The organism is Paenibacillus farraposensis (assembly GCF_020736845.1).
GTDB lineage: Bacteria > Bacillota > Bacilli > Paenibacillales > Paenibacillaceae > Paenibacillus > Paenibacillus farraposensis.
This window is the reverse complement of the sequence record NZ_JAFFQR010000064.1, coordinates 371,039-486,381: the sequence shown is the minus strand read 5'-3', so window position 1 is coordinate 486,381 and position 115,343 is coordinate 371,039. Positions and strand designations below refer to the sequence as shown.

94 protein-coding genes, 5 pseudogenes and 1 other annotated feature (2 of these 100 running past the window's edge) are annotated in these 115,343 nt (G+C 46.9%); of the genes and pseudogenes, 84 read left to right on the top strand and 15 right to left on the bottom strand.

Annotation, left to right across the window (positions count from 1 at the left end):
• A protein-coding gene (locus tag JO375_RS11980) for a fibronectin type III domain-containing protein (protein ID WP_229524686.1) crosses the window boundary here: on the top strand, window positions 1–1,019 show its 3' end. It extends 3,613 nt beyond the left edge of the window; the window shows 1,019 of its 4,632 coding nt (coding positions 3,614–4,632); its start codon lies off the left edge, out of view; its stop codon occupies window positions 1,017–1,019.
• Window positions 1,020–1,374: 355 nt separating this feature from the next.
• On the opposite strand, the gene JO375_RS11975 is transcribed toward JO375_RS11980, so the two are convergent.
• From JO375_RS11975 to JO375_RS11950, 6 genes and pseudogenes are all read right to left on the bottom strand, one after another.
• Window positions 1,375–2,505 carry a major royal jelly family protein gene (locus tag JO375_RS11975; protein ID WP_229524685.1) on the bottom strand — a complete coding sequence of 377 codons (1,131 nt, stop codon included), beginning with the start codon at window positions 2,503–2,505 and terminating at the stop codon, window positions 1,375–1,377.
• Window positions 2,506–2,618: 113 nt separating this feature from the next.
• Window positions 2,619–2,775, bottom strand: a pseudogene (locus JO375_RS11970) (phosphatidate cytidylyltransferase); the annotation flags it as partial.
• A gap of 357 nt (window positions 2,776–3,132) precedes the next feature.
• Complete coding sequence (locus JO375_RS11965) at window positions 3,133–3,642, bottom strand: discoidin domain-containing protein (RefSeq protein WP_229524684.1); 510 nt, start codon at window positions 3,640–3,642, stop codon at window positions 3,133–3,135.
• A 409-nt stretch (window positions 3,643–4,051) separates the two neighbouring features.
• The gene (gene sigK / locus JO375_RS11960; RefSeq protein ID WP_229524790.1) at window positions 4,052–4,600 is read right to left on the bottom strand and encodes an RNA polymerase sporulation sigma factor SigK; all 549 of its coding nucleotides are present in this window, start codon (window positions 4,598–4,600) and stop codon (window positions 4,052–4,054) included.
• A gap of 1,090 nt (window positions 4,601–5,690) precedes the next feature.
• A complete protein-coding gene (locus JO375_RS11955) occupies window positions 5,691–5,972 on the bottom strand; it encodes a hypothetical protein (RefSeq protein ID WP_229524683.1) in 282 nt (93 codons plus the stop codon).
• A gap of 868 nt (window positions 5,973–6,840) precedes the next feature.
• Window positions 6,841–7,545 (bottom strand): hypothetical protein, encoded by a 705-nt coding sequence (locus JO375_RS11950; RefSeq protein WP_229524682.1) that lies wholly within the window; start codon window positions 7,543–7,545, stop codon window positions 6,841–6,843.
• Window positions 7,546–7,752: 207 nt separating this feature from the next.
• Here JO375_RS11950 and JO375_RS11945 point away from each other — a divergent pair, with 207 nt between their 5' ends.
• The 8 genes from JO375_RS11945 to JO375_RS11910 all read left to right on the top strand — a co-directional run bounded on the left by JO375_RS11945 (window position 7,753) and on the right by JO375_RS11910 (window position 20,611).
• Entirely contained in the window at window positions 7,753–8,220 is a 468-nt protein-coding gene (locus JO375_RS11945) for a hypothetical protein (RefSeq protein ID WP_229524681.1), read from the top strand.
• 1,327 nt (window positions 8,221–9,547) lie between these two features.
• Window positions 9,548–10,387, top strand: a complete 840-nt coding sequence (locus JO375_RS11940) for a tyrosine-type recombinase/integrase (RefSeq protein WP_229524680.1) — start codon at window positions 9,548–9,550, stop codon at window positions 10,385–10,387.
• 729 nt (window positions 10,388–11,116) lie between these two features.
• Window positions 11,117–12,535, top strand: coding sequence for a tetratricopeptide repeat protein (locus tag JO375_RS11935; RefSeq protein WP_229524679.1), 1,419 nt, complete (start codon window positions 11,117–11,119; stop codon window positions 12,533–12,535).
• Between the two features lie 775 nt (window positions 12,536–13,310).
• Window positions 13,311–14,543, top strand: a complete 1,233-nt coding sequence (locus JO375_RS11930; RefSeq protein WP_229524678.1) for a WXG100 family type VII secretion target — start codon at window positions 13,311–13,313, stop codon at window positions 14,541–14,543.
• Between the two features lie 22 nt (window positions 14,544–14,565).
• Window positions 14,566–14,856 (top strand): hypothetical protein, encoded by a 291-nt coding sequence (locus JO375_RS11925; protein WP_229524677.1) that lies wholly within the window; start codon window positions 14,566–14,568, stop codon window positions 14,854–14,856.
• Between the two features lie 874 nt (window positions 14,857–15,730).
• Entirely contained in the window at window positions 15,731–18,079 is a 2,349-nt protein-coding gene (locus JO375_RS11920) for a RepB family DNA primase (protein ID WP_229524676.1), read from the top strand.
• Between the two features lie 597 nt (window positions 18,080–18,676).
• Window positions 18,677–18,823 (top strand): hypothetical protein, encoded by a 147-nt coding sequence (locus tag JO375_RS11915; RefSeq protein ID WP_229524675.1) that lies wholly within the window; start codon window positions 18,677–18,679, stop codon window positions 18,821–18,823.
• Window positions 18,824–18,886: 63 nt separating this feature from the next.
• Window positions 18,887–20,611: a recombinase family protein gene (locus JO375_RS11910; RefSeq protein ID WP_377530321.1), complete on the top strand. Its 1,725-nt coding sequence runs from the start codon at window positions 18,887–18,889 to the stop codon at window positions 20,609–20,611.
• Here the strand turns inward: JO375_RS11910 and JO375_RS11905 are convergent.
• Window positions 20,525–20,728: pseudogene (locus JO375_RS11905) on the bottom strand (RNA polymerase subunit sigma-70); the annotation flags it as partial. The gene JO375_RS11910 and the pseudogene JO375_RS11905 overlap by 87 nt on opposite strands.
• 263 nt (window positions 20,729–20,991) lie before the next feature.
• Between JO375_RS11905 and JO375_RS11900 the strand changes: the two are divergent.
• Together JO375_RS11900 and JO375_RS11895 are read left to right on the top strand one after the other, a co-directional pair.
• Window positions 20,992–21,090: pseudogene (locus JO375_RS11900) on the top strand (NucA/NucB deoxyribonuclease domain-containing protein); the annotation flags it as partial.
• 76 nt (window positions 21,091–21,166) lie between these two features.
• Window positions 21,167–21,637: a DUF523 domain-containing protein gene (locus JO375_RS11895; RefSeq protein ID WP_229524673.1), complete on the top strand. Its 471-nt coding sequence runs from the start codon at window positions 21,167–21,169 to the stop codon at window positions 21,635–21,637.
• A 104-nt stretch (window positions 21,638–21,741) separates the two neighbouring features.
• On the opposite strand, the gene JO375_RS11890 is transcribed toward JO375_RS11895, so the two are convergent.
• Window positions 21,742–22,491 carry a YdcF family protein gene (locus JO375_RS11890; protein WP_229524672.1) on the bottom strand — a complete coding sequence of 250 codons (750 nt, stop codon included), beginning with the start codon at window positions 22,489–22,491 and terminating at the stop codon, window positions 21,742–21,744.
• Between the two features lie 238 nt (window positions 22,492–22,729).
• On the opposite strand from JO375_RS11890, the gene JO375_RS11885 reads away from it, so the two are divergent.
• The 4 genes from JO375_RS11885 to JO375_RS11870 all read left to right on the top strand — a co-directional run bounded on the left by JO375_RS11885 (window position 22,730) and on the right by JO375_RS11870 (window position 27,534).
• A complete protein-coding gene (locus tag JO375_RS11885; RefSeq protein WP_229524671.1) occupies window positions 22,730–23,617 on the top strand; it encodes a DMT family transporter in 888 nt (295 codons plus the stop codon).
• A gap of 356 nt (window positions 23,618–23,973) precedes the next feature.
• Entirely contained in the window at window positions 23,974–24,969 is a 996-nt protein-coding gene (locus JO375_RS11880) for an ABC transporter permease (protein WP_229524670.1), read from the top strand.
• Window positions 24,970–24,987: 18 nt separating this feature from the next.
• Window positions 24,988–25,881 carry a carbohydrate ABC transporter permease gene (locus JO375_RS11875; RefSeq protein WP_229524669.1) on the top strand — a complete coding sequence of 298 codons (894 nt, stop codon included), beginning with the start codon at window positions 24,988–24,990 and terminating at the stop codon, window positions 25,879–25,881.
• 111 nt (window positions 25,882–25,992) lie between these two features.
• Window positions 25,993–27,534 (top strand): extracellular solute-binding protein, encoded by a 1,542-nt coding sequence (locus JO375_RS11870; RefSeq protein WP_229524668.1) that lies wholly within the window; start codon window positions 25,993–25,995, stop codon window positions 27,532–27,534.
• Window positions 27,535–27,637: 103 nt separating this feature from the next.
• On the opposite strand, the gene JO375_RS11865 is transcribed toward JO375_RS11870, so the two are convergent.
• Both JO375_RS11865 and JO375_RS11860 read right to left on the bottom strand, forming a co-directional pair.
• Window positions 27,638–29,899: a helix-turn-helix domain-containing protein gene (locus JO375_RS11865; protein WP_229524667.1), complete on the bottom strand. Its 2,262-nt coding sequence runs from the start codon at window positions 29,897–29,899 to the stop codon at window positions 27,638–27,640.
• Window positions 29,900–30,114: 215 nt separating this feature from the next.
• Complete coding sequence (locus tag JO375_RS11860) at window positions 30,115–30,828, bottom strand: expansin EXLX1 family cellulose-binding protein (RefSeq protein ID WP_229524666.1); 714 nt, start codon at window positions 30,826–30,828, stop codon at window positions 30,115–30,117.
• Window positions 30,829–31,104: 276 nt separating this feature from the next.
• Here JO375_RS11860 and JO375_RS11855 point away from each other — a divergent pair, with 276 nt between their 5' ends.
• Both JO375_RS11855 and JO375_RS11850 read left to right on the top strand, forming a co-directional pair.
• A complete protein-coding gene (locus tag JO375_RS11855) occupies window positions 31,105–32,256 on the top strand; it encodes an iron-containing alcohol dehydrogenase (protein ID WP_229524665.1) in 1,152 nt (383 codons plus the stop codon).
• Window positions 32,257–32,409: 153 nt separating this feature from the next.
• Window positions 32,410–33,126 carry a metal-dependent hydrolase gene (locus JO375_RS11850; protein WP_229524664.1) on the top strand — a complete coding sequence of 239 codons (717 nt, stop codon included), beginning with the start codon at window positions 32,410–32,412 and terminating at the stop codon, window positions 33,124–33,126.
• 128 nt (window positions 33,127–33,254) lie between these two features.
• Here the strand turns inward: JO375_RS11850 and JO375_RS11845 are convergent, their stop codons facing one another.
• Complete coding sequence (locus JO375_RS11845) at window positions 33,255–34,334, bottom strand: M42 family metallopeptidase (protein WP_229524663.1); 1,080 nt, start codon at window positions 34,332–34,334, stop codon at window positions 33,255–33,257.
• Window positions 34,335–34,516: 182 nt separating this feature from the next.
• Between JO375_RS11845 and spoVAC the strand changes: the two genes are divergently transcribed.
• The 16 genes from spoVAC to leuS all read left to right on the top strand — a co-directional run bounded on the left by spoVAC (window position 34,517) and on the right by leuS (window position 50,237).
• Window positions 34,517–35,020, top strand: coding sequence for a stage V sporulation protein AC (gene spoVAC / locus JO375_RS11840; RefSeq protein WP_229524662.1), 504 nt, complete (start codon window positions 34,517–34,519; stop codon window positions 35,018–35,020).
• The gene (gene spoVAD, locus JO375_RS11835) at window positions 35,020–36,042 is read left to right on the top strand and encodes a stage V sporulation protein AD (protein WP_229524661.1); all 1,023 of its coding nucleotides are present in this window, start codon (window positions 35,020–35,022) and stop codon (window positions 36,040–36,042) included. Before spoVAC ends, spoVAD begins: the two co-directional genes overlap by 1 nt.
• On the top strand, window positions 36,039–36,395 hold the full coding sequence (gene spoVAE / locus JO375_RS11830; protein ID WP_229524660.1) for a stage V sporulation protein AE: 357 nt from the start codon (window positions 36,039–36,041) through the stop codon (window positions 36,393–36,395). Before spoVAD ends, spoVAE begins: the two co-directional genes overlap by 4 nt.
• 204 nt (window positions 36,396–36,599) lie before the next feature.
• Entirely contained in the window at window positions 36,600–37,559 is a 960-nt protein-coding gene (locus JO375_RS11825; RefSeq protein WP_229524659.1) for an AAA family ATPase, read from the top strand.
• Window positions 37,560–37,562: 3 nt separating this feature from the next.
• Window positions 37,563–38,804 (top strand): DUF58 domain-containing protein, encoded by a 1,242-nt coding sequence (locus JO375_RS11820; RefSeq protein ID WP_229524658.1) that lies wholly within the window; start codon window positions 37,563–37,565, stop codon window positions 38,802–38,804.
• A complete protein-coding gene (locus JO375_RS11815) occupies window positions 38,801–41,011 on the top strand; it encodes a DUF4129 domain-containing transglutaminase family protein (protein WP_229524657.1) in 2,211 nt (736 codons plus the stop codon). Before JO375_RS11820 ends, JO375_RS11815 begins: the two co-directional genes overlap by 4 nt.
• A gap of 143 nt (window positions 41,012–41,154) precedes the next feature.
• The gene (locus JO375_RS11810; protein ID WP_229524656.1) at window positions 41,155–41,685 is read left to right on the top strand and encodes a YqeG family HAD IIIA-type phosphatase; all 531 of its coding nucleotides are present in this window, start codon (window positions 41,155–41,157) and stop codon (window positions 41,683–41,685) included.
• Window positions 41,678–42,805 carry a ribosome biogenesis GTPase YqeH gene (yqeH, locus tag JO375_RS11805; protein ID WP_229524655.1) on the top strand — a complete coding sequence of 376 codons (1,128 nt, stop codon included), beginning with the start codon at window positions 41,678–41,680 and terminating at the stop codon, window positions 42,803–42,805. The genes JO375_RS11810 and yqeH overlap by 8 nt, the downstream gene beginning before the upstream one ends.
• Before the next feature lie 106 nt (window positions 42,806–42,911).
• Window positions 42,912–43,781 carry a shikimate dehydrogenase gene (gene aroE / locus JO375_RS11800; protein ID WP_229524654.1) on the top strand — a complete coding sequence of 290 codons (870 nt, stop codon included), beginning with the start codon at window positions 42,912–42,914 and terminating at the stop codon, window positions 43,779–43,781.
• 69 nt (window positions 43,782–43,850) lie between these two features.
• Window positions 43,851–44,147 carry a ribosome assembly RNA-binding protein YhbY gene (gene yhbY / locus JO375_RS11795; RefSeq protein ID WP_229524653.1) on the top strand — a complete coding sequence of 99 codons (297 nt, stop codon included), beginning with the start codon at window positions 43,851–43,853 and terminating at the stop codon, window positions 44,145–44,147.
• Window positions 44,148–44,164: 17 nt separating this feature from the next.
• Entirely contained in the window at window positions 44,165–44,755 is a 591-nt protein-coding gene (gene nadD / locus JO375_RS11790; RefSeq protein WP_229524652.1) for a nicotinate-nucleotide adenylyltransferase, read from the top strand.
• Window positions 44,739–45,335 carry a bis(5'-nucleosyl)-tetraphosphatase (symmetrical) YqeK gene (gene yqeK, locus JO375_RS11785; protein ID WP_229524651.1) on the top strand — a complete coding sequence of 199 codons (597 nt, stop codon included), beginning with the start codon at window positions 44,739–44,741 and terminating at the stop codon, window positions 45,333–45,335. Before nadD ends, yqeK begins: the two co-directional genes overlap by 17 nt.
• Window positions 45,332–45,679: a ribosome silencing factor gene (rsfS, locus tag JO375_RS11780; RefSeq protein WP_229524650.1), complete on the top strand. Its 348-nt coding sequence runs from the start codon at window positions 45,332–45,334 to the stop codon at window positions 45,677–45,679. Before yqeK ends, rsfS begins: the two co-directional genes overlap by 4 nt.
• On the top strand, window positions 45,676–46,584 hold the full coding sequence (locus JO375_RS11775) for a CvfB family protein (protein WP_229524649.1): 909 nt from the start codon (window positions 45,676–45,678) through the stop codon (window positions 46,582–46,584). Before rsfS ends, JO375_RS11775 begins: the two co-directional genes overlap by 4 nt.
• A gap of 2 nt (window positions 46,585–46,586) precedes the next feature.
• A complete protein-coding gene (locus JO375_RS11770; protein ID WP_229524648.1) occupies window positions 46,587–47,360 on the top strand; it encodes a class I SAM-dependent DNA methyltransferase in 774 nt (257 codons plus the stop codon).
• 119 nt (window positions 47,361–47,479) lie between these two features.
• Window positions 47,480–47,737: a binding site (T-box leader), on the top strand.
• 61 nt (window positions 47,738–47,798) lie between these two features.
• Window positions 47,799–50,237 carry a leucine--tRNA ligase gene (gene leuS / locus JO375_RS11765; RefSeq protein ID WP_229524647.1) on the top strand — a complete coding sequence of 813 codons (2,439 nt, stop codon included), beginning with the start codon at window positions 47,799–47,801 and terminating at the stop codon, window positions 50,235–50,237.
• On the opposite strand, the pseudogene comER reads toward leuS, so the two are convergent.
• A pseudogene (gene comER, locus JO375_RS11760) lies at window positions 50,218–51,064 on the bottom strand (late competence protein ComER). The gene leuS and the pseudogene comER overlap by 20 nt on opposite strands.
• Window positions 51,065–51,342: 278 nt before the next feature.
• On the opposite strand from comER, the gene JO375_RS11755 reads away from it, so the two are divergent.
• The 6 genes from JO375_RS11755 to holA all read left to right on the top strand — a co-directional run bounded on the left by JO375_RS11755 (window position 51,343) and on the right by holA (window position 58,919).
• On the top strand, window positions 51,343–51,957 hold the full coding sequence (locus tag JO375_RS11755) for a ComEA family DNA-binding protein (protein ID WP_229524645.1): 615 nt from the start codon (window positions 51,343–51,345) through the stop codon (window positions 51,955–51,957).
• 90 nt (window positions 51,958–52,047) lie between these two features.
• A complete protein-coding gene (locus JO375_RS11750; protein ID WP_229524644.1) occupies window positions 52,048–52,566 on the top strand; it encodes a deoxycytidylate deaminase in 519 nt (172 codons plus the stop codon).
• 196 nt (window positions 52,567–52,762) lie between these two features.
• Window positions 52,763–55,387, top strand: coding sequence for a ComEC/Rec2 family competence protein (locus JO375_RS11745; protein WP_229524643.1), 2,625 nt, complete (start codon window positions 52,763–52,765; stop codon window positions 55,385–55,387).
• Window positions 55,388–55,664: 277 nt separating this feature from the next.
• Window positions 55,665–56,213: an RNA polymerase sigma factor gene (locus JO375_RS11740; RefSeq protein ID WP_229524642.1), complete on the top strand. Its 549-nt coding sequence runs from the start codon at window positions 55,665–55,667 to the stop codon at window positions 56,211–56,213.
• Window positions 56,210–57,667, top strand: a complete 1,458-nt coding sequence (locus JO375_RS11735) for an anti-sigma factor family protein (RefSeq protein ID WP_229524641.1) — start codon at window positions 56,210–56,212, stop codon at window positions 57,665–57,667. The genes JO375_RS11740 and JO375_RS11735 overlap by 4 nt, the downstream gene beginning before the upstream one ends.
• A 220-nt stretch (window positions 57,668–57,887) precedes the next feature.
• Window positions 57,888–58,919 carry a DNA polymerase III subunit delta gene (gene holA, locus JO375_RS11730; RefSeq protein ID WP_229524640.1) on the top strand — a complete coding sequence of 344 codons (1,032 nt, stop codon included), beginning with the start codon at window positions 57,888–57,890 and terminating at the stop codon, window positions 58,917–58,919.
• Window positions 58,920–59,045: 126 nt separating this feature from the next.
• On the opposite strand, the gene rpsT is transcribed toward holA, so the two are convergent.
• Entirely contained in the window at window positions 59,046–59,318 is a 273-nt protein-coding gene (gene rpsT / locus JO375_RS11725) for a 30S ribosomal protein S20 (RefSeq protein ID WP_229524639.1), read from the bottom strand.
• A 198-nt stretch (window positions 59,319–59,516) separates the two neighbouring features.
• Here rpsT and gpr point away from each other — a divergent pair, with 198 nt between their 5' ends.
• From gpr to JO375_RS11695, 6 genes are all read left to right on the top strand, one after another.
• Window positions 59,517–60,518 (top strand): GPR endopeptidase, encoded by a 1,002-nt coding sequence (gpr, locus tag JO375_RS11720; protein WP_229524638.1) that lies wholly within the window; start codon window positions 59,517–59,519, stop codon window positions 60,516–60,518.
• Between the two features lie 225 nt (window positions 60,519–60,743).
• Window positions 60,744–62,024, top strand: coding sequence for a stage II sporulation protein P (spoIIP, locus tag JO375_RS11715; protein ID WP_229524637.1), 1,281 nt, complete (start codon window positions 60,744–60,746; stop codon window positions 62,022–62,024).
• A gap of 21 nt (window positions 62,025–62,045) precedes the next feature.
• Entirely contained in the window at window positions 62,046–62,570 is a 525-nt protein-coding gene (locus JO375_RS11710) for a hypothetical protein (protein WP_229524636.1), read from the top strand.
• 77 nt (window positions 62,571–62,647) lie between these two features.
• Complete coding sequence (gene lepA / locus JO375_RS11705) at window positions 62,648–64,462, top strand: translation elongation factor 4 (RefSeq protein WP_229524635.1); 1,815 nt, start codon at window positions 62,648–62,650, stop codon at window positions 64,460–64,462.
• A gap of 414 nt (window positions 64,463–64,876) precedes the next feature.
• On the top strand, window positions 64,877–66,064 hold the full coding sequence (hemW, locus tag JO375_RS11700) for a radical SAM family heme chaperone HemW (RefSeq protein WP_229524634.1): 1,188 nt from the start codon (window positions 64,877–64,879) through the stop codon (window positions 66,062–66,064).
• 172 nt (window positions 66,065–66,236) lie between these two features.
• Window positions 66,237–66,713: an N-acetyltransferase gene (locus JO375_RS11695; protein WP_229524633.1), complete on the top strand. Its 477-nt coding sequence runs from the start codon at window positions 66,237–66,239 to the stop codon at window positions 66,711–66,713.
• Between the two features lie 84 nt (window positions 66,714–66,797).
• On the opposite strand, the gene JO375_RS11690 is transcribed toward JO375_RS11695, so the two are convergent.
• On the bottom strand, window positions 66,798–67,364 hold the full coding sequence (locus JO375_RS11690; RefSeq protein ID WP_229524632.1) for a hypothetical protein: 567 nt from the start codon (window positions 67,362–67,364) through the stop codon (window positions 66,798–66,800).
• 319 nt (window positions 67,365–67,683) lie between these two features.
• Here JO375_RS11690 and hrcA point away from each other — a divergent pair, with 319 nt between their 5' ends.
• The 15 genes from hrcA to JO375_RS11615 all read left to right on the top strand — a co-directional run bounded on the left by hrcA (window position 67,684) and on the right by JO375_RS11615 (window position 83,392).
• Entirely contained in the window at window positions 67,684–68,715 is a 1,032-nt protein-coding gene (gene hrcA, locus JO375_RS11685; protein ID WP_229524631.1) for a heat-inducible transcriptional repressor HrcA, read from the top strand.
• Window positions 68,716–68,836: 121 nt separating this feature from the next.
• Entirely contained in the window at window positions 68,837–69,412 is a 576-nt protein-coding gene (gene grpE / locus JO375_RS11680; protein WP_229524630.1) for a nucleotide exchange factor GrpE, read from the top strand.
• 90 nt (window positions 69,413–69,502) lie between these two features.
• Window positions 69,503–71,347 (top strand): molecular chaperone DnaK, encoded by a 1,845-nt coding sequence (gene dnaK / locus JO375_RS11675; RefSeq protein ID WP_229524629.1) that lies wholly within the window; start codon window positions 69,503–69,505, stop codon window positions 71,345–71,347.
• A 231-nt stretch (window positions 71,348–71,578) separates the two neighbouring features.
• A complete protein-coding gene (gene dnaJ / locus JO375_RS11670) occupies window positions 71,579–72,706 on the top strand; it encodes a molecular chaperone DnaJ (protein WP_229524628.1) in 1,128 nt (375 codons plus the stop codon).
• A gap of 177 nt (window positions 72,707–72,883) precedes the next feature.
• Window positions 72,884–74,572: a DcuS/MalK family sensor histidine kinase gene (gene dcuS / locus JO375_RS11665; protein ID WP_267497688.1), complete on the top strand. Its 1,689-nt coding sequence runs from the start codon at window positions 72,884–72,886 to the stop codon at window positions 74,570–74,572.
• Complete coding sequence (dcuR, locus tag JO375_RS11660; RefSeq protein WP_229524626.1) at window positions 74,565–75,272, top strand: two-component system response regulator DcuR; 708 nt, start codon at window positions 74,565–74,567, stop codon at window positions 75,270–75,272. The genes dcuS and dcuR overlap by 8 nt, the downstream gene beginning before the upstream one ends.
• 118 nt (window positions 75,273–75,390) lie before the next feature.
• Entirely contained in the window at window positions 75,391–76,734 is a 1,344-nt protein-coding gene (locus JO375_RS11655; protein ID WP_229524625.1) for a 2-hydroxycarboxylate transporter family protein, read from the top strand.
• A gap of 66 nt (window positions 76,735–76,800) precedes the next feature.
• Window positions 76,801–78,006, top strand: coding sequence for an NAD(P)-dependent malic enzyme (locus tag JO375_RS11650; RefSeq protein WP_229524624.1), 1,206 nt, complete (start codon window positions 76,801–76,803; stop codon window positions 78,004–78,006).
• Between the two features lie 169 nt (window positions 78,007–78,175).
• Window positions 78,176–78,550: a hypothetical protein gene (locus JO375_RS11645; RefSeq protein WP_229524623.1), complete on the top strand. Its 375-nt coding sequence runs from the start codon at window positions 78,176–78,178 to the stop codon at window positions 78,548–78,550.
• 24 nt (window positions 78,551–78,574) lie between these two features.
• Window positions 78,575–78,760 carry a YfhD family protein gene (locus tag JO375_RS11640; protein WP_229524622.1) on the top strand — a complete coding sequence of 62 codons (186 nt, stop codon included), beginning with the start codon at window positions 78,575–78,577 and terminating at the stop codon, window positions 78,758–78,760.
• A gap of 192 nt (window positions 78,761–78,952) precedes the next feature.
• The gene (gene prmA, locus JO375_RS11635) at window positions 78,953–79,918 is read left to right on the top strand and encodes a 50S ribosomal protein L11 methyltransferase (protein WP_229524621.1); all 966 of its coding nucleotides are present in this window, start codon (window positions 78,953–78,955) and stop codon (window positions 79,916–79,918) included.
• Window positions 79,919–79,920: 2 nt separating this feature from the next.
• Complete coding sequence (locus JO375_RS11630) at window positions 79,921–80,613, top strand: site-2 protease family protein (protein WP_229524620.1); 693 nt, start codon at window positions 79,921–79,923, stop codon at window positions 80,611–80,613.
• A 124-nt stretch (window positions 80,614–80,737) separates the two neighbouring features.
• Window positions 80,738–81,502, top strand: a complete 765-nt coding sequence (locus JO375_RS11625; protein WP_229524619.1) for a 16S rRNA (uracil(1498)-N(3))-methyltransferase — start codon at window positions 80,738–80,740, stop codon at window positions 81,500–81,502.
• Between the two features lies 1 nt (window position 81,503).
• Window positions 81,504–82,847 (top strand): tRNA (N(6)-L-threonylcarbamoyladenosine(37)-C(2))-methylthiotransferase MtaB, encoded by a 1,344-nt coding sequence (gene mtaB / locus JO375_RS11620; protein WP_229524618.1) that lies wholly within the window; start codon window positions 81,504–81,506, stop codon window positions 82,845–82,847.
• 104 nt (window positions 82,848–82,951) lie between these two features.
• On the top strand, window positions 82,952–83,392 hold the full coding sequence (locus JO375_RS11615; RefSeq protein WP_229524617.1) for an NUDIX hydrolase: 441 nt from the start codon (window positions 82,952–82,954) through the stop codon (window positions 83,390–83,392).
• Here JO375_RS11615 and JO375_RS11610 read toward each other — a convergent pair.
• Window positions 83,376–84,398 carry a Na/Pi cotransporter family protein gene (locus JO375_RS11610; protein ID WP_229524616.1) on the bottom strand — a complete coding sequence of 341 codons (1,023 nt, stop codon included), beginning with the start codon at window positions 84,396–84,398 and terminating at the stop codon, window positions 83,376–83,378. The two genes, JO375_RS11615 and JO375_RS11610, sit on opposite strands and share 17 nt — an antisense overlap.
• 422 nt (window positions 84,399–84,820) lie before the next feature.
• Between JO375_RS11610 and JO375_RS11605 the strand changes: the two genes are divergently transcribed.
• The 24 genes and pseudogenes from JO375_RS11605 to glyQ form a co-directional block, all read left to right on the top strand.
• Window positions 84,821–86,197 carry a class I SAM-dependent rRNA methyltransferase gene (locus JO375_RS11605; RefSeq protein WP_229524615.1) on the top strand — a complete coding sequence of 459 codons (1,377 nt, stop codon included), beginning with the start codon at window positions 84,821–84,823 and terminating at the stop codon, window positions 86,195–86,197.
• A gap of 258 nt (window positions 86,198–86,455) precedes the next feature.
• The gene (gene addB, locus JO375_RS11600; protein WP_229524614.1) at window positions 86,456–90,004 is read left to right on the top strand and encodes a helicase-exonuclease AddAB subunit AddB; all 3,549 of its coding nucleotides are present in this window, start codon (window positions 86,456–86,458) and stop codon (window positions 90,002–90,004) included.
• Window positions 90,001–94,089, top strand: coding sequence for a helicase-exonuclease AddAB subunit AddA (addA, locus tag JO375_RS11595; protein WP_229524613.1), 4,089 nt, complete (start codon window positions 90,001–90,003; stop codon window positions 94,087–94,089). The genes addB and addA overlap by 4 nt, the downstream gene beginning before the upstream one ends.
• A 27-nt stretch (window positions 94,090–94,116) precedes the next feature.
• The gene (locus tag JO375_RS11590; protein ID WP_229524612.1) at window positions 94,117–95,301 is read left to right on the top strand and encodes an exonuclease SbcCD subunit D; all 1,185 of its coding nucleotides are present in this window, start codon (window positions 94,117–94,119) and stop codon (window positions 95,299–95,301) included.
• Window positions 95,298–98,693, top strand: a complete 3,396-nt coding sequence (locus JO375_RS11585) for an AAA family ATPase (protein ID WP_229524611.1) — start codon at window positions 95,298–95,300, stop codon at window positions 98,691–98,693. Before JO375_RS11590 ends, JO375_RS11585 begins: the two co-directional genes overlap by 4 nt.
• Before the next feature lie 262 nt (window positions 98,694–98,955).
• Complete coding sequence (locus JO375_RS11580; protein ID WP_229524610.1) at window positions 98,956–99,327, top strand: hypothetical protein; 372 nt, start codon at window positions 98,956–98,958, stop codon at window positions 99,325–99,327.
• A gap of 225 nt (window positions 99,328–99,552) precedes the next feature.
• Window positions 99,553–100,896 (top strand): aminotransferase-like domain-containing protein, encoded by a 1,344-nt coding sequence (locus JO375_RS11575; RefSeq protein ID WP_229524609.1) that lies wholly within the window; start codon window positions 99,553–99,555, stop codon window positions 100,894–100,896.
• Between the two features lie 157 nt (window positions 100,897–101,053).
• Complete coding sequence (locus JO375_RS11570; RefSeq protein WP_229524608.1) at window positions 101,054–101,413, top strand: histidine triad nucleotide-binding protein; 360 nt, start codon at window positions 101,054–101,056, stop codon at window positions 101,411–101,413.
• A 136-nt stretch (window positions 101,414–101,549) separates the two neighbouring features.
• A complete protein-coding gene (gene rpsU, locus JO375_RS11565; protein WP_005547957.1) occupies window positions 101,550–101,723 on the top strand; it encodes a 30S ribosomal protein S21 in 174 nt (57 codons plus the stop codon).
• 16 nt (window positions 101,724–101,739) lie between these two features.
• The gene (locus JO375_RS11560; protein ID WP_229524607.1) at window positions 101,740–102,183 is read left to right on the top strand and encodes a GatB/YqeY domain-containing protein; all 444 of its coding nucleotides are present in this window, start codon (window positions 101,740–101,742) and stop codon (window positions 102,181–102,183) included.
• Between the two features lie 243 nt (window positions 102,184–102,426).
• The gene (locus JO375_RS11555; protein WP_229524606.1) at window positions 102,427–103,791 is read left to right on the top strand and encodes an NfeD family protein; all 1,365 of its coding nucleotides are present in this window, start codon (window positions 102,427–102,429) and stop codon (window positions 103,789–103,791) included.
• 44 nt (window positions 103,792–103,835) lie between these two features.
• On the top strand, window positions 103,836–104,837 hold the full coding sequence (gene floA, locus JO375_RS11550) for a flotillin-like protein FloA (protein WP_322098724.1): 1,002 nt from the start codon (window positions 103,836–103,838) through the stop codon (window positions 104,835–104,837).
• A 45-nt stretch (window positions 104,838–104,882) separates the two neighbouring features.
• Window positions 104,883–105,479 carry a hypothetical protein gene (locus JO375_RS11545; protein ID WP_229524605.1) on the top strand — a complete coding sequence of 199 codons (597 nt, stop codon included), beginning with the start codon at window positions 104,883–104,885 and terminating at the stop codon, window positions 105,477–105,479.
• A gap of 180 nt (window positions 105,480–105,659) precedes the next feature.
• Window positions 105,660–105,779: pseudogene (locus JO375_RS11540) on the top strand (hypothetical protein); the annotation flags it as partial.
• A 221-nt stretch (window positions 105,780–106,000) separates the two neighbouring features.
• Window positions 106,001–106,294 (top strand): sporulation protein YqfC, encoded by a 294-nt coding sequence (gene yqfC / locus JO375_RS11535; RefSeq protein WP_229524604.1) that lies wholly within the window; start codon window positions 106,001–106,003, stop codon window positions 106,292–106,294.
• Entirely contained in the window at window positions 106,291–107,484 is a 1,194-nt protein-coding gene (yqfD, locus tag JO375_RS11530; protein WP_229524603.1) for a sporulation protein YqfD, read from the top strand. Before yqfC ends, yqfD begins: the two co-directional genes overlap by 4 nt.
• Window positions 107,485–107,490: 6 nt before the next feature.
• Window positions 107,491–108,462 (top strand): PhoH family protein, encoded by a 972-nt coding sequence (locus JO375_RS11525; RefSeq protein WP_229524602.1) that lies wholly within the window; start codon window positions 107,491–107,493, stop codon window positions 108,460–108,462.
• Window positions 108,463–108,557: 95 nt separating this feature from the next.
• A complete protein-coding gene (locus JO375_RS11520; RefSeq protein WP_229524601.1) occupies window positions 108,558–110,804 on the top strand; it encodes an HD family phosphohydrolase in 2,247 nt (748 codons plus the stop codon).
• Window positions 110,805–110,856: 52 nt separating this feature from the next.
• Window positions 110,857–111,354 carry an rRNA maturation RNase YbeY gene (gene ybeY / locus JO375_RS11515; RefSeq protein ID WP_229524600.1) on the top strand — a complete coding sequence of 166 codons (498 nt, stop codon included), beginning with the start codon at window positions 110,857–110,859 and terminating at the stop codon, window positions 111,352–111,354.
• Complete coding sequence (locus tag JO375_RS11510) at window positions 111,354–111,728, top strand: diacylglycerol kinase family protein (protein ID WP_229524599.1); 375 nt, start codon at window positions 111,354–111,356, stop codon at window positions 111,726–111,728. Before ybeY ends, JO375_RS11510 begins: the two co-directional genes overlap by 1 nt.
• 56 nt (window positions 111,729–111,784) lie before the next feature.
• Complete coding sequence (gene era / locus JO375_RS11505) at window positions 111,785–112,687, top strand: GTPase Era (RefSeq protein ID WP_229524598.1); 903 nt, start codon at window positions 111,785–111,787, stop codon at window positions 112,685–112,687.
• A gap of 522 nt (window positions 112,688–113,209) precedes the next feature.
• Window positions 113,210–113,347, top strand: a complete 138-nt coding sequence (locus JO375_RS11500) for a YqzL family protein (protein ID WP_229524597.1) — start codon at window positions 113,210–113,212, stop codon at window positions 113,345–113,347.
• A gap of 42 nt (window positions 113,348–113,389) precedes the next feature.
• Complete coding sequence (gene recO, locus JO375_RS11495) at window positions 113,390–114,142, top strand: DNA repair protein RecO (RefSeq protein ID WP_229524596.1); 753 nt, start codon at window positions 113,390–113,392, stop codon at window positions 114,140–114,142.
• Between the two features lie 398 nt (window positions 114,143–114,540).
• Window positions 114,541–115,343: the 5' portion of a glycine--tRNA ligase subunit alpha gene (gene glyQ / locus JO375_RS11490; RefSeq protein ID WP_229524595.1), read on the top strand. The gene runs 85 nt beyond the window's last position; 803 of the gene's 888 nt are visible here — the first part of the coding sequence; the start codon lies at window positions 114,541–114,543; its stop codon lies beyond the right edge, outside the window.

The window sequence follows — 115,343 nt, the reverse complement described above, 5'->3', positions numbered from 1 at the left end:
ATCTTATTACTGTCAAGCCAGTTAACACGAGTGGTGGAGGTAAGCCGACGGAAGCAGAAGTGGAAACGCTGCCGTCTCCAGATTTCAAGTTATTGAAGACAGCAACAACGAATAGCGAGTTTATCATCCATTGGGAGTCAGAGCATAAAAATGATATTTTCGTTCTCGCCAGTGGGAAAGGAACAGAACTATACCGTGGTAAGGAACGAATTTTTATCTGGAGACAACTCAGAGAGAGACAGCTATATACAGTTCAACTCTGGGCAGAAAACGGTCAAGGAAAACGCACAGAGGTAAAACAGATGAACGGTAAAACTACAGGGAACGCTGTGGTCACAGGTGGTGGAGGAGGAAGTTCAGCAAGTGTAAAACCGATTCAACCCGCTGTGCAGGAGTTGACAGAAGCAGAGCTTAGGCACGTTCCGCCTATAGAGACAAGACCTGAGCATTTTAGTGACATTGGTCAGGTATTTAATAGAGAGAAAATAAATGCACTTGCCGATTTGGGGATAGTTCAAGGAACTACCCGCACACATTTTGAGCCGAGCAGACCTGTAACCCGTATCGAGTTCACTTCGATGCTTGTCCGCTCCTTGAAGCTACCGTTAGAAACAGATGTGACCTTGGGCTTTGAGGATATCAATCCCTCAGCTTGGTACATTGATTTACTCAAAACGGCGATTAAAGATCAGGTCGCTCGCGGGTTTAGCAACAGAGAGTTTGGTCCAAATCGGGTCATAAACCGTGAACAGGCGGCTAAAATGGTGAATAATGTTATCCAGGCTACACCGCAGCGAGAAACCAGCATATATTCAGATGCCTCTCAAATTGTGGAGTGGGCCAGAAAGGATGTACTTGGTTTAACCGAAATTCATCTGGTGCAAGGATATCCAGATGGAAGCTTCCGTGCCAAACAGGAGGTTACACGTACGGAAGCAGCGGAGATGATTTATAACATGCTCCAAATGAATATAGCAGAATCAAGAGACGGCTATGATGTGAGTAACGGTAATAATTGAGACAGATTTGGTTGATAACTGAGACATTTTTGGATATATGTTTGAGACACTTTTATAACCATTAGAAACAAATCACTTGTTTTTGCTGGTTTTTTATGTTATTGAGTATATCTTCCCTGTATATTCAAATATATGGTGGTATGGATATCGAATTTAAATTACGTATCATAATTGATACTTTTTGCAAAGGTGATATGGTTATGGATCCGGAAAATCCTCCTGTTATTTTTTTATTTTCCGTCAAATCGTCAATTTAGCTGGAAATACTCCATCTAATCTGGACACTTTCACTGAAAAACAATTGATTTCATTAAAAATAACGGGAGGCATTCCAGTTAAATGATTTAGGGGCTATCTACTGGGCGTACAAATACGACTTGACTCCTTGACCCGCAAAAGCTTTCCAAATCACAAAGTTATACGGATAAGTCCAATCGATGTCGTACCCGCCCGTGATTTCATGCAGCCGGTTGCTGTTGAACAGGATGGAGCCCTGCTGATCAAAAGCTATCCCATCCACCCACACCATCCGATCGTCCGATACGAGATCGTGGAACGTTTCGCTGTAGGGGCTGTACATCCCAATGCCCTTCCCCTCCAGCATCGTGTAAAAAACATTTCCTTGGGCATCGGCATGCATCCCATCCGTTGTGGTTCTTTTACTTCCTATCGCCTGTACGGCCCGGTGGATTTTTTCGGACGGAGCCTGAAAATCCATCAAGACGGAGGTATTGATGGCATAGAGATTGCGTCCGGTCAGCGGGCAATAGTACAAGGTGGAACGATCGGCGGACAAGGCGATACCATCCACGCCGGCGCGGTTTAGCACCGGCTTATTGTCAATGGCAAAATGAAAACCGGGAAGATCCTGCGTGCTGAATTGCCGGTCCAGCACCCGTCTGAGCGATCGAGTCCGCATGTTGTACACGATGATGCCGCCAGCCACCGGGTGATCCGGCCAGCCATTGCCGGAATCGGTAATATAGACGAAGCCGTTCTTATTGTCGACGACCAAATCGTTCAAAAAAGAGGTTCGATATGAAGCGATCTCATTGGGAATCGGGATAACGTCGATCATGCGGTGCGTATTCAAATCCCAGACAAGCAGCTTCTGCGAGCCTTCGGGCGAAGGGGCGTAAGCGATTTTTCCTTGATCCAGCAGCCAGATCCGGTTGAGCTCATCGATTTCATATCCCTGAATGGACCTCATCGCCCGCACATTCCCGGCTTCATTCCACTCCCAACTGGGGAAAGCCTCCAGGAGGGGGGGACCGTCTTGGATAACAATTCTATTCATCGTGGCGGGAATGCCCGGGGCGAGACGGGGAATGCAGACGTAATAGTGCCCTTGCTGATCGACTTTGACGCCGACGAGGATCGCATTTTTCCAATACTGGTGCGCTTCAAATTCCTCCTTCATCCTGAGATTCGGAAAACTCCAATCCAACCGGCTCCAATGGAACATCATATGAGAACGCAAGCGCATCCCCCCTCCAGACCAAAGTATTCCTATAGGTATATGTCTCTTCCCCGCAAAAATGACCGGGTCTTCCCATAGACAAGCTTCACCTGGAGACGAAAAAGGAGCCTGCGCACTCCCTACATAAAATCAAAAAAATACCGCGTCACGTGAAAAAATACTGGTGAAGTGAAGGTCAAGCTGTCAACCAGGCTTAGGTAGCTTTTCTTCAAGGCTTGGGCTTTGTTCGTTGCCGCCGATAAGCAAAAGCACAGATCTGGTCAGGCTGCCGATGAACTTTTAACTTCAGCTTAATGGCGTTGCCGTTCTCCTCATAGCCAATTCGGCATAGCTGTTCCCGGCTTCTACGACGTTGGTTGACACAGATGATTGAGGGACGAAGATACAGTTATGGTTATAAGGCAATTAGACATTACTGAATGAAATCTTGCTGGTGAGATGAAAGTAGACTGAAAAAGCATACATTGTCCCTAGTCAGGTATAATGTATGCTTTTTTACATTGTCTTAAGAGCTTTTGTGTTAGTACTTTAGGACGTTGTTCTTCATCTTTAAACATGTTACTTCTTTCCGCAAGGCAATTGTATTTAGTTACTCACAGCCGGATTAGCCAGCCCCTTTGTTGTGTACTCGGTTTATTCAATAATAGCAGGATTAATATGGGAAGATCTGTAAGCAGGAACGCCATTGATGAGCGCGCTTCTGAGTTGAATGTATCGTATGCCATAATAAGTAGTTGAATTATTCGATCCGGATGAAAGTACAGTGATCTTATAATATTGAAACGGAATCTCATTACTAAATTGATAAGTTGTTTTTGCAGCAGTTGGCAAAGTCTCGACTTGGCCTAATCTAAACCAGTTTTCTCCATCATTAGAGCCATGAAAAGAAAACGAAAGAATAAAAGCTCTGGAAGATGGCTGGGCCAAAAGGATATCATTGATCGTTTTGCCTTCGTCTAATTTAAAAATGATTTCTCCGCCTTTGCCGTTTAAGCTGCTCTCCCAATAGAGATTATTATCGACTAAAACATTTTTCGGAAAGGTATTTTTGGAATCGCCGTTTGTTGAAACATTTTCCTCAGCTATGACGACAGGTTCCATGGAAAACGAATAATCATTCGGATTTTGACTGAATTTGGCCATGTTGCGTTTCCTCCATTAGTTAAGTTAGTTAATTTGTTAAGAATGTTGTTATATATTTATATGAATCTTTCAATAAATGTATTCCTTGATCATAGAAATACATACTGTGATTGCCTTGAATAAACAAGTTAAGATATCATCAACAGATAGAGATAATCGTCTTCATAGCTCCAATTGGCAGGAAGCTAAACCCGGGTTAGATATAGCGCCTCATTGTTTTATTTGCACATGAGTACAAAGCAGTGTATACACAGTTCTTGTTTAGATGCTATCGATGACGACACATACAGTATAAGTAAACATGGCGTGTTCTTAACATCAGTATGGAACATTAGCTTTTTGAATCTCTAATCGTGAGAAAAGGCCCTGTTTTAGAGCCTTTAAATCATGTGCTATTCTACCCTTCTCCTTAACCATTACCCTTCTGCTTGTAAAACTCATGGTATAACTTCATCAGCGCACGCTTTTCAATCCGTGATACATACGAACGCGAAATCCCCAGCTCTCGGGCAATTTCCCGCTGTGTCCGTTCTTCTCCCCCGGCTTCCAGGCCGAATCGTCCAATCACGACCTCTTTTTCACGCTCATCTAAAATATCCAGGTTGCGATAGATTTTACTCTTTTCGATTTTCAGCTGTACCTTATCTACAATATCGTCTGTCTCAGTGCCGAGGATATCGATTAATGTAATTTCGTTTCCCTCTTTATCCGTTCCTATAGGATCATGGAGAGACACGTCTTTGCGTGTTTTTTTGAGAGAACGCAAATGCATCAGAATTTCATTTTCAATACAACGGGCTGCAAATGTTGCCAGCTTCGTGCCTTTCCCGGTCTGAAAGCTTTCGATGGCCTTGATCAGTCCGATGGTGCCGATGGATATAAGGTCCTCCAAATCTTCTCCGGTGTTATCAAATTTTTTGAAGATATAAATACAAAACAAAGTAATGATGACGTGCAGTTAGCCCTTTATTTCCGTGGAGTTTTTGAAATTGAGGAGTTCTCCAAAGGCTCCAATAAACCAAGAAAGCTTGTGCCTAAAGAGAATAAGTTCATTATGATTTAATAGGACGAGCATCAGATTTGACCGCCATACATCCAAAATGTAAATATAGGTATCAAATCAATTGGGACAACTTATGTGTGAAATAAGGAAGAGTACATTACAAATAGTTATAGCTGTTATTATGTTCGCAGGTATTGTTTTATTCTTCGAACATTTAGTAGAAGAAATCAAATATGTTTGCTGATTTGTTAAGGTCATTAGCAAATAACTTTATGCCTGTGTTTAGTCATTAATCAAATCTAAGCCATCTTCATTGGATGGTTTTTTAATTCGCATTATTCACAAATAAATCCATTTTCCGAATTCCGAAATAAATGCCTTATAATGAACGTATGAAAGTCTTAGAGGCAATGATACCGAACCCACACCAAAACTATATAAAACACCAATTTTACCATCCAGTTGCCCCCATATTGACGGTGACTGGATTTTTTTATATACAAATACGACGACATCGTCGCTTTTGAGCTGATTGGATTTCACCTTGACGAGTGGGAAGCAGAGTATCGTCTTATTGCAGAGAATAGAGAGCGCAGAGGGATCCCTAGCCAGTCTGATAATAGTGTGAAACTGGTAAACGACCGTTGGACGGGGGGATGGGGAACGAAATTTCGTTCTCCCAATATGTATTAGCATTGAATTTCATATGTGTCCTAAGTTTATCTTAGGACAAACTGTTGCTATTGAATCAATTTCAGCATTAGGCTACTAAGTTAAACTTAGGAGGTTCAAAGAATTCAAATGATGAGACATCCCACAACATTACTGTGTGTGAGTTGTAACTAAATGGGGGGTGCCCAACTTTGGACTGTCGTAGTTAAGAAGGGTGTGGAAAATTTTCCACAGGGTTCATAGCTGATAGTATAGTTTAGTATTGATCGTGACATGGATTAACTATTTAAAAACTTAAATATCAATTTATATAACTAAATTTAATCACAAAGAAAGAGGACTATGATAAAGATTAGGAGCATTTGCCCTAATCCTAAAAGTCCTCAACAATTTCAATCTTAGAATTTAATAAATAGCCAATTAAATGTTCATAGAGATCTTCATGGTTCATCTCAATTTTAGCCACAGTCTCTGACACATACTCAAGAATTTTTTGATTTAATGAACCTTCTATTTGAAAATTACAAATCTCTTTAATCACTGACCAAACATTGTCTTTGGAAACTCCAATTCTAGGATTATGAACTTCTGATTCTAGCTCATCTAAATGCTTTATAGTCACTAATAGTTCAAACAGCATTTTCTTTTTATCCATATGTAACCTCCGAAGATCAAGATAGTTAATTATATCCAATATACAAAAGTAAAACAATGTGTAATAAAAATCCCCTTGCCGACACGAAATTTCATCCTCCCCAAATATGGGCGCGTCAAAAATAACGCACCTTAACTATTAAATAAACTCAATGACAAATAAGCCTGTCTAATTTTATCATATAACAAGGCAATGATAACATTTTGTGGGCTTCAGTAACCTTTTTGGGGCTTTAATATCCTATGAACGATACTCAAAATCAAAATGTAAAAGAGTCATTTTATCATCATAATCAACACTATAACGTTGACAATATATCCTATCAAATCAATAAAGGAGTGATAACCAATGTATAAATGTGGACGACTCATTAAAGGGAAGCTTTTTTTACAGACTTGGGATGGTCAGTTAATCAGTCTCAAAACATTAGCTCAGACCAACAGAATGGTGATGTAACATGGATATGGATCGGTTGAATAGACAGTTGGTGAAAGAGGCAGCAGGGAGGGACGTAGGACTTGAGAGAAGGTTAGAGATTAGGAAGCAGATCTTATAAAATCTACTAAGAATCACACAACAGGAAAATAAGCTCACTAGTCTCAATTTAGTAAAGAAGTAAATGGAATTATTATGTCGATTGACGAGTCATTTATTGGAATTTTAAAAACGCTGACTGAAGCTAAATTATAAAACCTTTCTCTTACTATGAAAAAAGAAGCGCTGAGGAAATGACCTCTAACGCTTCCTTTTTTGTTAACTGTGCCAGTTACTATACAAAGATATGGATAGTAAAAATAATAGAAGGAGTATGCCAAGTACTATCCCTATAATGACATATGTTTTTTTTCTCATAGCTATAATCCTTTTATTATGACTTTGTAAATGATGAATTGTAAGAACCGTCAGGGAATCCCCACATCGTATGAGTGCCAGTTCCGATCACTGCGCCTAAAGATTTGTGTATAAAGTTCCATGTGAAATATACTGTTTCGTAAGCTCTGTTTTTGTCTGAGGTAATGAACGGTTTATCCTCTTTAACGGAGATATTAGCAAATGGAACCCAATTTCTAGTAACTAACCCTCCAGCGTTTAATATTTGAGTTATTTTTCCACTTGTAACACTGTACTGTACATATACTTTAGTTGAAATAACTGTAATGCCAAAAGTAGTAGCTTCTGTTTCTGCTTCAGGTTTATAGATGGTAGTAAAAGCTGAAGTAGTGTTTGCGGGTTTGCTCTTGGTTACTCTTACTTTTATGTCTCCATTGTATAGGTCTGCATTTTCACCGCTTTGCATTGCATTAAAAATAGATTTAATTGCTTCAGGGTTGTTCATGTAGTCTACAAATTTTTGCTGATTTTCTTTGGACAAACTGGTGAATTTTTGTAGAATATTAGAGGACTCGTTATTGATGATTTGAGAGTTGAGTCCATTCCTATTTTGTTTTAAATAATTAATGTAGTCTTCAGGGGTGTTAATAGTCAATGCATTAGTTTCCTGAGCCTTAGCAGAGAAGGGGAATACTACAATAATTAATGCAAACACAACAAACAAATTCAGCATCTTTTTCACTTTGAAAACCACTCCTTAATTATGATAGTAAAACAATACCAATGTCATCCTTACAATGGATTTGATTTACAGGGAATATTCTACCATAAATAAAATAAACTATCAAATAGTAGGAATAATAGTTTTTGATACTAAAAATAATTCGTATTTTATAAGCAAAAGTAATGAAAAATCTTGATGTTAAGAACTGGAGATGATGATCTAAACATGAACCAAAACCAGCATCACACAATGACCTATACACTGAACAGCGGTATTAAAGGAACAGTCAGTCTATCCAGCAAACAAATACAGGAATGGATAGAGTCTTATCGTGTAGGAAGCAAATATGTAACAACAGTAGGCAAAGAACACTTTGGTTTAAATCCTGAGCTTGTGGCAGATTTTAAGGTACATAATGAATTTTCTGAGCAAAGGGAACATGTAGCACAGCAGCCAACAGCAGCAAGTAAAGTCAGTGAACAGTTAGCAGACGCATATAGCCAGTACAAGACATTAATTCAGGTAGAATGTAAATGTGGAGCTTCCTATATAGAGGAGTCAGCGTACAAGAGGAGTAAGTGGGGCTGTAAAGAATGTGGTGATATCGTGTTTCTGGATAGTAAAAAGGGTATGGTGGATACAGTGAAAGGTAAGGCTTGGTATATGACCAATAGGTATTTTGTTGAGAGGTGATGAGGCTTTTTTCATCTTGAAATAACCCTAATTTCGTAAAAGTTTTACGTTGCGTCCAACCTAATGATACCAAGGGATTTCACATAATGAGAAAAGCCTATGCTTCAGCTATTCATTTCAACGGGAACGAAATTTTGTTCTACCGTGAAATAATGACTTATAGGTAGGGTCTCATTGAGTCTTAAAATTTAACTTAGTGGTGACCAAAATAATTTTGCTCACCAATCCCATTTTCAATATTCTCTTGAGGTCACCAAACCCAAATTATTTTGGTTTGCCTCTTTTGAGGAATATTTTTTTCCTCTCATTGTGATGGTTGTTTCCATGTTTACTGCTGAATCAATTTCAGTATAAGATTAAGGCTACTAAGTTAAGCTTAGAAGGCTCAAAGGTGAAATGGCTTTGAGTACCACTATGGTACGGGAGCAACTAGGTTAAACCGAGTTGCAAAATAAATTGCTGGTCAGTCTGTGTTTTGAAAGCTGCTTGTATGATTTAACCTTGAAACAATTTGTATTAGGGTTCAGGTGAGAAAGCGTGATAGAGTGTGTAAATGTATTCTGGTTGACAATATCAAAATGACAATTATAAGTCTTCCACTCCCCGATTCTTGTTACGATTGACGATACGTCTGCGGTGTTTTTAAAAACACAGATGAATAAAGGATTTTTTAAATTTAGATTTTGAACAATTTAATTTATAAAAATTTAAATACCCCTTGATATATCAATCTTTTTTACACATTATTTCTCGATAACTACGATTGAAACCACGATGCAAAGTAATTCTTCACAAATCCCTTTATTTATCTATTCTTTTGCTGTTTTTCCGATATGGTACGATGTAAATATATTCAAGCACAATTTTGAACCACAATGACTCAGAAAGCTATATGTAATAAAGAGTTTATGATCATATGACCAATTTTTACGATTGAGCTTCGATAGGGGTGTCGATACGGGTTATCCTCTATAGTATGTCCAGATTTGGGCATACCCCCAATAGTTAACACAGCGTCAACCTAATACATCGGCTTGGAATTTTTCTAAGTTGGTTTATTGAACTGGAAGCTATGTCCAACTATTCATATGAGTGCTAACCAACTTGGTTAATACTGTCTTGAGATTCAAGATGGTTATTTCTCCTGACCATTTTGTCCAGCAGAACGGAGCTAACCCTATAAATATCAATGATGATTGATTAGAGACATATGCAGCTTCAAAAAAAGAACATACTCATGGATAATCAATGTGTCGTAGAAATTGACTTCCACGCAACAATTGGGTTATAATGTGTCGTAGAAGTAATACATATGGAGGAGTTAAGCATGGAAAAATGTTGCGTAGAAGTACAGTCATTCCTAAATGAACAAGAAGCGCTTGGTAAGAGTGAAAATACTGTCCGTACATATATGAGAATAATGAATGCTTTTGTGAACTGGATTGAACCCAATGGAGGAGAACTGAATGACTTAACGAGATATGATGTTCAAGCCTACGTAAAATATTTGGAACAGGATGGAAAGAGCGCATCGACAGTAGATAAGGTGTTTGCTTGTTTGAGCGTATATGCCCGTTTCATCTCTCGACCTGATATAGTTGATCGGATTAAACGTACACGACCTCAAAGACAAACACAAACAGCCCCAAAGTCACTAAGCGACTTAGAACGGAAACGTATACTTCGTGAAGTTGAAAAGGACGGGATTTTACGAGATATTGCCATCGTGTATGTTTTGATGCAATGTGGATTACGTGTATCTGAGCTATGCTCACTCAATCGTAGTGATGTAACTATGTCAGAACGTGGAGGGAAATTGATTATACGCGAAAGTAAAGGTGACGAGTCACGTTCTTTACCACTAGCTGTTGACGTGCGTTACCATATAAGTAAATACCTTGACTCAAGAACAGATGAAAACGAAGCCTTGTTTATCAGTAATGAACGTAAACGTATCTCAGTTCGAACAGTACAGCACATGCTAAGTAAGTATGGAACACATCCCCATGCACTCAGACATACATTTGTGCGTACCCTTGTTAAATCAGGGAATGATATTGCAGTTGTGGCTGAAATGGCTGGACATAAAGATGTAAATGTAACACGTCGTTATTCTAAACCCGATGAGCAAGAGATGATTGCAGCAATTGAAAGAGCATTCTCATAATATAATACGTGTGTACACTTCGTACATAAACAAGCCTAGTACCGTTATGGTCTAGGCTATTTGTTGTTTAATAACCATATATTGGTGTATGATTTAAATGAGGGGGGATATTTTACACCTAAAACGCCTATTTGATTTCCAAATAATGACATAACACATCCATCTACACACTGAAGTTATTTTGTAGACGAACGGTTCAGCTATTCGATTATTGTAACGACGTTGTTACAGACCAGCTTACAGAAGCGATGTCGCATTTACCCTAATCCAGAACGGGGGGTGTTAAAAATCAATTGGCCACTTAACTTCCGCAAATTTACCCCTAGTACATCTACTCCGCGACTCAGCCTAATTTTTGACTCGATACCATCCCGAATATCGCGAAGATTGTTTGAATGCTATACATCGAATTTAAGGTAAATTCATAGATAAATTACAAGGGAATACGAACATGACTATTCAATTTGGTAACTTTGTATACCTTGAATTGTATTCTGTTTACCACAATGAATTATACATAAGAAAATGATGATACCTTTAACTATAAAATCATCGGAAACTATCCAAAAAGGTATCTTAAGTACATATATGAAAAGTATATGATTTTATTCCAAAATGTAGTACAATTATGAGCGATAAAACAAAGATATTTTACTACTTGTTTCACAATTACATAATTTTTTAACTATGCATAATATAACGAGTCTATGTTGAAAGGGTGTTTTATCCATGAAAATTACACCTACGATTCGAGCAGAATTAGACAGTTACCTCCAACAAGAAGGTTTGAACTTTGCACGATTTGGGAAAATTTCTGGCATGAATAGGGGAGCGTTAAGTGCCATTGTGTCAGGAAATAAGCCTATGTCCATTAACCAGCTTGACCAAATTACTGAGGCTATGGGTTTACCAGAAGGTCATTTTTACGACTTGTTTATAGAAAACTTCATCATCGACCATCCTCCAAATATGAGACGAATCGAGCCATTTTTGCATCGCTGTGTAGAATTGAACAAGTTGGATACGATCCGCAAAGTGGTGGGAGTCATTATGGACAATCTACTCTATTCGTCAAAACTATTTGAGATTGCGGAAGACCTATTCGCGCAGGGTCAACATGAAGCGGCATTGATACTCTATGAGAACGTGGCAGAAGTGGAGAAATATCAGCACTCCGAGCGTTTGGCGATTTGTCAGTATCGATTGTTTGCGATTCGTGTTGGAGACGATCAAAGCCAAAATGTCAGGGCAGCAGCGATATTTGAAGCTTTTGTTGAGCGCCTAGATGAAATAGACCAGCTTGATGCTTTAAAGGATTTAGCGAACGTATATAGGTCTTTGCGTAAATGGGACAAGGTTGACGAAATGGCAAGGAAAATGAAGGAGAAAGCGAAAGTTCAATATTTAATGAAGCATCAACAGAAGAGTCGAGAGCATGATGAGTCCTCTAAAAAGCTAAGTCGTCCCATGTTTGTGTACATCACTTATGCCGATTTGCTGTGTGCAAGTGTCTGTGAAGCCCAAAGTGATTATCAACAAGCATTGCAATATACATACGCTTATGCTGATTTAGCTTGGGTCAAAGAGACGGATGAGGATACCCAACACTGGATCAGCCTGTTTGAACATTGGGCAAAAGCTAATGTACTTGTGAACAAGCTTTTATCTGGAGATATAAAGGCTTTATATGATTATGTAGAATATATTGGTGCATCGTCAGATACAACTGACCAAGATAGGGTTACCCAACTGTTGAACATTATGATGATGACAAACCGATACCAGATAGACGTAAATGATATACTTCTGCGTTTTGAAACGGATGTTAATTCACTTTTGCAATTGCCTCAATTTAATGATATATATACTCAACATGTGATCCCAGAACAGTTTGCACGTCTGGGATACGAATTGGCTTATTATTATTTACATCGAGGTTCTTACATTGATGGTTTTAAACATTTGATGTATTCAATGGTAAGTTATCATACACTAAATAATGAGACTTATTTTATAAAATGTATGGTGTTGTTTGAGCGTTATCGAGCTTATGTAGTATCCGAAACTAAGGCAGCATATTTAAAATTTATTGAAAGGGTGTGGATAGATGATGTTAAGAAAAATGGTGCTGTTGATATTCGTAACTAGTTTTTTGTTTATCGTGATTACACCTATTCAGACTCATAGCCAACACCAGAGTATTGTTCTTTACGATCAACATGGGGGGGCTTAATAAAATCTAATTGAAAAGGTGTGGATGAACAATGTTAAAAATGGCACTGTTGATCGTCGCGGCTAGCTTTTTGTTAATTGTAACTGTACCTGTTCACTCGCATGGTATAGAGCCTCAAGTGCAGCATGGAGGTGCTTAAACGCAAATAGGAGCGGAACGAAAAAGGCTTTGAAATAATACACTCCTAAAACGGCTCTAATTACAACCAACTGGTCATCACGGGGAATCTGAGAATAAAATGGTCTCAGGTTCAAGATCACAGTAGACCTTAGAAAATCAACTATTATCAAGTGGTTAGATGGTTATTCCGTCTAGCCTTTTTGATTTGTACTTGGCTTCAAAATGTATTGTTGAGCTGGAGAGAATTTATGGAGTGAGAGATGGAAGCGCCAATCTGGAAGGGAATAATCAATATAAATATGGAATTGGTGAGTAAAATTATTTGACTCACCAAAAAACACAAGCTGATATCGCTCAGGAACTTGGCATCACGAAGCAGCAGCTACATAACTATAAAAAACTCCTAACGCTTATCCCTGAGTTGCAGGATATGGTTGTCGTTACGCACTATAAGGCCTTTAGACATAGGTAGAAAGGTTAATTCTTCACATAACAATTAGGAATTAAGATGGTTTTCCATAAATTTGAATAGTGTTATTATGTCATAACGAACTCAAACAGAGGTATATTATGACAACAATTAAAGTGACACCTGAGCAGCTTATGACTGTCTCCAAGCAGTTTGAGTTAGCACAGCAAACGGCAACTCAAATGAATAGTCAATTGATGCAGCAAATTTCTTTTATGGGGCAGTTGTGGGAGGGTATAACAAAGGAGCACTTTTACTATTCGTTCCAGACCTCTCAAAAGAATATGAATGACTTTGTTACACTTACGGACTCCATTGCTAAAGAACTACGCCATCATGCAGATAAATTCAGATTAGCAGATCTGATGGAAGCAGGTAACATTGACGCAAGTTGTTTACCACCTCCACCGAATTCATGTGCTGTTCCTGCTCCAGATACACGGAATGCGTTTCAGAAATCAATAGATAGCTTAACAGGGTTGGGACAGGATTTTGTAGACGCTAATTCAGTACGTTATGAGAAAAAGTTTGATTCGGTTTGGAGCTTCTTAGATTATATGTCATATGGTATTCCAAAAGGAATGTACCAAGGGTACATGGAACGGGCAGCTAAACAAAACGATTCGTGGAATGACATGCTCAATTTCGGTACATTTGGAGTAACGGGTATGATTCAGGGAGCATTCAATCCTACCAATGCGTGGTCAAAGGAACACTGGGCTAATATGATCGGTACAGCAGGATTGTTTGGAGGAGTTAGTTCGGTTATCAAACCAAAGATTAGTTTGAAATCTTCATTTAAGTATGAGGGGGCAGTGGACTTACGGCAAATTTCTTCAGATGGTTTGCGTAATGAACTGCCATTAACAGATGTACAGAAGACGGAGATAATTCAATATACTAAATCACTAAACTTTCCTGAGGATAACATAATAATGAGTAGACCTGGTTTTTATGATGATTGGAATACAGGTATGATGTACGATAGATTTATTATAAATACAGATGTATTACCAGCAGAGCATACAGGAGTTGGAACCTTAAGTGCTAACTCGCGTGTGTCAGCCAAGGCAACGATTGCACATGAAATTGTGGGACACTATGAGGCATATAAGGCAGGGAAAGCATTTGAATTATATGATGTTACTCCAGATACATTTAAAAGAAGTTTTGCGCTAGATGAAGCTCAAGCTAGTATAAGAGCAGCAAGGTTCGCTCCCGATTTAACATCAATAGAAAGAATGACGCTACTGAGGGATGCCATAACCCGATTAAAAAGTGCTGATTTGCGTATACGTGATGTTAAGGGAGAACTTTATATTGAAGAGAGATAGATAAAAGGGGATAGTTTGAAATATGAAAAAAATAATGGATGCTAGTTTGGTTTTTGAGTCAAAAGATGAAGGAACAATCATAGTAGGAACAAACAAAGAATTGGATCATTTAACTTACCCAGAAATAAAAAAAATCATAGGAGATAAAATTCTTATTAAAAATGCAGATCAAAATGAGGTGATATTGAACGTTAGCTCCATTCAAATTTCAACTTCGATGGCTGAAAGAAAAAATATTGGTATTTGTATTGGTAAGCTAGCATCTCCTGACCTTGTTCAAGTAGGGGCAAGTATTTATAGTTTGGAAAATTAATAGTGGAAGAGACGAAGGATAGATAGTCAGTGTTAAGCTTGCTTCTTTAACAATAAAAAGGAGTGAGCTTTTTTATAGTTATCCAATCAGAATAAAGGGGGATAGTATATGCATACACCTTGCTTCAAACGAAGGTGTGTCAAATTAAATCACCTTGCTCCAATACCCACCGTGACAAATTGTTGTGCTTGGGTAGGCCAAAAAAGTCTATACATAATGTATATACTTTCAAGGATGTTGCTGAGTCTATTGGAGAAAACGAATGGAATGCATCAATCTACCCGACGAAATGCGATCAATAAAATTTTTTCTTCCTATTATATGTGCGTATGCGTATATCAGTAACCATAAATCGTGTATCTAAAAAGTATATCAATATAGTATGTAAAAAGGTGTTGACAAAGATAGTGTCCATATTCTATACTGAAAGAGTAATAGAGAAAAATAAAACAATAAATTGAAAGGAGACGCAAAATGAAGCGGAAAATGAATCGAAGGTAAAACGGGATCAAAGAAAATGAAATTGAGTAGTTGACCATACATATGCTTTACCACGAATACAATCAATATAGTAGATTTACACAGCAAGTCGATAAAAATGAATACTAGATTAGATAGATGGAATTAAAATAGTTTTTAGGATTGGCAAACTTAATATTATTTTATTCATTCTATCTAAAATGGATCGTTAAGTTTATTTGTTGTGCGATCTTTGAAAACTGGATACAAGAATGGGAGTAGTCTATATTTCTGCGGAGATAATGGTCATTCACTCGCTAAAATATTCATTTATCTTTGAATGGAGATATTTTTGTTGAGTACTATGATTATTTAGATGGATAGTAATATATAGTGAAGGGAGAAGTATATACTTTTGGCTTTTGTAGAGACGCGAGATTTTATTCAAGTTACTGCTAACAACGGGAAGACAAATTTTTCATACATATATGAAGGTAATAACGATGATCTATTGCTTAAAAGTAAGGTTCATAAAAGCAAAATGAAATACTACAGCAAAGAAGCTGCTAAAGAAATTGAGGAATGGAACAAAAAGGGCTATGGTATTTACTTTTTGCCTAATGGCGGCGGTTACAGAAATGATGAGATAACAGAATTTCGTGCGTGTTTTATCGATATGGATATCAAAGATGAGATTGAGAATGAATTTGTTGCTGCTGGGTTTACTGGAAGCCCCAATGAATTACAGGAGATGGTAAAATCTAAGTTTTATTCGCTGAATGATATCGAAAAACTTAACTATAAAAAGATATTTAGAAACCGTATTGCTGAATTAAAACAATGTGGGATTCCTCCAAGCGCTATTGTAGAGACGAAAAACGGATTCCATGTGTATTATCTACTAAATAGTGACACTCAAAGGCATCAATTTGAAACGTTAGAAGGGCTTTTAATTTACATATATAACGCAGATATGGCTGTGAAGAATCCAGCCCGATTACTACGAGTGCCAGACACTTTACACCTGAAAGCTCCAAATGATCCATTTACAATAAAACTTGAGGAGTGGAATCGAAGTATTCGGTATGATGCAGAAGATTTGATTATCCGTCTACGGGCTGTCGTTGAGAAGGTGAGTATAGAAGCAGATTCACAGCTATGTGTTAATTCACGTAAAGTGCCGATACAAAATACTAAGCTACTTCCAAAGAAGAATGGTCTTCCCTCCAGAGTAGGAATAGATTATTCTTCATTGAATATCGGTAACATCCCTTTAATTAGCAAAGGGTTCGAAGGACTTCCAGAGCTAAAGAAAAGGCTAGGATTAGATAACCAAGATGATCTGTGCTATATAGACCGGGATGATATCAGGCAATTCTTAAAGAGGCAAAATTTAAAGCACCTACTTGGCATAGATTCTGATAGGTTCTATTGTATTTTTCACAATAGCAGCAATTCAACCAGCGGAAACATATACTCCTATGACGACAAATGGTTTTATAAATGTCATAGCTCTCGTTGTGGTGTTCACTATGATATTGTCCCAATTATTGAGAGGATTACACGTCTTCCTATACATAAAGCATTCGATTATTTAAAAGAGCTGTACAATATAGCTGAGATTAAAACAGATTGGCAATTAGATCAAGAGAGACTTATTGAATTTAACATTGAGTTTTTGGAACGATTCAAGTACGACATGGACTTACAAGAGAACTATCCATACCTAACGAGGTTTCTGAAAACAAAAGGTACATTGGGGCTGCTGATCCAGATACATGAGATAGCAAAGAGAAAACTTCCCCAACTTGCTAAAATGAGGAATATGGATTCAAGTAACGCCATTGTGTTCGCACCGATGAGGAAGGTCATAGAGGAGTTATTAAGCGAGAATTCAGATTTACGCAACATTAATAAGGCCAATACCAAAGTAGTAATCATGATATTTATGTATCTGCTCAATTGTGTTGGGGTTGACCAATTACCCTATGAAATGCAGAGAAGAATTGAACAGTATCAAAAGGAGTCTCGTAAGAATAATATTATCCATTACAAAAATATAGCGAGATATTATGAGATAGTCAGCATGGATACTGAGCGGCTTATACTAGCTGAAGAGATGAGCCAACTCTTTTATCAGAATCATTTAACAATTTCAAACTTTAATCGGGAACAATTGATCAGCCTGTGTGGAGTAGAAGAGGGAAATCGTGTTTTCCCTGACCGATCAGAAGAGGAGATACCCGGTCTAAATCAATCCATTTCACAGGAAATTAAGCGAATTGTAAATGAGTTAATTCAGGTCAAGGGATGGACATATGACAATGAAATTATTGAGCATATAGATATCTCAGATTTCAACATGAAGCAACGATACAGAGACAGTTTCAAGTACATACCTAAAAAGAAGTCGGATGAATTAGATTCATTAGCTGTACTGGATAATGATGTAGGATTTCAGAAGTGGCGTTATGGATTTCTAGCTAAGAAACTATCTATGAACATGCCAGCAATTATTTCTAATCAGGAGTACCGTAAGATAAGAGTAAATAAGCTGTTGAGAAAGCAGTTTGACATTCCTATACATATAAAAGGTTTCGTTTATCATCAAGAAATATCAGAACAAGGTAAACAATTAGAAGACAAAGCTTCACATATCCTTCGATTAAAGCAACATGATTTAAGTCTATCTAATGCTCAGATAGCTTCATTAGTTGGATGTTCAAGACAATATGTATCTAATGTTCTTAAATATAGAGATTAAACTTTATATTGATAATCTGATTATAAAAGTGTCAACTAAAAGGTCATCTCTAAGCACCTCATATCATTAGACTAAAGAGTAGTAACATTATGAGGTGCTTTAATAGGCACATTTAGTTGACAGGTAGATAACAGAATAAGAATAGATGCTAGGTCAAAATGGAATGACGTTTGGCTTGTCTTTAGTGCATCCTTTTTCTGAATAATCTATATGCTATCGTAGCTGGTCAATTGAGTACAGATGGAATACATATAGAGCAAAAACAATTTACTATGACAGCCATAATGAAACGAGGATAATCCTATTGAGGTGGTCAGGGCGTTTCTAGACAATTATTACTGCTCAGACGAGATAGAAGCGATTTTAAAGCGTGTTTACGGCTTAGGGAGTTAGGAATAGGTGGCAAGTTAGAAAGGCTTAGAATGGAAATTGGGAAGCTTTAAATTATACATATAGCAAGGCACTTTGAAAAAATACATAGCTTAGAGGAACGTGGTAATTATACATCAGATGATTCAAGGATGTAGCCGTGACATAGGGACAATCTCATCGTTCATACACTATCCATGTGAGCTTAAAGACGGGTGGTGTATAACAATGAAGAAGAATGAATTCACCTTTGTCCCTGTTTTTAATTCAGTATCAGACCAATACATAAATAATGATAAACCATTGCAGAATGTCCTAGAAATTATACTTGAACAAATAAGTAATCAATCAACAAAAAGAGAAGACGATGTGTAGCAGCATCGTTTTTTTATTTATGTACAGTAATGATCATAGAATTTATAATGAACACAAAACAAAGTGAGGTGTAGACAATTGAATGCTTACATAACAGCTATTTATCCAAGAGTATCTACAGGAATGCAAGCTTCGGAGGGTACAAGTTTGGAAGGTCAGGTGGAGATTTGTTTTAATAAGGCACGTAAATTAGGAATTCAGGAAAATACTCTACAGGTCTATCAAGAAGAAGGGTTCACAGGGGAGGATATTGATCGTCCTGCTCTTAACCGTTTGATGCAAGACATTAAGCTAGGTAAAATCAAATCGCTAATTGTGACGCATCCCGACAGGCTGACAAGAGACCTGACCGACAAACTCATTATTTGCAGAGAGCTTGAAAAACATGATGTAGAGCTTATTTTCGTAGATACAGAATATAAAAATACTCCTGAAGGACAGTTGTTTTTTAACATGATGTCGTCTATTGCTCAGTATGAGTTATCCCTAATTAAGAAACGTACTGTGCGTGGTAGGCTCAGAGCAGTTGAAAAAGACAAAAAAATTATGCCAATGCGTGTAGCACCTTATGGATACGACCTTGTTGATGGTCAGCTTATAATCAATGAAGAGGAAGCTAAATTCGTTCAACTTATCTATCATTGGTATGTTCATGACTCCAAAACGATGAAGCAGATTGGTGAGAGCTTATATTTGATGGGCGCTGTTCCTAAACGAGCAGAAAGTAAGCAGTGGAGTGCCAGTTCTATTGGTCGCGTCCTGACTTCAGAAATTTATATCGGTAAATATTACTATAACCGTAGATCAACGAAGAAGATTAAAGGTGAAAAAACAGCATCAGGTAAAGCCAAAAAGACTTACACTTTGAGGAATAAGGAAGAATGGATAAGTGTAGATGTGCCTCCAATAATAGATTTGGGAACTTTTGAACTTGCCCAGAAAAAGAAGCGAACTAATTTTACACGTACAGGTCGGAATGTGAAGCACCATTATTTGTTAAGATCGTTAATCAAGTGTAGTCACTGTGGACGTGTGTGGGAAGCAACAAGCTATCCGGGTAAAGCTAAAAACGGTGAGAAGAAGAGTTATCCCATTTACAGATGTGCTAACAAATACCCTAAGAGGTATGGTGAAGGGGTAGAGAAGTGCGATATTCCAGTGATCCGAACTGAAATTCTTGATGAGTATATATGGGGAATAATTGTGAAGGTTCTTAACAATCCTGAACACCTAAAAAATGATCTTTCCAAAAAGGATAGCCATGCTACAGATGAACTCATGAATTTGAAAAGTATTTTCGAAAAACAGGTAGAAGAGAAGGAAAAGGAAAGAGAGAAAATAAAGTTTATGTTTAGGAAAGGGGTTATTGAGGAGGAAGAATTGGAAACTGATATGACCACTTTAAATAAAGAGGTAAAAAGAATTCAAGGAGAACTTGGACGACTTGAGGAAAAAATATCTTTATTGAATCGGCAGTCGATGTCTGAGGATGTCATTAAAGTGATGGTATCTAAATATCAGGAAGTATTAAACAATGAATTAGCACCGGAGATAAAAAGAAGGATTGTTGAAAATCTGATTGATGAAATTATAATCCGATATGACCATGAAAAGAAACAATTTAGCTTATCCTTCTATGGGTTCCTAAACAGAATGGTGGATGGATTTTCAAAGGATAATTACTTTGTTTCTGGAGCACAACCTGTTAACAATATGGGCCACCAGCCGCAAATTATGCTCAATGAGTGTGTTCCGGGAATGTGCATTGCCTTCGGCAAACTGCTTTAGGTGTCGTGCTTCCTCTTTCTCGGTCAATGGTTGCGGAAAGGCGTTGTTTTTCACATAAGAGACGAGTAACGTCAATTCCTTGATGAACAGAGCTATAGCGCTAAATAGTCCGGGCACGGATGACACCTCCTGGGGTAGTTGCGAACTTACCAGCCTTTGTTACTTACCGGGCTTGCGGTCTGTTTATTGTATGTGGGCAGATGCCTATCCGTGCCTGTACTCCTAAAAGTGCCTATAACAATTTGCGATTCACCTTATTTGAGTACTGTTGTTCGAAACATGTGTACTTCATTCGCATGTCCATAAATTGGTAAATTTTATATAAAAACACACACAAATCCACGTTTGAAATCGTATTATAGAGTCGATTTACAAAATATGGAGCTGAGGAAAATCGCGGGGAGTCCTTGAAGGGGTATCCGACCCAAAAAGGATATGACCGTGATGAGTGGCCGATGGCCGTGTGTGAAGTAGGAGGGGTGCTGTTATGAGAGAATTGGTTTATACTTAAACGATATGTGGGTCAAGAGTGCAATAGATTTGAGGAGGACATCAATGATTCTGGTCAGTTCGTGTTTGGCAGGAATGAAGGTGCGATATAACGGGACGGATAGCCTGGATGTACACATTCAGAAGTTGGTGGAGGAAAAGAAGGCGGTGACGATCTGTCCTGAACTATTGGGAGGCTTTATGACTCCAAGGGAGCCTGCTGAAATTGTTGGAGGGACGGGAGAGGATGTGCTGAACGGCACAGCCAGGGTAGTCGAGTTCTCGGGTAATGATGTCAGTGACATGTACATTAAAGGTGCATACGAAGCCTTGCATATAGCAAGAGAGGTTAACGCCACCCTGATTGTTTTAAAAGAAAACAGTCCATCCTGCGGGTCGGCGGCCATCTATAACGGAACGTTCGAAAACTGTAAAATCGCAGGTAACGGTGTAACGGCGGCTCTGCTAAAAAAAGAAGGTTTTAAGGTGATATCGGAAGAACAGGTGTCGGAAATCCTTCTGCATCAGAAGCTATAATGGAAAATCAAGCGTCTTGCCAGCTTGCAGGTTTACCACCTGTATGCGCAAGACGCTTGTTCATGTATTGCTATAATTCGATTCCTAGTTTTATTCACACGTCATTATTTAAGCTTCAAAGCCAAAATCCCTAGATATTCCTTGAGGGCTGTACCGGTCGTAGACATGGCTCCGGCAGACGGTGTGAGCTTGGCGGCATACAGCGAAACATTTTCACTTGCCAGATAGTCGGTTGGATAAGGCGTGATCTGCGTGCCTGCACGTTGAAATTCCAGCGCAGCACGTGGCATATGGAAAGCAGAGGTCACCAGAATGGGTTTTGTGAGCTGATGCTGTTTCAATATTTGAGATGTAAACACGGCATTTTGCTGGGTGTTCAAGGAACGGTTTTCGATCAGGATATCCTTTGCCGGAATACCGAGTCCAAGAAGCTGCCTTTGCGCAATATTCGCTTCATTACCACTGTCGCCAAACACCTGTCCGCCGGAGAACAGGATGGGCAGGCCTGTTGCTTCGTGTAATCGGGCGGCAGTGAGCAGTCGGTTGGCCGCAGATCCCAGCAGATTGCCTTGTCCATTGATGTCTGGGGTTCCCTCCGTGGCTCCGCCTCCCAGTACAACAATGACATCGCCTTGAACGCTGCGAGGCTGTGGATACTGCTTTTCCAGGCTGCCGATTAGCAAATCTCCAATTAAATTCGTGGAGGAAGCATACAGCAGCAAGGTGACCACGAGCAGCACGACAGCTGGTTTACGTGCACGTTTCCACAGCCAGACTACTAGCCCAGCCATGACGACTATAAACAAACCGGGAGGGAGCACAAAGCTGTACAAAAATTTGATGATATAAATCAAGTGCGGACAACCTCCTATCCCTATAAAAACTATCTATCTTTTTGGTATATTGTAACACAGGCAAATGCCCCGATTCCTCTGCTTAAAGGCGGGTACACTTGTACAGCACGCTTCCGCCTATTCCGTAATAAATATAATTTTTTCGTGTTCAACTAGTATACATATTTTGATTGATAAAGTTATTTTATAGCTGTAAAATATAAAATCGAATGATTTTTCATAGAGGAGCGAGAGCATCATGGGAGAGTTGACGACAGCCAAGCGAATAATGATGATCACGCTGCTGGTTGTATTATGGGGCATTTCCTGGCCTATTTATAAAGTGGCACTGCAATTTACGCCTCCGCTTTTGTTTGCAGGGCTGCGTACATTGCTGGGAGGCTTGTTGCTCGGGGTGATTATAGCGCCTCGATGGAATCGTATCCGCTGGAAAGAAAATTGGCGGGTATATGCTATTTCCGGTATTGTTAATGTGGTATTGTTCTATGGTCTGCAAACGGTAGGACTGATGTACGTACCTTCCGGTTTGTTTTCTGTGCTGGTGTATCTCCAGCCCGTGCTGGTCGGCATTTTTGCATGGATGTGGCTGGGTGAGGCAATGTCCGGACTCAAAGTAACCGGATTGGTCATCGGATTTTTGGGCGTTGCAGCCGTCAGTGTCGGAGGATTTTCAGGGCATGTGGCTGTGGCAGGTGTGATCATTGCCATCATAACAGCCGTGAGCTGGGCACTGGGAACGGTATATGTGAAAAAAGTAAACCAGCGTGTGGATTCACTGTGGCTGGTTGCCTTTCAATGTACACTGGGAGGCATCGTGTTGACAGGGGCCGGAACGGTGACAGAAAGCTGGTCGGACATCGTATGGAATGTCCCTTATGTGTCAGGGTTGATTTTCGGTACGGTACTGGGAATCTCACTTTCCTGGCTGCTGTATTTTGCACTTGTCAATTCGGGAGATGCGAGTAAGGTTGCATCTTATACGTTTTTGGTGCCGGTGATCTCGGTGTTGCTCAGCTCTTTGATGCTGCGCGAAGCGATCACGGCTTTTCTGCTCATCGGTCTGATCCTGATCGGGCTTAGCATTTATTTGGTTAATCGCAGAGCAAGAGTAGTACGACAGGTTTGAACATCGTAACAAGCAAGCAGGACCCTGTACAGGCGGCAGGGTCCTTTTTTATATACTGGCAGGGGTAGAGCCAAGACCGCTTTCCAGGGAGGACAAAAGGAATAGAGTGATGAGACGGAACAGGCTCAGCCGTTTGAATATATACTATAAATGGGCTTAGAGCGCCTGTCAGGCGTCTGATCGTACACAATACTTCACAAATATCCGAATTGTTCACTCCCCGGATACTCTTTTGTTCATGAAGCATGCAAGGTTTCACTTTCCGTTTTGAATGCGCTTACATAAAATGGGATGATACGGCGGTAGTGCTGCAAACCATGCTGCCGGTAACGTATACAGAGGGGGAGTGATTCACATTGAACCAACCTTTACCTGAGAGTTCCGCTATGCTCGCCACAGATTCCCGTCTGAACGAGAGGAGGCTGGCAAACGGCAGGAAAAAAGGATTTTTCTATGAATTGATCCGCAATCGGATATTATTTCTGATGTTGCTGCCAACCTTGGTGTTTTTCCTCATTAACTCTTACATTCCAATGGTGGGCATCTATTATGCATTTACCCAGTTTGACTTCAATACCAGCCTGTTTGAAGCCAAGTTTGTCGGACTACAAAATTTTCGCTTCTTATGGCAATCCGGCACACTGACAAAGCTGACATTGAACACGGTTGGGTACAACGCGGCATTTATTTTATTCGGCAACGTGCTGGCGATTGTGTGCGCGATTTTGCTGAATGAGCTGAAGGGCCGTTACTTTAAAAAGATCGCTCAATCTGTGATGTTCCTGCCGTATTTTGTTTCTTTCGTTATTCTAAGCGTCATCGTGTATAACATATTTAATTATGATAACGGCTTTTTGAACACGCTGCTGATGCAGCTTGGCAGTGAACGTGTGGATGTATACAACAAACCGTGGGTATGGATTTTCCTGATTATCCTGTTTTATCTGTGGAAAAATCTCGGTTATAGCATGGTAATCTACCTGGCGGCGATCACGGGCATCAGTGACGAATATTATGAGGCGGCGAAAATGGACGGGGCCAATATTTTTCAGAGAATCTGGTATATTACCGTCCCTATGCTCAAATCAACGTTCGTCGTGCTGCTGTTGTTCGCGCTCGGCAGTATTATGAAAGGACAATTCGATCTGTTTTATCAATTAATCGGCAACAACGGGGTGCTGTATAATACGACGGATATTTTGGACACTTATGTGTACCGTTCGTTGAAAGTAACCTTTGACGTGGGCATGGCCTCGGCCGCAGGCGTGTATCAGTCCCTGTTCGGCTTTATTCTGATCATGACCGTGAACTATATCATCCGCAAGCTTAACGACGAATACGCCTTATTCTAGAAAGGAGGACCCAAACGGATGGCGATTAAAGAGGATGCATACAGCCGGCTTTTTGAAATCATCTCTTATGCGATTATCATTATGGCTTCTATTGCTTGTCTACTCCCGTTTCTGCTCATCATTTCGGCCTCATTGACCAGTAATGAGTCGATTATCAGAGATGGATATCACTTTATTCCACAACAATTCTCGCTGGAAGGATACCGGACGGTGTTCACCTTTCCGGAAGAGGTGCTGCGGGCATACGGGGTGACGATTTTTACCACGGTCATAGGCACGACGCTGGGGCTCTTTCTGATGACGATGGCAGGATATGTCCTGGCACGCAAAGATTTTAAATACCGCAACGCATTTTCATTCTATATTTACTTTACGACGTTGTTCGGGGGCGGGTTAGTTCCCTGGTACATTATGCTGACGAAGTATTTTGGGTTGCTGGATACGTATACGGTGCTTATTTTTCCGGGGCTGATGACTCCGTTTCTGATCATTCTGATGAAAAACTTTATACGTTCCTCCATGCCGGAAGAGCTGTTCGAGTCGGCCAAAATTGACGGTGCGGGTGATTTCAAGATCTACTACCGGATTGTGCTGCCACTATCCACGCCGGGGATTGCCACTGTTGGGCTGTTTTTGGCCCTGGCATACTGGAATGACTGGTTCTCGTCTTCACTCTTTATTAATGATCCGCATAAATATCAGCTGCAATATTATCTGTATAATGTAATTAATTCCATGCAATTTATCGCCCAAATGGGGGCTGGTACGGGGGTATCACTTTCCAATGACATGCCGACCGAGTCGACCAAAATGGCAATGGCGATCGTGGTTACCGGGCCTATTTTACTCCTGTACCCGTTCATTCAGCGCTATTTTGTCAAGGGCCTGACCATTGGGGCGGTAAAAGGCTAAACCGGGATATATCGCTTACGATGGCATGATGTGCCAACGTTGTGCCATCTAAGCAGCACTTTTTGTAAGCGTTTTATTTAAACAGACAGCCATTTCAAAAGGAGGATTCACATGACATTTACAAAGACTAGAAAGCAACGCATGTCCATCCTGGTTGCAGTAATGGTCATCATGGCGCTATTAGCCGGTTGTGGAGGCGGTAGCGGAAACAGCGCACAAAAAGCAAACGGAGAGGATGATAAGTCCACAAAAGTGCAGCTGCAATTTTATATGCTGGGCGATGCTCCAAAGGATTTGCCGGCAGTTGAGGCTGAGATCAATAAAATGGCCGAAAAGGATCTGAATGCCACCGTCAAGTTTAACTATACGACATGGACGGACTGGGATCAGAAATATAAGCTGTTATTGTCCTCGGGTCAGCCGATTGACCTGATATTTACCGCAGACTGGACGCAGTATCAGGCCTATGCCAAGAAGGGCGCATTTCTGCCGCTTGACGATCTGCTGCCGAAGGCCGCACCTGCTCTGCAAAAATTTGTGCCTCAGGAGATGTGGGATGGCGTCAAAATCGGAGGCAAAATTTACACTGTGCCTGGAACATACAAGGAGTATGTGACAGACGGCTTTGTGTGGCGCGAGGATTTACGCGAGAAATACAATCTGCCTAAGCCTACGGATATAAAGAGCTACGAGGCTTATATAGATGGTATCCGTCAGCACGAGCCTAATATGAAGCCGGCCTCGCTGAACAGCGATATTAAAGGGAACCTGCATGACCGCTATTCCGAGCTGGTAACAAAGAGCATAGGAGCTTTGCCTTACGGCATTGGTATTAAATATGAAAAACCAACAGAGGTTTATAAATATTGGGGGTCCGATGAGCAAAAAGAAGAGCTGAATACTTACAAACGCTGGGCGGATAAAGGATTTATTCCTAAAAATGTACTGAACGTAAAAGATACGCTCCAGGATCAAGTGACTTCCGGTAAAGCTGCAAGTATTTTTGGTGACAATCCAACCCGGTATAATGATATGGTCATCAAACTTAAAGCGTCTCACCCGAATTGGAAGCTTGAATATTATCCGTTCCCGCTGACGACGGGCTTTGCAACTCCGGTGCATCCGATTCATAACGGCTTTGCGATTCCAAAAAGCAGTCCTAATCCGGCGCGCGCATTGGCCTTCTATGAAAAGCTTGTGACCGACAAACGCTATAACCTGCTCACACAATATGGTATTGAAGGAAAAAACTATGAAGTCAAAGATGGCTACTATCAAATGATAGGTAATAGCAGTACCAACGGTTTTTCGCGGGAAGGCATGAACAGTTGGGCTTGGCGCAACCCGGAATATATGCTGTTTGACTCAGGCTTTGACCGTGTGAAGAAGATTTTTGCCGAGCTGGATAAAATCCAGAAGCCTGATCTGTTTACCGGCTTTGCAGAGGATTATACGACCTATCAAGCTGAAAAAGCGGCTTTGGAGCAGGTTGAGAAGCAATATCTGTATCCGCTCCAGGCTGGCCTGATTGACAACGTGGATCAAGGCTTGCAAACCTTCTTGCAAAAGGCAAACCAGGCTGGATTGGAGAAAATTCAGACGGAATACACCAAGCAATGGGAAGCTTACGTAAGGGAGAAGGGGATTAAGTAGTTTGGCAAGGTGAGCGAGATTTCAAAAGTTGTTGTGATCGAAAGAAGAAAAAAGCAAGTCTCCAGAAAGCTGGGGGCTTGCTTTTTTATGTCAGTCTATTCACTTATTGTGCATTCGCTTTAGAACGGCGAAAATCTGTTGGGGTTACGCCCAAGCTGCGCTTGAACATGCGGTGGAAATAGGAACTGCTCGCAAATCCGGTTTGTTCGGCCACGTCAGCCACCGACCAATCGGTCTGCTCCAGCAGCTCGCAGGCTTTGCGGATGCGCAGCTGTTGTATGACCTCTACGATGGTAGACATGGTTTGCTGCTTATACAGCCTGCTGACATAGATCGGTGACCTATCCAGTTCTTCCGCAATCTGATTAAGGCAAAAATCGGGATCGGCATAAGCCTGCTCAATTCGCTCATTAATTTGCCGCACCAATCGTTCCTGCTTCGTATTTCGTTTTTCCGTCAGACCGGAGCGAATATGATCAAAGACCAAATGGTAATGCTTGATCAGATCCACGGCAGTCTCTAACCGATCCGGGGACGGTAATTCGGTCCTGGATTCCACGGAGAATCCATTTCGCTCGCTCATATGCCGAGTGGCATTATTCACACTCATGATAAGCCGGGATATCGCGATCTTAACGGTGGAAAACGGATATTCCTCCATATGCATCAGCAAATCTGCAAGCATGCTGTGAGCATCATCTGTATGACCGGATAGGAGCGTATCAAGCATTTTCTTTTCCTTATCTGCCGGGTATATATAAGTATTTTGCACCTCTTCGTCTGTTGTGTGCTGTGCATTAATAATACAGCCATGTCCCCGAAAGAATCGGTGCATAGATGCCTCCCGAACCTGACGGTACAGCAAATGCAGCCGTTCCGGCTGGCTTGTGATCGCGCTATAGGTGAGTGAAACACTCAGCTTCAAATATTCAATGCAGGCCTCGCGGATTTGCCGCAGCAGGGTTTCGAGCAGCACAGGGTCTGTATACTCTGCAGGATCAAGAATGTTGAGCATCAGCAGAATGCTATCCTCATCTATATCAACAGTCTCTACCCGGTACGTCTGCCCGCATATTTCAGAAGCAATATTCATAATGGCAAACTTGTAGGGGAGAAGATCAGAACCACGTTCGTTGCGCCATCGGGCATAGTCATCGATTCGCAACAGGACCAGACGGTAATCTTTATCGAACTGGAATGTAATCCCAAGTTCATGCAGCCGTTCCGGCCTTTCTCCGCTAGGGAGCAATTGGATTCCCCCAATAACATTCCGTAAAATATTTTGCCGCATCGTGTATATGCTGTTGCGCTTCTCCGATTCCAGTGAATTCATATGATTAACAATCTGGCCGATCGGCGTGTATAGCATTTTAGACAGCAGCCAAGATGCTACGAAGCCTGCCAGTGCAATGATGGCAGCGATCAGGAGCATGGCATTGCGAATGACGCTCGCCATTTTGACAACGCTTTCATAAGGGGTGACACTAATATACTGCCAGCCCAGTCCGTCTGGCGAGGTGTAGGAAATAAGTGATCTTTTACCATGAAAACCTTCTACAAAATAGCCTGTTGTCTGCTTTTTTACGCGTGTGTGCAGCCATAACTGTTCTTTTTCGTCCAAAGATTCTTCTGTCAGGGTTGTGCCGGACAACAGTGTGCCTTGATCGTCCAAAATATAAGCAGCTCCACCCGATACAAGGATTTCCGCCATTTCCTTGTTCATCCAAGCCGCAGAAACATTGACAATCACAGCCGAATTCATGGCTTCGTTCGAGTTGATTGCGTCATAGCATAAATACGTATAAGCTGCGATATCTGTGCCTGCTTGCTTTGCTCCAGCTTCGGAGTCTGAGGCAGACAGCAGCGGATACGTGCGAGGAATAGGTGTGAACGGTTTATAGTCCTGATAATGCTCCAGCACCCGAATGATATCTGTGTCCGCCAGCTCGTTTTTGCTGAATAACCCGTTTTGTCCTTGTGAGGATGCAATGTAGAAGGTACCGCTTTTGGGATTATACACATAGATGGATTCGATATAAGGCATGGAATTGAGATAATTATTTAGTTCGGTCATGGCAGCGGTTACATCATAAACATTGGGCTTGGGATAATAGAGCAATTTGGACAGGGTGCTGCTGCGGTACATTTGAAATGCCAGCGATTGAGCGATAGATGTCATGTTAATGACCTCTTTGCTTCTCAATGTCAGGCTGCTGTGATTGGCTTCGAACGCCTGCTCCTTTTCCACTCGAATATAGTAAAAATAATACACAGTGGTAGATACCAGCAACGTTAGCGTAATGCATAATGTGATGCTGATCAGCAATTTGCTGTGAAGCTTGTGATGCTTTTTGAAATTGCTCATGGGCAGGCCTCCTGTCTGTGTACACAAGCTGTAAAGTACACCCTATTTATGTATTCATTATACGTATGTTGTTATGAACAAGACAGTAAACAAACCGATTTTTTGTGAAAAATCACAACTTTTTCTTAAAAAGGCTGGGAACACCATACGCAGATTGGATTACGTCGGTTCCCGGCCGGACTTGTCCGTTTCAATGAATGAATTGACGGTTGGAATTAGTCAGGGAATTGCACGTTGCCTTTAACGATATAGGCCCCGCCTGAGCCATTTTCCGCGAGAGCTGGAATGGTATCATTCAGCGCTACGCCGCGAATGTCTGTAATCCGTATTTTCAGAGACTGGTTCCCTAAATTAGTGCCTAAAAAGTAGTTATAGTCCTGTTTCTCAAGTTTGAGCCATTGTCCGTTCTGTTGAACTTCCATTTTCAAGACCGGATATTTATGATTGCGTACTTGAATAGCTGCCCACCATCTGCTGCTGCCTTCTTTAATGCGATAGGAGACATTGCCGGTAACCGGAGCCCTGATAACCTTCCACGAAATATTGATTTTTCCATCAACCATATTGCCGATCTGGCTGAATGCATTCGGAGACAGATCAAGCGCGCCGCTTGGACCTTCAGGGTAAAGATCCGTGACATATACGGTTGTTTTCCCTTTGGGACCTTGAACTTCCAGATAGGCTCCGGCTAATGCGGCCTTGATTCCGTTATAATTCAGCTGGGTGCGGTTAAGAGCTGTAATTTTGGCATTCGAAGGAACGGGATCAAGCAGTAATGCTCCTCCCGAGTAACCTGATCCTGTATAGGTGGCGTATCCCGTGTATGTACCATTCCAAGCTGCAGAGGCGGGAAGAGCGAACAAAGCAAGACTGAGCAACGACGTCAGACCGACGGTTTTAAGCTTGCGGAACGCAACATTATTCTTCATAATTATTTCCTCCTTAGTAATTTAATAGATATATACAGTAAATATAAACACTATATTACATAATATTTCAAATTATTCAATAGGGCTTTAAGGCAAAAAGAAAATATAGAAGAAATTTGTCAACATAGGAGGCATAGGTCAAAAGGGATGTTTTTAGGAAATGTGTTTTTTTTCGCAGACAGTTTATAAAACCAATGATAGGATCGATAAGATGTAGCATGATAATTTAAGGCAGGGATGACTGAAGAACGATAAGCATAGAGGAGGCTTTTGAGTATGGGAACGAATGTCTTTTATGTACCGCCTGTGAACTTAATGGGAAGCGGATGTCTTAGGGATCTGGGACCACTGCTGCAAGAGAAAGGATTTTTGAAAGTGCTTATCGTGACAGATAAATGGCTGCGCCGAAACGGGGTTGCTGATCGGGTAATCGCTGTGTTGGAGCAGCATGGAATTCCATATATCGTATATGACGGAGTCAAGCCTAACCCTACCTGTGACAATGTTCATGAAGGTGTGAAGGTATTTGAGGAAAACGAATGTGATGTTATCGTCTCGGTGGGCGGCGGGTCGCCGCAGGATGCGGCCAAAGCGATAGGTATCATTGTTACGAACGGAGGTCATATTTCAGAATATGAAGGCGTTCACAAATCCAAGCGGCCATCCGTTCCGATTGTAGCGGTGAATACAACGGCGGGGACTTCCAGCGAGGTTACTATTAATTATGTGATTACAGATGAGAAGCGTAAGGTCAAAATGGTGATGGTTGATAAAAACAGTCTGGCATCCATCTCTGTCAATGATCCTGAATTAATGGTCGGAAAACCGGCTGAATTAACTGCAGCGACAGGTATGGATGCGCTTACACATGCGATCGAAGCACTGGTTACTCCCGGAGGCTACTCAGTTACTGATGCCACAGCCTTAGCTGCTGTCGAGCTTATATTCCGTTATTTGCCTGTCGTTGTGGAGAATGGTCAGGATATCGAAGCCCGCGAAAAGCTCGTATACGCTGTTTTTTTAGGAGGATTGGCCTTCAATAATGCGGGCTTGGGATATGTGCATGCAATGGCCCATCAGCTCGGCGGTGTGTACGATCTTCCGCATGGTGTGTGTAATGCGATGCTGCTGCCGTATGTGCAGGAGGCCAATGCACGCCATGTTCCCCGTAAATTCAGGCCGATCGCAAAGGCGATCGGGTTTCCGGTTAAAGGGCGAACTGACGAGGAATGTGCCGAGTTTGTGGTGGATGCCATTCGGGGTCTAGCTCAGGAGGTTGGAATCCCGGAACGCTTGTCTGAACTTGGAGTGACCGATCCCGACCTCGATTTATTAGCGGATCATGCTATGAAAGATGCATGCGCACCAGGCAATCCATTTCAGCCGACCAAGGAGGAAGTTATTGCACTGTATCAAAAAATACTTTAGGCGTGTGTATATTGGGACTTTTGAACGATGTCTTTTAATAGAATAAGCGAACTATTGTTCTCCTTTTGTTTGTCGTATACAATCGAATCATGCTGATTGAAACAGAGTGATGTTGAACTCTGCTTATGCTGCAACGAAAGGATGTTTTGCACCATGATGGGAAGAGCCCATTTGATTATTGGAACCGGGGTCTCCCTGTCGGTATTAGCTTTGAGTGGATATGAAGTGACTCCGGCTGCCGTGGCTGCCGCTGTAGTCGGTTCACTGCTGCCGGATATTGACGAGCCTAACTCAATGCTCGTGAGTCGTGCGTTGCCTGCCAAAATGCTGAGACTCATACAGCTTCTGATGATTGGGGCTGCCGGATGGGTATTTTTTACCCCCATGGCCCCGCCACCGTGGAATCTGATTCTGGCTCTGCTGATGATCAGCGCTTCTTTTATGCCTTCACGATCCATGCGCAAGGTCATTATCTTTTTAATTGGCATTGGCATAGCCTGGTATGGGGAAGCATATGCGCCGTGGAATTACATTGCCGGATGTCTGCTGATTATCTGTACACTTGTCCCGCACAGGGGATTGACACACACGGTGTATGGAACAGCGGCCTGGACCGGGCTGCTGTATGCAACAACCCGGTTGCACGGAGACAGCATATGGCTGGCCGGAGGTATGGCGTATTTGCTGCATTTGCTGGCTGATTCCTTGACGAATAACGGTATTAAACCTTTACCGCCGTTCAAATGGAAGCTGCGGTTTAAGCTGATGAGCACCGGGACCCGCAAGGGAGCAAAGGTAGAAAACGTCTGCATTGCTCTGACAGCAATACTTGTCGTGATTGCATTGCTTCGTTATAAGCATTTGATGTGAGTCTTGCATCCTATATTTCTATTAAAGCGAGGACTTTACAGCCATTCTTTGAATCCAAAAAAACAGTCAAGACACGTTGTACCGTGCATTGACTGTTTTTTTGGATATGATGTAAATTTATGTTAAAACTAGGCTCGTTCAATGATGGTATTCAGCGTTGTACGATCCAGATTTTGAACTAGCTTGACGATTAGCTCTTTGGCGGCATCATAATCATCGGTGTGAATAATAGATGAGGATGTATGAATGTATCGTCCACAAATGCCGATAACGGTAGACGGTACGCCAATTCCGCTTAAGTGGACCTGACCTGCATCCGTTCCTCCTGTAGAAATGAAATATTGATATTTGATGTTGTGTGTGTCCGCCATATCCTGTACATATTCGACGATCCCGCGATGTGTGATCATTCCCGGATCAAATACCCGCAGCAGTGCGCCTTTGCCAAGCTGTCCGTATGCATTTGGATCTCCGCCCATATCGTTGGCTGCACTGCAATCCAGCGCAAAGAAAATGTCCGGTTGAATCAGATTGGCCGCTGTGCGTGCCCCGCGCAGTCCTACTTCCTCTTGAACGGTAGCTCCTGCAAACAACGTATTAGGAAGCTTGCCCTTTTCCTTATGTAATGCCTCCAGTAGTTCAATCGCCAAGCCTACACCATAACGGTTATCCCATGCTTTGGCCATGATTTTTTTAGGATTCGCGAGTGGAGTGAACTCACAGATCGGCACAATGGCCGTGCCAGGCACGATTCCCAGATTTTGTGCTTCCTGGCGGCTGTCCACGCCGATATCCAGATACATATGCTTGATGTCCATTGGCTTGCTGCGTTGCGCTTCATCAAGCAGGTGTGGCGAGACAGAGCCGACTACGCCGATTACCGGTCCGTTTGGAGTCAGCACCTGTAGACGCTGAGACATGATGGCCTGACTCCACCAGCCTCCAACCGGTTGAAAACGAATCATTCCATTTTCCGTAATGCCGTTCACGATAAATCCGACCTCATCGAGATGGCCTGCCACCATTACACGTGGTCCGCTTTCTTCACCGCGCAGAACACCAAAAAGACTGCCCAGCCGATCTTGCACGATTTCATCCGTATAATCGGATATCCGCTCTTTTACCCATGCCCGCAGCTCTCGCTCATGACCCGAAATGGACGGAAACTCCGTTAAAGTTTTAAACAATTCCAATGTTTTTGATTCCATGTTGGTACCTCACTCCTTACTAATTAACCAGTGGTCGCATGTATTCAAGTATGAATGTATTTGTACGGAATGTCCATGATATCATTTTCCTGACATAACAGTTCCCCATAGAGCTAATAATGATACAGCCTCAACAATCAGAGCCGCCAAGTGCGGAATTTACGTCAAAGGGGTGGTGAATGATGCCAGCTAAATCAGGGCAACGCAGTTTTCGAACTAATACGTCTCCGCTGTCCATAAATGAGAAGGACTATCAGAGTGTTTTCAAAAAACATGAACCTTCTAGGAAGGTATTTGCCAATTGTGTGCGCGCTTTTCTGGTTGGGGGCGTCATCTGTGTGATTGGGCAGGCGATTCAGGAGGCTTTTATGGCAGGGATGCACCTTTCTGCCAAAGACGCTGCGGCGCCGACTTCCTCCATGATGATCCTGCTGGCGGTCATCTTAACCTGCATTGGGGTCTACGATAAGATTGCCCAGTGGGCGGGAGCGGGAACCGCTGTACCCATTACAGGATTTGCCAACTCGATGTGTTCGGCTGCATTGGAATATCGTTCTGAGGGACTGGTACTCGGAGTGGGCGCAAATATGTTTAAACTTGCAGGATCGGTTGTTGTATTCGGGGTTGTGGCCGCATTTGTCGTAGGTGTTATATATGCCATCCTCGGTTTGGGGGGGCATCACTAATGAGAAGACAGGGAGGACAAACCTGGAAGTTTGAGTCGAGACCGCGCATTATTGGGAGTGCAACCGTGGTGGGTCCGGATGAAGGCGAGGGGCCGTTGTCCACAGATTTTGATTATATTTATGACAATATCGAAATTAACGAGAAAACGTGGGAAAAAGCGGAACGCCAATTGATTGAGCATTCTACTGAGCTGGCCCTAATAAATGCCAATCTAAGCAAAGAGGAAGTACAGTTTTTTATCAGTGGCGATCTGATGAATCAGATTATCAGCAGTTCCTTTTCGGCCAGCAAGCTAGCCATTCCTTATCTGGGTGTTTTTGGAGCCTGCTCAACCTCAATGGAAAGCTTGGCCTTGGCCGCGCTGATTGTGGATTCAGAGGCGGGCGACTATGTGTTGGCGGGTACGACCAGTCACAACTGTACGGCGGAGAAGCAGTTCCGTTATCCTAACGAGTATGGATCACAGAAGCCGCCATCGGCTCAATATACGGTTACAGGCTCAGGAGCTGTAGTGGTGGGACATGCCAAGACGGGGACAGTGCTGGATTGCGCTACCATTGGGCGCGTTATGGATATGGGCATCAAAGACCCTTTTAACATGGGCGGAGCTATGGCTCCGGCAGCAGCAGATACCTTGTTGTCCCATTTTCGGGATACAGGCCGGGACCCTGGTTACTATGACCTCATTGTAACGGGGGATTTAGCCTCAGTGGGGCTGCCGATTGCCAAGGAACTGCTAAAAAAAGATGGATATGATATGAATCAGACGGAATTTAATGATTGCGGTTTACTGATTTACGATATCAATAAGCAAAAGAAAGTTATTGCAGGCGGCAGTGGTTGCGGATGTTCGGCTGTGGTAACCTACGGACATTTGTTGAAGCGGATTGAAAAGGGAGAACTGCAAAAGGTACTGGTTGTGGCAACCGGGGCTTTGCTATCTCCTTTGTCCACACAACAGGGGGAAAGTATTCCCTGCATTGCACATGCTGTAGCTTTCGAAGCGGGGGAACAAGTATGATATATCTTTGGGCTTTTTTAGTTGGCGGTGCCATTTGTGTCGTGGGCCAGTTAATGATGGATTGGCTCAAAATGACGCCCGCACATACGATGAGTACGTTGGTGGTAGCAGGTGCCATTGCAGATGGTATCGGGATCTACGATCCGCTTATCAAATTTGCAGGAGCAGGTGCGACGATTCCAATTACCAGTTTTGGCAACTCACTCGTACATGGTGCCTTGACCGAATTGGAGAAGGACGGATGGCTTGGTGTGATTACAGGGATTTTTAGTCTGACTAGTGCAGGGATTTCCTCGGCAATCATTTTCTCTTTTCTGGCAAGCTTGTTTGTTCGTCCAAAGGGAAGTATATAATGTAAATACACATAATTGAAGTAAATAAGTATATACATGAGCCCTTCGGTCTGATGACCGTAGGGCTTTTGATATGCTATACTCACGCATGATGCGAAGAAAGATACATTTTGAAGGATATAGGAAAGGAGTTAAGTGTACTCTGTGCCCGCCTTCATGTACAATAATAGGAAACATGTTGCGATCTAGGAGGTTTACTGAGTTATGCCCGTACGTCAAGAATCTGCGCAGATTGTATCTGCAATCCGTTCTAATCTGGAATCATGCATATTGGGAAAATCCTTTGAAATAAAATTACTGCTTACGGCTATGCTGGCGGGTGGGCACATTCTGATCGAGGACGTTCCGGGTACGGGAAAAACGCAAATGATCAAGGCTCTTGCCAAATCCATGCGCGGTGATTACCGCCGTGTCCAATGTAATCCTGATATTCTCCCGAGTGATATTACGGGGGTTTCCATATTTCATCCACGGGATGAACGTTTTTATTTCCGTCCGGGTCCTGTAATGACGAATATTTTGCTGGCCGATGAAATTAACCGGGCCACGACGAAAACTCAATCGGCTCTGCTGGAAGTGATGGAGGAGCGCAGTGTGACAGTGGATGGGGAAACGCATATGTTACCTCATCCTTTTATGCTGTGTGCGACACAAAATCCGATTGATTTTGAAGGTACTTATATGCTGCCTGAAGCACAGCTGGATCGCTTTATGCTCAAAATCAGTCTGGGCTATCCTGATATGGAAACGGAGCGCAATATGCTGCTTTACCATCAGGTGGGGCAGCCGGCAGACCGTCTGGAGGCTGTAGCCCATATGGATCAGATTGCTGAGATCCAGCAGGAAATTCGGGAAATCTACATGGACGAGGCAGTGACGTCCTATTTACTTGATATTGTGCATGCGACGAGAGAACATCCATCCGTGCTGCTGGGAGCCAGTCCGCGGGCGGCACTTGCTTTTGTGATGGCGGCCAAAGCGTACGCTTTTTTGGACAACCGTGATTATGTGCTGCCTGATGATGTGAAGACGCTGGCACCGTATGTGCTGACGCACCGTTTGTTGCTGCTTCCTGAAGCGCGTCTTGATCATTCCAACGCCCCGTCCGTGCTCCGGTCTGTTCTTCAGCAGGTTCATGTACCCGTACGAATGGAGCGTTCTTAGGGAATGAACATGGTCAAGAGGAAGGGCAGGCTTTCCCGGCTGTCAGGCCGCATCTGGCTTCTGATAGTCATATGGGTGGTGTGCCTGCTGTATTTGTTGTTTCAGGGTGGCAAGACATCGGTCATGCTGTTATCCATGGTAACGCTGTTGTGTGTTTATTTATGGATCGTTGGTCTGAGCGGGGTTCGACGTGTTCAGGGCTCGCGGCAGCTTTCGCAAGGCTCAAACGAGCTATTGCATGCGGGAGATCAGGTGCATGTCAAGCTGAGTTTGAGTTTTCCCGGCTTTCTTCCGTTGCCATATATCATTGTGCGTGAGGTTCTCAAGCGGCATACAGGCGAATCCTGGTCGTTTGAGGACAGTGTCATCCCTAGCCTAAAGGAGGGCGGAGAGCTTACATTTCAGACTCCTGCTTTGGAGCGGGGAAGCTATCATTTTGAGGAAACCGAATGTGTGAGTGAGGACATCTTTGGTCTGTTGGAGCACAAGGGCCGGTTGAACGCGCGCGGGGAATTTCGGGTGCTGCCCCGAACGGTGTTCATTCCGTATTGGCTGGTCAATGAACGTCGCTCAAGGATGTCTGGGCCGCAGACGGTTCAAACTCGAACACGACGTGAAACGACGCAAATTAACGGGGTGCGTGACTACGTATACGGGGATCGTTTTTCCCGGATTCATTGGAATGCGACTGCTCGTACAGGCAGCTGGAAATCCAAGGAATTCGAGCATGAAACGGTTCCGAAAACCATGCTTGTGCTGGACCTGCACACAAAGCATTATATAAACGCGGATCAATTTGAACTGGCTGTGTCCTCGACCGCTTCATTGCTGGAGTATGGCGGTCGGGAGCGAATGGGGATCGGCCTGTGTACAGCCGGAGAGAAGGGAACGGTTTTTCAGCCCAGTGAGCAGATGATGGAACGACAACGGATGATGCATTACTTGGTAGACATACACTTGACTACACAAGGCAGTCTGATGGCTGCTGTCGAGGGCAGTGTGCGTCTGTTTCCGCCTGGCTGCTTTTTCGTGCTGATTAGTCCGCTGAAGGATCAGCGGGCGCTGGAGCTTCTTCGCTGGGCTGATACGCGGGGGATGACTCCGTGCCACGTCCATATCGGAGAAGGCATCGTCGAGAGCAAGGCTGAAGAATGGATAAGCATGCTTCGCACAAGGGGAATCCGGGGCTACCATATTCCGAGCCTTGAAGATCTCCCGGCAGTATTGGGAGGAGGGACACGATGAAAAGCTGGCTGCAATCGCTGAAAAGTTCCTGGGCTCTCGCTTTTACCTTTTTATGGATTATTATCATTGCTATGCAATGGGTGTCCTTTGCTTCTGAATTGTGGCTGGAGGAGACAAGAACACTTGTGTTAATGACCATTACGATGTTGGCTCTGGTCAAAATTATATTTCCATTCCGGCCATGGATTGAATTTATCATTAAGACGGCAACGCTCTTTTTCATCTTGTATCGGACACTTGTGTCCTACTCCATCATAATTCCTTTTGGGGGAGCAGCCAACCGGGTCGATCAATTTATATCCAATATGTCTCCTTATATTTGGTTTTCTCTCATCGCTTGGCTCATCATTGAAATGGTACCGCTTATTGTTACGACGAAGCAGCGGATTATCGTATTTTCAGGTATAAATATTGCCGCGCTGGCTGTGCTTGACTCATTCACGCCAACGGAGCTATGGGAGGAAGTTGCCTGGATTGTCTTTGCTGGCATGGGCTGGCTGGTGACGCAGCATTTGCAGTATTTTCGTCAGCATTATCCGCAAGGCTGGAAGCATATTCGCCGCTATCCGTATAAAATTGCTGCCAATATTGCAGTCATTTTTGCACTGATTATCATGGTTAGTGTGAATATGCCTGAAATACAGCCGGCCTTGACGGACCCCTATACGGCGTGGACCCAGCACAATAGCTCTAATGCCGTCGGAATTAACAATGGTATCGGGGCGGTGAATCAGCGAATGAGCACCGCATCGGGTTATAGTCGTCAGGACAATCGTCTGGGTGGGGGCTTTAATTTTGATTATTCTCCTGTGATGACGGTCACGACCAATCAGCGAAGCTATTGGCGAGGGGAGACCAAGCGAATCTATTCCGGTACAGGCTGGAGCGATGCAGGCAATGATGATCAGACACTGAATGATGTGTCAATGGCCGCCGAGCTGGAAAATACACAGGAAACGCGGCATTCGACCGAGCAGGTCGTTCAGACAATTACGATGCAAAATGATCAGAGCTACCCGGTTCTGTTTGGAGCCTATTCGGTAAACCGTGTCCAATCCGTGGACCAAGATTCGCGGGCAGACGGCTTGCATTGGAACCCGGAACAGGCAGAGCTGCTGTGGAGCGGGGGTTCCCGAAGAACTGCTTATCCCAAAACCTATACACTGGTATCGCATGTTCCGGTCATTCCTGAGAAAGAGCTGCGTGCAAAAACTTTCCATGAGCTGTATGGGAAAAACAAGCAGGAGGCTTATTTGCAAATTCCGGATGAGTTGCCGAAGCGGGTACGCGATTTGGCTAAAAACGTAACGGCAACAGCTAAAACGCCGTACGAAAAGGTCGGCTTGCTACAGCGGTATTTACAGCAGAATTATGCCTATACCAATAATCCGGACCTCTCCCGAAGAAGAAGCAAGGATTTTGTAGATGCCTTTTTATTTGAAATTCGAGAGGGCTATTGCGATTATTTTTCCACTTCACTGGTCATGATGTCCCGTTCGGTTGGGGTTCCGGCCCGTTGGGTTAAAGGATATGCGCCTGGTCAGCAGACGTTTTCGGATGAAGCCGCAACGGACGATGCGGGTGAAAATATGTCCTCCTACTCCGTGACTAATGCTGATGCCCATTCCTGGGCAGAAGTATATTTGGGCGAATACGGATGGGTCCCTGTAGAAGCTACGCCTGGCTTTGATATGCCGCTGCTGACGGAAAAGGAGGATACAAAGACGCCTGATGCTCCAGAGGTGAAAGATCAGCCTGAACCGGAACAGCCTGAGCAGGCCCCTCAGGTGAATCCAGAGGAAGGGTTAAAGATCCATCCCGTTTTCATCGCTGCGGCGGCTGCGGTTCTTGTCCTGTGGGTTGTTTATATTGTCTGGCGTAATCGTGCGGATATTCATTTTTACCTGCTGCGCTTGCGCAGAGGGAAGCCGCTGACTCCGGGTGAAAAGGTGGTTGTTGAAACGGAGCGCTGGTTGCGGTATATGCAAAGAAAGGGCTTTGCGCGTGCCAGTCATGAAACGCTGAGAGAATCGGTCGCGAGATGGTCGGCAGAAGCACCGGAGCGTGCTGCCATTTTACAGCAGCTGCTCGAACGGTTTGAACAATCGCGTTATAGTCCAGCAACCGTAACCGCAGAGGATTGGCGCAATGTTCGGCTGCAAGCCTCCTTGCTGCATAAGGAAGGACGTACAAGAAGATGGGCTTGACCAAAAGCTGCATCAGATTAGAAGGATAAAGAATAATCTTTATATGCAGGCTTGGTAGAAAGCTGCCCGTTTGTTGAGGATAGCTTTTTACTAAGCCATATTAATATGGTATAGTTTGTCGTATGAAACTGAGGTGACCGACGTTGTTTGAACTGCTGATGCCCAAATTACGGGTGAATACCGTCTTTGATATTGATCTTGAAGGCTTGTATGCTCAAGGATATCGAGGCATTATTACAGATCTGGATAATACGCTGGTTGGCGCAAAAGCGCCGAATGCGACACCCGAGCTGGTGGCCTGGTTCGAAAAGGTCAAGCAGGCGGGTTTTAAGCTTGTCATTGTGTCCAACAACAACATGGACCGCGTATCCCTGTTTGCCACGCCTTTGGACATTGAATTTATACATGCCGCACGCAAGCCCTTCAACACGTCCTTTCACAAAGCCATTCGTATGATGGGGCTTACTCCGGAAAAGACTATTATGGTAGGGGACCAGATGTTAACGGATGTATTGGGAGGCAACCGATTGGGATTGCACACGGTATTGGTGCTGCCGATATCCATCCAGGACGAAGGAATCATGACCCGCTTTAATCGGCGGTTGGAGCGAATCGCGCTCACAAGGTTACGCATGAAAGGCTTATGGCTTGAGGAGGAAAAGAAGAATGACTGAAAGACCTGACGGCGAAACTGCCGTCAAATGTAGTGGCTGCGGTATCACCATGCAGACTATCAGTTCGGAGCTTCCGGGATATATTCCGGAAAAATCGCTTACACGTGAGCCTGTCATCTGTCAGCGCTGCTTCCGGATCAAAAACTATAATGAAACGTCCTCGGTGACGGTGGATCAGGACGAGTTCCTAAAGCTGCTCAGTCAGATCGGAGACAAGGATGCGCTCGTGATCCACATTGTAGACATCTTTGATTTTGAAGGAAGCTTGATTTCCGGCCTGCAGCGTTTTGTAGGCGCAAATCCGGTTGTATTGGCTGTAAACAAGATCGATTTGTTGCCGAAGGTAACGAATTGGAACAAGGTCCGCAACTGGGTACAAAAGCAAGCGAAGGAGTATGGATTACGCACGGCAGATATTGTTTTGTGCTCAGCTAAAAAAAATCAGGGCTTTGACCGTTTGCTGGATGTGGTTTCCGAGCTGCGCGGCAACCGGGACGTGTATGTAGTCGGTGCAACAAATGTAGGCAAATCCACTCTCATTAACCGCCTGATTCGTGATTATAGCGATATGGATCAGGAGCTTACAACATCCCGCTACCCGGGAACAACACTCGATATGGTGAATATTCCACTTGATGACGGAAGGCATATTATTGATACTCCGGGGATTGTATACCCTTGGCGATTCAGTGAGATCGTCTCCCGCCAGGATTTGAGCGCCATTATGCCGGACAAGCCATTGAAGCCTGCTGCTTATCAGTTGGATTCCGGGCAGACTTTGTTTTTCGGTGGTATGGCCCGATTTGATTTTATAGAGGGTCAGCACCAATCCTTTACATGCTACGTTAACAGTGGACTCAAAATACATCGCACCAAGCTGGAGCGGGCTGATCAGCTGTTTGCTGATCACGCCGGGGAATTGCTGTCTCCGCCAACGCGCGATCAATTGGAAGAGATGCCGGAATGGACAAGACATGAGTTCCGTGTACCCCGTAAATCACCGTCGGACATTTATATTTCCGGCTTGGGATGGATCAGGGTGAACAGTGATAGCGGAGCATTGGCAGCGGTTCATGCTCCTCGGGGAATCCGTGTCCTGTTGCGGCCTGCGTTGATTTAACAGTAGCTGCAGCCATGTTAGAGGGCGGCAAGGAACAAGTCAGGTTCCTGCCGCCATTCATGCATTTGTGCGGCCTAATATTTTGTAATAAGGGGGGAGAACAACGATGAACAGCGGGGAGTCTGGAGCGACCGAACAAGGACTTGTACTATTGGGCGTATTGGGTGATCCGATCAAGCACTCCAAATCACCTCTTATGCATAAAATAGCTTTACAGGCTGCTGGAATTGAGGGGGATTTTGTGCCACTTCATGTTAAGCCGGATCAGTTGGAAGATGCTATGAAGGGAATCCGGGCTTTGCATTTCCGAGGAGTCAATGTAACCATTCCCCATAAGGTTGAGGTTATGAAATATCTCGATGAGGTTGATGAAGGAGCCAGACTTATCGGCGCCGTCAATACGATTGTGAATGACGACGGACGGCTCAAGGGCTACAACACCGATGGAATCGGCTATGTGCGTTCCCTCAAGGAAGAAACTTCGGTTGAATTGAAAGGGGCCAAAATTGCGGTTCTTGGAGCCGGTGGAGCTGCTCGCGGTGTGATTCATGCTCTGTTAGAAGAACAGCCGGAATCGATTATGATTCTGAACCGAACGCGTGACAAAGCTGAACAGCTGGCACGGGAGTGGACGACGGAATCGATCCCGGTAACGGGATATTCCAACGAAGAAGCGAAGAACGTGCTTGCGGCGGTCGATGTATTGATCAATACGACTTCAGTCGGAATGTCTCCTTTATCGGATGAGCTTCCACTGGAAACGAGCCTGATTCCGAAGGGAATTATCGTAAGTGATCTGATCTATAACCCGCTGGAAACGAGGCTTTTACGTGAAAGCCGGGAACAACGTGACTGCACTGTGCATGGCGGCTTGGGCATGTTCGTGTATCAGGGAGCGGTGGCCTTCGAGTATTTTACAGGAGTTGCTCCAGCAGTAGATCAAATGCGGGCGGCCGTGCTGGGAAGCCTGTCTTAGATCAGATTGAACATTTAAATTTATGGAAATGCCGCATTGCATATGTGGTGATGAAGGAGTTAATTATACATGTTAACAGGTAAACAGAAAAGATATTTGCGCTCCATGGCGCATCATTTGGACCCGATTTTTCAAGTAGGGAAAAACGGCACGAATGAGCATCTGATGCGCCACATCAATGATGCGATTGAAAAACGCGAGCTGATGAAGGTGCAAATTTTGAACAACTGTTTGGACGATAAGCATGAAATTGCGGAAGAACTGGCTGCGGAAACAGGCTCCGAGCTTGTGCAAATCATTGGGAGCACCATTATTTTGTACAAGGAATCCCGTGATCACAAGCAAATCGAGTTGCCTAGAGGATAAACACGCGGGGGAATACTATGAAAATCGGTATTTTGGGCGGTACATTTGACCCGATTCATATTGGACATCTGCTGGCCGGAGAAGCCGCAAGGGATGCCTATGCGCTGGATCAGATATGGTTTATGCCTTCTCATATCCCTCCGCACAAGCATCAGGCAGGTGCGAGCGGCGTGCAGCGTTTGGAGATGACGCGAGAAGCGGTGGATGGGCATCCCGCTTTTGAAGTGCTGGATATTGAAGTGCTTCGAGGTGGGGTATCTTATACCATCGACACGATCATAGAGCTTCAGAAGCTGCATCCTGCGGCGAAATTTTATTTTATTATCGGCGCGGATATGGTGAACTATTTGCCACATTGGCAGGGAATTGAGGAGCTGGCACAGCGGATTTGCTTTATCGGTGTTAGGCGTCCCGGTTTCCAGCTTGCACTAAATGAGTTGCCGCATTATTTGCAGGACAAGATATTACTGGCGGATATGCCGGTGGTGGACATTTCTTCGACGGATATTCGGGAACGTGCTGCGGAAGGACGCACCATTCGTTATCTTGTGCCTGACCGTGTACATGACTACATAAAAAGGGGCGGTTTGTATGAAGTACAGCCGTGAACAATTAATGGAGGCCGTATCAGGCCAGATGCCTGAAAAACGCTGGAAGCACACGCTGGGTGTTATGCATACCTCGGTGGAGCTAGCCAAACGATATGGTGCAGACCCGGAGAAGGCCGAACTGGCCGCTATTTTGCATGATGTGGCGAAATATTGGCCTGTTCAGCAGATGGAAGAAGTCATTCGCAGCCATCCTGAGTGTGATCAGGAGCTTTTGAAGCATGACAAGCAGCTTTGGCATTCCGAGGTGGGATACTGCGTTGCAGCAAGAGATTACGGGGTGGACGATCCGGAAATACGGAATGCAATTCGCTGGCATACTTCAGGGCGCGTAGGCATGAGTCTGCTCGATAAGGTCGTGTGCCTTGCTGATTACATTGAACCGGGCCGGGATTTCCCCGGGGTTGATCATATCCGAAAGCAGGCAAAAAAAAGTCTGGAGCAAGGTCTTATTGCTGGATTCGACGCTACAATTTCATTGCTGCTGGAAAAGCAAAAGGTTATTTTTCCACTGACGGTCTTGTCGCGCAATGATTTGATTCAACAACTAAAACAGAGAAAAACGGAGGTTCATGAATGACCCTGACGACTGAGCAATTAATGCAAACTGCGGTTGAGGCCGCTACAGATAAAAAGGCAATGAATATCGTCGCACTGGATTTGCGGGGGATATCGCTGGTAGCGGATTATTTTGTCATTTGCCACGGTAACTCGGATACACAGGTACAGGCGATTGTAACAGAAATTCGCAAACGCGCTCATGATGAAGGTGTAACCATCAAAGGGATCGAAGGCATGGATTCCGCACGCTGGGTTCTGATGGATTTGGGGGATATCGTAGTACATGTCTTCCATCGCGACGAGCGTGAATATTACAACATCGAGCGACTCTGGTCGGACGCTAAGGTTGTGGAGAAGGTATGAATCTGATTGCTGGTACTTATGTCACTATTATGGTGGATCGTGAGGTGTCCCCTTTCGGCTACTTTCTCACCGCAGGTGAGCAGGATGTGCTGCTGCATTATACGGAGCTGACACGCGAGATCGAGATAGGTGAACGGTTGGAGGTATTTATTTTTTACGATACCGAGGATCGTTTGGCCGCAACCATGAAAAAGCCGTTCTTATCGCTGGGTGAAATGGCCAAGCTTGAGGTGGCTGATGTGCACCCGCGCTTGGGATGCTTCTTGGAGATGGGATTGGGTCGCCAACTGTTACTGCCCATTCGTGAGCTGCCTGAGAACCGGGATTTGCATCCTCGAGTGGGCGACCACGTGTATGCAATTATGGAGCATGACAAGCAGGGCAGACTGCGAGCCAAGCTTGCAGGGGAGCAGGAGCTGGCTCCGCTGTGCTTCCATGCCCCTGGTTCATGGCTAAATACGTGGGTGCAGGCTACCGTATACAAACCGCTCCAAATGGGCACATTTGTCCTGGTGGACGGAGGTGTGCTTGGTTTTGGGGCCATTGGCATGATTCATTCCTCAGAACGTAACCGGTTGCTTCGTCTGGGTGAAGAAGTGAAGGTACGGGTCGCGATGGTTCGTGAAGACGGCCGGGTCAATCTGGCCATGTCGCCACGTAAGGAAGTGGGACGCAATGAGGATGCAGACCGGTTGATAGCTTTTCTGAAAGAGCGTCCGGGTGGAGGTATGCCTTATTCGGATGCGACCCCGGCCGACATTATCAAGCAACGGTTCGGCATCAGTAAATCCGCCTTTAAGCGTGCGATGGGCAAGCTGATGAAGGAAGGGCTGGTTATCCAAAAAGAAAACTGGAGCTATCTGGTGGAGAAAATGCCTAAATCGAAGGACGGGAATGAGGAATAAACATGGCTGCTTACCGTAAGTTTGCATATGTGTATGATGAGCTGATGCAGGACATGCCGTACCTGGACTGGTTGAGCTTTGCACGGCAGGCTTGGGAGCAGTACGGTATGCCCCATACGGTGGCTGAGCTGGGCTGCGGAACGGGGGCCATTACGATTCCACTGGTTAACTCTGGCTTTGAGGTGACCGGTATTGACCTATCCTCTGATATGCTGGCGGTAGCCCGCCGCAAAATGGAAGCGACTCCGCAAGGACAGCGCCTGTTTCGTGAAGGAAGCGTCCGCTGGCTGCAGCAGGATATGCGAGAGTGGAATTTACCCGAGCCTGTCGACTCGGTCATTTCTTTTTGCGATTGTCTGAACTATTTGCTGGAGGAAGAGGATATAACGGCTACGTTTCGCAAAACGTATGCTGGTCTTAAGCCTGGCGGAACCTTTTTGTTTGATGTACATCATCCACAGACGTTTGTACGTTATGATGAAGAGCAGCCCTTTGTATTGGACGAACGCTCTATCTCCTATATCTGGACATGTGCGCTGGACACGCCTCGCTCTGAAATTGAGCATCATCTTAGTATTTTTGCGAGAGCAGAAAATGAAGGGCTCGATTTGTACCAACGATTTGAGGAAATTCATGTTCAGCGTGCCTATGACCCGGACTGGATGAAAGCAGAATTATCTAAAGCGGGGTTCCGTGATGTGAAGGTGTATGCGGATTTTGAATGGGTAGAAGCAGAAGATGACGCGGCGAGATTATTTTATGTTGCAGTAAAATAGCAGGGTGATCTGGCGAACAGGGGAAAATAAGGATGCTTTTCCACACTGGATCCAAGGTGTGCAGTCTTTATTTGACTTTTTTCGTGGTTTTCAATATAATAATGCCATTATTGATGGTTAAACAATCGCCGATGAGGAATAGTAGCTTTGTTTGGACATTTAGAGAGCTGGCGGGTGGTGCAAGCCGGTTGACAGTGCAAAGTGAACTCGCCTCGGAGATATGCGCCCAACGCAGGAACGCCCTATACAGGTGCTTATATTCTGTTATTAACCCGCATCGGATCACCTCCGTTATCAGGTGCAAAGGGAGTAGAACGCGAAGAACGCTTTCTGCTAACTAGGGTGGTACCACGGGAATATAACCTCTCGTCCCTAGCGCTGACACGCTACGGGATGTAGAGGTTTTTTTGATGCATACCGTTTGAGGAGGAAATGACAATGACAGACACACAGCCGAAGCACGGCTATCAACCGCAAAGTATTGAACCCAAATGGCAGAAATATTGGGATGAGAACAAGACGTTCCGCACGGGAGAAGAGCCAGGCAAACCGAAATTTTATGCTTTGGATATGTTCCCGTACCCGTCTGGAGCCGGCCTGCATGTAGGCCATCCGGAGGGTTACACGGCTACAGATATTGTTTCACGTTATAAAAGAATGCGCGGCTACAACGTGCTGCATCCGATGGGATGGGACGCCTTCGGTTTGCCTGCTGAGCAGCATGCGCTGGATACAGGTGAGCACCCGCGTGAAATCACGGTGAAGAACGTAAATAACTTCCGCCGTCAAATCAAATCGCTCGGCTTCTCATATGATTGGGAGCGTGAAATTAGCACGACTGATCCTGAATACTATAAATGGACACAGTGGATCTTTATTCAGTTGTACAAACGCGGCCTTGCTTATGTAGCTGAAGTGCCTGTGAACTGGTGTCCTGCGCTGGGGACAGTGCTGGCAAATGAGGAAGTAATTGACGGTAAAAGTGAGCGTGGCGGCCATCCGGTCATTCGTAAGCCGATGCGTCAATGGATGCTGAAAATCACCGAATATGCGGATCGTTTGCTGGATGACCTGGAGGAGCTGGACTGGTCCGAGAGCATTAAGGATATGCAGCGGAACTGGATCGGTAAATCAACCGGGGCAGAGGTTCATTTTCCAATTGATGGACATGACAAGCAGCTGACGGTCTTTACCACCCGTCCGGATACGCTGTTTGGTGCAGGCTACTGTGTGCTGGCTCCTGAGCAGGAATTGGTGGATTTTATTACTACACCTGAACAAAAGGATGCCGTGGATCATTATCGTGAGCAGGCTGCTCGTAAAAGTGATCTGGAGCGTACGGATCTGGCCAAGGACAAAACAGGCGTATTCACAGGTGCATATGCGGTGAACCCGGTAAACGGGGAAAAGCTGCCGATCTGGATTGCCGACTATGTGCTGGCAGGCTATGGAACCGGCGCAATTATGGCTGTACCGGGTCATGATACACGTGACTGGGAATTTGCCAAAAAGTTTGGCTTGAAGATTACCGAGGTTGTTCAAGGTGGAGATGTAGATAAAGCAGCGTATACCGAGGATGGCCCGCACGTCAATTCAGGGCCGCTGAATGGACTTACCAACGAGGAAGCGATTCCGAAGATGATCGAATGGCTGGAAGCCGAGGGTAAAGGACAGGGTAAAGTAACCTACCGTCTGCGTGACTGGCTGTTCAGCCGACAACGCTATTGGGGTGAGCCAATTCCGGTGATCCATCTGGAAGATGGCACGATCAAAACCGTTCCTGAGGATCAACTGCCGCTTACACTGCCGGAGATGGACAACATCAAGCCTTCAGGCACAGGGGAATCCCCGCTGGCCAACGCGGCAGAATGGGTAGAAACCATTGATCCCGAGACAGGCATGAAGGCACGCCGCGAGACCAACACGATGCCGCAATGGGCAGGAAGCTGTTGGTATTACCTGCGCTTTATTGATCCGAAAAATGATCAAGAGCTTGTCTCCAAGGAGAAGCAGCGCGAATGGCTGCCTGTTGATCTTTATATTGGCGGAGCGGAGCATGCGGTTCTTCACCTGCTGTATGCCCGTTTCTGGCACAAGGTGCTGTATGATCTCGGCGTAGTGGAAACAAAAGAGCCTTTCTACAAGCTGGTTAACCAGGGCATGATTTTGGGCAATAACAATGAAAAAATGAGTAAATCACGCGGCAATGTCATTAACCCTGACGATATTGTGAATACATTTGGCGCCGATACGCTGCGTATATATGAGATGTTCATGGGACCGCTGGAAGCGACCAAGCCATGGAGCGAGAACGGGGTTGAAGGAGCACATCGCTTCCTGTCCCGTGTATGGCGCCTGTTTGTATCCGACGATGGCAGCCTGAACACCAAAATTACAGATGATGACGGCAGTGATGAATTTAAACGGACCTGGCATAAAACGTTGAAAAAAGTAACTGAAGATCTGGAAGGCCTGCGCTTCAATACAGCGATTAGCCAACTGATGATTTTCACCAACGATGCTTATAAAGCAGACCTTCTGCCGCGTGCAGCAATGGAAAACTTTGTGCAAATGCTGTCGCCGTTTGCGCCACATCTGGCTGAGGAATTGTGGCAGCTGCTGGGACACAATGAAAGCATTACGTACGCGGCTTGGCCTGCTTATGACGAAGCCTGGACAATAGAGGCTGAAGTGGAAATTGTCATTCAGGTAAATGGAAAAATTGTGCAGCGTGCAACGGTTGCCAAGGATCTTGATGCCAAAGCGATGGAAGCTTTCGCTTTGTCGCTGGAAAACGTTCAGCAGGCGCTGGCTGGCAAAACGGTTCGTAAGGTAATCGCTGTTCCAGGCAAGCTGGTTAATATTGTTGCCGGTTAATCGGCTTTAAGCTTGAAGGAGACATACACCTTTTGCATGTCCTCCTCATACTTGTTGTGCGTGGCCCGTATCAGCTCGGGGAAGACACCATGCAGGCTGGTGTCTAGCAGTGCAAGGGCTTCGGCAGTGATGCCTCCAGGAACCGCTACCCTGGCCTGTAATTCGGCTGGTGTCATCCCGCCTTCTGTAAGCAGCTTTCCTGTACCGATGATCATTTCACCGACCAGGGCGCATAGCTCCGTACGGTCTATACCTGTGGCTTGAACTGCGGCTTCAATCCACTGGTCCATAAAAAAGGCCAGGAAAGCAGGTCCGCAGCTGGAGAAATCTGATGTGATTCGCGTATAAGGCTCTTGAACCCGAATTGGCCTGCTGATGTGGGACATAAGCTCTTCCAGTAGGGAGCGGTCCTCCTCTGTAATCCGACTGCCATAGATGCAGAGCGAGGCTCCGCTACCGACCTGGTGAGTGATGCTCGGAATAATTTTGGACACTTTGGCTTTCAGCACATGCTCCAAAATACGTAGCTGCACCGGGCTTGTGATCGATACGACAATCTGCTCTTCTGAAATGACGTTGCGTATTTCATCCGTTACGGTCTTGGATTCCAGCGGTTTCACGCAGATAAACAGGATATCGCTTTCCGCTGCCGTTTCACGGTTGCTTTGGGCTGCATGCAAACCTGGATAACGACGGGCCAGCTCGGCTACCTTGGAGTGCGTTCGATTGCTTGCTGATATTTGCTGCGGCCTCAGGGCGCCTGAATGAATAAAAGCTTCAATTAGCAGACTTCCCATGCTGCCAGTCCCGATAAATCCAACTTTCATTGTTCAACGTCCTCCTTTCATACTTTGGGGTATAGACGCTGTCATTCTTCTTAGTGTATGCATCCGGTCTTGATCGACATGACGAATTTTTGTCTGAGTAGGCTAGATGTTTCCGGGGTGTGCCACTCTTAAGGAAAAATGGCTCACAGCAAAACCGTATGGAGGTTGTTACATCCTCCGGTTTAATGGGAAGGGACAGCTTGTTCTGTTCGATTGAGACGATTGTTACCAGCGGCTCAATTTCCCGAAATTCATGTAGAACAGGGGACGAGATGAAAATGAAACGCGTATGGACCGGAACAGCGATAACACTGGCTGTAATCGGGAGTGGGCTTATTTTGTTTGCCGGAGGTCAGCGCGAAGAGCCGCAAGAAGAATGGACTTTGCTTAACCCCAAGGTGGAGCAGGTATTAGCGCCGGAGTCAGAGCCCAAGGAATTGCAGGGCAACAGTGATGACGCTCCAGGAAAGCGTGCTGCAAAAGCGAATTCAGACCAAGCGGAACGCAGCCCGGATGCCCAGGCTGCTGGCACTGTGAAGCATAATTCAATGCAGGGGACTGCTGCCAATGAACCGGTTGCTGTGAACGAAAACTCCGCTATCGGAAATGCAGGTACCGTTAAGCAACCCAATGTGGCGAATTCAAGTTCAGACACAGAGGATGTCCGTTCTAATCCAGCTAATGCATCCGGATCCGGTGAAAAAAAGGTGAATATCAACACAGCGACTGCAGCCGAGTTAATGGAGCTGCCGGGAGTTGGAGCCAAAAAGGCCGAAGCGATTTTGGACTACCGTAATCAGCACGGGCCATTCAAACGTGTGAATGATTTGGATCGTGTGAAGGGCATCGGCCCTAAAATGCTGGCAAAAATGAAGCCTTACGTCAGCTTGTAAGCTGTACTAAATTACGGTAACCAGGCTCTGAGAATGAACTTTAGCGGAAATGATTGTCGTTCTAACTTGTTTATTACGGGAGAGATAGTTATGAGTGCAGATGTACGCAAGGACTGGGACACTTATTTTATGGATATCGCTTATATGGTATCCACCCGTTCGCGCTGCTCGCGGCGTCATGTCGGAGCCGTACTTGTGCAAGGTAAAAAGCTTTTGGGGACCGCCTATAACGGTGCCCCTTCCGGGGTGCCTGATTGCTCTGAGGCAGGCTGTATGATCTCGGAGGAGTATGAGGTTGTTGATCGTGATGGCCGTGAGGAGATGGTTAAAAAGCAGCGCTGTATCCGTACGATTCATGCGGAGCAGAATCTGCTGCTGTTCACTGACCGGATTGATCGCGAAGGCTCTTCCGTATATGTTACTGACCAGCCGTGCTGGACGTGTGCCAATATGCTGGCAAACAGCGGTATTGTGGAGATTGTATACCATCGGCCTTATCCTAAAGATGCCGACAAGGTTCGGGCCATGTTAGAGGAGAAAGGCATTGCCTTCCGCATGCTGGAGACCTATCATCCACCTAAGGAAACATTAATGGATGTTAAAAATTAAAGAGTACATGAGGAAGAACCTCTGACGACTGCTATGTTGTCAGGGGTTCTTTTTTATTCGCAGATTGACAGCAAGGAGTATGTTGCTACCGAGAGGTGATTGTATTCAGACCAAACTTGTACTAACCAGACCTATATTGACCCTTACCGTATGCTGGATTACAGGAAGTGCAGGAGCTTGTCTTTATTCCGGACGTATGCTTTTGTTGCTCTGGACGGGAGTTACACTGATACTTCCTTTTATTTCCTTGTGGATGAAAATTCCCTTTCGACATATGGTATGGCTCTGGCTTGCTTTGAGCGGTGGCGGGTTTCATTGGGCTTGGCATGATCTGCATAATGTGAGCGGTATTCCCGATGCTCTTCATGTGCCTGCTGCTGCGGTGGAAGACATGCCTGTGCAAGCAATAGGATTTATTGCTTCCCAAGTGCAGGTAGATGGTTATCGAGCGCAATTTGAGATGCGAATCACCGCGCTCAATCAGACGGGTGGTAATTCAGAAGAGAGCAAGAAACAGGCATCTTTTTCTGAACAGGTTATCGTTCACATCAAGCTGGCTGCCAAGCAGGAACAGCAAATTGCGGCAGCATGGCAGCGTGGAGACGCAATTCAACTGCGCGGCAGCTTGAAGGCTCCCGCCAAAGCGGGAAACTTTGGCGGCTTCGATTATAGTAAATATCTACATACCCAGGAAATTCACTGGCTCTTTAAAGGAAATGGAGCCGCATCACTGCAGAGGCAGCCAGCTTCCCTGTGGAATCGTTACACTTTATTCAGGTGGAATGATCAGCTTAGAGAGCAGCTGGGGCAACGAATGGAAGCGGCATTTACATCCCTTCATCATGCCGGATACATGAAAGGACTGGTACTGGGGGTTACGGATGAGCTGGACCCGGCAACGTATAACGAATTTACACAGCTGGGACTAACGCATATTTTAGCGATATCCGGCATGCATGTAGCGGTATATGCAGCTACATTGCTATATATACTCAAGCTGCTGCGCATAAGCCGCGAGGCATCCCTGACAGTTGTGATGATACTTATTCCGGCTTATGTTCTGCTGACAGGTGCTTCTCCATCAGTGGTGAGAGCTGGGATCATGGCGATGATCGGTTTGTTTGCAGCCAGGCGAGGTGTACTTAAAGACGGACTTAACATTTTGAGCATATCTGCGCTGCTGATGCTCCTATGGAATCCGTATTACCTGCTTAGCGTCAGTTTTCAGCTTTCCTATTTGGTGACAGCCGGGCTGCTTGTTTACATGCCGCTCATGAAGCCCTTTTTCGCCAAATGGCCTCTCCTGATCGGCGGTGAAATTGCGATTACGATTACGGCACAACTTGTTTCGTTCCCAATGACGGTATTCTACTTTAATCAATTTTCGCTGCTATCGTTTATAGCTAACTTTGTGCTCGCGCCACTGATCACTTATATTGTCCTTCCAATCGGTACGGTGGCGATGGGACTCGCCTTTCTATGGGTGAACGGGGCCCGTGCCCTTGCGTGGCCGGCAGAGCAATTGAACAATCTGAGCTTTTTGCTTGTAAAATGGCTGAATGTAGATGATGTTTATGTGAGTATTTGGCCGTCATCCTCGATCCTGTGGGTCGTGGCGTATTATGCAGCTTTGTACAGTGTGCTGTACTGGCTCAAGGCATGGCTGGCGTCCCGAAGGCAAGCCGACGAAATAGCTGTTTTAAGCTCTGCCTCCATATCATCGCCCATTCATACGGGCTTGGCGGCTTCTGCAGAGTGGGGAGCTATCCTGCAAACAGATCATGAGCCTGAAGGAGCGGGCAAATATGCACATCGACAGTGGAACCGTTACCGATATTTGGCACTGACTTTAAGCGGAATAGCTTGGCTGGGTATACTGTGCACAGGGTATCAGGCTCCGGCTGAAGAAAATGCGGGTACAGTTCAATACCTGGATGTAGGCCAAGGCGACAGCATTCTAATTACAACGCCGGGCGGCAAACACATTTTGGTGGATGGGGGAGGAACAATGGATTTTGCGACAGGGAAAAATGCCTGGCGTAAGCGTAAGGACCCCTACGAGGTAGGCGCGGATACGATTGTACCCCTGCTGAAGCAACGCGGTGTGCATCGGCTGGATGCCATTATTTTAACGCATGGAGATCATGATCATGCCGGAGGACTACAAGCTGTGCTTGACCAGATTCCTGTAACAACCTTGTTTTTTAACGGTACCGTAACAGACAAAGCACCATTTCGCAAACTGCTGAGTACGGCTTTAAACAAGCAGATCAAGCTGTACGGTGCATACTATGGAATGAGCTGGAAGCCGGATCAGGATACGCAAATCCGCTTTCTCTATCCCTTTCCGTTACAGGAGAATGTATCTGGGCAGTTGCCTGTTATGAAGGAACAGAATCAGCATTCCATTGTCATGATCTTAGAAATGGAGGGAGTCTCTTTCTTGTTCACAGGGGATATGGATGATGCCGCAGAAGCGTTGCTGCTATCTGAATTAACCCATTCTTCATCCCGAATGAAGGACCAGGAGGGAGTGGGGACTGTAGCACAAGCTGTAGACGTCATGAAAATAGCACATCACGGCAGCAAGTATTCTACTTCTGAGGAGTGGTTATCCTACTGGCGGCCGCAGGTATCCGTCATTTCGGTTGGTGCAGGCAATACCTATGGACACCCGAATAAAGCGGTATTGGAACGTTTAGCGGCAGCGGGCTCAGACATCTATCGTACTGATACGATGGGAGAGATCCAATTTCATGCGCAGCAGGGCAAATTGAGTGTGCGGTATAAGCACAAACATGGACAAACAGATGCAAAATAGAAACCATACCGGATTTTCTAGTTTTTAAAAACAATCCAAACACAGGAACAGCTTGCTCATGCAGTTTGACAGTTTCCAGCATTTCGATGTCGCGTGGGCCAAGGAAAGGTGACTACCTTCCTTTTTTCTGTTATTCTAAGGAAGGATTCGATGGCGATTTTGGGCTTTTTGGTATATTTTTTTACACAAAAAAAATAAAATTTACGTCAGACGCTTATCCTGCAACAATTTGCAAAAAGGATGCGTCTGTAATATTGCAGGGAGAGGGGGATCCTTTGTGGTAGAGCAGGGACTCATTCGAGCCGCTCAATCGGGCGATCGCGACGCTCTCATTACCCTTTTAAGAGAGATAGAACAGCATGTGTACCGTACGGCATATTACATTCTGAACAATGAGCAGGACGCTATGGATGCTTCACAGGAAGCTCTTATACGGATTTATTCCAAAATTAACTCTTATGAGGAAAAGGCACAGTTCAAAACCTGGATTCAACGCATTGTAACGAATATATGTATCGACAAATTCAGAAGAACGAAGCCCTCGGTTTCTATTGACGAGCATGACATGATATTCAACGATCCCCAAAATGTAGAGGCTGAGGTGTTGACCTCGTATATGGCACAGGATGTCCGTGAGGCAATACAGCAGCTACCAGAACACCATCGGACGGTGATCGTCTTGAGATATCTGCAGGATTTTTCCTATAACGAAATTGCCGATTCATTGGATTTGCCGCTTAATACGGTCAAGTCATACTTGTATCGAGCAAGACAGCAATTGCAAGGGCTACTTCAGGATTATCAGAAAGGTGGTGTATCAGGATGAAGTGTGAGGAAGAGGTGATGGATTGGATGCAGCGTTATGTGGATCATGAGCTGGACGAAGAAGAGACGTCCCAATTAATGAACCATATTGCGACTTGTCCAGACTGTGCGGAAAAATTTCATATTCTTCAAACACTCTCCCGCGAGCTGGAGGAATTACCTGCGGTTTCCCCGGCGTTCAGCCTGGTGGATTCCATCATGCCTCAGCTTGATGCCATTGACCGCGCACGTGAGGAGCAGGGAAGTGCGCTTCAGGAAATGCAGCCTGTATCTGTTGATCTGGGGCCGGGGCCCAGACAGCGTACCCGTCCTACGCCTTGGTGGAACCGGATGGGAGGGCGTGCGGCGATGGGCGTCGCTGCCGCTGCGATTGTGCTGGGAATTGTGGTATTCAATTTCGAGCCCAAAACAGTGCAGGATGCAGAAGGCATACTTACATCTCAGTCACCTGAAGCGACGAGTCAGCAGAATCCGTCGCAAATTCCGGATACGACGAACGGCAGTGAAGGCCGTGATGCAGCCATTGGAGCGGAGTCGACCAAGCCATCATTAGAGCAGGGACAGGGAACGGATGCATCTCAAGCACCTGTAGCTAAAATACCTGATTCGAGCAAGCAGGGCTTGGAAAGTGTCGATCGTGAAAATAATTCTTCCAGCCCGGATGCAGTGAAACGTGACCATCAGCGTGCCGGGAAGGAAGATTCTACGAACTCTGCACAAGCTGGACCTTCTTCCCGTGTGGAGCGAAAACAGGGGGATCCAGATGCGGGCTCCAAATCGCCTGTGAAGAAATTAACGCAGGATGCTCCCAAGTCCGATGACAAACCGTCCGTGCAGGAAAAATCCAAACAGCCACCAATCGCTACGGATCATCCGAAGGAATCAAGTATGGAAAAAGCCTCTATGGTGGGCGCAGATTCTGCCCAAGGCAATACTAACGATAGCACAGTTGCGAATGATCCACCTTCTTTGCCGAGTCAGGAATTGAAGGCGCAGAATCCAACAGCTTCAGACGGAACGTCGCAAGACACAACCTCCAGAAGCATTACCAAGGGTTCACGGGTTGCAGTGACGGAAAATAACAGTCAGACCGTTTCTAACGATCAGCAATCCTCTGTGCCACAAGACTCGATGCGCAAAGAAGGCTTTGTGTCTAATTCGCTAGTTACTCCAGGCAGTAATAGTACTTCCACCTTTGGCACCCAGTCTGCTTCCGCAGATCAGTTCGACTCGCCAGATGGCAGCTATGCGGTGGTCGTTGAAGGCAAAAAGCTGAAAGTATACAAGCTTTCCGATAATGGTGTGGACCGAACAACATTGGAAGTTCGTACCTTGAAAGGGACCTGGGTCAAAGGAAGCTGGTCGGAGGATAGTCAGACTTTCATATATGAGACAGAACAGGATGGTACGGCAAGTAAATATACGTATACTGTTCCGCGTAGCACTGGAAAATAGTTGTCGTGAGAAGTCACACTTTTTAAAACATCGAATATATTATATAAACCGACGTCTTATCCCCACGGCCGAAAGTTTCTAGAGCTTTCTGCTGCCGTGTTGATATAGATGGTGGTGAAGGGGTCTTGTCTATCGGCAAGGTCCCTTTGTTTGTTTATGTATAATGGACTTGCCTTACGGTCGGATGTCGGGTACGATCAGTGGATGGGAGGAACAGATTATGGATATCAAAACAGCCGTTAAGGCTATTCGCAAGGGCGATATTTCACCTGTGTATCTGCTCTACGGCAGTGAGAAATACCAGATAAAGCAGTTTGTCGAGATGCTCAAGGAGAAAGTAGTAGAAGAGGAGCATCGTGATTTTGCCATTATTCCCTATGATCTGACAGAGACACCCATCGAGGTGGTTGTCGAGGAGGCGGAAACGGCGCCTTTTCTGGTGCCCCAAAAGCTGATTATTGTTCGGGACACGAGCGTATTCGCAGCAGGCAAAGACAACGGCAAGATTGAGCACCGCCTTGAGGCGCTGTTGACTTATATGGACAACCCGACGGACTATAGTGTTATCGTTTTTATGGTTCAGGCCGAAAAGCTGGATGAACGTAAAAAGATTGTCAAAAGACTAAAAAGTGATGCTGCGGTGATCGCTTTTTCCCCGCTCAGCGGAGGCGATCTTGTGGCCTGGATTCATAAGCGTGCAGGGGAAAGAGAGGTGCAATTTGCCGCAGGCGCTGCAGAGACCCTCATTCAATATACAGGCACCGGATTGCAATCGCTGGCTGCCGAAATAGACAAGCTGTGCTTATACGCAGGAGCACAAGGAACGATCTCATCTGCGGAAATCGAATCCCTCGTGCCGCGCAGCACGGAGCAAAACGTATTTGCGATGGTTGAGAATCTGGCTAATTTGCGGCTGGATCAGGCGCTTGGTATTTTTTATGAGCTGCTCAAGCAAAAAGAGGAACCGATTAAGATTGCAGCTTTAATCACGCGGCAATTCCGGATTATTTTGCAGGTCAAAGAACTGGCAGGTCAGAGTTATTCCCAGCAGCAAATTGCGAGTCAGCTTGGTTTGCATCCTTATGGGGTGAAAGTTGCTGGCGAGCAGGCCAGAAGGTTCCGCCCCGAGCAGCTGCGTCAACTTCTCTACGATTTGGGTGAGCTGGACTATCAGATGAAAACGGGCATTGTGGACAAGGTGCTGGGGCTGGAGTTATTTTTGATGAAAATGGGTGCGGGGGCTTCGGTCTAATCCGTCCCATGTGCGAAGTAGTATGAAAAGGAAAACCAAAGCGGCACAGAAGGTGCCGCAAACTAAAAATCCTGAACAGCTAAGGCTGGTCAGGATTTTTTCATTAACGTATAAAGTAGCTCTTGCCTACGCTTGAGCTGTGAGAGCGTTAAGTTTTTTCGCCAAGCGGGATTTCTTGCGAGCAGCTGCATTTTTATGGATCAGACCTTTAGTTACAGCCTTGTCCAGCTTTTTGGCAGCTACTTTGAAAGCTTCAGCAGCAGCTTCAACTTCGTTACCCACCAACGCTGTATCGGCAGCTTTCACTGCAGTGCGAAGCGCGGATTTTTGGGAAGCGTTCAGCGCACGACGTTTGTCGCTTGTTTTAACGCGTTTGATAGCGGATTTAATGTTTGGCATTACATTCACCTCCTGTAAAGGCATTACTTATGAACACAAACGTTTCACAACTTAAAATATTTTAGCACGCTGCATCTCAAAATGCAATAAGAAAACATTCCGCGGCTATGCAAATTGTAGGATAAAAATGGATATGTATAAACCTGTTGGGTGTCTCGCACACTATAGCCAGAGATGGTATATAAGGAGGCTTAAAAGATGGATCTGGATTTGCAGAAGTATGCAGTACGCACGGATTTGGCGCTGGAGGCAAGAGAACTGGCAGCACCAGATCAGTCTGTGCCGCTGGCAGGCATAAGTGAGGATGTGGAGGAAGACAACGGAATTAAAATTACGCGTCTGGATGTACTAAATGAAGAAGGGGCCAATCGAATTGGACGGGTACAAGGGCATTACATCACGCTGGAAGTACCTGGATTACGTGAAGGCGATTCCGGACTTCAGCAACGAGTAGCTGTTGCATTTGCGAAAGAGATGGAGCATTTTATACAAAAGATAGGTGTTTCCAGTACGGCGCGGGTACTTGTGGTCGGTCTGGGGAACTGGAACGTCACTCCCGATTCACTGGGTCCACTTGTTGTTGAAAATTTGATGGTGACGCGTCAATATTTTGAGTTGACGCCGGATCAAGTCAACCCGGGCTATCGCGATGTGAGCGCCATTGCGCCGGGTGTTCTTGGGATTACGGGGATCGAGTCCAGTGAAATCGTTCAAGGTATCGTAGACCGCACAAAACCAGAACTCATTATTGCCATCGATGCGCTGGCCTCCCGTTCATTGGAACGTGTCAATACGACGATTCAGGTCGCGGATATCGGAATCCATCCAGGATCGGGAATTGGCAACAAGCGGCGCGGCATCACCAAGGATATTATGGGGGTTCCGTGTATTGCTATCGGCGTTCCAACCGTATGCTACGCTTCAACGATCGTAAATAATGTAATTGAACTGATGAAAACACATTTTGCCAAAGAAAAAGCTCCGACGAAAACGATACTGGGGATGTTGGACGATATTTCAGAGCCGGAGAGACTTGGTCTGGTGAGAGAGGTACTTCAACCGTTAGGGCATGACCTGATCGTGACTCCTAAAGAGATTGATGAATTTATTGAAGATATTGCGAATATCATTGCAACCGGACTGAACGCTGCTCTGCATGAAGCGGTTGATCTCGGCAATGTCGCCGCGTATACGCATTAATACGAGGTTAGCCAAACTTTCTTTCTATGACACAAGTATCTCTATTTAACAGGTGGCCTGTCTCTTGCAAAAAGGGATGGGATTTACCTGTGGTAGAGATTTTTTGTGTTCTAGCAATTGTTCTCCGTTCATAGATTTGAAGTATAAGAGATTTCCGCAGCAGATAGGAACGATATGTTCCGGTGTTAAAGCGGGCTTCGACGGGACGAAGGAGGACAAGGCTACATGAAAAAAATTCAGACCTGGAACGTCGGAAGATGGAGAAGAAAGAGCATCGAAATTTTGGCAATGGGACATACACTTTTGCTGCTTGTTATGGGCTCGGCGCTTTTATTTGTCGTATTGGGACTGGGGGGGCTGACAGAGAATCGATTGCAAACATCCCCTGTTGCTTCGATGAAAGGATTTGCAGGTTCGGTGTCCAGCGGTTTTTTTGTGGACCTGCTCGGGATGGAGGTGCCGCATTTGGCCCAAAAGAAGCAGCAGTCTTCGTTGTCGGGTGAGCAATGGTCGCCTTTTGTTTTTCAAATGCTTACAGGCATTAATCCACAGGATCCCAAAAGTCTCATTGCCCGTGAGATACCTGGAATGGCTGCGGGCACGCCTGTCTTGCTGCGCAAGGGCTCCGGGAACAACAAGGTAGAGGCTCCTGCAGATTATCAGCCTGATCAGGGAACAACGGATGTTCCCGATGGCTCAGATGCTGCTACGAATCCGCCGAATCATGGCTCGGCAACGCCGGATCTGCCAACAACACCGGAAACCGATCCTGCAAAAGAGGATCGTTCGAACGATACAGTCAAAGGTGAAGAACGTATATTAATCTATCATTCCCATCCGAGAGAAGCGTATAACCCGCTGCTCAGCAAGACCAGCTCCAATCCCAACTCCAAATCAAAATCAGCCAATGTTTCAAGGGTAGGAGAGTTTGTGAAAAAGAGATTGGAGAAGCAAGGGATATCCACGCTCCATGTAAACAAGGATTATGCTTCCATCGTTCAAAATTACAATTGGAACTATTCCTATAAATATTCACGTGAAACCGTCAAGGAGGCTTTGGCCAGCAATAAAGGCTTGACTTATCTGATTGATATTCACAGAGATTCGCAACGTCATAGTAAAACGACAGCCACTATTCATGGACTTTCTTATGCCAAGGTATATTTTATTATCGGTCACGACAACAAAAACTGGCGCAAAAATGAAGCATTCGCTGCCCGTATTCATGAAAAGCTGGAAAAATCGTATCCTGGTGTATCACGCGGAATATGGGGGAAAGATGGCGGTAAAGGCAATAACGGAGAGTACAATCAAAGTCTGTCTCCCCATAGTATTTTGATTGAAATCGGCGGCATTGATAACACCGAGGAAGAGCTGAGACGCACTTCGGATGTTTTGGCAGATATGATTGGCGAAGTATATTGGGAGGATCAAAAAGCGCAAAAAACGGGCACGGATGCATCCAATATGAGTGAGAGCAGCGGTGACGAAAAAATCGCACGCTAGGCAGCGGAAGGAGGAAAACGCATGTCCGGACATTTTCGCAAAAAAGCGCTCGGATTTGTACTTCTAATAGGAGCAGGCATGTTACTGGGGATGCAACTGGCGGGCTCTGGCCTGCGCTCGGTCTATGGCCCGGAATGGGACGGGGACCCGGTTCAATCGGTTAATCAACAGAATGTCGAAAACGGGCAGATGGTTATTGAGGATACCCCTGCTGCGAATGCCCAGGCGTATGACCACACGTATAACCACACGTATAACACCAGCAGAAATATCGAAATGAAGCCACAAACGCGCATAAATGAAGCGGATGCCAGTGAACGAAATGAGAATCGGAATGCACGCGGAGAACGCGAATGGGATACGACGGCCATCGCACAGGATGCTAATACCCGGCAGAGACTGGAAACGCCTCGTGAGCTGTTAGGTGTCAAGGCGCAGCCAGCCTCGGTGGATACAATGGCAGACAAAACGGCTGGGCTGCTGCAAAGTTTGTCAAGGAAGGGCATTCGCTGGGTCGTGTCTGTTTTTGATGGGGTAACCGAATAGAAATATTGCTGACCCCTCCTACAACTGCTATAATAAGCTGATTGACACTAGGCATTGTGTGGGGGTAAGGCATAGGCATGACTGACATTTTGGCAAGACAACGTAAAATTCGGAACTTTAGTATCATTGCACATATAGACCATGGTAAATCCACGCTGGCTGACCGGATTCTGGAATACACCGGCGCACTTACTTCTCGTGAAATGCAGGAGCAAGTGCTTGACCAGATGGAGCTGGAGCGGGAGCGCGGCATTACGATCAAGCTCCAGGCAGTACGACTCACTTATAAGGCCGATGACGGCGAAGAGTATATTTTGAATTTGATTGATACACCGGGACACGTCGATTTTACGTATGAGGTATCCCGTAGTTTGGCAGCCTGCGAAGGCGCATTGCTGGTAGTAGACGCAGCGCAGGGGATCGAGGCGCAGACATTGGCCAACGTTTATTTGGCGCTCGACAACAATCTGGAAATATTGCCGGTGCTTAACAAAATTGATCTGCCGAGTGCTGACCCTGAACGGGTAAAGCAGGAGATTGAGGATGTGATTGGCCTGGATACCAGTGAAACGGTACATGCTTCTGCCAAGGCTGGAATCGGTATCAAGGAAATTTTGGAACAGGTGGTCAGAAGTGTGCCTGCTCCGCAAGGTAATCCGGATCATCCGCTCAAGGCGCTTATTTTTGATTCGCATTATGATCCATATAAAGGCGTTATCGTATATGTGCGTGTAGTAGATGGCAGTATCCGTGCAGGTTCGAAGATCAAGATGATGGCGACTGACAAAACGTTTGAGGTCATTGAGGTTGGAGCCTTTATGCCCCGCATGACGATCGTGAACGAACTGAATGTCGGTGATGTTGGTTTTATCGTTGCCGGAATCAAGCATGTAGGCGATACCCGTGTCGGGGATACGGTTACAGATGCAAAAAATCCGGCATCAGAGCCGATGCCAGGCTATCGGAAAATCAATCCGATGGTATATTGCGGTCTGTATCCGATTGAGACATCGGAGTATAACGATCTGCGTGAAGCGCTGGAAAAGCTTCAACTGAATGATGCTTCGCTAAGCTTTGAACCCGAAACATCAAGTGCGCTGGGCTTTGGTTTCCGCTGCGGTTTCCTTGGACTTCTTCATATGGATGTCATTCAGGAACGTATCGAGCGTGAATTCAATATTCCGCTGATTACAACAGCACCAAGTGTTATTTACCGCGTGCAATTGACCAACGGCGAAACGCTTGAAATTGATAATCCATCCAACTACCCGGAAGTAGGACGGATTGAGCATGTACAAGAGCCGTATGTAAAGGCAGGTATCATCGTGCCTAATGATTACGTAGGTACAGTCATGGAGCTTTGCCAGACCAAGCGCGGTGAGTACGTGAACATGGAGTACCTGGATACAACACGGGTAACGATTACGTACCAAATTCCGTTGTCTGAAATCGTGTATGATTTCTTCGATCAGCTTAAATCCAGCACCAAAGGCTACGCTTCCTTTGATTATGAGATTTCAGGCTATCGCCAGTCCAATCTGGTGAAAATGGATATTCTCCTGAATGGCGAGCAGGTCGATGCGCTGTCATTCATCGTGCATCGGGATCGGGCATATCACCGCGGACGTATCATTTGTGAGAAGCTGCGCGAGCTCATTCCACGTCAAATGTTCGAGGTGCCGATTCAGGCATCTGTCGGAACAAAGGTTGTTGCGCGTGAAACCGTTAAGGCGATGCGTAAAAACGTCCTGGCCAAATGTTATGGCGGCGACATTTCCCGTAAACGGAAGCTGCTTGAGAAGCAAAAAGAGGGCAAGAAACGCATGAAGCAGGTTGGTAATGTAGAAGTGCCGCAGGAAGCATTTATGGCGGTGCTTAAAATAGATGAGTAAAGCTGCTTGGAACAAAGCAGCACCGTATTGATTCGGTACATCACGGAATGTGTGTATGAATGAAATGCGGGTATAGTTATTCTGTAACACCTTGGAGGAAACCGCTTTTGTGTCGCCCCCAAGGATTACGGTCCGCTTGTTCACAGGCGGTATTCGTCCATTCTTTCATGTGGCCATTGCCGTGCATGGGGAATGGACGTTCTTTATTTAACGGTGGGCAGCAGCGGAGTAGGTGGATTCGTTCTGAAGAAGCGTTAGCGTTCGCATTTGCCCCGAGATTTTAACCTTTTAAGGAATTTATAATGAAAAAATCCGGGGGCAACAGCGATCGGAAGAATGATTCATCCACGAGCGGTCTCCCCCTGATCAGACCATTTTTTCGTCACACACTCTGAATTGACAAGGAGGATCGGTATGACCGCATCCATACACAAACATGAACATTCACCCGCGCCTCAAGCGGTTTACCTGCATATCCCTTTTTGCACGAATAAATGCTTTTACTGTGATTTCAACTCTTATGTGCTCAAGGATCAGCCTGTTATGGAATATCTGTATGCACTGGAACGGGAGATGGAACATACGGTCAAGCTTCACCCTCCAGGACAAATTAAAACCATTTTTGTCGGGGGTGGTACGCCAACAACGCTGAATCCGAAAGAAATGGAATATTTCCTGAAAAGCATCCGTACCTACTTCCCCAACTGGTCAGAGGATATTGAATTTTCCATGGAAGCCAACCCGGGTACAACGGATTATGAAAAACTCTCCGTGATGAAAGAGGGTGGTGTCAATCGGCTCAGCTTTGGAGTACAGGCTTTTCAAAATGAGCTGCTAACAGGCATTGGCCGTATTCATAATACAGATGACGTCTATCGTAGCATAGAAAATGCACGTAAGGCCGGATTGGATAATCTGTCGATTGACCTGATGTTCGGATTGCCGAACCAAACCGTGGATATGCTGAATGAGAGCGTCAGTAGAGCGCTGGAGTTGGGGCTGCCTCATTACTCCATCTATAGCTTAAAGGTTGAAGAAAATACGCTTTTCCATACGCTATACCAGAAAAATCAGCTTCCGCTTCCACATGAGGACGATGAACTTGAAATGTACTTGCTGCTTATGCGCCGCATGAAAGAAGCGGGATATGAGCAATACGAGATCAGCAATTTTGCAAAACCTGGTATGGGGAGCAAGCACAATATGACCTATTGGCGCAATGAGGACTATTACGGCCTCGGAGCAGGGGCGCATGGATATGTGACCAGAGAGCGTCATATGAACATTAAGGGCATCACTCCATACGTAGAGGCGACTCGTAATGGTTTGCCGCGTCTGGACAGCTGTGAAGTACCGGCAGCGGAGGCCATGGAGGATTTTCTTATGGTAGGCTTGAGAATGCTGGAGGGTGTCTCCAAGTCTCGCTTTGAAGCTCAATTTGGTCACCCGCTGGAAGATATGTTTACAGTCCCTCTCGGCAAAATGCTGAATGCGGGGTTAATCGAAGCGACTCAGGACGGTTATCGTTTGAGTGAACGCGGCATTTTATTCGGAAATGATGTATTTGCAGAGTTCATCGGCTCCATAACGGTAAATTCATAGGTCCATAAGTTCATAAAGGTAAGCTTCAATACAGCACGTTTCAACTTCACAAGCGGGAACATTCCATTGATAACACCATTCTGCCACAGCAAGGTAAATGACGTATTGCAATTCTATGCGCTATGTTGTATATTTATTCAAAATATGCGACAAGCGGCAGGAGGAGAGCAAGATGGCTTCGGTGTGTAAAGATGTATTGTGCAGAAGTGCGGTTCCTGAAGATGTGGAGCCTTTATATCAAATGATTAGCGGCTATGCGGAGCGAGGGATTATGCTGCCACGTTCAAGGGAAGTGCTTACGCGCCAACTGGAGCTGTTTATTGTCGCAGAAGTGGGCGGTGAAGTCGTCGGTTGTGGTTCTTTATGCAAATTGGGCGCTGATTTGGTAGAGATTCGTTCCCTTGGTATCTCTGAGGGATATAAAGGAATGGGCATTGGCTCCAAGCTCGTAGAGGGCCTTATTATAGAAGCACGGCGACAGCGTATCCCTAAAATTATGGCTTTGACCTATGAGGTTTCCTTTTTTATAAAAAATGGTTTTGATGTCGTAAACAAAGGGATTTTCCCTGAAAAGGTATGGACCGATTGCATTCACTGTAGCAAACAGAATAACTGTGATGAAATCGCAGTGCTGAAAATACTGAACTAACCTGTAAGCAATGAGGTTAGTTCTTTTTTTCGTTAGAACGTAATGATGTGCTGTGTTTATATAGCTTACATTGTCTATTCATGCTCATTTGTTTAACGTTTTGAGCAACCACCAAATGAATTGATGATGAGGATCCAGTTCAGGAGGAATTCCATCCAAACTCTTTATGGGACTGTCTTTATGAAAATCAGTGTCATTATAAAAGTATAAAGAGCCGTCTAATGGAACTTGGTGTTTGTATTTATACAAGGCTGCTACATATCTTTCGGATTCGCCGTTTCCATTTGCGGTAAACGTGTATCCCTCCCAGTCGACCATGGTTAAATCATCGTAATGATTTATAGCTGAAACACTATAGCTTATTTGTCTGGGAATGCTTGGACTGAATTCCTGCGGGTAGAAGTAGATGGTGTTCCATATGCTTAAAAGTATAGAAGGCAACAAAATCAAGGTATAACACAGGGGCCTTAATTTACGAATTAAATAGATGACTGAAATGATGAGGACAGCGTTCAGAATGAAAACAAGTGGCAAAACAAGGATTCTGCCTAGCCCTGTGTATGGAAACAGCGTAATCAAGATGTGAAACATAAAGAGTGTAGGTAAAATTGCGATCAGGGCGTATATCAGATTACGGCGATTAGATCTCAAATCCAATTCCTCCTCAAAGCACAGTGAAATTTATTGTAGTATAGAGACAAGTTCTACTTTTTCGAAACCTCTATAAAATAAAACGGCTCTGACACCAATAATGTGAAGACCTCCTCTGAAAAAGTGTGAACAGGCTGTATTCATTGCTGTAATCCAAACAGTTGCAATAAATCTCGTTTATTGAAAATACTGAACCGACTTGACAATGATCAGGTCCGTTTGGTATTTTTGTATTATCGGTTAGCACTCAACGCGAACGAGTGCTAATGATTCCGGTTTACAATCAGGCGATTATGGATAACAACAAGGGGGGATTCGCTTGTTAACCGAACGTCAGAGACTCATTTTGAATGCCATTATTGATGACTACATTCGTTCGGCTGAGCCAGTGGGTTCCCGCAGCATATCCAAAAGGCAGGATGTCGGATTCAGCCCCGCCACGATTCGCAATGAAATGTCGGATTTGGAGGAACAAGGCTATCTGGAGCAGCCCCACACTTCTGCAGGACGCATCCCGTCTCATAAAGGCTATCGCTATTATGTGGACCATCTGGTGCCGCTCAATACGCTGAAGCCTGTGGAAATGCGGGAACTAAGAGCCTTTTACGCCAAGAAGCTAAATGTAATGGAGCAAGTGATCCAGCATGCGTCAAGCATTTTATCCCATATGACGAATTATACTTCCATCCTGCTTGGGCCGGAGGTTTTTCATACTTCATTGCGTCATTTTCAGCTGTTGCCGCTCAACGAAACGACGGCTGTGGCGATTATTGTGACCAATACTGGTCAGGTGGAAAACAAGATGGTGGATATTCCGCCGGGAGTTTCCATATCCGAGATGGAGAAGGTTGTGAATTTGCTGAACAGCAAGCTGGTCGGCGTACCGATTTATCAGCTTAAATCACGTCTTTACACCGCACTTGGACAGGAAATGGAGAAGCATGTTTCTCATTATGAAGACGCTATGAACATATTGGATAAAGTACTGGATAATGATTCGGATCAGCGCTTATATTTGAGCGGTGCAACGAACATGCTCAATCAGCCTGAATTTAAAGATGTAGAAAAGGTTAAACATATTCTTGATCTGCTGGAGGAAACTCCAACGCTGCTTAAGCTGATGACACCTGTTCCCGGAGCGCCTGAGATGCAAGTGCGCATTGGCACGGAAAATGATCATGAGGCGTTTGCTAATTGCAGTCTGATCACGGCTACGTATGCGATAGATGGGGAAGCATTGGGTACCATAGGGATACTGGGGCCTACACGGATGGAATATGCGAGAGTTATTAACATTTTGGATATCCTGTCTAAGGATTTGACCGCAATGCTTACGCAGCGGTTTAAATAGAACAAGTACGCGCAGTTTGCAGTTCTGCATGCTCCGCGCCGGGATACGGCCTGTATTCTGCGCGGATGCGTTGCTGCGTGTTTTTGTAAGGGTAGTTATGACTTGAAGGAGGTGAAACATTTTGAAGGAAGAACAAGCGTTCCAAGAAGAGACACAACAAAATGTAAGCACAGAGGAAGCTGCTGAGACGATCCAGGAGCAGGAAGAGCCGGTGAATGAAACGGCAGCACCGGAAGCCCAGGAAGAAGACACTGAGGTAGCGAAGCTTCGTGCGGAGGCTGAGGAGCATCAACAGCGGCTTTTGCGCGCGCAGGCGGATTTTGATAATTTCCGTCGCCGCACGTTAAAAGAGAAAGAAGAACTTGCTAAATATGCGTCCATGAAGCTGGTCACCGAGCTGGTACCTGTTCTCGATAACTTCGAGCGTGCGCTGTCAACAGCACAGCAGGGAGCAGAATCCGAGTCATTCGCCAAAGGCGTAGAGATGATCTTCCGCCAGTTTGAGAGCGTGCTTCAAGCTGAGGGAGTAACGGCCATGAATGCGGTAGGTCAACCGTTTAACCCCGAATTCCATCAGGCCATTATGCAGGTGGAAAGCGAAGAGCATGAGGAAGGCATCGTCGTTGAAGAGGTGCAAAAAGGGTACATGCTGAAGGACAAGGTACTTCGTCCGGCTATGGTAAAAGTAAGCATGTAGCTTTTTCGATATACATTGAACAAACACATAAAATGGAATTCAACCACTATGGCCTGAGGGCCTCGTATATGCAGAAGGAGGAATTGTCCGATGAGCAAAGTAATCGGTATTGACTTAGGTACAACCAACTCTTGTGTGGCTGTTATGGAAGGCGGCGAAGCTGTCGTCATTCCAAATCCGGAAGGCGCGCGCACAACCCCTTCCGTTGTTGGCTTCAAAAAAGATGGAGAACGTATTGTAGGGGAAACGGCTAAACGCCAAGCGATCACGAACCCGGATCGTACCATCATCTCCATCAAGCGCCACATGGGCACAAACCATAAAGAAAGCATCGATGGCAAGGAGTTTTCCCCACAGGAAATCTCCGCTATGATTTTGCAAAAGCTGAAATCCGATGCGGAAGCTTACCTGGGACAACCGGTAACTCAAGCAGTTATTACGGTTCCGGCATACTTCAATGACAGCCAACGTCAAGCAACCAAGGATGCAGGTAAAATCGCAGGTCTGGAAGTTCTGCGTATTGTCAACGAGCCAACAGCGGCTGCATTGGCATATGGTATGGAAAAGTCCGAAGACCAAACGATCCTCGTGTATGACTTGGGTGGCGGTACATTCGACGTATCCATTCTGGAACTGGGCGATGGTTTCTTCGAAGTTAAAGCAACCAGCGGTGATAACAAGCTGGGCGGTGATGACTTTGACCAAGTGATCATTGACCATCTCGTAAATGAGTTCAAAAAAGATCAAGGTATTGATCTGAGCAAAGATAAAGCTGCCGTACAACGTCTGAAAGACGCAGCGGAAAAAGCGAAAAAAGAGCTGTCCGGTGTCCTGACAACGACAATTTCCCTGCCGTTCATTACTGTTGTTGATGGCGTTCCACAGCACTTGGAGTTGAACCTGACTCGTGCGAAATTTGAAGAACTGTCTGAGGGTCTGGTAGAACGTACTTTGGGACCTACTCGTCAGGCGATGAAGGATGCAGGTATGAGTGCCAGCGATATCGACAAAATCGTTCTGGTCGGCGGTTCCACACGTATTCCGGCAGTACAGGAAGCAATCAAAAAACTGACGGGCAAAGAGCCTCATAAAGGCGTAAATCCTGATGAAGTGGTAGCTCTGGGTGCGGCAGTTCAAGCGGGCGTATTGACAGGTGATGTGAAAGACGTCGTCCTTCTCGACGTAACTCCATTGTCCCTGGGTATTGAAACCGCAGGTGGCGTATTCACTAAAATGATTGAGCGCAACACAACAATCCCTACAAGCAAATCGCAGGTATTCTCGACGTATGCCGACAATCAGCCTAGCGTAGAAATTCACGTACTGCAAGGTGAGCGTGAAATGGCAGCAGGCAACAAAACGCTGGGTCGTTTCCAACTCGGAGATATCCCTCCAGCTCCGCGTGGCGTACCGCAAATCGAAGTTACCTTCGATCTGGATGCCAACGGTATCGTGAATGTATCTGCTACGGATAAAGGAACAGGCAAGAGCCAAAAGATTACGATCACATCTTCCAGCGGCTTGAGTGACGAGGAAGTTGAACGTATGATGAAGGATGCCGAGCTGCATGCGGAAGAAGATAAAAAACGCAAAGAACTGGTAGAAGCGAAAAACGCTGCAGACCAACTGGTCTATTCCGTAGACAAAACGATTAAAGATCTGGGCGAAAAAGCAGATGCAGGTGAAGTCGAAAAAGCAAATGCGGCTAAAGAAAAGCTGCAAAAAGCACTGGAAACTGACAACCTGGAAGACATCAAAAAGGCTACCGAAGAGCTGACTGAAATTGTTCAGCAATTGTCTGTAAAACTGTACGAGCAAGCTGCTCAAGCGGCACAGGCTCAAGAAGCTCAAAATGGTGCAGCAGACAGCAAAGGTCGCGACAATGTAGTTGACGCAGACTATGAAGTCGTTAATGAAGACGAGGAAAAAGACTAAGCAGTGGCATTGCGGTACATCGGTGCGTTATAATACACTGAAGCGTATTTAGCAGCGCAGCTGCCTTGATAAATAACGATTAGCCTAAGAGTGAACGTTATTCTCAGGATAAATAAGCATATTGCGGGTTGTACTGCCTTGAAATGATGGGAAGGTCAGAGCCGGGTCATCCCGTGCCTTTGGCTTTCCTTTTATATGTAGTACAGACGTTGTAGGCATGGGGGTGGAACATTGGCTGATAAGCGTGATTATTATGAGGTGCTGGGCGTCTCGAAGGGCGCTTCGGATGAAGAAGTTAAAAAGGCTTACCGCAAGCTTGCGCGTCAGTATCATCCAGACGTGAACAAGGCTGCGGACGCGGAAAGTAAATTCAAAGAAGTAAAAGAGGCTTATGACGTTCTCAGCGATGGTCAGAAGCGGGCAAGATACGACCAATACGGTCATGTAGACCCGAACCAGGGCATGGGAGGCGGCTTCGGCGGAGCCGACTTCGGTGGCGGATTTGGCGATATTTTTGATATGTTTTTTGGAGGTGGCGGCAACGGCCGGCGCGACCCGAATGCGCCGCAGCGTGGGAACGACCTTCAATACACAATGACGATTGAGTTCAAGGAAGCCGTGTTCGGGAAGGAAACCGACATTCATATTGGACGTACGGAAACATGTGATACGTGTCACGGTACGGGAGCCAAAGCGGGCACCAAGCCACAGACCTGCTCGGTCTGCCATGGCAGCGGACAGGAAGAAGTGGTGCAGAATACACCGTTTGGCCGTATGGTGAATCGTCGCGCTTGTTCTAATTGCGGCGGCTCCGGAAAGATTATCAAAGAAAAATGTACAACGTGCAGCGGCTCTGGCCGTATCCGCAAGCAGCGTAAAATTCATATCCGTATTCCGGCGGGTGTGGACGATGGCTCTCAAATGCGCATCAACGGTGAGGGCGAAGGCGGTATCAACGGAGGGCCAGCAGGTGACCTGTACGTCGTGTTCCGTGTGAAGTCGCATGACTTCTTCGAGCGTGAAGGAGACGATATCTACTGTGAAATTCCGCTGACATTCTCGCAGGCGGCATTGGGCGATGAAGTTGAAATTCCGACGCTGACTGAGAAAGTGAAGCTGAAGGTTCCAGCGGGTACACAGACGGGGACTTATTTCCGTCTTAAAGGCAAAGGTGTACCTAAGCTGCGCGGCGTAGGCCAGGGTGACCAGCATATTAAAGTAGTCGTGGTGACCCCTAGCAAGCTGAGCGAGGAGCAAAAGGATCTCCTGCGCCAATTCTCTGCGCTTAGTGGAGAGCAGACGCACGAGAATGAGCAATCCTTTTTTGACCGTATGAAGCGCGCCTTCCGAGGCGACTGATCCGGGATTAGAATGGCGGAGCTTCAATCAGGAATCCGAGGGGACTATTCCGCAATGGCGGAGTAGTTCCATTTTTTATTCCGGATCAGAATTGAGTATTAAAACGAAATGAAGTTGTAGCTATACGGATTTACGTAAACACATACATATCCATTTTTGCATAATCGCATTTGAACTATGGTGCTTAATCTCAAGCAGAAAGGGGCGAGTTCCATCGAAATTCCACAACTAAGGCTACGCCGGGGCCGGGGGAAACCGCAAATCAAACTGAGAAGACTGATTACGCTCCTGGTTTGTCTCGTGATGGCCCTTGTGTTGCTGCCAGTAACCCTGTTATTTGCGGACAGAGTTGAGCACGAAACCGAGGCGGGGCTGGAACAGAAGGCCATGTCCATTGCACGTACGCTTGCCCATATGCCACTTATTGTTGAGCAACTGAAACAACCCGGCTCGTCTACCATCTTGCAGGAGTATGTGCAGAAAGTTTCAACTGCTAATCATGTTCAGTTTATCGTCGTTATGGACATGAAAGGCATTCGTAAAACGCACCCGGATGCCAGGATGATCGGCAAAGCCTTTGTTGGCGGGGATGAATATATTGCACTTCATGGTCATGAGAGTGTGTCTGTTGCCAAGGGAACCCTGGGCTTGTCCATGCGTGCCTTTTCTCCCGTATTCAGCTCGACGGACAAGCAGTTGGGAGCTATTGTCGTTGGTATATCCATGCAAGATGTATTGAGAGCCCAGGAGGGTAATTACCGGCTTATTGTGATCGCTATCGCCATCGGAATGTTAATCGGTACTGGAGGGGCAGTTATACTGGCTCGCAAAATCAAAAATATGCTGGCCGGCCTGGAGCCGCCGGAAATCGCACGCTTGCTGGAGGAACGCAGTGCCATGCTGCAGTCCATAAAGGAAGGAGTCATTGCGGTGGATGAATCCGGTCGTGTCATGCTCATGAATGCAGAAGCGATTCGCTTGTTAAGACAAGCGGGAATCGAGGATTTTTCGTTCCCTGGACAGGAAATTACCGCATATTTATCCGCTTTCCGATTGCAAGAAGTTCTCAAGGCAAGCACGCCACACATGGATGAAGAAATGGAGCTGGGGGGAATAACCCTGCTCACGACCAGTGTTCCGATCCGGGTAAAAGGGGAAATCGTAGGAGCGATTGTTACCTTTCGGGATAAAACGGAAATGAAGCAGCTTGCCGAGCGTTTGACCGGAGTGTCTTTGTATACGGAAGCACTGCGAGCACAAGCTCATGAATTTATGAACAAGCTGCATGTTATTATGGGGATGGTACATCTGCGGATGTACGAGAAACTGGAGCATTACATTATGGGTGCCGTCGAGCACCATCAGGTGGAGATTGGCTCGATTACCCGGCAGATCAGAGACCCTGTAATGGCGGGCTTTGTGTTGGGAAAATTAAGCCGGGCCAGAGAGGTCGGGGTGAATTTTGAACTGACTGCGGGCAGTTACTTGCCTGAATCGAGTCAGACCCAGACCATACATGAATTGATTACGATTCTTGGCAATTTGTTTGATAATGCAGTGGAGGCGATGGAGTCTCTGCAGAACAAGCGAATTACTCTTTCGCTTTATTATGAGGAGCATGAAAAGAGCGGAAGTTTGACCTGCATCATGCGTGACAATGGCACGGGTATACCGGAAGAGATTGCAAGGACGGTATTTGAAAAAGGATTTTCCACCAAGGGAGAGTCACGGGGAATGGGGCTTTATCTGGTGGCGGAAAGCGTGAAAAGATTACAGGGGAGTGTAGAACTGATACCAGCCGAGCAGGGGTGCTGTTTTCAGATTACGATTCCATATATGATAACGAGGAATGATGAACATGATTAATGTCCTAATTGTGGAAGATGATCCGATGGTTGCGGAATTTAACCGTAAATATATGGAGCAGGTAGAGGGTTTTCAATGTATAGGCTGGGCTTCTTCTGTGGAAGAGGCCAAAAAGCTTTTGACGGAACGAGCCGTTGATCTGATTTTACTGGATGTGTATATGCAGGAAAGCAATGGCCTTGATTTACTGTCATTCATACGAGAGACAGGAGTAAATGTGGATGTCATTGTCATTTCGGCTGCAAGCGATATGAACAGTGTCAAAAAAGCGATGAATTTCGGCGCGGTCGATTATGTGATTAAGCCGTTCCACTTTAATCGCTTTCTGGAGGCCCTTACAGGTTACCGGGAGCACATCAGTATCGTACGTGAACACAGCTTGCTGTCACAGGAAGAGCTGGATCGTCTCCTGTATCATAAAAGCCAGACCAAGGATTACGCCCGCTTGCCCAAAGGGGTAACCAAGTCAACGCTGGCCATGATCTGGAATTGTATTCGGCAGCATGAAGCGATGCTGTTCTCCACTGAGGATATTGCAGAGCTGGCAGGAATATCCAGAGTGTCTATGCGCAAATACCTGACTTTTTTGACGGAGATCGAAGTGCTTGCCATGGAAACCATTTATGGTACGATCGGACGACCTGTTTACCAATATCGTATTTTGCCGCAGGCAGAAGAAATTATGGCGGTTATGATTTAGGCTCTTTTTGATTACTTTAGTTACAAAAGTACATTATTAATTTTAAAACCAAATAAAGCGTTTTCCAAGGTGTAGAATGAAACTATGATCATCGTTCTTAACACAAGGAGGGAGCTTTATGGAAAACACAACAAACCAGACTGTCATTCAAAAGGAACAAAAATGGCATAAAAATCCTGTAGAAGCAATCAAGATGCTAGGCAAGATAAAACTCGGGGTGATTCCACTTCCGCTTTACGTCGTGATCGCGCTGGTTATATATTTAGCTGCGGTTACACAAAAACTTCCGAACGATATGCTGGGCGGATTCGCCGTCATCATGATTTTGGGCATATTGTTCAGTGAGCTGGGGCTCAAACTTCCGTTGCTCAAGCATATTGGTGGCCCGGCCATTTTGTCGCTCATGGTTCCATCGTTGATGGTATTTTGGAATATGTTCAGTCCGTCCGCGATGGATGCGGTACACACGCTCATGAAGACCTCGAATTTCCTGTATTTCTACATCGCTTGTTTGGTAACCGGCAGTATTCTTGGTATGGATCGTAAAATGTTGATTAACGGGATCGTGAAAATCTTTGCCCCTATCATCATTGGCTCTATTGCAGCCGTGGCCGTTGGTATGGTCGTAGGAATGGCTTTTGGATACAGTGCCTATCATACGTTCTTTTATATCATCATTCCCATTATCTCCGGCGGGATTGGGGAAGGAATTTTGCCGTTGTCCATTTCGTATGGATTGGTCTTGGGCAAAGATTCAGCGATATTCGTATCCCAGTTTATCCCGGCTGCCATCATCGGGAACATCGTTGCAATTATAGGTGCGGGTGTTCTTAAGAGATTAGCAGAGAAGAAACCGGGTACTTCTGGTAACGGGAAGTTGCTGAAACTCGACGAAGAGAAGAAGTTAGCTCCTACAAGTTTGGATCAACCTATTTCTTTTCCACTGATGGGTGGTGGGTTGCTATTAGCCTGTACCTTCTTTATCGTAGGCAAGCTGCTGGAGCCGTATCTTCATATTCCAGGCCCGATTCTGATGATTTTGGCAGCGGCGATCGTCAAATGTGTTCAAGTCATGCCGAATCAACTGGAAACAGGAGCTTTTCATCTGTACAAATTCATTACGGCAAGCCTGACGTGGCCATTGATGGTAGGACTGGGGATTTTATATGTGCCTCTGGATAGTGTGGTTGGGATTTTGACGATTCCTTATGCGATTACCTGTGCATCTGTCGTGGTTGCACTCATTGTTACCGGGTATTTTACCGGAAAATGGATTAACATGTACCCGGTAGAAGCTGCAATAGTAACCAGTTGTCGTGGCGGATTGGGAGGTACGGGGGATGTAGCCATCTTGTCTGCATCGAATCGGATGGAACTGATGCCTTTCGCGCAAATTGCAACCCGCATCGGCGGGGCAGCCACGGTCATTTTAGCAACTTTGTTACTCAAATTATGGAGCTGACGAGATTTATCTCTAAGCATAGAAGTCATAGCCTAGAAATACAGACCTGAAAGGATGGAGAGAAATATGAGTAGTTTATTGGATGAAATCAGAGAATTGCATGCAGGTGGTAAAATGGAGACCTTACCGAAAAAGCCGATCGAATCGATGGAAGGGTTATCCAAAGTTTATACGCCTGGTGTTGCTGAAATTTGTATGGAAATTGCGAACGACCCGGCCAAAGCGTACCAGCTCACAATCAAGAAAAATACAGTAGCCGTCGTATCGGACGGAACCGCGGTGCTCGGATTAGGGGATATCGGACCGGAGGCGGCGATGCCTGTGATGGAAGGGAAGGCGGTGCTGTTCAAACAATTTGCAGGCGTGGATGCATTTCCAATCTGTCTCAATACCAAGGACCCTGATGAAATTGTTCAAATCGTAAAAATGATCGCTCCTGCCTTTGGCGGCATTAATCTTGAGGATATCTCCTCGCCGCGCTGTTTTGAGATTGAGCGACGATTGAAAGAGGAACTGGACATTCCGATATTCCATGATGATCAGCACGGTACAGCAGTCGTCGTATTGGCCGGCTTGGTCAATGCATTGAAGGTATGCGGCAAAAAGATGGAGGATGTCAAAGTTGTATTTGCGGGTATCGGTGCGGCTGGCATGGCTTGCTCTCGTATGCTGCTCAAGGCGGGTGTGCGCAATCTGATTGGTGTTGATCGGCAAGGAGCCATTCATCGTGGAGTGGAATACAGCAACCCGCATTGGACAGAGTATGCCAATATGACCAATCCTCATAATCTGAGAGGCAGTTTATCCGAAGTGATCGTGGGAGCTGATGTATTCATCGGTGTGTCAGGCCCGGATTTGTTGACCGTGGAGGATATTCAAAGCATGGCCGCTGATCCGATCGTGTTTGCCATGGCGAATCCGAAGCCTGAGATTGATCCGGCTTTAGCCGCGCCGTTTGTACGGGTTTTGGCTACGGGCCGCTCCGATTTCCCAAATCAGATTAACAATGTGCTGTGTTTCCCGGGAATTTTCCGGGGTGCGCTGGATTGTCATGCCACGACGATTAATGAAGAAATGAAACTGGCTGCCGGCCTTGCCATCGCTGATGCGATCAGCTCTGAAGAGCTGACTGAAACATATATCATACCTAATGTGTTTAATCCACAAGTAGTGCAAAAGGTTCGGGAGGCTGTCATTCGCGCTGCATGGGAAACGGGAGTAGCCAGAGCAGGAGAGAAACCGGCAGGTATCTTTCATCCTGAAAAGCCGTAATTTTCACAATCTGCATTCCTAACGTTACGCCTACTACATTCGGTCTATCTGCCCGCTCGGCCTTGTGGGGAATATAAATTCGTGCCAATGAGCACGATATAGCAAAGCGCGCACTGTATCATTTTTGAACAGAAGCTTGCGCTCAATATCACACAGGGAGTTTTTGGGGATGAGTGAAAAAAATATTTTGGCGTATTTCAAAAGCCCCGAGGAAGCACAGGAGGCGGCTAAAAAACTGGAAGCTCTCCGGGTGGCGGATGTGTCGATAGACCGTTTTAGCCGGTATCCGCAACAGTCTACAGGCAATGCTGGATTACCTGTACTTTCAGGGAAGATTACCAGTTTGTCCTCACTAACGCAGGGAGTGGATTTTACCGATGCTAGTCCGGCGATACTGGCTGCGGCTGATCCGTCTGCCAGCGGAATGAGCGATGGGGGACAGGGAGGACCGACGGGCCGCGATATTTTGTTGACTGCTGTGGTTGACGAATCCATTCACCATCAGGCGATGTCTATTGTGGAGCAAGCGGGTGGAATGCTGTGAAAAGCTTGGAAGGAGCTGTGACAGATGCCGACAAACAAACGGTTCGATAAAGTGCTGACCAAAACCGAGAAAATCAAACGCGTGCAAGCTGCCAAAAACGAGGATGTCGAGTTTTCGGCGGAGCAGGCAGACGCTCAGGATCTGGAAGCGATCCGGCGGAGTGAAGCAGCCGATCGCCGTCAGCAGCGCATCATAACCGACAGCGACTAAAACCTAAAAACGAGCTATCCTCATCATTGAAGCAAAATGATAGGATGGCTCGTTTTATTTGTTTTTATTTATTTGTTTCGTTCATCACTATATACTGTTCCATTAACCTATGATACGAGCTTTTTGAACTCATGTGCCTGTATATAGTACAATGTAATGTATGCATGTGAAATGAGGAGGAAATGACCAACCATGTTGTGGAATGAAATTACAATACATACAAGTGAAGAAGCTGTCGAAATGATTTCGAATTTTCTCCACGAAGCAGGTGCAGGCGGAGTTTCCATTGAGGAATCCGGTTCGCTCAACAAACCGCGGGATACGTCTTATGGGCAGTGGTACGATCGCCCTTTGAACGACATTCCTGAAGGGCAAGCGGTGATCAAAGGCTATTTTGCCGAAGATGTGGATATGGACAATATACGTGCACAAATTGAGCCGCGGGTCGAAGAGTTAAAGACCTTCGATATTGACCCCGGTGAGGTACGGTATGAGTTGAAAACAGTCAATGAGGATGACTGGGCAAATGCCTGGAAACAATATTTCAAGCCATTGCGTGTGTCGGAGCGTCTGACGATCAAACCAACCTGGGAGGATTACGAGCCTGCAAGCGAGGATGAAAAAATCATTGAGCTGGACCCGGGGATGGCCTTTGGCACCGGAACGCACCCTACGACATCCCTCTGCCTGAGAACACTGGAATCTGTGATCCAGGGGGGAGAAGAAGTTATTGATGTCGGGACAGGCTCCGGTATTTTAGCGATTGGAGCTGTAAAGCTGGGAGCGAAGCATGTGCTTGCCTTGGACCTGGACCCGGTAGCGGTATCAAGTGCGCGTGAAAATACGCGTCTGAATGGACTGGAGGAGCGCATAACCATTAAAGAAAGCGATTTGCTCTCCGTGCTGCATGCAGACGATCCGACGCTAGGGATTAAACTGCCGGTCAAGCTGGTGGTCGCTAATATTTTGGCCGAGATTATTTTACTGTTTATTGATGATGTATATAAGGCGCTGGAGCCAGGCGGTACTTATATCGCGTCAGGAATTTGGAAGAATAAAGAAGAGGTTGTCGAAAACGCATTGAAAGCAGCCGGCTTTGAAATTGCCGAAGTATGCCGGGATGAGGATTGGCTTGCGTTTGTGGCAAGAAAGAGGTAAGCATGGATTTTTTACAACAGATTTTTCGTGTAAATTTAAATGTTCTTCCATTTTACTTGCTGGCTGTGATCATATCGTTTACGGTGCATGAGTTTGCACATGCGTATTATGCCAATAAATTTGGCGATCCCACAGCCAAGCTGCTTGGGCGCGTGACTTTAAATCCGGCTGCGCACATTGATCTGCTGGGCACGCTGCTGCTGTTGATCGGAGGCTTTGGCTGGGCCAAGCCTGTCCCGGTTAACCGGGACAATTTTAGCCGTCCGCGCCTGATGGGCATTATCGTTTCGGCTGCCGGTCCACTGAGCAATCTGTTGGTTGCATTTGTCACCACATTGATTTATGCCATGCTTCTTCATTTTCAGGTGCTGCCGGCGATGGAGAACCAGCGAGTGGCTCAGGCGATCTATTTGCTTATCAATGCACTGATCAATTTGAATCTGTTTTTGTTTATCTTTAATCTGATTCCACTGCCACCGCTAGATGGGTACCGGATTGTGGAAGATGTGGCTCCAAGTCCCGTGCGCCGTAAACTTCAGCAGTTTGAGCAATGGTCTATCTTTATTTTTCTGTTGATACTGGTCATTCCGCAGGTTCGGGCTGTAACGATTGAGCCTCTATACACGCTGGCCCAGATGATATATCTACAGTTTTTGCAGTTTTCGTTTTACATTACCGGATTATTTGGAGCCTGAGGGCTCCTTTTTTTTGCGAGAACAGTCCCAGATGACAGGAATGGAAAAGGGAACAGGCTGGTCATACAGGCGTAAAAGATGATATGATGGTGTTTAGTTATTTTCAGAATAGGTGTGAGAGACAATGCAGCGTTATTTTATTCCGGCAGAGCAGTTTCTGGAAGATCACGTCATTGTTGCGGGCGAGGATGCGCGGCATATCGCCAAAGTTATGCGCGGCCGCAGCGGTGACAAAATTATAGTCAGCGACGGGGTATCCAGAGAAGCGCTGGCTGCGCTGGATACGATTGAGCAGGATCATGTTACGGCGACGATCATCGAGCTGCTGGAGATGACCTCTGAACCGCATGTGCAGGTTACCATCGCCCAAAGTCTTCCTAAAGGAGACAAGATGGAAACGGTGATGCAAAAATGTACAGAAATTGGAGCAGCGGGCTTTGTGCCGTTTTTGTCTGAACGTACAGTCGTACAGTATGATGCCAAAAAAGAAGGCAAACGGCTGGAGCGTTGGCGCAAGATTGTGAAGGAAGCGGCTGAGCAGAGCCACCGTAATCGGATTCCGGAAATTAGTGCACCCATGACGTGGAAAGAGCTGCTGGCTTCTTTTGCGGGGTATGATTTGATATGCTATTGTTATGAAAAAGAGCAGGGACGGCAGTTACGGGATGTTATACAGCCATTGGCAGGACAATGGGCGTCGGCAGACAAGCCGCGTGTTCTGCTGGTGGTAGGTCCGGAAGGCGGCTTCACAGAAGCGGAGAGTCAGGAGGCCGAGCAGGCCGGGGCGCAGTCTACAGGACTGGGAAGACGTATTTTGCGTGCAGAGACCGCAGGTATGGCTGCATTGGCATGCATTTTATATGAAGCAGGCGAAATGGGAGGGATTTAATATGCCATCAGTGGCATTTTACACATTGGGCTGTAAAGTAAACTTTTATGATACAGAAGCAATCTGGCAGATGTTCAAAAAAGAGGGTTATGAGCAGGTGGATTTTGACGAGCAGACTGCTGATGTTTATTTGATCAATACATGTACGGTTACGAATACCGGCGATAAAAAGAGCCGTCAGATTATTCGCCGCGCGATTCGCCGCAATCCGGATGCGATTGTGGCCGTAACGGGCTGTTATGCCCAGACTTCTCCCGCCGAAATCATGGATATTCCAGGTGTCGACCTCGTTATTGGTACGCAGGATCGGGACAAGATTATTCCATATGTGAAGGAGATCCAAGAGTCGCGTCAGCCGGTGAATGCTGTGCGTAATATTATGAAGACTCGTGTGTTTGAGGAAATGGATGTGCCGGATTTTGCTCATCACACCCGTGCGTTCTTGAAAATTCAGGATGGCTGCAATAACTTCTGTACTTTCTGCATCATTCCGTGGTCGCGCGGTCTGTCCCGCAGCCGCGATGCTGCGAGCATAGTCGCCCAGGCTCGCCAACTGGTGCATGCTGGCTACAAGGAAATCGTACTCACAGGTATCCATACCGGGGGTTATGGTGACGATATGGATAATTATGACCTGGCCGATCTGTTATGGGATCTGGAGAAGGTGGAAGGACTGGAGCGTATCCGTATCAGCTCGATTGAAGCCAGTCAGATTGGCGATAAAATGCTTGATGTGCTGCAACGCTCCACCAGGTTGGTTCGTCATTTTCACATACCGCTTCAGGCAGGGGATGACGCGGTACTGAAACGGATGCGCCGCAAATACACGACAGACGAGTTCTATAACAAGATGCTTATGATTCGAAAAGCAATGCCGGATGTAGCCATTACAACGGACGTGATTGTCGGATTTCCTGGGGAAACGGACGAAATGTTCCGCAACGGCTATGAGCTGATGAAAAAAATCGGCTTTTCGGAAATGCACGTGTTCCCGTACTCCAAGCGTAGCGGAACGCCAGCGGCGCGTATGGAGGATCAGGTGGACGAGGACGTGAAAAATGCACGTGTGCGTGAGCTGATTGAGCTGTCAGAGCAAATGCAGCTGGCATATGCCGAGAAGTTTGTAGGCCAGGTGCTGGAGGTCATTCCGGAGGTTGCACCGAAGGGGACCGAAGATAGCGGCTTACTCTACGGTTATAGTGACAATTACATTCAACTGGTGTTTGAAGGTGCTCAGGATTTGGTCGGCAAGGTGTGCCGCGTGAAGCTGACGAAAGCGGGCGTGAATGAAAGCGAAGGTCAATTGGTCCGCATACTGGAAAATGGGCTGCAAACAGCCCTCTAAGAGTAAAAAAAGCCTGAACAGGCCATAGTGATGGCTAACAAGGATTTCGCCTTTCTTTACAGAGAGGACGGAATCCTTGTTGCGCAAGGAAAGGAGATTACAGGATGGCAGCAAAAAAGGAGATTTCCGCAGGCGGCGTTGTATATCGCAAACAGGGGAATCGGTTTGAAATCCAGCTGATTACCGACCGATATGGCAAGGTATCCTTGGCTAAAGGCAAAATGGAGCCGGGAGAAACGGTTGAACAAACGGCTTTACGTGAAATTCGCGAGGAGACAGGATTGAATGGGCGAATTATTCAGCATGTGGATATGATTGCGTATACGTACCAGCATGCTGAATTTGGGGAAGTGGACAAAGAAGTCCATTATTACCTTGTAGAGGCACTGGATGGAACTTTACAGGCTCAGATCGAAGAAATTAAAGGTGTCGCATGGCATACACCCGAGGAAGCATGGGGTCTTCAGCGTCAGGGTGGATATGACAATAATGATGTGATTCTGAGCAAGGCGTTGGCTATGCTGGGAATTAACGTTTCATTTTAAACAGAGACATATGCTGCTCCAGATGTTTCCATAAAGGTAAATAGCAGACAGGCAAAGCGAGTAAGGAGCTGATCACGTTAAACAGGGTTTGGGCATGGGCTACCTTGGCTCCGGGCTCAGCGGATATCCAGGCAGCCGCCATTTCCAGCCCGGGGATGAATGGCATAAAGAGCAAGGCCCCGCCTACATTCAGCAGCACATGGGACCAGGCAACAAATTGGCCGGATACGCTGCCGCCAATAGCGGCGATCAAAGCGGTTACGCAGGTGCCTACATTGGAGCCGATAACAATGGCGATCCCCACATCGACCGGCAAGGCGCCTGCGGTCGCAAGGCTGATCGCCATGCCGATGACGGCTGCGCTGCTGTGGACAAGTGCGGTCAGGCAGGCTCCGGCGGCGAAGGCCCACCACATGTTGACCGCAGCGTGATCCAGAAACCAGCGGAATAGTCCGGCCTGCTCAATCCAGGGGCCGACTGCTTGCATCACACGGATACCGGCCAGAATCAGCGAAAATCCGGCAAAGACGAGGCTGATAAATTGTACAGCCTGCGGGCGGCTAAGCCCACCCGAGCCGGGTGAAGCTCCGGCAGATACATACTGGCGCTCGGGGACCGCTTCTCCCCACAGGACGGCGGTGCTCCAGCATAGCAGGGAGCCGCATAACAGCGGCACAGCCAGCTTGCCCAGTTGAAGCCCCATCAGCTCGGTGGTCAGGCAGGTGCCGATATTGGTGCCGAGGATAATGCCGAGCGTGCGGCCGTAAGTTAAAACGCCGGCATTGACCAGCCCGATGGTCAGCACCGTTACGGCGGTGCTGCTTTGCAGCAAGGCGGTAATGACGGAGCTGAACAGCATGCCCCCCAAAGGGGAAACGGTGGCCCGGTTCAGCCAGCGGGTGAGGAAGGCGCTGGCCAAATGCCGGAGAGCTGCTTCCATCAGCTTCATTCCGCCCAAAAAAATAAGCAGCCCGCCGCACAGCGGCAAAATTACGTGTACAAACACCGGCATAGCCCCTTTCTCTTTCTAGGTGAAAGTGATCAAAATCAATACTACGTTTGGATGCTGCGTAAGTATAATAGAGCCAGACTAAGGCTGCTTCGGTGTCTTTTCTGGAGTGAAAAATTTGACCCAAAGCAAATTTACTGAGTTGTCAACGCGTCTAAGACACACTTCTGTAACAGCCTATGATCTATTAAAGACAACCATGACAAGCATGGCCGAGCTGTTTTTTAGGAAAACGAAAATTTTGTAGTATCTTCACAAGGTTTAAAATGTGACGTCGATAATAAGGCAGGCAGTAGCGGAGCGGTTCTCACGAATCCCGTTGCAACAGCGATCGTAAGATCAAATGAACCGTGGAGCCGTACCCCTATCGAACAAACGTTTAACACTTTGAGTAATTCCAAGAATAGGAGTGAAGGATTTTGCCTTCAGTAATATTAGAACGAAGCCGCAAAAAAAGGCTGGAGCACGCACACCCGTGGGTGTTCAAAAATGAAATAGCCAAGGTCGAGGGTGATCCGGAGGCGGGTGATCTGGTCAGCATTGTGAACCATCAAGGCCGATATCTGGCGACGGGCTACTATAATCCGGCTTCACAAATTACGGTACGCGTGATGTCATACGAACCGCTGGAAGCAATGGACAAAAGCTTCTTTGTCGAACGCTTTCGCAACTGTCTGGAGCACCGCCAACGTTTTGTAACTGGAGGGGACGCTTATCGGCTGGTGTACGGCGAGGCTGATTTTTTGCCTGGACTGATTGTAGACCGTTTTGGTGATGTGCTGGTCGTGCAGTTGTTAACGCTGGGTATGGATCGGCGCAGGGAAGAAATCAGGGATGCGCTTGTTGAAGTAATTCATCCGGTCGGTATTTATGAACGCAGTGATGTGTCCATCCGTGAGCTGGAAGGGCTGGAACAGATAAAGGGGCCGCTGTACGGGGATTGCCCTCGTCATGTTGTGGTGACCGAAAATGGTTTGCAAATCAAGGTAGATATCGTAGAAGGCCAGAAGACAGGCTATTTCTTCGACCAGCGTGAAAATCGTGCGGCTATTGCGCCGTTGATGACAGGGTGGGGAGCGCGCAGCGGAATTACGCTCCAGGAAGTAGCGGAAGAAGGCGAATCCGGCACAACGGTCATGAAGCCTGTGAATAAAAGCGGCAAGGTGGTTGAATTCCCGTTTTGGGATGGCGCAACCGTACTGGAATGCTTTTCACATACCGGAAGCTTTACACTTAATGCATGTAAATACGGTGCCAAAAAAGTAACTTGTCTTGATATTTCCGAGCATGCGATTGAAAGCGCGCGGGATAATGTCAAGTTGAACGGCTACGAGGAACGCGTCGAGTTTGTTGTCGATGATGCTTTTCAATATTTGCGCAATCAGGTCAAAGGTGTGGAGGAGCGTGCCGCGAGAGCTGGAGGCAAGGGGGATACTTCCAAGCCGCTGACAGCCGGTGGCGGGCGTACGTTTGATGTGGTTATTCTTGATCCGCCGGCCTTTGCCAAAACGAAAAGTGCAGTCAAAGGGGCTATGCGCGGATATAAAGATATCAACTTGCACGGGATGAAGCTTGTTAATGAGGGAGGCTACTTGGTGACGGCAAGCTGCTCGTATCATATGCGGCCCGAGCTGTTCCTGGATACGATCAAGGAAGCGGCGGCTGATGCCGGCAAAATCCTCCGTCTGGTGGATTGGAGAGCAGCTGGCAAGGATCACCCCCAAATTTTGGGCGTGGAAGAAGGCCATTATTTGAAATTTGCAATCTTTGAGGTGCGCAGCCGGACAAAGCTGTAGCTATCAAGCAAGTATAGCCAATCTCCTTTTGGAGGGTTAAATAGGATGGTTTCATAGAAGTGGTTAAATAAGTAAAATAGGCTCATTTAATTATATATCAGTCCTGTAGACAAGGCATGCATCTAGCCAACCTGCGGGACTGTTTGTTTTTTGAGGGACAATCACTGCTGTAAGATGGCAAACGTACGTTCTTTTCTCCCTTGCTTTGTATGCTATACTGTTTAACAGAATGCTGTTCGTTGGAAAGGAGGCCGCATCATGTCGGTCCGTTTGTTGATTGGCCGCTCGGGCAGTGGGAAAAGTACGTTAATCCGTCATGAAATGACATCTATGCTGCGCGAGCAGCCGTTAGGCAAGCCTATGCTGTTGCTTGTACCGGAGCAATCGTCATTTGCTTCCGAGCATGCGCTGCTTACAGAAGCCGGAAACGGTATTCAGGGGTCGATGCGCGCCCAGGTGATGGGGTTTCATCGTCTTGCTTATTTAGTTATGCAGGAAACTGGGGGTTCAGCGCTGGTGCCTGTGACGGAAGAGGGCAAGAAGATGCTTTTATATAAAATTATTCGTCGTCGCAAGGATGAACTGAGCTTGTTTAAGGACTCCGGGGACCAGCTTGGCTTTGTAGACAGGTTGAATACGTTGTTTACGGAGCTCAAGCAGTACGGGAATGATACCCGGTCTGTGCCTGAACAACTGGAGCGCATGAATGCCGCAGGGGAGTCTGCTCCGATTTTGCGCGGTAAGCTCAAAGATATCAGTCTGATCTATGCGGATTTTGAACGAGAACTGGCGCTTAAATATATTGATGGCGAGGACACGCTGCGCATGCTGGCAGAACAGATTGCCGGGTCCTCCCTGGTGCGCGGGGCAGACATTTGGATGGATGGCTACCGCAGGTTTACGCCGCATGAATACAAGGTGGTAGAACAGCTGATGCTGCACGCTTCTTCGTTGACGGTCGCGCTGACCTGCAATCGCAGCTATGAGGGTGAACAGGTTCCGCATGAGCTGGATTTGTTCCATCCGTCGGCAGCTGCCTATGTAAAGCTTAAAGGGATGGCAGACGAGCTGATGATAGAGACTCAGACCCAATTCCTGCGTTCTGACCCGATGCCCAGATTCAAGGAGCGTCCGGCATTGGCATATTTGGAGGCTCAATTTGAACATCGCACCGGATATCGGGTACGTCAGCAGCTACGTAATCCATGGGCAGACCAACAGCTGGAAGGCATACAGCTGTACGCTGCGGCAAATCGCCGTGCAGAGCTGGAAGGGGCCGTGCGGGAAATGCGCCGTCTGGCCCGGGATGAGGGTGCGCGTTATCGGGAAATGGCTTTGTTCGTACGTCATATTGAAGATTATGAGCCTTGGGTGGAGCCGATATTCAAGCAATATGGGGTTCCGGTTTTTCTGGATGAGCGGAGAAGTGTGCTGCATCATCCCTTAGTAGAAATGATCCGGGCTTCGCTGGATATCGTTCAGCGGCGTTGGCGGTATGAGGACGTATTTCGTGCGGTCAAAACAGACCTTTTATTGCCGCTGGACGGCCGGGTCAGCCGTGAGGATATGGACCGGCTGGAAAACTATGCGCTGGCCTGTGGAATACAGGGCAGCCGCTGGACAGACGGGCGGCCGTGGCAGGCTGTGCCCAGCCTGTCGCTGGAGCTGGAGGAGCAGGAACGGAACCGGCAACGGGATGAAACGCTGGATTTGATGGAGCTGTGCCGCGATGTAATCGTGACGCCTTTACAAGCGTTTGAGAAGCGTCTGGGTAAAGCCCGCACAGCACTTGAGAAGTGTGAAGCGGTATATCTATTGCTGGAGGATGCCGAAATCGGCCACAAGCTGGACGCTTTCATTCGTCAGGACGAGGAAGCCGGAAATCCGGAACAGGCCAAGGAGCATCGCCAGATATGGGATGCGGTGCTTGAGCTGCTGGATCAAATCGTTGAAATGATGGGTGATGAGAGGCTGGATACTTCGTTGTTCGCTGGGGTGCTCGAAACGGGATTGGCCGAGTACCGGATGGGACTTGTGCCGCCAGCTCTGGATCAAGTGCTGGTTGGTAACACGGATCGTACACGCGTAGCCGGCATACAGCATGCCTTTGTGCTCGGTATGAATGAAGGTGTGATGCCAGCGGTTTTTCATGAGGACGGTGTGCTGACGGAGCAGGAGCGCACCGCTTTAAACGAACAAGGTGTAGAGCTGGCACCGGATATGACAAGACGTCTGTTGGATGAACGTTTTCTCGCTTATTCGGCTCTTACTTCAGCCGGCCAAAGCTTGTGGATGAGCTATGCGGTGACCGATGAGGAAGGGAAGCCGCTGCTGCCGTCAGAGTTGGTTCGGCATGTCCGGCAGCTATTTCCCGGTCTTCATGAGCGTCCATTAACTGGGAATCCCTTGCCTGGGGACGCCTGGACGGCGCAGTGGGAGTATGCTTCCCATCCGTCCGAGGCTTTGCCGCAGCTTATTGCGCAGTTACGGCATTGGCGGCGTGGTGGTGACATTTTGTCCCCCTGGTGGGAGGTATACAACTGGTATGCCAGCCAGCAAGGGCGTGAAAAGGACAAGCTGCGCCAGCTGTTGACCTCCCTTTTTTACGAAAACCACGCCGAAATGCAAAAAGAAACGAGCCGACGATTGTACGGCAGCAAGCTGCGTACCAGCGTGTCCCGGATGGAACGCTTTGTCGCATGTCCGTTTTCGCATTTTGCTTCCCATGGCCTTCGCTTGAAGGAACGGCAAATGTACCGCCTGAAGGCGCCGGATATCGGGCAATTATTCCATGCGGCGCTTGGAGAGATGGCGATTAATTTACGTAATCGTAATGTAAGCTGGGGTAGCCTCAGCACCGAGGCATGCCGCCAGGAGGCGGAAACGGCCGTGGAGCGTTTGGCTCCTCGCCTGCAAGGCGAGATTTTAATGAGCTCCAAGCGATATGGATACATTTTGCGTAAGCTGAAGGATATTGTAAGCCGTGCCTCATTGATTTTGGGTGAGCATGCGCGCAGAGGCAATTTTGAGCCCATCGGGCTGGAACTGGACTTTGGGCCAGGCCAATCGCTTCCTCCGCTAAGCTTCCGGCTGGATAACGGTGTTGTTATGGAAGTTGTCGGACGGATTGACCGTGTGGATGTGGCTGAGGGAGAAAAAGGATTGCTTTTGCGGGTCATCGATTATAAATCCAGTCAAAAGGATCTCAAGCTGCACGAGGTATACTATGGCTTGTCCCTACAGATGCTCACCTATCTGGACGTGCTGTTGAATGCGGCTGAGGAATGGCTGGGCGAGACGGCTTATCCGGCGGGCACGCTCTATTTTCATGTTCACAATCCGATGTTGCAATCACCGAACGGTCTTAGTGCGGAACAGGCTCGTCAGGAGCTTTTAAAACGCTTTAAGATGAAAGGACTATTGCTTGCGGATCGAGACGTGGTCGGACAAATGGACACGGCACTGGATAAGGGGTATTCCTCCATTTTGCCTGTTGCGGTGAAAGCAGACGGCAGTTTCTACAGCAGCGCATCTGTTGCTTCGCCGGAGCAGTGGGACAGTCTGCTGGCTTCGGTACGTCATAATATTCGAACGATCGGTACACGAATGACAGAGGGCGATGTGGATATCAAACCTTATCGTATTCAGCAGGAGACAGCATGTACCTTCTGCTCTTTCAAACCTGTTTGTCAATTTGACGACAGTCTGGAAGGCAGTGGCTACAATCAATGGGGGAAACCTAGCAAGGATCAGATATGGAATCTGCTGGGTCATCTACAGGATGGGAAAGGAGGAATGAACCATTGATAGGCGCATCAAACGCAAAAGGCATACCGAAGCCGGAAGGCAGCATGTGGAGCGATGACCAGTGGCGGGCCATTTCGGAATCTGGCCACAACATGCTGGTGGCGGCTGCGGCAGGATCTGGTAAAACAGCGGTGCTTGTAGAGCGTATTATTCGTAAAATCGCCGATCCCGAGCTGGGCTTCAGCGTGGATCGGCTGCTAGTGGCGACCTTTACGAAGGCTGCAGCTGCCGAAATGCGTCAACGGATACGGGAAGCACTGGAGCGCGTGCTGGAACAGGAACCGGAAAGCGAGCATGTACGCCGTCAGCTATCGCTGCTGAATCGTGCCTCGATTACGACGCTTCACTCTTTTTGTATGGAGGTCATTCGCAGACATTATCAGGCCGTTCCCCTGGACCCCGGGTTTCGGATTATGAATGAGCATGAGACGGAACTGCTGCGGCAGGAGCTGCTGGAAGAGCTGTTTGAGGAAAAATATGAGGCTCATGATGAAGGCAGCACATTTCGCAGGCTGGTGGACTGGTTTAGCGGAGAACGTACGGATGATGCGATGTATGTGCTTGTTCAGCGGCTGTACGATTTTTCTCAAAGTCATCCTTGGCCGGAGCATTGGTTGAGGGAGACGGCAGCAGCCTTCCGTGTACAGGATGTGGCCGCCTTGGGAGAGACCCCTTGGGTTCTCAGCATTTTGACAGATGCTGCGCTTACTCTGCGGGGGGCAGCAAGCTTGCTGGAGCAGGCGCATGAAACGGCTATGCAGCCCGGCGGTCCTGCACCTTATGCAGTAACGCTGCAAGAGGATGCAGCTATGGTGAATGGATTGCTGCAGGAACTGGAGACACAGCCATGGGCATCCCTGTATGATCACTTTCAGCTCGCATCCTTCGGCAAGCTCAAGCCAGTCAAAAAAGATCAGACCGAACCGGCTTTACAGGAGCGGGTCAAGATGCTGCGTGAGGCAGCAAAAAAAATGATTACAGATATGAAGTCTTCCCTGTTTGGCCGGAGAGCGGAGTCCTATCTGGAGGAACTGCACGCAGCCGCTCCGCTGATGGACGAACTGGTAGAGACCGTCATTGCATTCGGAGAAAGATTTCAGCAGCACAAGCAGTCCAAAGGGCTGGTGGATTTCGGGGATTTGGAGCATTATTGCCTCAAAATACTGCGTCATCCCGATTCTACCCCGCATCAATTGCTGCCCTCGGACGCTGCGCTCGAATACAAGGCGCAGTTCGATGAAGTGCTGCTGGATGAATATCAGGACACGAATACCGTACAGGAAGATATCGTCAGGCTGGTATCTCGCGAGGAACCGGGTAACCGTTTTATGGTAGGAGATGTGAAGCAGAGCATTTACCGGTTTCGGCTGGCGGAGCCGGGGCTGTTTTTGAATAAATATCAGCAGTATGGCCTGCAGGAGCAGGAAGATGGTCTGTTGATTGATCTGGCTCGTAATTTTCGCAGCCGGGAGGAAGTTGTTGATGCGGTTAATTTGGTGTTCCGGCAGATTATGAGCGTAGATGTAGCGGAAATTGAATACGACGAACGAGCGTGGCTGGTACACGGCGCATCTTATCCTGAACAGCCGGACAAAGACGCTGCATCTGCATACGCACCTGAACTGCTACTGGTTGATAAAGGCGGGAAAGGCCTTTCGGATACGCTGGAAGGAGCTGAAACGCACGACGAGTCTGCTTTACAGGAAAATGATCTGGCCGAGCTTGCGGAGCTGGAGACAGCGCAATTAGAAGCGCGTGCGATCGCGCAACGGATCAAGGAGCTGACCGGAGATACCGGACAACCGCTGTTGATCTATGACAGAGGGTTAAAAACGATGCGTCCGGCAGCTTACGGCGATATCGTCATTTTGCTTCGCTCGGCAAGTGTGTGGGCTCCACTTATTGTCGAGGAACTGCGTCTGGAGGGTATTCCGGCTTCCGGGGAGCAGACGACAGGCTTTTTTAAGGCAACGGAGGTCGAGGTGATGCTGTCCTTGCTGCACATTATTGATAATCCGCAGCAGGATATCCCGCTTGCTTCTGTGCTTCGTTCGCCAATTGTGGGCTTGACCGAGGATGAGCTGGCTCAAATTCGATTAGAGAAGGCGGATGGGCTGTTTTATGATGCTTTGCTGACGGCAGCAGAGGCTGATCGACTCCAGGAGCGTGAAAAAGAAACCCCGGATGACGAAAAAACGTTGTCTTCCCGACTGCGCTCCTTTTTGTGCAAGTTGGAGACATGGCGTAAGGAAGCCAGACAAGGCAGCTTAAGTGCATTGATTTGGAATTTGCTGGAGGAAACAGGGTACCTGGATTGGGTAGGCGGATTGCCTGGCGGTTCACAGCGTCAAAACAATTTGCGGTCACTGTATGACCGGGCCAGACAATATGAGGCTTCAACGTCTAACCGCGGTTTGTTCCGATTTTTGACCTTCATTTCCCGTTTGCGGGAGCGAGGCAGCGATCTGGGATCAAGCAGCGGGGAGACAGAACCCGATCAGGCCGTCCGTATTATGACCATTCATAAAAGTAAAGGGCTTGAATTTCCGGTTGTGTTTATTGCCGGGACAGCCAAAATGTTCAATCAGCAGGATCTGAATGCGCCGTTTCTTATGCATAAGGAATTGGGGTTCGGTCCCAAATATGTGGAGGAACACCATCGGGTCAGCTACCCGACGCTGCCTAATCTGGCGATTCGCCGGCGCTCCCAATTGGAGCTATTGGCTGAGGAAATGCGGGTATTGTACGTAGCGCTTACGCGTCCGCGTGAAAAGCTCATTATGACCGGAACAGTGAAGGATCTGGCTTCACGCGCAGTGGGGTGGGCACGTGCCAAAGAGCATACCGAAACGGTCTTGCCCGATTATATGCTGGCGGCAGGCCGCAGTTATCTGGACTGGATAGGTCCCGCTTTGATTCGGCACTCTTCTGCTGCCTCCCTGAGAGAAGCGGCGGGTGACGAAGTGGGAGATTTTCACAGGCTGGAGCACATGCCTGGAGCAGACTGGCTTTTTAAAATTGTCGCTGCAGAAGCTCTTTCCGGCTCTGGTGTGAGCTTGGCTCATGAAAAAGAAGGAGCGAACGAGGAGAGGCAAAAGAAAACGGAAGCACTAAGAAATGCGAAGCCTCTTGATAGAAGATGGATTTCGGCAGATTCATTAGAAGAAATGATTGGGGACGACAGGTCAGAAGCGGAAACCGCTAATGGAGCTGTGACGGCGGAGGTGTCTTTTGGTGACGAATCCGATACTGTACTGGATCAGCCTGTAGGCCTGACCACCGGGATTATAACAGATATTGGCGCCGTTCTTTCCTGGACCTATCCGTATGAACGGGCAGGCAGGACGGCAGCCCATACGTCGGTTACCGAGATGAAAAGATGGCTGGAAATGCAAGAGATCGGATCGGAGGATTGGCTGAATCTATCTGCCTTCCGATCGGTAGAATCACCAGAGGATCGAAATGATTCTCACGCCGGAGGCCATTCATTACACTTGCGTAGACCCAAGTTTATGGGCAATCAACGTCTGACACCGACGGAACGCGGAACGGTGTACCATACGCTGATGCTGCACTTGCCGCTGGATGGGGGAATGAACGCGGAGGTCATTGAGGAAACTAAGGCCCGCCTGTTGAATCAGCGCATATTACGGGATGTTCATGTAAAGGTGCTGGATACGGATAAAATATTGCGTTTTTTCACCAGTGAGCCAGGTGTCAAAATGCTGAAGGCAGCCCATGTTCAACGTGAGCTTCCGTTTACCTATGCCATGCGGGCAGCCGATTACTGGAGTCACAGCTTGCCTTCGACGCTGCCTGTACAGGAAACTGCCCCACAAGGTGGTCAGGACGATAAAGTGCTGATGAACGGAATCATTGACTGTCTGTTTGAAACTCCGGAAGGACTGGTGCTGCTGGATTATAAAACAGACCGGATATCCGAACACCGTACACTGCCCTATTTAACGGAGCAGTATCGGTTTCAATTGGAGCTATACGCCCATGTGATTGAAGCGATAACAAGTCAAAAGGTTGCTGAGAAGTGGCTATATTTTTTAGAGGCTGGAGAAAGTGTGCGGCTGTAGCAGCAGGATAGAGAGAGGGGGAAGAGCATGCGGATTTTGCATACTGGTGATTGGCATTTGGGCCGCACATTGGAAGGACGCAGCCGTCTGAGGGAGCAGGAAGCGTTTTTGGAGGAATTGGTAAAAATGGCTGACGATCAGCAGGCAGATTTAATTATGATGGCTGGAGACGTGTACGATTCGGTCAATCCTTCAGCTGCCGCCGAGCAGTTGTTTTATGAATCGTCTGCCCGCCTTACGGCTAGAGGAAGACCGCTGGTCGTTATTGCGGGCAATCATGATCAGCCGGAAAGAGTAGCCTCGGTCACACCGCTGGTAAGTGGGCGCGGAATTACATTGCTGGGACTGCCAAGTGGGGAAGCGGTCCGTGTTCATACATCACGAACAGGCGAAATGGCTTGCATTGCAGCCTTGCCGTATCCCTCCGAGTCTCGTCTGAATGAGCTATTGTCAGAGGACGGAGATGAAACGGTATTGCGCGCGGCATATAGCCGCCGTGTAGGGATGCTGATGGCACAACTGGGTACAGCGTTTCGGTCCGACACAGTTAATTTGTCGATGAGCCATATTTATGTGCTCGGCGGGCTGGAGTCGGACTCGGAACGTCCGATTCAGGTCGGGGGAGCTTATACGGTCGATCCGTCAGCTCTGAGCATCGGGGCGCAATACACGGCTTTGGGACACTTGCACCGTCCCCAGTATGTGAAGGGAGACGGGCTGATGCGTTATAGCGGTTCTCCGCTTGCTTATAGCTTTTCGGAAGCAGGGCAAGCCAAATCGGTTACGCTGATTGATGTGGTTGCCGGCAAGCCTGCACAGGTCGAGGAACTCTATATTACCAGTGGACGTCCATTGGTGAAGTGGCGTGCCCGGGGAGGTCTGGAGGAGGTTCATCGCTGGCTGGACGAAGGGCTGGATGCGGATGCTTTTATTGACCTGGAGATTACGCTGGATGAAGCGATGTCGATGGGGGATATTCAGCGGCTGCGCAAAAGCCGTGAAGGCATCATTCATATTCGTCCCATGTATCCCGAAATGGATGCGGTGCAGCTGGAGCACCAGCGATCAGAACTGCCGGTGCATGAGCTCTTCCGGGCATTCTATCAGCGGCAGACAGGCGGGGCACAGCCGGATGATGGCTTAGTACAGCTATTTCTGGAACTGGTAGAGCAGGATGATGCAAGAAACCACGCTGAGGAGGATGATGCATGAAACCGATTCTTCTGAAATTGGCGGGGCTGCAAAGCTATCGGGAACCGCAGGAAATTCGCTTCGACGAGCTGACAGAAACCGGACTGTTTGGAATTTTTGGCCCAACGGGCAGCGGCAAATCAACGTTGCTGGACGCCATTACGTTGGCGATGTACGGTAAAGTGGAGCGGGCGGTGAATGGTACTCAAGGCATTATGAATCACGCTGAGGATACGCTGTCCGTTGCATTTACGTTTGAACTCATGTCAGCACAAGGCCCTCGCCGCTATCGTGTGGAACGACGTTTCAAACGCGCCGGGGGCGTTTCGGTAAATAACACGCTCAGTCGTTTTATTGCCTTTACGGACAATGGCGAGGAAGTGCTTGCCGACAAGGTGCAGGATGTGACGCGCTGTGTGGAGGAATATATCGGCCTGAAAATGGATGATTTTACGCGTGCCGTCGTGCTGCCGCAGGGAAAGTTTGCGGAATTTTTGTCATTGAAGGGCAGTGAGCGCAGACAGATGCTGCAGCGTTTGTTTCATTTGGAGAAATACGGCGACCAGCTCGCACAGAAGCTTAGTCGTCGTGTGAAGGACAATGAGATTGCGCTGAAAGCGCTGGAAGCGGAGCAGCAAGGTCTAGGGGACGCCAGCGTTGAAGCGCTCGCACATGTGGAGCTGCGTCTCAAAGAGGCGTTTGCTGCTGCTGAGGCTTCGCGCCGTGAACTGGAACATGCTGCATGCGAGGCGGAAGCACTGAACAAAATCCGTGAGCTGGTCATAGATCGCAGTCGCCGGATGCATGAACTGGAGCAGCTGACAAACCTGGAGCCAGCTATCGCTGAGCTGGAGCGCAAGCTGCGTCAAGCGTCGGCAGCCGAGACCTTGCTGCCAGCGCTGACGGATTGGAAGGAAGCCGTCGCCGAAGCGGCTAAACGGCAAAAGGCCGCCGAAGAAACAGCGGTTCGGGCCGTATCAGCGCAAGCGGCTGCGCATGTGTCTGTGCAGGCAGACGAACAGGCGCGGCAAGCGCTGGGTGCGGAGGAGCCGAAGCTGCTGCTTCGGATCGACCAGTTGGAACAGGCGCTTCAGCTGGAGCGTGATACGGAGGTGCTGCGGACCGAACGGGAACGTCTCGCGGCAGAGCTGGTGCAAAGTGAGCAAGCGCTGGCAGCATTCAGTGAAGGACTGGCAAAGGAGCAGGAGCTGCAGGCGCGAGGCTTGAAGCGACAGCAGGAGCTGCAACAGGAGCTAAAGCAAAATGAAGTGCGGGCAGATGAGCGGCGCATGCTGCAAGAGGCTGTGCGACGGCTGCAGCAACTGGAGACGGCAAATGAGCAATGGCGTGAAGCTGAACAGGAGTATTCCGCGCAGGAGAACCGGCTGGTGCAAGCTGACGAACACCTGAAGCAGATGGAACAGGAGACACAGGAGACGGAGGCGCGGCGTTCTGCCCTTGCTGTGCAGGTAGCTGAAAGCATCGAGGCGTTGCTGACGCTGGAAGCCGAAGTGGCAGCCGCCACAGCGGCACTGGCAGCTGAGGAGGAGCAGCTACGCCACCAGCTTCGCGCCGCGGAGCTGGGCCGTCTCGCACAGCATCTCGCTGCCGAGCTGCGCGAGGGCGAGCCGTGTGCGGTGTGCGGCTCGCTGCACCACCCTGCCCCTGCCGCTGTGGCGGCCCATGGCATGGATGCGGCTGCGCCGGACGAGCTGCACCGCCTGCGGCTCGGCTTGCAGGAGCTGCGCCTCGCGCTGCGCCAGCAGCTGCACGAGCAGCGCAGCCTGCTGATGCAGCCCGCTGTTGCGGACAGCGGTGCTGCCGCCACGGGCGAGCCTGCCGCCGCATCCGCAGCGCCGGCTGAGCCGCGTGGTGCCGCCGCCTGGGCGGAGCGCTGCACGGCGCTGGAACGGGCAGCGGCTGAGCTGACCGCAGGCGCACAAGCGCTGTCTGCGGAGGCGCAAGCCTTACGCGAGGCGGACGCCGCCGGACAGCAGCGGCGTATTCGCGCAGCGGCCGAGCAGGAAGCGGCGGCTGCAGCGCTGACACAGGCGCGGAGCAAGCGCGAGGCATACGCTGCGCGCAGCGAAGAATTACGCGCCGAATGGGCGGCGCAGCTGCCAGATGTGGCGCCGGATGAAGCCGCGGCGCGTTATTACGCCATGCAGGAGCGCGACGGGCGCGCGGACGAGCTGCGGTCGCGGCTGGAGACGAGCGTGACCTTCCTCGAAGAGAAAGCAGCGCGTATTCAGCAGATACAGCAGAGCATCATCGAGGAAGACAAAATCATTATTGCCCGTCGCACAGGGCTTCAAAGCAAAGACGACTCATTGTGCGAAAAGCTGGAACAGCTCCGCAAATGGGTTGGAGAAGGGCAGGCATTCTGCTTGCTGGAAGAAGCGGCTTCACGCCTGCGGGCATTGAAAAGCGAGGCCGAAGCCGCGGCACGCCGCCGGACTGAAGCGGAGGAACGCCAGCAGCAAGCCGTTCATGCTTCATTGATTGCCCGGCAGGCCTCCGATTCGGCTGAGGAAAGAAAGCGGATGTCTGAGACCCGGTGGGAAAGCCGCCTGGCTGCCTCCACTTTTGCCACGGAAGCAGAAGTAATGGAATGCTGCCTGGGACCAGATGAAGCTGCACGTTACGAACGGGAAGTGCAGCTGCACCGGGAGCGGGAAAAAGAATTGTCTTCCCGCTTAAAACATGTGGAAGAACAGCTGAATGGAGCAATGGTAACAGATGAAGAGTGGGAAAGGACTGCTGCGCAGCTCCGCGATTGCCGCAGACGGGATGAAGAGGCGCTTCAGAACCGTGCCAAGGCTGAACGTGATCTGGAGGACCTGCAGCGCCGGCATGTTCGCTGGGTGGAACTGGAGTCCCGGCGCATAGAGCTGCGCAGCGAGGCCGAAAAAATGTCCAAGCTCCAGTCTGTTTTTCGGGGCAATGCCTTTGTTGAGTATATTGCCGAGGAACAGCTCATGCAGGTCAGTCAGGCGGCTTCGCATCGTTTGCGTTTTCTGACCAAGCAGCGTTACGCGTTAGAGGTAGACTCCAGCGGCGGTTTTGTCATTAGTGACGATGCCAACGGCGGAGTCAAGCGTCCAGTGTCGACCTTGTCCGGCGGCGAAACGTTCCTGACCTCCCTGTCGCTCGCGCTTGCGCTATCGGCTCAGATTCAATTGCGGGGCCAATATCCGCTTCAATTTTTCTTTCTGGACGAAGGCTTTGGTACGTTGGACCCCGAATTGCTGGACACGGTGATCACCTCGCTGGAAAAGCTGCATCACGATCAACTGTCTGTTGGTGTGATCAGCCACGTACCCGAACTGCGGGCACGGTTGCCGCGTAAGCTGGTTGTTCTTCCCGCTGAGCAGGCTGGAGGCGGCTCCAGAGTGGTTATGGAAACTTTTTGAAGTAATGTGATACTGATCACAGATACAGTTTCAAAGTGTTGTTATAATACAGCCAAGCCGACAAGTTAATCATACAGCACCCCGGCGGACGTATGCTGAGGAAGGGATTTTCCCGTTATACGTCCGTTCAGAGGGGCTCGATAAGAGCCTCCGGGGTGCTTCTTTTTTTTTGCAACCCGAAATTCGCCCAATTTTGTGTAGCACATAGCCCGTTTTTGAATAACATACGGTATACCTGCAAAAGCCTAGGAGGAAAACAACTATGGAAAACCACATGATGCCTGTTATGGCACCGGAAAAAACGGATATCAAATCACAATGTCTAAAGCATATGCATCGTTATGTAGGCGTATGGGTTAAGGATGGAACCATGTATGACGGAATCGTGGAACATGTGGATGATGAAAAACTGTATTTAGCCGTTCCCATAGGTGGTGGAAGTGAGATGGAGAATGTTAATCTCCCTTATCCTCCCAAGAGTTGTGGCTGCGGATCTCGCGCTTTTGTGCCCTTCTTTCCGTATGCGCCTTTTCCCGCTTTTGGATATCCTTTCCCGTACGGACGCCGTCGCTTTAATCGTTTGATCCTGCCACTTGCTGCATTGGCAGCGATTAGCCTGCTGCCTTATTACTAAGTTATTGGGAATTCCCGAAAATAGTTCATATTTTCTGCATCCCCCTCCTCCGTTCTGACCATATATCATCACATAAGCAAGGCTGTTTCCTCCTCATGGAAGAAGCAGTCTTTTTTCTGGATCGCTTATGAGCACAGCTTTATGGAAGAGGATATCCTGTTTATACTTAAAGCATGCTAACATCAAGCATGTAGTGAGGCTGTATAGAACAGGCAGGGGGATCATGTGAAAAAATATGTTTCAATTTTATTAGAGATAGAGCATAAAATTCGTAAGGGCCAATACAGATCGGGTCACAGACTGCCTTCCATTCGTGATGCTGCGGAGTTGTACGGATGCAGCAAAAGCACGGTTTTGCGCGCATATGCCGAACTGGAGAGGAAGCACGCTATCTATTCCATACCGCAAAGCGGATACTATGTAGTCGAGAATTCCGGCGATTTACACCACAGCCATGTTGAAGAAAGCGTTGATTTTACTTCTGCATCTCCAGATCTGAACGTATTTCCGTACCTGGATTTTCAGCATTGTCTGAATCAGGCTATAGATACCTACAAATATGATTTGTTCACTTACGGGGATTCACAAGGATTGGAGACACTGCGACATACATTGGTTTCCCATTTGGCTGACAATCAGGTGTTTGCAGAAATGAAACGGATTATCGTTACTTCCGGTGTTCAGCAGGCGTTGGAATTATTGGCCAAGATGCCGTTTCCCAACGGCAAAGAAAAGGTTTTAGTCGAGCAGCCAAGCTACGATATTTATTTGCGTTTTTTGGAGGAAGCGAACATACCTGTCTGTACCATTGCCCGAACAGCGGCAGGTATTGATTTGCAGGAATTGGAGAATCAATTTAAAAACGCAAGCATCAAGTTTTTTTATACGATGTCAAGATATCATAATCCATTGGGAAGCTCTTACAGCACGGAGAATCGAAAGGCTATAGCTGCCTTGGCTGCCAAATACGATGTATACGTCGTAGAAGATGATTATATGGCTGATTTGGGGGTTGATCATAGCTTTGATCCCATATACGCATATGATCAGACGGAGCATGTTATTTATTTGAAAAGCTTCTCGAAAATCATTTTCCCGGGCTTGCGTCTAGGGGTTGCAGTGTTGCCGGAAGTTCTATTGAAGACGTTTAATGCATATAAAAGGTACGTTGACACTTCCATTTTATCTCAGGCTGCGCTTGATATTTATATTAAAAACGGAATGTATGAGCGCCACAAGCATACCATATGCAACCTGTATTCCGAGCGCATCCACATGCTCAATCAGGCGGCAGAACGATATAATCAGACCGGGATCATTGAGGTCTCGGTGGTAACATCAGGAGTTTATGTGCAGTTCAAGCTGCCTCGAACCGTGAACCTGGAGCGTCTGGTACAGCGTCTTTCCGAGAGGAGGGTTCAGGTTGTATCCGGCAAAGGCTTTTATTTAAAGGGCTACAGGGAACTGGAAAAGTTTTTACGCATCAGTATCTCACGTGCACAGCCCGGACAAATTGACGAGGGGGTTAAAACCATCATAGAGGAAGTGAGAAAGGGGAACTGGTATTAAGCCCCTTTTTCCGTTATGATACATATAGAAACATAGGTACAACACGCCATGGGGGTATATGCTTCTAATGGTTTATCAGGACATACATAACTTTGAATGCCGAGAGCAATTTTATTTCATTGCTTATGATCGGCTCATTGCCAAAGGAGAATTTTAAATGGACGATCTGTTTTTGAAAATTGTGGATGGAACCATCCCTAGCAAGAAGGTATTTGAAACGGACAATGTGCTTGCATTTCATGACATTCAGCCCGCGGCACCAGTACATGTGCTCATTATCCCCAAAAAATATATTCCTTCAATGAATGCTGTGACGGAGGAGGACCTTCCGCTCATCGCAGAGATTCATCGTGTTGCAATTGAGGTGGCCAAAAAGCTGGGAATCGCTGAGTCCGGTTATCGGTTAATTAACAACTGCGGTCCGGATAGCGGGCAAGCGGTCGGGCATCTGCATTATCACTTGCTGGGCGGCGCCAAATTAGGGGCCTTGACAAGTATTTCGGATTCACATGCGTAAAAATAGCAGAAAAAGGTTCTTTTAACTATTCATTTATTGCGTATAGGTTGACACCCGGTTTCCATTTCACCTATAATAAAGTTTGATGAACCGTGTTGTTGTTTTTGGACGGTCTGGTCGGAGGGAGGGAAAACTGGTGTCTGAAACTAAAGTTCGCAAAAACGAGACAATTGATGCTGCACTTCGTCGCTTTAAACGTTCCATTGCTAAGGATGGCGTATTGGCTGAGGTGAAGAAACGCAAGCATTATGAAAAGCCAAGCGTAAAGCGCAAGAAAAAGTCCGAGGCTGCTCGTAAGAGAAAGTTCTAGGAGGAGCTGAGCAACCATGAATTTGAGCGAACGATTAAACGAAGATATGAAGCAAGCTATGAAGAGTAAGGACAAGTTCAAACTCTCCACGATTCGAATGGTTCGTTCTACGATTAAAAATCTTGAAATAGATTTGAAACGAGACTTGGACGACAACGAAGTGCTTGATATTCTGAGTCGTGAGATCAAACAGCGAAAAGATGCCCTCCATGAATTTGAAAAAGCCAGTCGCGATGAACTTGCGGCAAACACTAAAGCAGAAATAGAGATCATCGCTCAGTACCTTCCTGAACAACTTTCAGAAGAAGAAATTAAAGTTATTGTACAGCAGACCATCCAGGAAACCGGTGCTTCTTCGAAAGCCGAGATGGGGAAAGTGATGTCGGCCTTGATGCCTAAGGTAAAAGGTCGCGCTGACGGTAAACTCGTGAACCAAGCGGTTCAGCAATTTCTGCAATAAACCTGCAACAAACAGGAAAACGCAAACACCCTCTGTGAACAGAGGGTGTTTATTTCTATATCTGCCGTGTTTACCATAGATGGGTCTACATATATCTAGTGTGTTGTGAAAAGCTCCTTTTTGAAGGTGCAATCTTATAATTACATGAAACGTGATGCCTGTTGGGAGCGTAAAAAATGTTGTATCGTGTACCTAACAAAGTTTGTTATGCTGTAATAGGTGAGACCGAAAGGGGGGAGAGAAATGCACAGAGAACATCATCACTCCAGCCGCAAAATGATCTTCTTAACGTTATCGATGATGATATCCGTTATACTACTGCCCTTATTTTGTTCCGGATCAGCGGCGGCCGCAGCCAAAGGCGGAGCCGTGTACGTTATACCCGTGGATCAGGAAATTGAACAAGGTCTGGGCAGTTTTATGGAACGTGGATTTGCAGAAGCAGCAGAGTCCCAAGCGGGTCTGATCTTGCTGGATATTAACACGCCCGGCGGACGGGTAGATACAGCGGAGAAGCTGGGTAGACTGATTAAAAACAGTCCCATCCCGACCGTAGCCTATATCAGGGGCGAGGCGGCTTCGGCGGGCAGCTATATTGCACTGAGCGCTAATAAGATCGTGATGAAGCCGGGAAGTATTGTCGGAGCAGCAGCGTTGGTCGACGGTAAAGGGAAGGCTATTACGGATGCAAAAACGATAGCCTGGTGGAAGAGCAGCATGGCTGCCGCAGAATCTGGCGGACGTAACCCGGATATTGCGAAGGGGATGGTAGACCCCCAAATGAACGTAGCTATTCCAGAGCTGAATTTTAAAAAGGAACAAGGCCAGATCATTTCTTTAACCAGCGAGGAAGCGCTTAAGCTGGGTTATGCAGATCACATCGCTTCTTCAGAGCAAGAGGCGATCCAATGGATGGGCTACAGCACGGATGATGTACTTCATGTAGAACAAACAGCGGCTGAAAAGGCTGCTGAAATACTAACTCATCCGATTGTGCAGACATTGCTTTTATTTATCGGTATCGCAGGTGTCGTTATAGAAGTGCTCGTACCTGGTTTTGGCGTACCGGGAATTTTGGGCATGCTCGGGTTCGGTCTGTATTTTTTGGGGAATTATATCGCTGGTTTTGCAGGCTCAGAGACCTGGCTGTTGTTTATCATCGGTCTGGCCTTGCTTATCCTGGAAATGTTTATCCCAAGCTTTGGCATTCTGGGGATGTTGGGTTCTGTTAGCTTGGTCACCGGTGTGGTTCGCGCTGCGTATGACATGCAGCATGCATTTATATCTTTGGGAATTGCTTTTGTAGCTGCAGTTGCTGTAGTGACCATTATCGCGATTGTATTCAAGGATCGGGGGATATGGAACCGTTTTATACTTAGAGATAGCTTAACGGCAGACCAGGGCTTTTCCTCGGTTGTGAATCGGGAAGGATTATTAGGACAGAGGGGCGTGAGTCTGACACCACTTCGTCCGGCCGGCACGGTTCTTATTGCGGATGAGCGTGTCGATGTTGTAACGAATGGCGAGTTTATTGCCACAGAGACACCGATAATTGTATCCAAAGTAGAAGGCGGGCGAATTGTAGTCAAGGCGGACACGAGCGTCTAAACACGCCAATAAACGAAGGATTAGAATGATGGAGGATGATGCGAGTGTTCGAATCGGGTATTGTCAGTGTTTTGCTGATTGCCGTGGTAGTGGTTATTGTATTAAGTGTGTTTTTCAGTTTTTTCCCAGTGATGCTGTGGATTTCGGCATTGGCTTCAGGGGTGCGGATTGGTATCATCACACTGGTAGCGATGCGTTTGCGCCGCGTTATACCAAGTCGAATTGTGAATCCGCTTATTAAGGCGACCAAAGCCGGTCTGGGCTTGAATATTAATCAGTTGGAAAGCCATTTTCTCGCGGGTGGTAATGTAGACCGTGTAATCAACGCATTGATCGCTGCGCAGCGGGCGAATATTCCGCTTGAATTTGAACGTGCTGCTGCCATTGACCTGGCGGGACGGGATGTTCTGCAAGCAGTCCAAATGAGCGTGAATCCGCGTGTTATTGAGACACCTACTGTGGCGGCAGTCGCCAAGGATGGTATCGAAGTAAAAGTTAAGGCCCGTGTCACGGTACGCGCCAATATTGATCGACTTGTCGGGGGTGCAGGAGAAGAAACGATTATTGCGCGGGTCGGTGAGGGGATTGTTACAACCGTCGGTTCCAGTGATTCGCATAAGGACGTACTGGAGAACCCGGATTCGATCTCGAGAACCGTATTGTCCAAAGGCTTGGATGCCGGTACAGCGTTTGAGATTTTGTCCATTGATATTGCGGATGTCGATGTAGGCAAAAACATCGGTGCCTTCCTGCAAACCGAGCAGGCGGAAGCTGATAAACGTATTGCCCAGGCCAAAGCCGAAGAGCGGCGTGCGATGGCTGTGGCGCAGGAGCAGGAAATGAAAGCGCGTGTGGTAGAAATGAGAGCGCGTGTCGTAGAATCTGAATCCGAAGTGCCGCTGGCTATGGCTGAAGCGCTTCGCGGTGGACAGCTTGGTGTCATGGACTATATGAATTTGAAAAACATCGAAGCAGATACGCAAATGCGCGGCTCCATAGGCAAACCAAATGAGAACTCGGGGAATGACAGCAAAAACCGGGATTAAATAGCGGGATATAGCCGATGAATTGCGGCAGCAAGGCGGTGAGCAATGAATTTTATCAGCTGGATATTTGAGCATTTGTATATCCTGGCCGTGATAGGCTTTGCACTCATATCCTTTCTGGGAAAAAGCAAGCAAGGCACAGAGCGGAAATCTCCTGCGGGCAAGGGAATGCCTACCTTTGGCGGTGGTCAGAGTTCCGGCAGGCCCTCGACATTAACCAGACCTATCCCAGCGGAGCATAGACAGGAGCAAAGTCAGACGAGCAGACAGGATACTGGCGGAGAATTGCAGCGTCAATTGCCTAATGAGCAACGGGGAGTTATAAAAACTCGTCGTATCGAAGAAGAAATGAACGATCGGACAGAAATGCAAGCACAATTGGACCGGGAATCCCCGGATAGCGGCTTGACTCTCGAAGAACGGATTCGTGTCATGGAAGAAGAGCGAAGAATGGTTCTATCCCGCCTTGATGGCATATCCAAAACGAGAGAGAGGGAGTCAGGGGAGATTGCAGATGGGCTGGAGCCAGTCGCGCAAGAGCGTAGAACGCTTAACGCAGATGAGCTTCGCAGAGGTGTGATTTGGGCCGAAATATTGGGCCCTCCGCGTTCCAAACGTTATATGAGTAAAGGAAGACGTTAAGCGATAGTGAGATCCATTACGGCGTTGGCTGTGATGGGTCTTTTTTTTAACCATAAATGCTTTGTTTACACTCTGTTTATCTGGAAAATTACACCAATTTAGATGAAATATGCGTTAAATCGAGGTGATATGACACGGCTGCAAGATACTCAAAAATTAAATATTTAGGGGATGGGACGCATGAGAAATAGCCTGTTCAGAAAAAAGAGGATTGACCAGCTGGTTGCTGCAATACGGGGAGAAAAAGCACTTAAGAGGGAACTGAGTGCGTTTGATTTAACCATGCTTGGAATTGGAGCCAAGGTCTGTCTTCTTATAAGGCAATCCAGGGTTGCTGCGATTTGTCAGTTTTGCCTCATAAATGCGATGACCGGATCATAAAATGTACAGTACAGATATCTGCGGCGCTGGTGGAAAATGACAGTAGCAGGGGATGAAAATAAGCAGCGTAGCTGCCATACCAACAGCCATTAGCCGCTGGATAACAGTTGTTGGTATGACCGGAAAGGAGACTTCGCCGTATGAGCCGGATGAGCCGCAAACTGCGAAAATGGGCCAGTGAAACGCTGGAGCTTCCGCAGGACATTCTATTTGACCTGCCGCGGTTAACCCTCATCGGCAGTCGCCAGCTTTATGTGGAGAATCACCGGGGGGTTATGGATTTTACACCGGATCAGCTTGTGCTTGCGCTTACGCAAGGCAGGCTGCGGGTGTCTGGGCATAACCTGGTCATTACATCCATTTTGCCAGACCAGGTGAGTGTGGAAGGACAGATTACGCATATTCAATTGGAAGGAACGGAGGAAGGCTCATGAAACATCCCGCTTTATCAAAGCTGCGTGGCACGGTGACGCTTGCCGTCAGAGGCGAAAGTGTGGAGGCTTTCATCAATTTGCTCACCGAGCATCAAATACCCGTTTGGGACGTGCGGCCGATGGGTACGAGACATGCAGAAATGAACCTTCTGTTGCCGCACGTCTTTCTGCTGCGCCCGCTTTTGCGAAAGACAGGCTGTAAAATGCATATTCTGAAGCGGCAAGGTTTTCCCTTCACCGCAGCCCGGCTTGCCAAACGCAAATTTTTTCTGGCTGGACTGGCTCTGTTTTGGATAGCTCTCCTTCTGATGTCATCACTTGTATGGGATATTGAAGTGAAGGGAAATGACAAGCTCCCGGCGGAAGCGGTACTCAAAGCTGCCCGGCAGGAGGGGCTTTATCCATTTCAATGGAGCTTTCGTCTTTCCAGTCAGGACAAGCTTTCGCGTGCGCTCATGCAGAGGCTGCCTCAGGCATCCTGGATCGGTGTGGAGAAGCAGGGAACATCCGTGACAATTCAGGTTGTCGAAGCCTCGCAGCCTACTCCTGCACCACTTTACAGCCCGCGTCATCTTATCAGCAACGCCGACGCGGTAATTACTGAAATTTACGCCGAGCAGGGCCGCCCTGTCGTGCATAAGAATACACGTGTTAAAAAAGGAGCCATTCTCATTTCAGGAACGCTTGGAGATGAGGAGAATCAGCAGCAGGTCGTAGCCAAGGGGGAGATAAAAGGTCTTGTATGGCACGAATATGAAATCAGCAGCCCTATGGTTCGGCGCAGCAGTACATATACCGGAAATATCCATGACCGATTATATCTGGTGTTGGGTAACCGTGCAGTGCAATTGTGGGGATATGGGGAGATCCCCTTTTCGGCGCATAAAACAACCGTTGAGCATGACCCGTTAATGTGGCGCTCCTATAAACTTCCGATTGGGTGGATGACCGAAAGAGTAAGAGAGACAAAGATACAGGAGGAAAAGCTTACAGAAGCAGAGGCAAAAAAGGTGGGCATAGATGGAGCACGTGCCGATATTTTGGCCAAATACGGCAAAGGAACGAAAATAATGAGCCAAAAAATTTTGCATGAGAAGAGAGAGAATGGTAAAGTTTATATGAAAGTGCTTTTTGAAGTGGAGCAGGATATTGCGGAAGAACTTCCGTTAGTTCATAACCAAGGAGAATGAGGCTATTTGGCAGAACAACAACGCAGCATACAAATTGCATTGAACAATGCGGGAGAAGGACAGGCGCTTTTCGGCCCGCAGGATTCCTTTTTAAAATTGATTGAAGCGGCTATTCCCGCGAAAATAGCATCTCGTGAGGCGGAAGTGAATGTTTTTGGCAACGCTCACGAGGTGGAAGTGCTTGAACAATTGTTCGACGTGCTTCTCCAGTTAATTCGTAATGGGTATATCCTGACCGAAAGAGACGTCCATTATGCGATTGATCTGGCAAAAGATTTGCGTGCGGATCAGTTGCTTGATTTATTCAAGGGAGAAATTACGACTACGTTTCGCGGCAAGCCGATCCGGGTCAAAACGATTGGACAAAAACACTATGTAACAACAATTAAAAAACGTGATATTGTATTCGGCATTGGACCGGCGGGCACGGGGAAAACGTATCTGGCTGTAGTGCTGGCCGTGGCTGCCCTGAAGGAAGGCTCGGTCAAGCGGATTATACTGACTCGGCCTGCAGTGGAAGCCGGTGAAAATCTGGGCTTTTTGCCTGGAGATTTACAGGAAAAGGTTGATCCGTATCTGCGGCCGTTGTATGATGCGCTATACGATGTGATGGGTCCAGAGCAGACAGCGAAGGCGCTGGAGCGCGGGTTGATCGAAATCGCCCCTTTGGCCTATATGCGGGGACGCACGCTGGATGACTCTTTTATTATTTTGGATGAAGCGCAAAATACGACACCGGAGCAAATGAAAATGTTTTTGACACGGCTTGGATTCGGCTCAAAAATGGTCATCACCGGCGATGTTACACAAATTGATTTGCCACGCGGCAAAAAATCCGGTTTGATTGAAGCGCGTACGGTTTTGGAAGGAATTGAGGAAATCGGCTTTGTCCAGTTTGCGGAAGAGGATGTTGTCCGTCATTCCCTGGTTCAGAAAATCATTGTTGCTTATGACCGGGCTACTGAAAATCTGGGCTAGAAGTCCAGATTGCAAAGGTGGTAAGGTAACGTTCACCAAAATAAGATAAGCAGCGTAGCTGTCTTGAAAAAGATGATGGAGAGGGATTGTTTTAGATGACCTCGAAGGAATTGTCTAACCCCAAAACATTACAACATAGAATGAATGGATGGAAGTATAGCGTGGTAACACGCTATCTTCTGTTTTTATTTTTGGTTGTTCTTTTCTATGCAGGTTTGGCACCCAAATTGCTTCCCGAACGCTATGATATCCAGATAAACCAACCGAGTGAAAAGGAAATTGTCGCTCCTATGCAGCTTCCAAACAGTAAGGCGACTTTGAAGGCGCAAGAAGAAGCTGCTGAGCGAGTGCAACCTATATATACCATTGTACCGATTCGTAACGATAACCTGATTGCTGGTATTTTGGACCGGATTGAACGACTCAATCAGGATGATCAGGTATCCAGAGCGGACAAGATTTCGATTTACAAGGATGAAATTCCCCAGCGTGCAAGGGATTTTGTGCAAAATTTTGTGAATAACAGCCGTAATGCAGATGCGTATCCGGATAAGCTGCTGGATGAAGTGCTGCAAAAAACGAAGGAGCAAACGTACCGTATTCCAGAGGAAACGTTCATTAAAATTCCGCGGCTCACATCTGAGGATATTGCCGAGATGCGCCCCGTAGCCCGTGAGATTGTGACAGGTCTTATGAATGACCAGATTACGGATGCCCAGACGGCCCGAGCCAAGGTGGCAGAACGGGTTAGTACAAGCTCGCTTACGAAGCGTATCTCCCGGGAGGTTGTTCAGGAGCTTGCAAGGCTTGTGATTACAGCCAACAAGTTTTATGATGATACAGCTACAAAGGATGCCAAGGTGCAGGCTCGTGAAGATACACCAACGGTTTACATTAAGCAAGGTGAAGTTCTCGTCAAGAAGGGTGAGATTATTACCCAGGAAATCTATACATTGCTGGATGAGAATGAGCTGCTCAAGGATAAAATCAACTATTGGCCACAATTCGGCCTATTGATGCTGTCCACAATGCTGGCTCTGGGCCTGTTCATGTATATTCGCCAATTTCAATCACGTACACGAAACTTTAAGTATAATAATGCACAGCTGCTCATGCTGGTATTGATCTTTGTGATTACAGAAGGGGCGATGCTGTTGGTTTCTATACTGCAAGATGGTGAACGTTCCTATCTTGGCTACCTGGCGCCGATCGCGCTTGGAGCGATGCTCGCAACGCTGTTGCTTGATATGTCGCTCGCTTTTGTTTGTGCTGTTGTTTTCAGTATATTGGCAAGTGTCATATTGAATGTCCGCCAGGGACAAATTTTTGACTTTAATTTTGGATTTTTTGCCCTTGTGGTCTGTCTGGCAGCCATTTTCTCAACCCACCGGGCCAGTCAGCGTTCAACACTGTTTAAAGGAACCATTATGGTGTGCTTGTTTGGTGCCTTGGCTGTTTTTTCGCTGGCGCTGATTGATCAGGTCAACTGGACTCAAACGACAACGCTCTATGGAGTAGCCTTTGCTTTTGCAGGCGGTCTGATTACGGCGATACTTGTGATCGGGTTAATGCCGTTTTTTGAGTCCACCTTCGGCATCTTATCGGCGTTAAAGCTTGTGGAGCTGTCTAACCCCAACCATCCGCTGCTGCGCAAGCTGTTGACAGAGACACCGGGGACATATCACCATAGCGTAATGGTGGGGAATCTGTCGGAGGCCGCTGCGGAAGCGATAGGGGCAAATGGCTTGTTGTGCCGGGTTGGTTCGTATTATCATGACATTGGTAAAACCAAGCGCCCTTCGTATTTCATTGAAAATCAGAACGGCATGGAGAATCCGCATGATACAATAGAGCCGAAGCTGAGCAAGTCCATTATTATTGCCCATGCCCGTGACGGTGTGGAAATGCAATTGGATTACAAGATTCCCAAGCCGATTCGTGATATTGCCGAACAGCATCATGGAACGACATTCCTGCACTATTTTTATCATAAGGCATTGCGTGAGGCGGAAGAGCGCGGTGTCGAGCCTGACTTCACTGAGGATGATTTTCGTTATCCCGGACCCAAGGCACAGTCCAAAGAGGCTGCTGTCGTAGGGATCGCTGATAGCGTGGAAGCAGCAGTTCGTTCCTTGCGCAAGCCAACGGTGCAACAGGTAGAGTCAATGATTGAAAAGATCATTAAAAGCCGACTTGATGATCACCAGTTTAATGACTGTGAGCTGACTATGCGGGAGCTTGATATTATAGCCCAGACGCTCAAAGAAACCGTAATGGGGATTTTTCATTCCCGCATTGAGTATCCCGAAGAAAGACCCAAGCCTGAGAATGAGAAAGCTTAACAAATCGTTGTAAAGCACGGCTGGAGCACTAAGAATTAAAGGAGCGGTTGGCATGGGCCTTCAATTAGCCTGGAATAATGAACAAAACGATATGATAATTAATGAATCCTTGATCGCACTGTTGAACACCTTATTAGAAGAGGCGGGCAAGGTGGAAGGGATAACGGACGGTGAGGTAGCTCTTACCTTCGTTAATGATGAACAAATTCATGAGCTGAACAGGGATTATCGGGGAATCGATCGTCCCACCGATGTGTTGTCGTTTGCGATGAAGGAGACACTGGATGAAGAGCTCGAAATCATCTACGATCCGCTGGAAGACAATCCATTGGAGGATGTACCCGATGTGCTGGGTGATATTATTATCTCTGTACAGACAGCGCAGGCTCAAAGCGAAGAATATGGACATTCAATTGAACGTGAAATCGGCTTTTTGTTTGTTCACGGTTTTTTGCATCTGTTAGGCTACGATCATCAGGATGAGGTGAGTGAAGCTGAAATGATGGGTAAACAGGAAGCCGTACTGGCTCAAGTGGGGTTGACGCGGTAATGAGACGCCAGCCTTGGAGAATGACCTTTCGCTATGCGGCAGAAGGAGTGATCTACGCTCTGCGTACGCAAATAAATATGCGAATACATGTGGCCGCGGCGCTTCTAGTCATCATAGCAGGCCTAATCCTGCGCATTTCCCGGCTCGACTGGTTATTTGTCTGCGTTGCAATGGCCTTAGTCACTGTGGCCGAGCTGATCAATACCGCTGTCGAAGCAGCAGTGGATCTCATCTCACCTGATATTCATCCGCTGGCCAAAGCGGCTAAAGACACCGCCGCCGGAGCCGTGCTTCTGGCAGCGGTGTTTGCTGTAATTATTGGTATATTTGTATTTTACAGGCCTTTATTGACGCTCATTCGTCAGCTTATGTAAACGAAAATAACAAAACGAAAATGAAAAAAGGCGCTAATAACGCTGGAGGAAACGAAATGGTTAAGAAACACTTTAAGTCAGGCTTTGTCGCTATTGTCGGCAGACCCAATGTAGGAAAATCAACCCTCATGAACCATGTGATTGGTCAAAAGATTGCGATTATGTCGGACAAGCCGCAAACGACACGTAACAAAATTCATGGGGTATACACGACAGAGGATACACAAATTGTATTTTTGGATACACCGGGGATTCACAAACGCCAGTCTAAATTGGGCGATTACATGAATCAAACCGCCTTTAATACATTAGGTGAAGTAGAAACGGTGCTTTTTCTTATTGATGCCGCTGAAGGGTTAGGCGGAGGCGACCGTTTTATAGCGGAACAGCTAAAACAAGTGAAAACGCCGGTGATTCTGGTTTTGAATAAAATTGACCGCATTGAGCCGGAAGCGTTATTGCCGTTGATTGAGCAGTACCGTAAGCTGTATGATTTTGCAGAAATTGTGCCGATCTCTGCTAAAATGGGTAACAACGTAGACCGCTTGCTGGAGCAGGTGCAAAAATACTTGCCAGAAGGTCCGCAGTATTACCCGGATGACCAAATTACCGACCACCCCGAACAGTTCGTTATTGCCGAGCTGATCCGGGAGAAGATTTTGCATATGACCCGTGAGGAAATACCGCACTCTATTGCAGTCACGATTGAAGACATGAAAGTGCAGGATAACGGTGTAGTGCATATTATGGCTGTTATTTTTGTGGAACGGGATTCCCAAAAGGGGATCATTATCGGGAAACAAGGGGCTATGCTCAAAGAGGTAGGGAAACAGGCACGCCAGGATATCCAAAATTTGCTGGGGTCCAAAATATTCCTCGAGCTGTGGGTTAAGGTTAAAAAAGACTGGCGCAACCAGGAACGTGTGCTGCGTGACCTCGGCTTTCACCACAATGCTTAAAAAGCACGCCCAGTTATAAGAGCTCTAGTTTTAAGCGCTTGAAGAGGCTTTTCAATTGTTTTTTATTAATTAAATATAAATATGCCATGGTTGCTTTAAAAAGCCGTCCTGATCTCTACCATAGGCATAAGTAGCACGCCTTTTTGGTCATTCCAAGCGCCGCGCATGTGCGGCGCTTAACTCTTGCTCTTTTAATTCATTTTTCCAGCGATGAAATAAGGTGCGTTTTTTGAAAAAGGTTATGTAACTGCGTGCACGTTGAAGCGGGGCGGAGGGATTTGAATCTGAAGAAGCGTCAGCGTTCGCCTTTACCCCCGAATTTAACCCTTTGTATGTTTGTACATTCAAATAAATTCGGGGGTAACAGCGATCGTAAGATCAAATCATTCGCGGAGCGTCTCAACACAGCATACAGCATCCTTTTAGGACAGCCATTTATTTCATCGCATACTTCTCCCCTCTTCGCATCATCCTATCTTTTGAGATGCACAGACGTCATTTCCGAAGAAAGGATGAATACGATTGCGAGATTTTTCGTGGAAGTATTTTACGATGACTGGAGATGTCGGTGCGTATCTGTTATACAGGGAGAGCGCCGGGATAAGGGAGCAGGACACGGATGAGGGAGCGTCGGACGAGCATGAAGAAGCCTGTGAATAGCGCAAGCCACTGGCTTCTTCGCGAATGTTTGGGGGAAGAGGCATGCTTTACAGGGTGGAAGGAATCGTCATCCGCAGCATGGATTACGGTGAGGGGAACAAAATTATTACGCTTTGCACCGAAAACGGAGGTAAAGTTGGCGTACTGGTCAGAGGAGCCAAAAAGTCCAAAAGCCGTCATGCTGCTTTAACGCAGCCATTTACGTATGGTGAATTCGTTTACTTTCGAAATACAGGCTTAGGCACGTTGAATGCCGGTGAAATCATTCAATCTCACCATATCTTGCGTGAGGATATTACCAAGGCTGCTTATGCCTCGTATGCCTGTGAGCTGCTTGACCGGGTGCTGCAGGATGAAGAAACTGGCGCATTCTGGTTTAAGCAGCTTAAAGCATGCCTGGAGGCGCTGGAGAATGACAAAGATCCAGTGATTGTTATGAGTATTTATGAATTTAAAATACTACAGGCAGCAGGATATGCTCCGCAGCTGGATGCCTGCATTTCAAGCGGCCAATCATGTGCTGATGAGGATATGCTTATCAGTCCCAGGCTGGGCGGGGTTTTGAGTCGAAGCTGCAAGCATTTTGATCCGACTGCTTTGAGCGTCGCTCCACGTACGCTGAAGTTGCTGCGCTTGTTCGCCAGAATGGATTTAAACCGGCTTGGCAGCATTGACGTGAAGGAATCGACCAAGCTGGAGATCAAGCATGTCATGCGTCAGTTCATGGATATGCAGCTGGAAGTCAAACTAAAGTCCCGGAACTTTCTGGATCAGCTCGACAAGTATGATATGTAAAATCCTCCGATCTCTTGACTGTGCTGCTGAAAACGTGTAATATCCTACTATATCTCCTTTGGGAGCAGATGCATTGAACGAGAAAGTAGCGAGAATTATTCTCTGAGTTAGCGAGTTGGGGACGGTGTAAGCCCAGCGGGAATTTTTCGTGAACAGGCACTCGGGAGCGTCTGAATGGACACGGAAAAGAGGATTACGATCTGACTGGTGATGTAAGATCGCAATCAAGTAGGGTGGAACCGCGGGAGTCAGCTCTCGTCCCTACGTCTGTACAGGCGTAGAGGCGGGGGCTTTTTGCTGTCTCTGGCAAGGCATGTTGAAAATAGGCAGCCCTGTACATACGAGCATTTAAGTAGATATCACAGTCATTTAAGGTTATTAAAAAAGGAGCGTGTACCATGAACTTTCAGCAGATGATTTTAACGCTGCAACAATTTTGGGCCGAGCAAAATTGTATTATTGTACAGCCGTATGACACGGAAAAAGGCGCAGGCACAATGAATCCGATGACGTATTTGCGTTCGATCGGGCCTGAGCCGTGGAACGTAGCCTATGTTGAACCTTCTCGCCGCCCATCAGACGGTCGTTACGGGGAGAATCCGAATCGTCTGTATCAGCACCATCAATTTCAAGTGGTCTTGAAGCCTTCGCCCGACAATATTCAGGAATTGTATCTGGAGAGTTTGAATCGTCTAGGAATCAACCCCTTGGAGCATGATATCCGTTTTGTTGAAGATAACTGGGAAGCACCTACGCTGGGAGCCTGGGGACTAGGCTGGGAAGTATGGCTCGACGGGATGGAAATTACCCAATTTACGTATTTCCAGCAAGTAGGCGGCATTGATGCCAGTCCGGTCGCTGTTGAAATTACGTATGGTATGGAGCGTCTTGCTTCCTACATCCAGGACAAGGAAAATGTGTTTGATCTGGAGTGGGTTAATGGAATCACATACGGTGATGTCTTCCATCAGCCTGAATTCGAGCATTCCAAATATACATTTGAAGTATCTGATGTAAAAATGCTCTTCACTCTATTTAACATGTATGAAGAAGAAGCAAATAAGGCGATGGCGCAGCATCTTGTATTTCCAGCCTATGATTATGTGCTGAAATGCTCTCATACGTTCAACTTGTTGGACGCACGCGGGGCAATCAGTGTGACGGAACGAACCGGATTTATTATTCGGGTGCGGAATTTGGC

Excerpts from the sequence above, each read along its gene's own strand:
- JO375_RS11975 (WP_229524685.1), bottom strand. The coding sequence starts at position 2,505 with ATGCGCTTGCGTTCTCATATGATGTTCCATTGGAGCCGGTTGGATTGG.
- JO375_RS11965 (WP_229524684.1), bottom strand. The coding sequence starts at position 3,642 with ATGGCCAAATTCAGTCAAAATCCGAATGATTATTCGTTTTCCATGGAA.
- JO375_RS11955 (WP_229524683.1), bottom strand. The coding sequence starts at position 5,972 with ATGGATAAAAAGAAAATGCTGTTTGAACTATTAGTGACTATAAAGCAT.
- JO375_RS11945 (WP_229524681.1), top strand. The coding sequence starts at position 7,753 with ATGAACCAAAACCAGCATCACACAATGACCTATACACTGAACAGCGGT.
- JO375_RS11940 (WP_229524680.1), top strand. The coding sequence starts at position 9,548 with ATGGAAAAATGTTGCGTAGAAGTACAGTCATTCCTAAATGAACAAGAA.
- JO375_RS11935 (WP_229524679.1), top strand. The coding sequence starts at position 11,117 with ATGAAAATTACACCTACGATTCGAGCAGAATTAGACAGTTACCTCCAA.
- JO375_RS11930 (WP_229524678.1), top strand. The coding sequence starts at position 13,311 with ATGACAACAATTAAAGTGACACCTGAGCAGCTTATGACTGTCTCCAAG.
- JO375_RS11925 (WP_229524677.1), top strand. The coding sequence starts at position 14,566 with ATGAAAAAAATAATGGATGCTAGTTTGGTTTTTGAGTCAAAAGATGAA.
- JO375_RS11915 (WP_229524675.1), top strand. The coding sequence starts at position 18,677 with ATGAAGAAGAATGAATTCACCTTTGTCCCTGTTTTTAATTCAGTATCA.
- JO375_RS11895 (WP_229524673.1), top strand. The coding sequence starts at position 21,167 with ATGATTCTGGTCAGTTCGTGTTTGGCAGGAATGAAGGTGCGATATAAC.
- JO375_RS11885 (WP_229524671.1), top strand. The coding sequence starts at position 22,730 with ATGGGAGAGTTGACGACAGCCAAGCGAATAATGATGATCACGCTGCTG.
- JO375_RS11875 (WP_229524669.1), top strand. The coding sequence starts at position 24,988 with ATGGCGATTAAAGAGGATGCATACAGCCGGCTTTTTGAAATCATCTCT.
- JO375_RS11870 (WP_229524668.1), top strand. The coding sequence starts at position 25,993 with ATGACATTTACAAAGACTAGAAAGCAACGCATGTCCATCCTGGTTGCA.
- JO375_RS11865 (WP_229524667.1), bottom strand. The coding sequence starts at position 29,899 with ATGAGCAATTTCAAAAAGCATCACAAGCTTCACAGCAAATTGCTGATC.
- JO375_RS11860 (WP_229524666.1), bottom strand. The coding sequence starts at position 30,828 with ATGAAGAATAATGTTGCGTTCCGCAAGCTTAAAACCGTCGGTCTGACG.
- JO375_RS11855 (WP_229524665.1), top strand. The coding sequence starts at position 31,105 with ATGGGAACGAATGTCTTTTATGTACCGCCTGTGAACTTAATGGGAAGC.
- JO375_RS11850 (WP_229524664.1), top strand. The coding sequence starts at position 32,410 with ATGATGGGAAGAGCCCATTTGATTATTGGAACCGGGGTCTCCCTGTCG.
- JO375_RS11845 (WP_229524663.1), bottom strand. The coding sequence starts at position 34,334 with ATGGAATCAAAAACATTGGAATTGTTTAAAACTTTAACGGAGTTTCCG.
- spoVAC (WP_229524662.1), top strand. The coding sequence starts at position 34,517 with ATGCCAGCTAAATCAGGGCAACGCAGTTTTCGAACTAATACGTCTCCG.
- spoVAD (WP_229524661.1), top strand. The coding sequence starts at position 35,020 with ATGAGAAGACAGGGAGGACAAACCTGGAAGTTTGAGTCGAGACCGCGC.
- spoVAE (WP_229524660.1), top strand. The coding sequence starts at position 36,039 with ATGATATATCTTTGGGCTTTTTTAGTTGGCGGTGCCATTTGTGTCGTG.
- JO375_RS11825 (WP_229524659.1), top strand. The coding sequence starts at position 36,600 with ATGCCCGTACGTCAAGAATCTGCGCAGATTGTATCTGCAATCCGTTCT.
- JO375_RS11820 (WP_229524658.1), top strand. The coding sequence starts at position 37,563 with ATGAACATGGTCAAGAGGAAGGGCAGGCTTTCCCGGCTGTCAGGCCGC.
- JO375_RS11815 (WP_229524657.1), top strand. The coding sequence starts at position 38,801 with ATGAAAAGCTGGCTGCAATCGCTGAAAAGTTCCTGGGCTCTCGCTTTT.
- yqeH (WP_229524655.1), top strand. The coding sequence starts at position 41,678 with ATGACTGAAAGACCTGACGGCGAAACTGCCGTCAAATGTAGTGGCTGC.
- aroE (WP_229524654.1), top strand. The coding sequence starts at position 42,912 with ATGAACAGCGGGGAGTCTGGAGCGACCGAACAAGGACTTGTACTATTG.
- yhbY (WP_229524653.1), top strand. The coding sequence starts at position 43,851 with ATGTTAACAGGTAAACAGAAAAGATATTTGCGCTCCATGGCGCATCAT.
- nadD (WP_229524652.1), top strand. The coding sequence starts at position 44,165 with ATGAAAATCGGTATTTTGGGCGGTACATTTGACCCGATTCATATTGGA.
- yqeK (WP_229524651.1), top strand. The coding sequence starts at position 44,739 with ATGAAGTACAGCCGTGAACAATTAATGGAGGCCGTATCAGGCCAGATG.
- rsfS (WP_229524650.1), top strand. The coding sequence starts at position 45,332 with ATGACCCTGACGACTGAGCAATTAATGCAAACTGCGGTTGAGGCCGCT.
- JO375_RS11775 (WP_229524649.1), top strand. The coding sequence starts at position 45,676 with ATGAATCTGATTGCTGGTACTTATGTCACTATTATGGTGGATCGTGAG.
- JO375_RS11770 (WP_229524648.1), top strand. The coding sequence starts at position 46,587 with ATGGCTGCTTACCGTAAGTTTGCATATGTGTATGATGAGCTGATGCAG.
- leuS (WP_229524647.1), top strand. The coding sequence starts at position 47,799 with ATGACAGACACACAGCCGAAGCACGGCTATCAACCGCAAAGTATTGAA.
- JO375_RS11755 (WP_229524645.1), top strand. The coding sequence starts at position 51,343 with ATGAAACGCGTATGGACCGGAACAGCGATAACACTGGCTGTAATCGGG.
- JO375_RS11750 (WP_229524644.1), top strand. The coding sequence starts at position 52,048 with ATGAGTGCAGATGTACGCAAGGACTGGGACACTTATTTTATGGATATC.
- JO375_RS11745 (WP_229524643.1), top strand. The coding sequence starts at position 52,763 with ATGCTTTTGTTGCTCTGGACGGGAGTTACACTGATACTTCCTTTTATT.
- JO375_RS11735 (WP_229524641.1), top strand. The coding sequence starts at position 56,210 with ATGAAGTGTGAGGAAGAGGTGATGGATTGGATGCAGCGTTATGTGGAT.
- holA (WP_229524640.1), top strand. The coding sequence starts at position 57,888 with ATGGATATCAAAACAGCCGTTAAGGCTATTCGCAAGGGCGATATTTCA.
- rpsT (WP_229524639.1), bottom strand. The coding sequence starts at position 59,318 with ATGCCAAACATTAAATCCGCTATCAAACGCGTTAAAACAAGCGACAAA.
- gpr (WP_229524638.1), top strand. The coding sequence starts at position 59,517 with ATGGATCTGGATTTGCAGAAGTATGCAGTACGCACGGATTTGGCGCTG.
- spoIIP (WP_229524637.1), top strand. The coding sequence starts at position 60,744 with ATGAAAAAAATTCAGACCTGGAACGTCGGAAGATGGAGAAGAAAGAGC.
- JO375_RS11710 (WP_229524636.1), top strand. The coding sequence starts at position 62,046 with ATGTCCGGACATTTTCGCAAAAAAGCGCTCGGATTTGTACTTCTAATA.
- lepA (WP_229524635.1), top strand. The coding sequence starts at position 62,648 with ATGACTGACATTTTGGCAAGACAACGTAAAATTCGGAACTTTAGTATC.
- hemW (WP_229524634.1), top strand. The coding sequence starts at position 64,877 with ATGACCGCATCCATACACAAACATGAACATTCACCCGCGCCTCAAGCG.
- JO375_RS11695 (WP_229524633.1), top strand. The coding sequence starts at position 66,237 with ATGGCTTCGGTGTGTAAAGATGTATTGTGCAGAAGTGCGGTTCCTGAA.
- dnaK (WP_229524629.1), top strand. The coding sequence starts at position 69,503 with ATGAGCAAAGTAATCGGTATTGACTTAGGTACAACCAACTCTTGTGTG.
- dcuS (WP_267497688.1), top strand. The coding sequence starts at position 72,884 with ATGGTGCTTAATCTCAAGCAGAAAGGGGCGAGTTCCATCGAAATTCCA.
- dcuR (WP_229524626.1), top strand. The coding sequence starts at position 74,565 with ATGATTAATGTCCTAATTGTGGAAGATGATCCGATGGTTGCGGAATTT.
- JO375_RS11655 (WP_229524625.1), top strand. The coding sequence starts at position 75,391 with ATGGAAAACACAACAAACCAGACTGTCATTCAAAAGGAACAAAAATGG.
- JO375_RS11650 (WP_229524624.1), top strand. The coding sequence starts at position 76,801 with ATGAGTAGTTTATTGGATGAAATCAGAGAATTGCATGCAGGTGGTAAA.
- JO375_RS11645 (WP_229524623.1), top strand. The coding sequence starts at position 78,176 with ATGAGTGAAAAAAATATTTTGGCGTATTTCAAAAGCCCCGAGGAAGCA.
- JO375_RS11640 (WP_229524622.1), top strand. The coding sequence starts at position 78,575 with ATGCCGACAAACAAACGGTTCGATAAAGTGCTGACCAAAACCGAGAAA.
- prmA (WP_229524621.1), top strand. The coding sequence starts at position 78,953 with ATGTTGTGGAATGAAATTACAATACATACAAGTGAAGAAGCTGTCGAA.
- JO375_RS11630 (WP_229524620.1), top strand. The coding sequence starts at position 79,921 with ATGGATTTTTTACAACAGATTTTTCGTGTAAATTTAAATGTTCTTCCA.
- JO375_RS11625 (WP_229524619.1), top strand. The coding sequence starts at position 80,738 with ATGCAGCGTTATTTTATTCCGGCAGAGCAGTTTCTGGAAGATCACGTC.
- mtaB (WP_229524618.1), top strand. The coding sequence starts at position 81,504 with ATGCCATCAGTGGCATTTTACACATTGGGCTGTAAAGTAAACTTTTAT.
- JO375_RS11615 (WP_229524617.1), top strand. The coding sequence starts at position 82,952 with ATGGCAGCAAAAAAGGAGATTTCCGCAGGCGGCGTTGTATATCGCAAA.
- addB (WP_229524614.1), top strand. The coding sequence starts at position 86,456 with ATGTCGGTCCGTTTGTTGATTGGCCGCTCGGGCAGTGGGAAAAGTACG.
- JO375_RS11590 (WP_229524612.1), top strand. The coding sequence starts at position 94,117 with ATGCGGATTTTGCATACTGGTGATTGGCATTTGGGCCGCACATTGGAA.
- JO375_RS11585 (WP_229524611.1), top strand. The coding sequence starts at position 95,298 with ATGAAACCGATTCTTCTGAAATTGGCGGGGCTGCAAAGCTATCGGGAA.
- JO375_RS11580 (WP_229524610.1), top strand. The coding sequence starts at position 98,956 with ATGGAAAACCACATGATGCCTGTTATGGCACCGGAAAAAACGGATATC.
- JO375_RS11570 (WP_229524608.1), top strand. The coding sequence starts at position 101,054 with ATGGACGATCTGTTTTTGAAAATTGTGGATGGAACCATCCCTAGCAAG.
- JO375_RS11560 (WP_229524607.1), top strand. The coding sequence starts at position 101,740 with ATGAATTTGAGCGAACGATTAAACGAAGATATGAAGCAAGCTATGAAG.
- JO375_RS11555 (WP_229524606.1), top strand. The coding sequence starts at position 102,427 with ATGCACAGAGAACATCATCACTCCAGCCGCAAAATGATCTTCTTAACG.
- JO375_RS11545 (WP_229524605.1), top strand. The coding sequence starts at position 104,883 with ATGAATTTTATCAGCTGGATATTTGAGCATTTGTATATCCTGGCCGTG.
- yqfC (WP_229524604.1), top strand. The coding sequence starts at position 106,001 with ATGAGCCGGATGAGCCGCAAACTGCGAAAATGGGCCAGTGAAACGCTG.
- yqfD (WP_229524603.1), top strand. The coding sequence starts at position 106,291 with ATGAAACATCCCGCTTTATCAAAGCTGCGTGGCACGGTGACGCTTGCC.
- JO375_RS11520 (WP_229524601.1), top strand. The coding sequence starts at position 108,558 with ATGACCTCGAAGGAATTGTCTAACCCCAAAACATTACAACATAGAATG.
- ybeY (WP_229524600.1), top strand. The coding sequence starts at position 110,857 with ATGGGCCTTCAATTAGCCTGGAATAATGAACAAAACGATATGATAATT.
- JO375_RS11510 (WP_229524599.1), top strand. The coding sequence starts at position 111,354 with ATGAGACGCCAGCCTTGGAGAATGACCTTTCGCTATGCGGCAGAAGGA.
- era (WP_229524598.1), top strand. The coding sequence starts at position 111,785 with ATGGTTAAGAAACACTTTAAGTCAGGCTTTGTCGCTATTGTCGGCAGA.
- recO (WP_229524596.1), top strand. The coding sequence starts at position 113,390 with ATGCTTTACAGGGTGGAAGGAATCGTCATCCGCAGCATGGATTACGGT.